Source organism: Algoriphagus oliviformis (genome assembly GCF_017254915.1).
Lineage (GTDB): Bacteria > Bacteroidota > Bacteroidia > Cytophagales > Cyclobacteriaceae > Algoriphagus > Algoriphagus oliviformis.
In genome coordinates this window covers 114,829-230,171 of the sequence record NZ_JAFKCT010000001.1, presented here as the reverse complement: position 1 = coordinate 230,171, position 115,343 = coordinate 114,829, and the positions used below count along the sequence as shown (strand labels likewise).

The following is a 115,343-nucleotide window of genomic DNA, read 5'->3' as shown; positions in this document are numbered from 1 at the left end:
TACCAGTTGCTGTTAATCCATTGATACAATTACCGCTCAAAGGAATAGAGTAAGTGTAAAGACCGGTAGTTGTGGCAGTTCCTGAGAATGTGATTATGCCAGTCGCGACATTAAAGCTTGCAGAAATTCCCGGAGGCAATCCATTGGCACCGGGTACCCCGCTATTTGCGATTCCGGTTACTCCTGTAGTTGGTCTGGTAAAAGGTGCCAAGGCTGGATTGCTGATACAGACGCTAGGAAATGCCACAGAGGGCGGACCTACTGTAGCAAAAGGCTCGACTGTAGTGGTAGAAGAAGCAGTTGTAGAGGCGATACACCCTGTGGCGGGTTCAGTATAGCCTACCGTGACTGTTTTAGAGCCAGTGGTCAACCATTGTATCGTTACCGTCTCGCTGGAAGATCCAACTCCCCCTGAGGTAATGGTATAATCTGTACCTGCTACTCCTGAAATATTCCAGATATAATTAGACTTCCCTGTCTGCGTGGTGTAGGTGGTAGTACTTTGTTCACACATGGATGTTCCAGGTGCCGCGACAAAAGTTGGAATAGGCTCAGGATAAACCACAAAAGCACCGGATACCGCACTAGGCACATTCGGACCACAATCGCTTCCTACTACCACATAATAATAGGTAGTGCCTGCAGCAGACGATGGAGGGGTAAACGAAGAGGTAGTGGCACCTGAAATAAGTGTCCCACCTGAATTGGAGTTGGAAGTATTGCTGTACCACTGATAGGTAAGAGTACCTGTTCCAGATGCACCTACCGATATTGGATTAAATGGCAAGCCGATACACACTGATTGAGTAGCCGTGTTCTGAAAATCAATTTGAGTGTTTTGGTTCACATGGAATGCTCCTGAGACATTGGAGGGAATTGTTTCACAAGCGCTGGTCACTTCCACATAATAGTAAGTTGTGCCTGTAGAAGCAGAAGGTGGTGTGAATGAAGCAGAGGTTGCCCCGGAAATGGCAGTACCTCCTGAGTTGGAATTGGAGGAATTACTATACCACTGATAGGTTAGTGTACCGGGGCCCGTGGCAGAAACTGAGATGGCTGAGAACGGAGCCCCAGGACAGACAGTTTGGCTGCTAGTGGAGGGATGGGTTGCTACCGTGGTCAGCGGATTTACAGTCAATGGCCCAGAAATATTCGAAGTTACGTTGGGTCCACAGTTACTTCCCACCATGACATAATAGTAAGTAGTAGTGCCGGGGGCAGTTGCGGGTGGTGTATAACTTGCACTGTTTGCACCTGTAATCAATGTGCCTCCTGATGTGGATGCCGCTGTATTGCTATACCATTGATAGGTGATTGACCCTGTTCCGATGGCATTTACTGAAATAGGGGCAAAAGAATCTCCGTCACAGATGGTCTGGTCGCCAAGACTCTCCGTCTGAATTTCAGTTGGGGGAGTAACTGTAAATGCTCCCGAAACTGCCGTTGGAACGGTGCCGCAGTCACTCGAACCAGTAGCATAATAATATAAAGTTCCAACTATATTGGAAGGAGGTGTAAATGTCGGATCAGTCGCCCCTGAGATTAAAGTTCCTCCTGTGTTGGAATTAGTAGTATTACTATACCACTGATAGGAGACAACGCCCTCGCCTATGGCCTGAGCAGAAATCGGACTGAATGCGTCTCCTTGACAAACCGTTTGGGGATTGGTGGATGGGTCTTCAGTGATAGTCGTAATAGGTGGAGTGACTAGATATTCCCCAGACACATCTGAGGTTTGCGAACTACAATACCCCGAAACTACCACATAGTAGTAAAGAGGGGCCATAACCGCCGCCGTCGAAGGGGGCGTAAAACTACTGGAAGTTGCCCCTGAAATTGCCGTACCACCTGTGTTTACCGGGGTGCTTACAGTATACCATTGATAAGTTAGATCCGCCCCTTGGGCTGCTACGGTTAATGGGGCAAAGCCGTCTCCGAAACACTCTACCTCACCCCTGTCATCAGGTTGGGTAGTAATTACTGTGATGGGCTCCACCGTCGCTTGGGAAAAGCTTGAAGTGATCATGCCACAACCTCCCGTTACTTCGACATAGTAATATTTGGTGCCAATGGCATTCGAAGGAGGCGTGTAGGAATTAGAATTAGTGCCTACCGGGACTGCCCCAGTTTTATTTGGATTGTCATTACTGAACCATTGGTAAGAAAGGGTTCCCGTTCCAGTAGCCGTCACTGAAAGAGCCAAAAAGTTTTGTCCATCGCAAATCCGTTGATCTGCCAGGTTTTGAACTGTAAATTCGGTGGCTGGATTTACGGTAATGCTGCCCTCAGCGAACAAAGCTGAACAGCCCCCTGTGAGTGGAATCGAATAGTTAAATGTACCGGCTTGGGTTGGAGTCCCTGAAATGGTAATTACCCCTGCGACCCAAGTGGCACTCAATCCTGTGGGAAGACCATTGGCACCAGATACTCCTGCATTGGAAATACCAGTGGCTCCTGTAGTCGAATGGGTGATGTTTGTCAAAGGAGTATCTACACAGAGAGTAGGAGTGGAAGAAGGCCCTGAAACTGTGTTATTGGCGTTGACAGTAATAGTTCCAGTGGCATTTACCGCACCGCAACCTCCAGTCAATGGAATGGAATAGTTGAAAACACCGGAAGCAGTAGGTGTTCCTGAGATGGTGATGGTATTTCCCGACCAATTGGCAGTTACGCCTGCTGGAAGTCCAGTGGCAGCGCCTATTCCCGTGGCTCCTGTGGTCGAATGTGTAATGGAGGGAATGGCGTTATTAATACAAACTTCAGGAGAGGTTGATGCGGCTGATGCAAAATTATTTGGAGCAACGGTTATTGTAACTGTGAAAGGCGGTCCAGTACAAGAACCACTTACAGGTGTGACAGTGTAGGTTGCGGTTTGTGGAGAGCTGGTTGTATTGGTCAATGATCCTGAAATATTGCTGGCCCCACTACCTGTTGCACCCCCAGTCATTCCGCCTGTTACAGTCGGTAATGACCAAGAATAGGTGGTTCCGGCAGGAACTATCCCATCGGTAACGTTGATAGGAGTCAATGAAAACGATGATCCCGTACAAACCGAGGCATTCATTGCGCTAATGGCCGGTGTTGGATTAACTGTAACTACAACTGTAAATGGTGTGCCGACACAGCTTCCAGTTGTTGGAGTGACCGTGTACGTGGCGATTTGAGCAATATTGGTTGGGTTAGATAAAGTACCTGTTATACTACTTGCGTTGGTGCCTGATGCGGCTCCAGTCATTCCACCGGTTACGGCTGGTGCAGTCCAGGAATAGGTGGTCCCAGCGGGCACAACCCCGTTTGTTCCATTGACAGGAGTTACTGTAAATCCTGAACCGCTACACACTGCGGTGGTCATGTTGGTTACAGCTGGTTTGGGCAGGATCGTCACAGTCCCGGATCTGGTTAGGGTTACCGGAACTGATGAAAGATAAGTTGGTCTTGTGCTGATCGTGTAGGTGCCCGTCGCGGTTGGTGTACCAGATATGGTAATGGTGTTGGTTGTACTGTTGAAGTTTGAAGTCAAACCCGACGGAAGACCTGAAATAACCAGATTAGGACTTACAGTGGAAGCAGGAATTGGAATAGAATAGGTGGTATTTATGATCGGATCACCGCTACAGACCGATTGGTTGTCAGTTCCTGTTGCCGAAGTCAGCTGAATGTAAGAAATACGGATCTGACCATTTCCACCAGTGCCTCCTGGTTGCACCGGCTGACTTGCCCCCTGTCTTTTAGCTCCTCCTCCTCCACCTCCGGGAGATGATCCGGGTTCTCCAGGACCCGCATTGATTGCTCCGTTTCCTCCAGGCCCTCCTTGTTGAGGGGCTGTTGCTCCTGTCGAGGTGGTGGTATTATTTCCGTTTGCTGTGATTCCTGCGGAAGAACCTCCTCCTCCGCCGTTACTGCCGTCCCTATTTGCTCCACTTCCCCCGCTTCTTGTAAAACCACCATACCCTTCGCTGGATAATCCTCCCGCTGCTCCAGTTATTCCATCGTCGCGGACAGATTTTCCTCCTTTAGCCATTAAGGTTGTATTATTTACAAACCAAGAAGAATCTGCGGAAGCGTTGGATAGAGAAGTTGCCCCGAAGCCTACATAATAATTAATGACTTGCCCTGGAGAAACAGCGATAACACTTCTTGAATAGGCCCCTCCACCTCCTCCTGCAGCAGCATCATTACCTGAAGATCTTGATCCTCCTTTTCCGCCGCCGCCCCAAACTTCTACAGTGATTGAAGTTACCCCAGCTGGAACAGTGAAGGTTCCAGGTCCTGCTGTAGTAATCGTCTGGGTTTGCGCATACGCCTCCAACCCGACCAAAATCAGAAAAAGAGTAATGAAAGAAAGCAGGACTCTCATCATGGGATCAAATTGGGAACTGGGTGATTTTTGTACTCACAAAAACGTATTTCAAATATATCAGTATTTTTCCAAGTTAAATGGGTATGATAATATTTTATTCTCTGCTAATGTGGGACTTATAACAAGTTATAATTGGATACGAAGGCCAAAAAACGGGTAGCAGAGCTGTTTTATCGGCCTTGCCGATCAGTAAAGTTGACCTTTATTTTAGATTCCAGGGGACTTTTCAATGGATCAATGTTCGCAAAAAAGCGCGAAGCCCATTTTAACCCAAGCGAAAAATCTCCGATGTGCCGGATGCTTCCAAGACAGAAGTAAAAAATCAGAAGAAGGTAAATTGGCAAAGCTATTTTCTAATCACCTTGAGCTGTTGACTCTGTGAGCCCCACAGAATTTGAACAAGGTATATTCCCGGAGGATACGGAGCCAACCACTCCGAGAGTAGACTCGATGCCTCATTGGGAGAGGTTGCCTGTCCGCTTTTCGCCTCTCCAACAGTAGTAATGAGGGAAAGGGTTATTTTTTGGTCGAGATACAATTCGGTCCCGAGCGGCTGTATTTGGATTGCGGCCCCACCGGCGCTTGGGTTTGGAAAGAGAATCCACGCTTCACGGGATCCTGCAGCAGGTACCTGAATCGCCCGGGTGACGCTGTAGGAATGACTGCCGTCAAAATCCACCTGCTTGATGCGGTAGAATACATTGCCGCCTGAAGGTGGCAAAGCCATGTCCTCGTAGAAGTACTCCATTGGCTTCTCGTAGTATCCTTGTCCGGCTACTTCACCGATTTTTTCCCAAGTTTTGATAGAATTTACCGCACGCTCTATCTCAAAGTGGGAATTCCCCCATTCTTTGGTGGAGGCCCAAGAGAGCTTTGCGGATCTTTTGGAGTCTATAAACTCTGTTTGGAAGTAAGCAAACTCGATCGGAAGGATTCTACATCCACCGTAGAAAGCAGGGCTGGGAGAAATGGACATTCCCGAGCCGGTGGCGTTTGGGTACTGCCCAGAAACCGTTCCGTCTGGCAGTCTGGCATTACAAAACACCAATTGACTGTCTTTTAGAACAGTGACGGTGCCCCCAGACTTGGTCATATTGCCGGTTACCAAGACATCGGCGTTGTCGTCTGTCCAAATTTGTGCATTGCCAACATTGGGTAGGTTGATGTTTCCGTCAAAGGTCACCGTCACGTTGTCATTCATGCGAATAGGGCTTTCTATGGATGTGTTTCCTCCTACATAAAAAAAGCTGTTGTCGTTGATTACCAATTCACTGGCGACATTGGGAAGAGTGAGATTCCCTGAAATGTTAATCGTGGCATCACCATTTACGTACATGGGCTTGTTGAGGGTAGTGTTGCCGCCTACAGTAAGGTTGACGTTGTCAGAGACGGTCAGCGAATTGTCCCCATTGTTTTCCAGGACAAGGTTGCAGGAGATACTTACCTCGCCGTCATCCTCAGCGGTAATATGTTTGCTGATCGAAACGCTCCCTGTGACATCCAGGACTCCCTCACCCCTGACCCGGACCCTCGTCGGGCTAGCTCCTCCATTGTTGGATACGACAAAGGTATTTTTGCAATCCGTGACATTGATACCCGTTTCAAAGCTGCCCTCAATCGTCAATTGTGAATTTCCGCTCTGAAGCGTGGCGACATCGAGGATTCTTACAGCGGTGTTTTCGCCCACATTGAATTGTCTCGGCGAGGATCCTCCATCATTTGAAAAATTTAGCCTGTTTGCTGTGAACGTGGGACCTGGACTGAGGTTGGCGGCATTGGTGAGGTTAACTTGGCTGTTAGCTGCCACATCAAAAGTGTTTCCCACGACGAGATTTCCATTCCCCGAAAGCGTAAGATTAGTCAGGCCGCTATTTGTTCTCAGTGTGAGGTTTTGCAGGAAGTTGGCATTGCCTTGGATATTCAGGGTTCCGGATGCGGTCACGGAGTTGCTGACGGTAAGGCTGGCGTTGGAAGCATTTGTGAATGACATTCCGGAGGTATTATTGTCAAAAGTGAATGCACTCAGATTCATAGTTCCCGAGTTGGACACAGCACCGGAACCGCTTAAGGCTAGACTTCCAGAAAGTGTTCCGGAATTTGAGAAGATTCCGTTTCCGGAGACGACGACAGGGCGACTGATCGTCCCCTGATTGCTCAAAGTTCCGTTTGTGATATTGATCTGCCCCCCTGTTTGGCTACCTGCTGGCGTAATTGTATAGGAAGTATTGGGATTGTTCGTGGTCACATTTCCGGATTGCACGCCGGAGTTGGAATAGGTAGCGGTATTATTGAGTATAACACTATTCGAAGAAGTGCCAGAATTGGTGAAGCTGGAGGTGTTGCTCAGCGTGACTTGGCCGGATTGTGTACCGGCATTAGTGTAAATGGCAGAGTTACTCAGGGTGACTTGCCCGGATTGGATTCCGGAATTGTAGTAGGTTGCGGAGTTGGAAACTTGTACCCCATTGCTGATAGTCCCTTGATTGGTCACGGTGCCGGCCTGCGCTGTTACTGTACCGTAGCTGTTAAACCTGCCCCCAGAAAGTACATTGAAACTGCTTTGGCTGTTGTTTAAAGTCAAATCTCCTGAGGTGGTACCGTATACGTTTACCGTGATTTTGCTGGAGGAGTTATATCCCGTGAACCACCCGGTAAATGTGACTCCAGCGGCTACGCAGATCGTGAGGTCTGTTCTGTTTTGCAGGTCGATGGCGTAGGTTCGATTGCCTCTGATACAGATAGTGCTGCCATCTTGAATGGTTCCTGTCACAGTGCCGCCGTTGACCACTACATCACATCCCGCGGGGCCACAGGAATTGTTTGCGTTCAGCAGCCTGCATACTTCTGTTCCATCACTTTCATTTGTCCATGAGATATTCCCTGAGCTTCCTCCAGAATTTGGAGTTGCGATCGGGCATACTCCGGATGTAGTGCCCGTCCAGCCCGTGATGTCTACTCCCCCACTACCGAGGATAAAGTCGGCTTCCCCAATTTCCAGATGCGCGTTTGGACCTTGTAGGTTGATTTGAACTCCATCTAATGTATAATCATTGCGCGTGGCGTTTCTGGAGTCCATGATCAACTTGCCCCCGTCTTCTACACAAATCGTGATATTCCTAAGCTCCGTGATATATACCAGGTTCAGAACCGAACCAGAGCCGATGGTAATACATGCACCCTGAATGGCAAAGGATGGATTGTTTCCTAGGTTGCCACGGTCAAGAGTTAGGTCAGCGCCATTTTGGAGGACTATACCTCCCAAATTAAATTGATTGTTTTCCGTCCAATTATAGGAAGCGTTCGCACCGTTGAATCTCACAATAGTGGCTCCGCTGGAGACAGCACCCGTTGGCGACCAATTGCCTGAGGAATTGGAAACATTCCCTCCGCTACCCGTGTAAGTCTTCGTTGCGGAGCATGTCGAGCACTGCGCGTTCGCCTCCTTCGTGGAGAAAAAGGCAAAGCAAAAACATAGAAGAAGTAGATGAAATTTACTCCTCATTAAGCAGTGTTAAGAATTATAGGGCAAGGGTGGGCCCAAAGGGCTAGGCTCTAAGTAATTAAGCGCTGGCAAAGATAATTGGACAATTTATAAAGCAAAATAAGATTGCGAAATAATGTAGATGGAAGGCAGTAAAATACATTTTGTTTTTAGTTGCGTCTTTGCAGCTTTAGTCATCTTGGAATTTCAATAACAAAAAAAGCTCTCCCGTGTTTGAACGGGAGAGCTTTTTTTTGTTTACGGACGAATTTATTTACCCATTCATACTGATCAGGAATTCCGCATTGTCGCGGGTTCCTTTCATGCGGTTGAGGAGGAATTCCATGGACTCTTGGGAGTTCATGTCGCTCATCAGCTTGCGCAGGATCCATACGCGCTGCATTTCTTCCTTGTCCATGAGGAGGTCTTCCCTTCTGGTACCCGATCCGAGCACGTCGATGGAAGGGTAGATTCTGCGGTTGGCGAGTTTGCGGTCCAGGGCAAGTTCCATGTTGCCGGTTCCCTTGAATTCTTCGAAGATCACCTCGTCCATCTTGGAGCCCGTTTCTACCAGAGCTGTGGCGATGATGGTCAAGGAGCCGCCGTTTTCCACGTTTCTGGCTGCGCCAAAGAACCGCTTGGGCTTGTGGAGCGCGTTGGCATCCACACCACCCGAGAGGATTTTGCCGGAGCTAGGCACCACGGTGTTGTGCGCGCGGGCGAGTCGGGTGATGGAGTCCAGGAGGATGACCACGTCATGGCCGACCTCCACCATGCGCTTGGCTTTTTCGAGGACGATATTGGCTACCTTCACGTGGCGGTCAGCCTGCTCGTCAAAGGTGGAAGAGATCACCTCAGCCTTTACGGATCTAGCCATGTCAGTCACCTCTTCCGGACGCTCGTCGATCAGAAGGATCATGAGGTGCACTTCGGGATGGTTTCTGGTGATGGCGTTGGCGATCTGCTGGAGCAGTACGGTCTTACCCGTTTTGGGCTGGGCGACGATCATACCCCGCTGACCTTTGCCTATAGGGGCAAAGAGATCGAGGATTCGCGTGGAGTAGCCGTCCGGTTTGGTGGAAAGGTTGAGTCTTTCCTCCGGGAAAAGTGGCGTGAGGTATTCGAAAGGCACACGGTCACGGATTTCGTCCGTGGTCTTGCCGTTGACGGTGCCGATTTTCAGCAGGGCAAAGTATTTCTCTCCCTCTTTGGGCGGTCGGATAGATCCTTTGATATGGTCACCGGTCTTCAGGCCAAAGAGTTTGATCTGGCTTGGGGACACGTAGATGTCGTCTGGAGAGGCTAGGTAGTTGTAGTCCAGGGATCGGAGAAAGCCGTAGCCTTCCTGCATGATCTCCAAAACCCCCTCGTTATCGATCACTCCGTCAAATTCCCTAGGGCTGACGAATGGCTTCTTTCTGTTGGGATTGTGGAAGGTCTCCGCTGCGGGAGCCATCACTTCGTCCTGGGATTTGAAGTTTTTGCGCTTGGGAAGCTCTGTCTCAGGCTCTTTGGAGGAAGAGGGTTCGGACGGGGAAGTGCCTGCTCCGGATGTGGATTCGGTGGAGGCACTTGCCGCAGCGACGTCCACCTCTTCGAAGGCTCTGCGACGAGGCCTGAATGTCTTCGGTTCGTCTCCGGCAGGGGCCTCGCTCTTTTCGGTTTGGCCCTCTTTTTTGTCTTGGGCGGGTTTTCCCTCTCTCTTGTCCTTGTCGGAGCTTTGGCGTTCCTCCCTTTTCTGCTTCCAGTCTGGCTTGGCAGGCTTGGATTCGGGACTAGCTTCGGCAGCGGTGGACTCGCCCTTTGGAGCCTCAGGGGCTTTGGGAGCTTCGGTTACGTTTTGTCTTTTGAATTTGGGCTTGAATTCGGCCGGCTCTTCGGAGGGTGTTTTGGGTGCCGGGGGAGGGGAGGTTTTTTCTGCGTCTGTGGGTGGGGTTTCCGCTGCAGAGGGCTTTTTCTTCGGGAGGGCCTGCTCGGGGGTGATGGCCTGCTGGTCGAGGATTGCGTAGACGAGCTCGTCTTTTTTGAGGCTCTTGAAGTTCTTTACTCCCAGCTCCTCGGCAATCTCCTTCAGTTCAGATAAAAGCCTGATTCTGAGTTCTTCTATGTTATACATAAAGAGGGTATGAAATAAATATGATGTGAATTGCGATTTGGAATCGTGGATGATTTTCTGAGCAAAAAAGGTCTGCAGGAAAAGCTCAAGTCAAAGTGGGCTGACTTGCTCATACACGGTGATGGCACAATATTAACCCATGCATTTGGATTTAACAAATTTTTGTTTTCGTGCAGGTTTTTGAATTACAGGCGATTTCGGTTTGGAATCGGCGCTTTGTAAGCCGCTTTCCGAGGGCTTTCATCCCTGTGCCTTTGGCTGTTTCCTACTCCATCAGCTGGCGGATCACGGCCAGGGATTTGAACTGGCTGGGGTTGTCCAGGTGCTCGGAGTAGAAGTCCAGCAAGTGGTCGAGCAGCTTGCGCCGGAGTTGCGTGGGGACTTTGGCCTGGCAGTGGAAGCTGTCTTCCAGCAGGGCCTTCAGGGTGTGGAGTACGAGAGGCAGTTCCTCCTGGCCGAAAGGCTGGTTTTTGGACTCGAGGATAAAGCCCTCGGCCTCTTCGGGGGAAAAGCCCAAAAACCGGGCATTGTCTATCAAAAAGGCCAGTGGAAAGAGTGAGAGCCGAGCCTCGCTGTGGTCGAGGACTTCGACGCTTTCGGAGAGGAAGTCAAAGAGGCCCTCGTTTTGGTAGTTTTCATAGATGCTGCGGCTGATCACCTCGGTCATGAAAAGGGCGATGCTGGTTCGGGGGAAATCAAAAGGGATCCGCTGGTAGGCCCGTTGTAGCCTTGCCTCTGAGATGCGCTGTAGCCCTGCGTTCTCCTTGTCATAGACCACGAGATCCAGGAGCGTGAGAGGCTGGTAGAGGGCGATCTTCGAGCCCTTGCCGCTGCTTCTGACCCCGTTGACGAGATAGGATTTCAGCCCCAGCTCCCGGGTGAAGATCTTCACGATGATGCTGGTATCCTTATATCGGATGGAGCTGAGCACGAGGCCTTGGGTTTTGCGGAGCAAAGTGAAAAGGGGATTTGGGATTTACGATTTCATGATTATCCGCATTCTTGCCAGTAAGCGAATTTACTTCTTCAATCTAGTCGGAAGACCGAAGTAGGGCAAAGCCCAAAGTTTAGCCTTCTTTGGTATCGTCACCGATACCTACTGGCAAAAAAGCGGACATCATATACGATTTACGAGACTTTCAATACTTTCCATCGGCAATGTCGAGCCCAAAAGCATTTGATGGACGCTGCCGAAAAGGGCACATATCGGCTGGTTGTGACAATCTTCCAAGCAAGGACACCGACTTGCCTCCCTGCTTCCTACCTCCCGACCTCCCTACTTCTTGTCGTCCAGAAAGCACTTCCGGCATCGCGCCTCGTAGCTTTCCTTCTCGCCCAGCACGACCTTTTCTCTGGCAGCCGAAAGGCGCAGCGAAAAAGCCGCCAGATCCCCGCACTTCATGCAGATCGCGTGCACCTTGGTCACATACTCGGCGATAGCCATCAGCCGGGGCATGGGCTCAAAGGGTTTTCCCTCGAAGTCCATGTCCAAGCCGGCGAGGATCACCCGCTTGCCCTGGTTGGCCAGGAGCTGCACCACGCGGACGATCTCCTCGTCGAAAAACTGCGTCTCGTCTATCCCGACCACATCGCAGTCCCCCGTCAGGAGGAGGATGTCCCCGGCAAAATGCACGGGCGTGGACCGGATCGTGTTTTCGTTGTGCGAGACCACGTCCGAGTCGTGGTAGCGCTTGTCGATGGAGGGCTTGAAGATCTCCACTTTCAGCTTGGCGAGCTTGGCCCGCGTCAGCCTGCGGATCAGCTCCTCCGTTTTTCCCGAAAACATGGAACCGCAGATCACCTCGATTTGACCTTTGCGTTCGGACTGCCTGCGGCTGCTCAGGGACGGCTCTATAAACATGCTATTCGGTATATGCGATATGGGGAAATTGGTTGATTTTGGCGACCCGGATGAGGAGCTCGCCTTGCAACAGGACGCTTTGGCAGCTGAGCCTCTCGTCGGTGCGGAGTCGGCCCTGCTGTCGGTAGGCCAGCTCCGGCCCGGTCTCGGGACTGAGGTTTTCCATGCCCTGCAGCACGATCATCTTGCAGGTGGTACAGCGGCCTTTTTTCCCGCAGGCATGCATCCAGTCCGTTCCGTTTTCATGAATTAATTCGATAACTTTACGATCAGCGTGCGCCGAATCAATGCTAAGATTTCCCAGGTTTTGAATGACTATTCGGGGCATTTGTTCGTTTGCTTTTGAAAACAAGACCCACACATGACAGTTCAAATTAACAGCAATTATTTAGAAAATTACTCCCGCGAATATGCCCGGTTGGTATGTGAAGGTTTTTTCTCCAGCCGGCAATTTATCACCGGCCAGGATATCATCCAGCTGACCAGCAGTACGCAGGTCAATTTTTTTGTCATCAAAAGGCTGTTTGAGCTTTGGCAGGAGGAGCTGGCCAAGCTGAAGAGCAGCCCCTACTTCGACTATCGCGATATTGCTGTGCACGAGGCGCTCACCCAGTTTATGAACGTGCTGTCCCGCCGGATCAAGGTGGAGCGGAGCAACCTGGAGCCTCTGGTGCGGGAGGCCGTCGCCCAGGCCGTAGAAGTGGCGACAGACCCTGTGGCCTACTACCAAAAAGAGATCAACAAAGCTCCGCAGGGAAAGATCAACGAATACCTCAAGGAGAACAAGAAATACTACAAATGGCATGACAAGGCCGTCACTTTTCTGATCGACAAGACGGGATTCGGACACGATACCGGAGCGTATCTCCGCGCCGTCGCAGCCAACTATCAGGCCGCAAAAGACTCATTTGAGTCGGTAAACCTCCTCCTGGCGACTTTGGGGGATGTGAAGGCTTTCGACCTAGATCTGTACCTAGAGTCGGAGACGGAAATGCCCACGGCTCAGCCAGAGTCGGAAGTAGTAGCGCCCAGAGAGTCCAGTTTTTTTGAGGAGGTGGAGACCGAACAGCCTGCAAAGGTGAATCCAGCTCCCGCAGCGGAGGCCCCAGCGCCAAAGCCGGTGGTGGAGACGGTGGCCGCACCGAGCCTGCCCTCTGGCAATGGGGCCCAGCTGAACGCGTCCAAGCTCAAGACCCACTTTGCTTCCGAGTCCTATCGGGGTATGTCGGGGATTCTCGGTGAGCTCTCCGAAAGCCTTGCACTCAACCAGCGCTTCATGTTTACCAAGGAGCTTTTCGATGGAAATGCGGATCTGCTCCGCCATGCGCTCAAGTCTATAGACGAGGCGGGCTCGTTTGAGTCGGCCATAGAGCTGATCAACTCCCGTTACGTGTCCGAGCTGGGTTGGGATGTGAATTCAGAGGCGGTCCGTGAGTTTATCCAGCTGGTGTACCGCAAGCACGCGGATTGAGTAAATGGATATCGGTAAGCAGTGAGTGGTAAGTGGTGATCAAAGACTACTTACTACCCACTACTTACTTCTTACTTTTTTTACCCCAGTCTACCGAGTTGCGTCGCTCTGGAAGAGTCCATTTTCACAAAAATGAACAGGAGTACGGTAAACGACCAGAGGGAAGAACCTCCATAGCTAAAGAAGGGCAGCGGAATCCCGACGACGGGAAACAGTCCTATGGTCATCGCGATGTTGATCATGAAGTGGAAAAGCAGGATAGAAACCACGCAATAGCCGTAGATCCTGGAAAACCGGGTCTTTTGTCGCTCTGCCATGAAGACGAGCCGGTAGAGCAGGCCGACGAACAGGGCGATGACGACCAAGCTTCCCACCCAGCCAAATTCCTCACCCAGCGTGCAGAAGATGAAGTCCGTGTGCTGCTCCGGCACAAAGTCAAACTTGGTCTGTGTCCCCTCCAGGTAGCCCTTGCCCAGCAAGCCGCCGGAGCCGATGGCGATCTTGGACTGGGTCACATTCCATCCCACGCCGAGGGGGTCTAGGTTGGGGTTGAAGAGTACCATGATCCGGTTTTGCTGGTGCTCGGGGAGCTTGCCTACCACGAAGTCTATCGAGTAGATGAGGGCGATCAGCCCCAGGCCAATCGCGGAGAAAGCAAGGATGCGCTGCCAGGTTCTTTTTCCCAAGAAGATCAAGATCAAGGTGACCACCACGATTGCAGCGGCCAGATAGAGGTTGTTTTCTATTCCCAGTGCCAAAAGGACGATAGCGATCAGCCCAAAGCCCAAGATGTAATAGCCGGCCGGAAGGCCTTCCCTATAGAACATCAACAGCAGGGAGAAATAGACCATCGCCGTGCCGGTGTCAGGCTGCAGCAAAATCAGGATGACCGGAGCCATCAAAACCCCAAAGGCGATGGCCTGGTAGTTCTTTTTGGACAGGTCAAAGGTCGGGCGCTCCATGACTTTGGCCAGGGCCAGCCCAGTGGCAAACTTGGCGAATTCCCCGGGCTGGATGCGGAAATCCCCCACGCCGATGGATAGGATCTGTCCGTTGACCTCCTTTCCCACAAAGGGCGTAATGATCAGCAGCACGAGGAAGACCAAGTAGATGTAGAGGGATAGGTTTTCAAAAAAGCGGGAATCGGCCACCATGATGATGATGATAAGCATGATCGCCGTGCCGATCCAGACCAGCTGCTTTCCCGAATTGATCGAAAAGTCAAAGATGCTCTTTTCCGCCTGGCCGTCGTAGACCGCTGCATAGATATTGAACCAGCCGATCATGACCAGCGCAAAGTAGATCACCACCGTGATCCAGTCCACCCGATTGATATGGATATCAGACTCCCTCATCAGTAAATAAAGTTTCCGGCCAACACGTATTCTTCCAGAGCAGGTCTGGTGATGCTGCCTCTCAGGTATTTTTCGATCATCAGCGAGGCCGTACTGGCCGCCGCGCGTCCACCCCAGCCGGCATTTTCCACATAGACGGCGATGGCGATTTTAGGGTCTTCCTTTGGGGCGAAAGCAAAAAACACCGAGTGGTCTTCGCCATGTGGGTTTTGGGCGGTTCCCGTCTTGCCGGCGATGGTGATGTCCTTCAGTACCGCACGGGCAGCCGTACCGTAGATTGCCTCGGCCATGGCGTCCTGGATCAGGTCAAAGTGGTGTGCGTCGATTCCCACTTCATGTTTGATCTGGTATTTGGCGGGGATGAGCGTTGGGTCACCGTCCACTTCCTTGATCAGGTGGGGGGTGTAGTAGTAGCCTTTGTTGGCAAAGACCGCCGAGAGATTGGCCATCTGGAGGGGGGTGACCAGCAGCTCGCCCTGTCCGATGGAGAGGGAGTAGATGGTCGAATACTTCCAGTGCCCCTCGCCATAGACGCGGTCATAGAGCTTGCTGGAGGGGATTGAGCCGCCTTTCTCGTTGCTCATGTCCACACCCAGAGAGCTGCCCAAGCCAAATTTCAACACTTTCTCCCGCCAAGCGTTCAGCCCGATCTCCGTGTCCTTGAAGGTGTTGGAGGACACTTCCTGGTTGATGATCATGCGGAATGCCTGGTGGTAATAGGGGTTGCAGGAGTTTCGGATCGCTCCAAAGAGGTTGACAGGGCTGGGATGGTTGTGGCAGGCGACCAGGGAGCGGTTACAGGCAAAAGTAGTGTTGGGCGTGAGGATGCCCTCCTGCAATCCGATCAAGCTTTGGACGATCTTGAAGATGGAACCGGGAGGATACATCGCCATGATCGGCCGGTTGAAGAGCGGCTTGCTGGGGTCGCCGTTGAGTTTTCGATAGTTTTTCGAGAAGTCGGCCCCCGTCAGCTCGTTGGGGTTGTAAAAAGGTGCCGAGATCATGGCGAGGATTTCCCCCGTCTTTGGCTCTATGGCCACGACCGAGCCGGTCTTGCCGGCCATCAGCATCTCCCCGTAGAGCTGGAGGTCCATGTCTAGGGTGGAGGTGATGTTTTTGCCTGCCACGGAGGCGGTGTCATATTCCCCGTCCTTGAAGGGGCCTTTGTCCACGCCGCGGACGTTTACCATTTTGTATTTGACGCCTTTTCGCCCGCGCAGGTCGTTTTCGTAGTAGCGCTCCAAGCCACTCAGTCCGACGTAGTCGCCTTGGGCGTAGTATTTCAGGGTGTCGCGCTCGAGCTGGCCGGCGCTGATTTCACCGATATAGCCCAGGGCGTGCGCCGCAGTGGCGTTGGGGTAGGAGCGGACCGAGCGCGTGGTGATGAAGAGCCCCGGATAGTCCACGAGGAAGTCCTGGATCCTGGCAAAGTCCTTGGTCGAAAACTGCTTGATCAGCGTGGAGGGCTTGACCGAGGAATACTTTCGCGCAGCGGTGTAGGACTCGATCAGCTGTTCCTTGGAGATCTTAAACAGCTCGCAAAAGCGGGTGGTGTCGCCGACCTTGAATTCCTTGGGCACGATCATCACGTCGAAGATCGGGTTGTTGAACACCAGCAATTTTCCGTTGCGGTCGTAGATCAGGCCACGGTAGGGGTGGTCCACGATCCGCTGGATCGCGTTGCTTTCAGCTCGCTTCATGAAGCTGTCATCCACCACCTGGATCATGAAAAGCTTGGTAAGCAGGATAATGCTCACCAAGAAAATAAAGATGAGAATGACTACGGGTCTTTGGTCTTTCATGAGATTATAACTGTTTCCCAAGGGTCACATGGAATCTCGCATGGATTCTATTCATCCCAGGTTTTGACTGTGGGGATATGCTCGATTTCATCAGATTCTCCTTCTGCGTTTGAAGAACAGTAGTTGCACAAGTATAACCAAAAGGCAGGTGAAAAGGGAGGAAAAGAGGCTTTTGTTGAGGATCACCCAAAGGCCTCCCGTGCCCCACTGGTCAGCGGTGAAAAAGACGAGGGAATAGGCGAAGATCAGGGGAAGGGAGTAGCTCAAAAACCAGCCAAAACCCATCTCCGACAGGGTAGGCTCCTCAGTCTCCACGTACCCGCCGGTGGGGCTGATCGCGCGAAGCCAGAGTGACCGTGCGAAGGCCATAAACGTCGCTGCGGCCGTATGCATCCCGATGGTCTCGTAAAAAAGGTCGATGACAAAACCGAGCACAAAAGCGATCAGGATCACGGGCACCGGACGCGTGGAGATAGGGAGGCTCAGGATTCCCAGGAGATAGACGAAGGCGAAAGCCACGCCGAAAAGGGCCAGGTTTTTCAGAAAGAAAATCTGAACCAAGCCCAGGAAGATGATCAGCAGCAGGTAGGAAATCAGATTTCTAATATTCATTGCTTATCTCGGCTTGGCGATTGAGCGAATCCAGTTCGTTAAACTGCGTGTTTTCGACCAGGTACACGTAGCTGACCTTGCTAAAGTCGGTACTCAGCTTGACGGTCAGGTCGAGGTAGTTGGGGTCTTTTTCATTCGGGGCGACCTTGGAGATCACACCAATCTGTATGCCTTCGGGAAAGACGGCATTAAATCCGGAGGTGACGATGGTGTCGCCTTCCTGCGTCTTCACGTGGCGGGGCACAAAAAGCAGGCGCGCTTCCGTCGAGCTTTTGCCATCCCACTGCACAGAGCCAAATACGTCGGTTGACTTGATTTTGGAAGAAACCATCAGGCCGGTATTGAGCAGGGAAAAAGCCACGGAGTAGTTTTCGGAGACGGATTTCACTCGTCCCACGACTCCCTCGGGATTGAAGATGCCCATGCCCGGCTTGACCCCGTCTTTGGCTCCCTTGTTGATTGTCAGGTAGTTTTGAGAAAAGCGCAGGGAATTGCCGATGACGCGGGCGCCGCGAAACTCATAGGTAGCCGCGAAAGCGGAATCCAAGGGAAGGGACACGCTGTCAGGCTTGACCTGTAGCGCGAGAAGCTGCTCGAGGATTTCGGCGTTTTCGGTGGTCAGGGCTTCGTTGGCATCCGCTAGGGAAAAAAACTGGACCACGTCAGCCTGCTGCTTCAGGAGCGAGCCGACGACCGCGTTGGAACTGTTGAAGAAAGCTGCACCCTGGGGAGAATTGTTGGTGACAATCATCCAGACTGCCGCCACTTCAAGAAAGACGAAAAGGATAAAGGCCCTTATTCGGTAAAGGAACTGGAGGATGCGTAGCATTCAGTACTTAAGTCATCAGGACGGTTCGGAAGTTTTGGATATTTTTCAGGGCGGTGCCTGTGCCTCTTACCACGGCGCGAAGTGGATCTTCGGCGATGTGGATGGGGAGCTTCGTTTTTTGGTGCAGCCTCTTGTCCAGGCCTTTGAGTAGGGCACCCCCGCCAGTGAGGTGGATACCGTTGTCATAGATGTCGGCGGAGAGTTCCGGAGGAGCGATCTCCAAGGCTTTGAGTACCGCTTCTTCTATCTTGGACACGGATTTGTCCAGGGCAAAGGCGATCTCGGAGTAGGATACCTTGATGACTTTGGGGATGCCGGTCATCAGATCTCGGCCTCGGATCTCGTAGTCGTCTGGAGCTTCATCCAGCTCGGTGAGGGCGGAGCCGATGGCTATTTTGACTTTTTCCGCGGAGCGCTCCCCGATCAGGAGGTTGTGCTGTCGGCGCATGTAGTCGAGGATGTCTTTGGTAAAGGTGTCCCCCGCCACGCGGATGGACTGGTCGGCGACGATGCCGGACAGGGCGATCAGCGCGATCTCCGTGGTACCACCCCCGATGTCCACGATCATGGAGCCCATGGGCTTCTCGATGTCGATGCCGATACCGATGGCCGCTGCGATGGGTTCATAGATCATGTAGACCTCTTTTGCTCCGGCATGCTCGGCGGAGTCGCGCACGGCGCGTTTTTCCACCTCGGTGATGCCTGATGGGATACAGATCACCATGCGGTGGGATTGGGGAAACATCCCCTTCTTCTGCCCGGGGATCATCTTGATGAGTCCGCGGATCATCTGCTCGGCAGCGTAGAAGTCAGCAATCACGCCGTCCTTGAGGGGGCGGATGGTTTTGATGTTCTCGTGGGTTTTCTCGTGCATGTTCATGGCCTCCCGGCCCACGGCAAGCACTCGGTTGCTGGTCTTGTCGATGGCGATGATGGAGGGCTCGTCCACCACAATTTTATCCTTGTGAATGATCAGGGTGTTTGCGGTACCCAAGTCAATGGCGATATCACTAGAGAAAAAATCAAATAATCCCATTTTATACTGATTGATTGGCTTTTTACTGGAGTTTAGAGTTTAAGTCGGTACCGGAGTACCGTTTTTAAACGTGGGTCGGCAAAATTATTATCTTATATCGACAAAACTGAGATAAAGAAGATTTTTTTGTTTCCTGAATCTAAAGGAATTAATGGCAAGGCAAAACGAAAGTTTTTGGCCGCGTTTTTTGGGTTTTATTCCTAAACGGATCGTATTCAGGGAGCCCATTTTGTAATTCGGGATTCTTTATATTACTTTTGCAGCGTATTCGAAAGTTTCTGGAGGGGACAGCAAGTCCCCTCTTTCATTATTCCAACTTATGACTGAACTGAGGCTAGCTATCGAAGAATTGGTGGAGAAGCATCTTCCGGATGCGTCCCACTTTGTGGTGGAGGTAAAGCTGGAGGAGAAAGCGGGCAAAACCCGCGTCTTGATCCTCATCGACTCGGATCAGGGCGTCACTATTGACGTTTGCGCCAAGGTGAGCCGCGCGGTTTCTGAGGAGTTGGAGGCAAAGGAAATGGTCGGGGAAGCCTACGTGCTCGAAGTGTCTTCTCCCGGGCTGGACTTTCCGCTCAGCAGCAGAAGGCAGTATCAGAAAAACATCGGCCGTGAGCTGAAGATGACTCTGGTCTCCGGGACCGACGTGACCGGTAAGCTGCTGGAAGTCGAGGCGGAAAAGGTGAAACTTCTGGTGAAGAAGAAGGAAAAAGGGAAAAAAGCCACAGAAGAGGAAGTCTTTTTCCCTTTTGCAGAAATCAAAAAATCTATCGTACAAGTATCTTTTAAATAACTCAAATGGATGCCAAAATCTTAATAGAATCGTTCGCAGATTTTGCGAGGTCTAAAAATGTGGATCGCCCTACCATGATCCGTATTCTGGAAGATGTGTTCAGAGCGATGATCCGTAAGAAATTTGAGACTGACGAGAATTTCGACGTCACGATCAATGCAGACCAAGGTGACCTGGAGATTTTCCGGATCAGGGAGATCGTGGACGACAACTCCGAGGACATTTGGGATTTTGACAAGATCAGCTTCACCGAAGCCCGAAAGATCGAGCCGGACTTTGAGATCGGCGAGGAGGTATACGAGAAGATCGAGCTGGAAGAGTTTGGACGCCGTGCCGTGCAGATGGCACGCCAGACCCTGATCCAGCGGATCAAAGACCTCGAAAAAGATATCCTGTACAACAAATACGAGGAACAAGTCGGAGAGATCATCTCTGCCGAAGTATATCAGATCCTCGGTCGCGAGATCCTGCTGATCGACGGAGATGGCAACGAACTGATCCTGCCCAAGGCCGAGCAGATCTCGAAAGACCGCTTTAGAAAAGGGGACTCCGTGAAGGCTATCGTCCATCGCGTGGACATGATCAACGGCAATCCGAAGATCATCCTTTCCCGTACCTCACCGGTATTCCTGGAGCGACTCTTCGAAAACGAAGTGCCCGAGGTTTACGACGGCTTGATCACGATCGTAAAGATCGTGCGTGAGCCGGGTGAGCGCGCCAAAGTGGCCGTGGAGTCCTATGACGACCGCATCGATCCGGTGGGAGCCTGCGTCGGGATGAAAGGTTCCAGAATCCACGCCGTGGTGCGGGAATTGCAGAACGAGAACATCGACGTGATCAACTATACCGAAAACCTGGAACTGTACGTGACCCGTGCACTCAGCCCGGCAAAGGTGTCTTCGATCAACGTGGACGAGGAGAGAAAGCGGATTTCCGTTTTCCTGAAGCCAGACCAAGTGTCCTTGGCTATCGGTAAGGGAGGTTTCAACATCAAGTTGGCAAGCCGATTGGTAGGATACGAAATCGACGTGTTCCGCGAATTGAACGAGTACGACGACGAAGATGTGGATCTCAACGAATTTGTGGATGAGATCGACGCTTGGATCATCGATGAGCTGAAAAAGACAGGTTTGGACACCGCCAAGAGCGTTTTGGCGCTCACCAAGGAGGATCTGACCCGTCGTACAGAACTGGAAGAGGAGACGGTAGACGAGATCTTCCGCATCCTCAGACAAGAATTTGAACAATAAATGGGGACATCCCCTTGAGAATACCCTAATTTTACTTAAGATTTCGAAAGAGGTTTTTGCTTATGTCAGACGAGAAAATGATGCGTTTAGGCCAGATAGCCAGAAAACTCAACGTGGGTACGGCAACCATAGTTGAGTCCATGGCTAAGAGGGGCTTTGAGGTAGAGAACAATCCTAATTCCAAGATAACCATGGAACAAGTGGCTATGCTGGAAAAAGAGTTCAAATCCTCAGCCCTGGATAAAGAGGAAGCTTCCCACCTTTCAATAGGGAAGCGTCACGAGCCTATTTCGCTCGAACCTGAAACACCCAAGCAGGAAAAAGCCCCCGAGCCGGCTCCTGCACCGGTTCATAAGGAAGAACCAAAACCTGCCGCACCCACCCCTAGTCCAGCGCCTAAGCCTACTCCGGCTCCGGAGCCGGCTTCAGAGAAGATCGCTCCCGAAGCACCCAAGCTCGAGGGGATCAAGATCCTGGGCAAAATAGATTTGGCTCCCAAGCCAGCAGCGCCTGCGCCGGCTCCCAAGCCTGCCCCTGCACCGCAGCAGCCTGCCGCTCCTAAGAGCGACAAGCCGCAAGCGACAGCGAAGCCTGCACCTGCCCAGCCTCAGAGGCCGGCACCACAGGCTCCCAAGCCAGCTCAGCCCCAAGGGCCAGTTGCCAAGCCTACGCCAGCACCCGGAGCACCCCAAGCCGACAAGGATGAGCCTGCCCAAGAGCAGGTCATCGCCGCCAAGGCGGATTCCCTGAAGGGCTTGACCGTATTGGGCAAGATCGAACTTCCAGTCGACCGCACCAAGAAGAAATCCGGTCCCGTGGCTTCCTCCGATGAGAGAAACCGCGACAAGAAGCGCCCTCGTAAGCGCATCGACAAGCCGGGATCGCCTAACCAAGGTGGCCCTGGAGGAAACAGACCGGGACAGGATCAGCGTGGTGGCAGACCGGGACAGCGCGGCAACCAAAAAGGTGGACAGAACCCGCAGCGGGTACAAAAGGCCGAGCCTACCGCGAAGGAAATCCAAGACCAAATCAAGCAGACACTAGCCCGTCTCCAAGGCTCCAAGCCGGGAGGAGGCAAGACCAAATCACGTCGGGACAAGCGCGCCGAAAGGGATCGCGATACCGAACTGGAGGGCGAAGAGTCCAAAGTATTGAAAGTGACCGAGTTCATCTCTGCCAATGACCTTGCGGCATTGCTGGATGTATCGGTGAACCAGATCATCTCTACCTGTATGTCTTTGGGCATGTTTGTGTCCATCAACCAGCGACTGGATGCGGAAGCGATCACGATCATCGCCGATGAGTTTGGCTACGACGTGGAGTTTACCAAGTCTATCGAGGACGAGCTGGTGGAAGAATCCAGCGACGAGGAAGAGGATCTGATCGAAAGAGCCCCTATCGTGACCATCATGGGGCACGTCGATCACGGTAAGACTTCCTTGCTGGATTACATCCGTATGTCCAAAGTCACTGCCGACGAAGCGGGGGGCATCACCCAGCACATCGGTGCATACGACGTGAAGACCAAGGACGGACACAAGATCGCTTTCCTCGATACTCCAGGTCACGAGGCCTTTACCGCGATGCGTGCCCGTGGTGCGAAGCTCACCGATATCGCGATCATCGTGATCGCAGCGGACGACAGCATCATGCCTCAGACCAAAGAAGCCATCAACCACGCCCAAGTGGCGGGCGTACCGATGATCTTCGCGATCAACAAAGTGGATAAGCCAAACGCGCGTCCTGAGAAGATCAAAGAAGAACTTGCCAACATGAACCTCCTCGTAGAAGAGTGGGGTGGTAAATACCAGTCTCAGGATATTTCCGCCAAAACCGGCCAGGGTATCGACGAGCTGCTGGAGAAAGTATTGCTCGAAGCCGAGATCCTCGAGCTGAAAGCCAATCCGGACAAAAATGCCGTCGGCTCCGTGATCGAAGCATCCCTGGACAAAGGACGCGGCTACGTGGCCACGATCATGGTGCAGGCAGGTACGCTGCGAATCGGCGACGTGATGCTGGGTGGCCAGCACTACGGCCGTGTGAAGGCGATGTTTGACCACAAAGGCAAAAAGCTGAAGGAAGCTGGCCCGTCCACTCCGGTACAGGTACTCGGACTGAGCGGTGCACCACAGGCGGGTGACTCCATCAAGGTGTACGATACCGAGCGTGAAGCGAGGGAAATCGCCAACTCCAGAGAGCAGATCCAGCGGGAGCAGAGCTTGCGTACCAAGAAGCACATCACTTTGGATGAGATCGGTCGCCGTCTGGCTATCGGTAGCTTCAAGGAACTCAACATCATCATCAAAGGTGACGTGGATGGTTCAGTGGAGGCACTCTCCGATTCCTTGCTCAAGCTTTCCAAAGACGAGGTCAAGGTATCCATCATCCACAAGGGTGTGGGACAGATCTCCGAGTCTGATGTCCTGTTGGCATCCGCTTCGGATGCGATCATCTTGGGCTTCCAGGTACGGCCTTCTTCCAATGCCAAGAAACTCGCCGAGCAGGAAGAGATCGAGATCCGCCACTACTCCATCATCTACGACGCGATCAACCAGATCAAGGACGCGATCGAAGGGATGCTGGAGCCAGAATTTGAGGAAGTCATCACCGGTAACATCATTGTGCGTGAAGTCTTCAAGATCACCAAGGTCGGCACCGTGGCCGGTTCCTACGTCATGGATGGCTACATCACCAGAAAGAACAAGATCCGCGTGATCCGTGGCGGTATCGTAATCCACGAAGGCGAGATCGACCAGCTGAAGCGATTCAAGGATGACGTGGCCGAGGTGAAGGCAGGATACGAGTGCGGTATCTCCATCAAAAACTTCAACAACATCGAAATCGACGATACCATCGAAGGCTACGAGATGCGGGAAGTGAAGAAAAAGAAGTAAGCCCTTTGGGTTTTGGAAAAATAAAGGAACGGCGAAAGTCGTTCCTTTTCTATTTTTGGGGATGCTAGAGGCAGTTCAGGTATTTCTTATCGCGCTTTGCGCCTTTGCTTTGCTGAGTCTTTTGGTGGGCTTGTTGAGGCCTGTGCTGGTCCTTTGGTTTCTGGACAGGTTCAATAGAAGAAAAGTCATCTCCTTCTATGGAAAGTTTTTTTTGCTGGCACTGTTGCTTTTGATCTTAGCCCAGAGCATGGATGTGTGAAAACATCGTGAATGGCCAATATTTCAGAATAAAATATTTTGTTTCGCAGAAACATCGGCTTTTTTCACAAACGAATTTTATTTTTTTTAATTTTCGAGCTGAATCCCAGATAACCCCTTGAGAAAAACCGTAGCCATAGCTCTTTTACTTTGCTTCGCCATCTACCATTTTGGCTACTACGCGTTCTATTATTCCTATCAATACTCCATCGAGAGCCACTGGCAGGATAAAATCTACGGGGAGCAGGTGGGCGAATTGGAGGAGCGGCTGATGGAGATACCGCTCGCGGCTCCTTACATGTCCAATCAGGAAGAGTTTCAGGCGACCAATACCAAGTTTGAAAAGGACGGCAGGTACTTCCGAGCGATCAAGCAGCGCTACCAAAACGACACGCTACAGATCGTCTATGTGCCGGATACCGCCAGGAGAGCGCTGGTCTCTACGGTCAAAAGCTGGATTTCTTCCCTGACTGACGATGCACTCCCGCAAGACCAAAATGGTAAGACGCAGCTGAAACTCTTTGTGAAAGACTATATCGAGCCTGAGTTGTATCACTTGGCTCAGACGGCTCCCGTGGCCGTCAAAGATAAGATTGGGTTTATTTTTTCACCTTACATGAGTCCTTGTTCCACGCCTGACTCGCCGCCTCCGCAGTATTCCTGAGTTTTTTTTTTCATGTCTGACTGAAGCTAGGCTGAAGCCAAATGACATGTGCTTACCTCCGCCAGAAAGGGATGCCGTTCGCCCGCAAGCGACGTTGCCGTTTTGGCTATCTATCCAATTTATCTTCTCAACTATCTGTGATGAACTTCTATTCGAAGTGCCAAACGGGGCTCTGTGTGCTCCTTTTGGCGCTGTCTTGCCATGCTTGGGCTCAGTCCCCGACGGACGAGCTGATGATGCCCCATCGGGAAATCTGCTTTCTCGGAAGCTACGAGTATGGGCAATTTGACGAGTACTGGGAAGGATCTACGCTCCGCGACAACGCGACCATCGCTACTGTGCAGCGCAGAACCGCCCTACTGATGGCGGCCTATGGCCTCACCAACAAGTTGGATCTGTATGTGGGTATCCCCTACGTTTCTACCAACTCCACGCTTCCCAACGGGGGGAAATTTGCCGGGACTTCTGGATTTCAGGATTATGCCGTGGGGGTGAAATACCAGGCATTCAAAAAAGCAACGGAAAAGGGTGAATTTTCAGCCTATGCATCCCTGAATTTCTCCAACCGGGCCTCCGACTATCTCTCCGACTACCAGCCCTATGCTTTGGGACTGGGCACGCCACAGCTTGCTTGGAGGGCTATTGCGCACCAAAAGTGGAGCAATGGACTCTACATCCGGGCAGTGGGGGGCTATGTCTGGAAAGGATACACCCAAGCCGAGCGGGAGTATTATTACAACGACGGGAGCTATTACACGGCTTGGATGGATGTCCCCAGCTCGTGGAACTACGAGGCGGTTTTGGGAAAATGGTTTTTGGCCAACAGCCTGCGTGTCGAAGTCGGCTACAGTGCCCAGCGCTCGACCTCCGGAGACGACATCCGGGCCTACAATGCGCCCCAACCGACCAATAGGGTCAATATGGACCGTGTGGGCGGCTTTGCCCACTATTATTTCCCAAAAGTCAAAGGCTTGGGAATCTTGGCTTACTTCAGTCAAGTCGTTGACGGAAAAAATGCCCCGAAGATGACCGGATTCGGTGTGGGGGCAACCTATCAGTTTCGGCTTTTGAAATAAAAGAAACGCTCCATGAAAAAACATCTACTCTACGCCATTTCGGCTATATGCCTTTCCCTCACTTCCTGCCACAAAGATCTGCCGACCGAGTTGGCCTTCGAAAGCTACGCATACGCTTCCTTGGATGTCGACGGTGGGACCTGGAGGCCTGTTTTGATCTCGGCTGCGTCGGATCTGGAGATTGCGGAGCCTGCGGCGACCAATTCATCGGAATACCAGGCCGAATTGACAGCGACCAAGTCGGCCATCCAGCAGATGAGCGACTTCCAAAGAGAGAAGCTCGCGCATTGGACCAACAATCCGGTGGTGCGATGGAATGAGATAGCGCTCGAACTGATCGCCAAGTACAACCTCATCCCAGGCCCAAATCCAGACGGGACCTACACGCTTCCAAACCCTGCAAGTCCGGATGGCCCACCGGCTTTCCCTTTCGCCCATCCTCCCTATGCAAGCCGGGCACTGGCATACCTTTCGGTGGCCCAGTTTGACGGGCTGATCTCGGCATGGCACTATAAGTATCACTACCAGCGTCCTGCCGCTTATAAAGTGGACCCCTCGGTTCCTTTTGCCTACCAGGAGCAGGACATTCCTGCCTATCCATCCGACGGGGCAGTGATCGCGACTGCTTCACGCAAGATTCTCACGGCGATGTTTCCCCTGGAAGCGGCCTATCTGGAGCGGAAGGAAGCCGAGCACCTGCAAAGTCTGCTGCTTTCGGGTGAGTTTGTGAAGAGCGATATCGAGGCAGGGGCCCAGATTGGCGATCAGATCGCTGTCAAGGCCTTGGCCAGGGCATCGGCTGATGGGATGAAAAATGCCCAAACTTCCAAAGCAGTGTCTGACTCGATCGCCAATGCGGCTTTTGAGCGGTTTGGCTGGAAATGGGTCAACTTGGAGTCTCCGCAGCGCCCGGTAGGCCTGACTCCTCTTTTTGGGAAAGTGAAGATGTGGAATGTCCCCAATGTCGAGGCAACCAGGCCAGGTATGCCGCCTGCCCCAGGCTCGGCCGAGTATGAGGCGGATGTGAAGCTTCTCCAAGAGTACGCCGCCCACCGGACGCTGGAGCGCAGGAAGATTGCCAATTTTTGGCAAGATGGCTTGGGAACCTATACACCTCCTGGGCATTGGAATGATTTTGCCAACCGCTTTATAGTAAAATATAAAATGAGCACGCTGAGGGCGGCCCGAACGCTGGCTTACATGAACATGGCCATCATGGACGGTGGAATCAGCTGCTGGGATGCAAAATACTACTATCACTATCCCCGCCCCATTCAGCAGATCGAGGGTTTTGAGACGATAGCCGGGACGCCGAATTTCCCTTCTTATACTTCTGGACATTCCGTGTTTTCCGCGGCTGCATCAGAGGTGCTAGCCTATGTGTTTCCTGCAGAGGCCGACATGGTCCGGGCGTGGGCGGAGGAAGCTGCGGTTTCTAGGGTTTACGGAGGTATCCATTGGACCTTCGACGCTACAGTGGGGACTCAGCAAGGCCGCAATGTCGCCCAATACACCATAGACAAGGCCCGTACAGACGGCGCCGATTAATCCATAAACATAAAATCGAACAACATGAAAAATCATATACTCACTTCAATTATCGCTTTGGCCATGCTTGCTGTCGGGCAAGATGCCATGGCCCAAGGCTGTGTGGCTATCCGCCAGTTTTCCGGTCTTGGCAACGCCGTCGGTCAGGGGAATATCCTCAATCAGGGCGAATGGAACATCAGCACCAACTACCGCTATTTCAAGTCTTTTCGGCATTTTCGCGGCTCCCACGAAGAGCCTGAGCGCGTCGAAAATGGTACCGAGGTGATCAACCACCAGCACGGGCTCGATATCAACGTGAGCTATGCCTTCACCGAGCGGCTCTATGGGATCGTCTCCCTCCCTTTTCAGTACAACGAGCGAAGCTCGCTCTACGAGCACAATCGGGAGGATAGGCATACGACCTATTCCAAAGGCTTCAGCGACATGAGAATCGGCGCGGGCTATTGGCTGCTTTCGGGGGAGAAGGCAAAAAAGGGCAACACAGCCATTGGATTGGGACTCAAATTCCCCACAGGAGACTATGCCGCCACCAGCACCTTCTACAAGGGAGAGGATGAAGTCCCTACCGAACTGACAGTGGACCAGTCCATCCAGCTTGGGGACGGCGGTACCGGCCTGATCGTGGATTTTCAGGGCTTGTGGAACATCGGCAGCACCAATTTTTGGTACTACGACGGCTTCTATATGTTTAACCCCAAGGAAACCAACGGGACGCCTACCAACCGAAGCCGGCCAAACGAAGCGATCATGAGCGTGCCGGACCAGTTTGCCGTGCGGACAGGCGTGTTCAGGTCTTTTGAGAAGATCCACGGCCTCGGTGCCTCGCTGGGTGGACGCTTTGAGGGGATTCCGGTACGCGACGCCTTTGGGGGAAGCGACGGATTCAGAAGACCGGGCTACATCATCTCGGTGGAGCCGGGCATCACCTACATGCGGGGAGATGTCACTGGCACGCTCAATGTGCCGATTGCTTTGTTCAGAAACAGAACGCAAAGCGTGACCGATATCGAAAACTCCACACCGGAGCGGGAGGTGCATGGGGATGCGGCCTTTGCGGATTACCTGATCAGCTTTACGCTGGCTTGGAGGATTCCCAAGAAAGCCCCGGCCCTGTTCAATTCCCTTTGATGCCGAAGAAATGCAAAAAAGAGGGCAAGTACGATGACCGTACTTGCCCTCTTTTTTTTGGAGAAAGCTTTCCCTAGAATGCACTATGCTTTGACAGCAGCGGTGGATTCGGCCTTCAGGCTTTTGAACGCCAGATAAATCAGTGAAATGGCCAAAACAAACAGCAGCGCTGCGATGATGGCGAGCACATAGCCTTTTTCCTGGAAGTTTTTCCAGGCGAAAAGACCCAAGGATGCCAAGGTTACGGTGAACATGAAGAACATCGGGATCATCACAAAGGTGGCGGGGATGTTTTTGCGGATCAGCCACACCGCAATGGTAAGCAGGGCGAGGGCTGCCAAAAGCTGGTTGGCGGATCCGAAAATCGGCCAGAGCGTACTGAACTCGCCGGAAAGCAGCAGCAGCACGGAAAGCAACACCACGATGCCGGTGGACAGGTAGCGGTTTTTGGCCACTGTCTGCGCGGCAGGCTGAGGCATATCTTCAAAATATTCCTGTAGGGTAAACCGCGCCAGCCTCGTGCAGGTATCCAAGGTCGTCAGCGCAAATGCCGACACCGTCAGTGCCACGAAACCGACGGCGAAAGTCTCGGAAATGCCCAGCGTGGCGATCATTCCCCCTATTCCGTTGGAGAAAAGCGCCACTGGCCCTTCCGAACCGAGACGAGTCGTGTACTCCTCTTGGGAAAGAATGGCCACCGCTCCCACGGATATGATCGCCAAGAAAGACTCGATCAGCATCCCGCCAAAACCAACGACCTTGGCATCGCTTTCCTTGTCCAGTTGCTTGGAAGTAGTACCCGAGGCTACTAGGGAATGGAACCCGGAGATGGCACCGCAGGCGATGGTCACAAACAGCACCGGAAACACAAAGCCAAGGCTCTCGCTGGAGGTCTGGATCTGCGTACTCATCTCGATCTGGGGATTGGCGATGAATACCCCCACGACGGCGGCGATCATCATCCCGTAGAGCAGATAGCTGTTGAGGTAGTCCCGAGGCTGGAGCAAAAGGCTCACGGGAGCGACCGAGGCCAAAAACGCATAGCCCAAAAGACAGGCGATCCACACCTCATAGCTCAGGGCGATCGGGATCTGGGTACCGAGATAAACAAAATAGTACATCAAAACCACCCCCACTACCGTGATAATCGCGAAGGCGACTTTCCCGCTTCCGACCAGGCGGTTGAGAAAGCCGAAGCCGACTGCGAGGAGGATGAAGAGAATGGAGGCAGAGCCCACGCCGGGATTGGCAATGAAGGTCTTGGCGATGATGTCCGCAAAAACCCCGATCACGAGGATCAGCGTCGAAAAGCTGAACAGGATGAAAAGTTGTTTTCCCTTGGCTCCGATTTGGTTTCGGATGATTACGCCGATGGATTTTCCTTCCGTACGCAGCGAGGCGGCCATACTTCCCAGATCATGTACCGCGCCAAAGAAAATCCCCCCTACCAAAATCCAGATCACTGCGGGGATCCACCCAAAGGTCACCGCGATGATCGGTCCCACGATCGGCCCAGCCCCGGCGATGGAAGCAAAATGGTGCCCCAAGACCACAATCGGCTTGCTGGGCTCGTAGTCGACGCCGTCCCTGAGTCGGTGCGCAGGGGACTGGCGGGAGTCGTCCAGCCCAAATTTCCTGTACACAAACGCGCCGTAGTATCGGTAGGCGGCGTACAAAAGGACGCCGGAAATCAGGAGAAGGAGGGCTAAACTCATGGTTTATTCTGGGAATGTGCCGTTTGGCTGACAGGAAAGTTCGTATTTCCCCCGCAAGTTAGAACAATGTGAAATTCATCCCGCGGATAAGTGCATTTTCTGGGGAGAAAAAGGGTGTGCTTTCGGCAGCATCCCGATCCTTAATTTTATTTATATGGAGATTCGGTCTAAATTTGCGTCCTTTGACTTGTCAAAATAACAACCTAACAATTCTATATGGCTTGGTTTAAAAGAACTGACAAAGGCATCAAAACCTCCACAGCTGAGAAAAAAGATGCTCCTGACGGGCTTTGGTTTAAGACTCCAAATGGCAACATCATCCATACCCGGGAGCTCAAAAACAATGCTTTCGTATGTCCTGACGACGATTTTCACGTAAAGATCGGCTCCAAGGAATACTTCGAAATCCTCTTTGACAACAACAAATTCACCGAGCTGGACGCGGACATGAAGTCCGGAGACCCGCTGAAGTTTAGCGACACCAAACCCTACACTTCCAGGATCGAAGCCACCATCAAAAAGACCGAACTCAACGACGCCGTGCGTACGGCTTATGGCAAAATGAACGGATTGGACTTGGTGGTAGCCTGCATGGACTTCAACTTTATCGGCGGATCCATGGGCTCTGTCGTGGGGGAGAAGATCGCCCGTGCCATCGACCACTCGCTGAAGCACAAGGTTCCTTTCCTGATGATTTCCAAGTCGGGTGGTGCCCGGATGATGGAAGCGGGATTTTCCCTGATGCAGATGGCAAAGACTTCCGCCAAGCTCGCCTTGCTTGACCAGGCAGCCATCCCTTATATTTCCCTGCTGACCGATCCCACCACGGGTGGGGTCACCGCTTCCTATGCTATGCTCGGGGATTTCAACATTGCCGAGCCGGAGTCCCTGATCGGTTTTGCCGGTCCGAGGGTAATCCGGGAGACCATAGGCAAGGACCTTCCAAAGGGCTTCCAGAGTGCGGAGTTCGTATTGGAGCACGGTTTTCTCGACTTCATCATCGATCGCCGCCAGCTGAAAGCGAGGCTGACCACCCTGCTCAACCTCCTGAACAATTAATCTAGGATCTCATCAAAAAGCCTCAAGGAATCAGGTCAAAATTGTTTTTGTTTGGCCTGTTTTCTGGATTAATAAATATATTTGTGCTCCCAAAACGGGTTCAATCCAGACGAAAAAGTAAAATCAAAATTTCATGGGTTCAGTAATTATTACCTCCATTGTAGCATTCACGGTGATCATCCTGCTACTGGTGTTCATTCTCCTCTTTGCCCAGTCCAAGCTGGTCAACTCCGGAGATGTCAAGATTGTGATCAACGGAGATAGTGACAATACGATCGTGGCTTCTGCCGGATCCAGTTTGCTGTCTACATTGAGCAATCAGAAGATATTCCTTCCGTCAGCCTGTGGCGGAGGCGGAACCTGCGCCATGTGTAAGTGCGTGGTCGAAGACGGCGGTGGCGACGTCCTTCCTACCGAGGTCGGTCACCTCAGCCGCGCCGAGCAGCAAGGCAATGTAAGATTGGCCTGCCAAGTGAAGGTGAAGCAAGACATGAAGATCCGCGTACCAGAGGAGATCTTCGGTATCAAGAAGTGGGAGTGCGAAGTCATCTCCAACTACAACGTCTCCACCTTTATCAAAGAATTCAAAGTAAAACTTCCGGAAGGGGAAACCCTCCACTTCGAAGCCGGCGGATACATCCAGGTCGACGTACCTGCGATCACCGTCAACTTCAAGGATATGGACATCACGCCGCATCCGGAATTGGGTCACCCTGCTGACGTGTATAAGAGCGACTGGGATAAGTTTGGCCTGTGGAGCTTGGTCATGAAAAATGACGAACCTCTCTTCCGAGCCTACTCCATGGCTAACCACCCAGCGGAAGGAAACATCGTGATGCTGACCATCCGTATCGCGACTCCACCGTGGGATCGCGCCAACAACAGATGGATGGATGTGAATCCAGGGGTCTGCTCCTCCTACGTTTTCTCCAGAAAACCGGGCGACAAGGTGACCATATCAGGTCCTTATGGAGAATTCCACATCAATCCTACCGATAGAGAAATGGTCTACATCGGCGGTGGTGCAGGTATGGCTCCGCTGAGAGCGCAGATTTTCCACCTTTTCCACACTGAGAAGACCCGTAGAAAAGTGTCTTACTGGTACGGTGGACGCTCTAAAAAGGAACTGTTCTACGTTCCTCATTTCCGCGCGATCGAAGAAGAATTTCCTAACTTCCAGTTTAATATCGGTCTGTCCGAGCCACTTCCTGAGGACAACTGGAAAGTGAAAAAATCCATGGATGACGAAGGTGACGGATACGTGGGCTTCATCCACCAGGTGCTGTACGACAACTACCTGAAAAACCACCCTGAGCCAGACGAGATCGAGTACTACCTCTGCGGGCCTCCTTTGATGAACGCCGCGGTGCTCAAGTTGCTCGATGACCTGGGCATTCCTAAAGAAAATATCCGCTTCGATGACTTCGGAGGATAAAAATTTCACAAAAGATCCCGCTTCGGCGGGATTTTTTAGTTTAGTACCATTTTTGTTTACTTTTAAACACCCATCACCACGCTATGAATATTCAGTCTTTTTTCGATCCGGTTGCGGATTTTCTGTTTGAGAAAAAGTACTCGGAAAACTCCTTTTGTCATCAGATCCGCACTCATCGTGGGGATTTTCCCGACCTGAAAGGAATCCAGATCGCCCTAGTAGGCATCAAGGAAAGCCGCGGATCCAAAAAGTCCGAGAGTATCGAGCGCGGCAGCAGCGAGATCAGGGAAAAGCTTTACGAGCTGAAAAAAGGCATGGTTCCCTATCGCATCGCTGATTTGGGGGATTTGATTTCCGGGGACTCGCTCAACGATACCTATCAAAACATCCGACAGGTAGGAGAGTTTTTGATGAAAAACCAAATCCTTCCGATCTTCTTCGGTGGATCCCATGACCTGGACTACGGGCAGTATCTGTCCTACCAGAAGATGAAGAAGCTGGTGACTATGGTGACGGTCGACGCCAAGGTGGATATGGAGGAGGCTGGCCCGGAGGACGACCGGCACACGCAGGAGATCGTGCTCCATCAGCCCAATTTTCTGTTTTCCTACACCCACCTGGCTTATCAGAGTTTCCTCGTGGATCCTACACTGATCAACGTCATGGAAAAACTCTACTTCGACCATGTCCGTTTGGGACAATTGCGGGACAAGTTTAAGGAAACGGAGCCGCTGATCCGGGATGCGGACTTGCTGAGCTTTGACCTCAGCGCGGTGCAGTCTGCGGATGCCCCCGGTGCAGTGGATGCCCAGCCCTTTGGACTGAGTGGGGAGGAGGCCTGTCAGATCTGTTGGTTTGCGGGCATGAACGAAAAACTGAGCTCTTTTGGGCTGTATGGCTATGATCCTTATTTCGACGACGCCAACAACAAGACTGCGAAAGTCGCGGCGGTGATGATCTGGTACTTTGTCGAGGGCTTTTATTCCCGAAAGGACAGCCTTTCCTTCAAGAGTGCGGACTACATCAAATACACGGTGTCTTTGGATACCAAACCCAACACCTTGGTGTTTTACAAAAGCAAGCGAAGCGGCAAGTGGTGGATGGAGATTCCGCACAACGAAACTGGGAGGTATGACCGGGTGAGTACGGTGCCCTGCAGCTATTCCGACTACTTGGTCGCCCAGAAAGGGGAAATCCCCGAGCGCTGGATCAATGCCCAGATCAAGCTGTATTGATGAAGAGCTATACGCTGCAGCAGCTGGCTTTGAGAAACGGCCAGGATAGGCCCGAGATATGGGTGGCCTATCGGGGTATGATCTACGATGTGAGCGAGTCCAGGCTTTGGAAAAAAGGTATGCACTACGAGCACTGGGCAGGGCAGGACCTGACAGAGGAGCTGGCGGACGCGCCGCATACAGAGAAGGTTTTTGAGAAATTTGTGGCCATAGGCCAACTAGCATAGCACATGATATTAATAGCAGATAGCGGTAGCAGCAAGACGGACTGGAGAGTGATCCACCGGGATGGCAAGATCAGCCAGCATCGTGGCGTGGGCTTCAATCCCTACTACATGACCTCGGAGGAGATGGCGATACAGATGCGCCATGACTTTCTGATCAATCTGGAAAATGAGATCGAGGAAATTTTCTTCTACGGTGCGGGATGCTCTGCGCCGGACAGGAAGGCCGAGGTAGCCGGGGCGCTGTCGACTATCTTTGGACAGGCCAAAATCCACATAGACCATGACCTCGCCGCCGCAGCACATGCGACCTGTGGGCACCAGCCAGGCATCGCGTGCATCCTAGGTACTGGATCCAACAGCTGTGACTACGACGGTGCAAGTATCATCGCCACCCGTCCCGCGGCGGGCTATATCCTCGGAGACGAGGGAGGGGGCTGCTATGTGGGAAGAAAGTTCCTGACTGACTTCATCCATGAGGAAATGCCCGGGCACATCCGTGAGGCTGCCATCGCGCGCTTTCATATCACCCAAGATATCATCCAAGACCATGTCTACCGTCAGCCCTTTCCTAGCCGGTATATGGCCAGTTTTTGCCGCTTCATCACCGAAAACAAATCGGATCCTTATTGTTACGGGTTGTACTACAATTCCTTCAAGGATTTTTTTGCAAAGCATATCTTCAAATACCCGGATTTTCAGCAAAAGACGGCCAACTTTGTAGGGTCGATCGCCTACTACAACAGCGATATTCTCCGCAACGCTGCCGCCGACTCGGGAATCCACGTCAACATCATCATCGAGAGCCCCATCGCGGGGTTGACACTATACCACCAGGAAAAATTGTAAAATCCTAAAAGGAGGGCTTTTCGCAGTGAAAGGCCCACTCCAGCCAGGGAATCACGTTGATCCAGAACATCTAACCTATCGAGAAATGAAAGTCACTGAAACCAGCTCCCTCTACGAAAACCTGGAGTCAATGGACACGCTGGAATTGCTGCGAAACATGAACGCCGAGGATCATAAGGTAGCCCCGGCTGTAAAGGAGAAAATTTCCGCCATTTCGGCCTTGGTTGACCAGATCGTGCCAAGGATGCGGGAGGGAGGAAGGCTGTTTTACATTGGCGCTGGGACCAGCGGCCGCCTTGGTGTCCTGGATGCTTCCGAGTGTCCTCCGACCTATGGAGTTCCACACGACTGGGTGGTAGGGATTATCGCAGGGGGAGACTCCGCGATCCGCAAGGCTGTGGAAAACGCCGAAGACAACCCAGAGATGGCGTGGAAGGACATCCAGGCTTTCGGTTTTTCGGAGCTGGACACGGTCGTTGGCATTGCGGCATCCGGTACGACTCCCTATGTCATCGGTGGAGTAAAGACGGCACGGGAAAAGGGCCTGCTCACCGGCTGCATTACCTGCAATGCGGACTCCCCGCTGGCAAAGGCAGTGGAGTTTCCCATCGAGGTGGTGGTAGGGCCTGAATTTGTGACGGGAAGTACGCGGATGAAATCCGGCACTGCGCAAAAACTGGTGCTGAACATGATCTCTACCTCGGTGATGATCAAGCTGGGGAGAGTGAAAGGCAACAAGATGGTCGATATGCAGCTTTCGAACGTCAAGCTGGTCGACCGAGCTACCAAAATGGTGATGGAGGCGACGGGCCTCGACTACCCAGCCGCCAACGAATTGGTGCTTTCCCAGGGTTCTGTTCGCAATGCCACAGAATATTATTACAAGAATCAGGCTGGATCTTAAATAAACTTTTGAGACGCATAGCGATTTTTCTTTTCTTTGGGCGTATCTTTGCAGCCCAAATAAGCGTTTGAACGTCAGTAGCTTATTATTCACCACAAACTACAGCAGTGATGCTGCATACTTATGAAAAAGAACAACCCTAGAAAGCCATTTTTCAGCGAGGGAGGCAAAGACTCCGACTCCCCAAAGTCCCAAGGCAAATCCGATTTTTCTCCCAAGGGAGGCCGCTATGAGAAGGGGGAAGGCAAGTTTTCTCCCAAAGGGAAGTCCTTTGGAAAGAAGGACGATGCCTATGGCAAGCCTGCTTTCGGCAAAAAGCCCGACTTCAAGTCCGAAGGCCGCTCGTCCTATGGAGACAAGCCGAAGGGCAGATTCTTCAACTCCGACGACAAGGGCACGGACAAACCCAGCTTTGGCAAGCGCTATGATGCCAAGGACTCCGGCAAGCGTTCGTTTGGCGACAAGCGCTTTGACAAAGGGGAGGGATTCCAAAAGAAATTTGACAAGCGCGACGACTCAGGCTTTCCAAAAAAGAGCTTTGGAGCCAAAGCGGACCGGTTTAAGAAAGATGATTTCTCCGGAAAGAAATTTGAAAAGCGGGAAGGCGGAGATTTCCCGAGAAAATCCTTTGGTGACAAGCCCGAGCGATTCAGAAAGGACGACTTTTCCCCAAACAAGAAATTCAACAAAGAGGAAGGCGGCGAGAAGCCCTCTTTCAAAAAGGATTTTGCCAAAGACTCCGGGCCAAAATCAGGAGAGCGACTGGTGTACAAAGGCCGCGGCCGTGACCAGAAGCCCGTTTTTGGGATGGAGCAGCCCAAGTCTTTTGGGGAGAAATCCGAAAAGCGTGGCTTTGGCAAAAACAGGCCCAATCGCCAGGAGCTGAACCCGGATCGACCTGACTACAACTTTGACGCGCTTCCGGCCCGGAAGACCAAGGGAAAAGAAGAGTCGGACCTGCTGCGATTGAACAAGTTCATCGCCAACTCAGGGATCTGCGGAAGACGCGAGGCGGATGACTTGATCGCCAAGGGCCTGATCACGGTCAACGGCCAGGTCGTGACCGAGATGGGATTCAAAGTCCGCAAGACCGACCGGGTCGTGTATCAAGGCAAGAAGGTCAATCCTGAAAAACCCGTCTATGTATTGCTGAACAAGCCCAAGGACTTCATCACCACCACCGACGATCCCATGGAGCGCAAGACGGTGATGAACCTGGTGGAAAGTGCCTGCGAAGAGCGGATCTTCCCTGTGGGACGACTGGACAGAAATACCACCGGACTATTGCTCTTCACCAACGACGGGGAGCTGACGGCGAAACTTTCCCATCCGTCCAACGAGGTGAAAAAGATCTACCAAGTGACGTTGGACATGCCGCTGACCCAAAACCACGAAAAGGAAATCCTGGAAGGCTTGACTCTAGAAGATGGTGACGTGCAAGTCGACGACATGCAGGTGCTGTCAAAGGACCGGACGATCCTTGGCCTGGAAATCCACGTAGGCAGAAACCGCATCGTCAGGAGGCTCTTTGCCCACCTCGGCTATGAGGTTATCGGTCTGGATCGTGTGATGTATGCAGGACTGGACAAGAAAGACCTGAAGCGTGGCCACTACCGCTTCCTCACCGAGCAGGAAGTGATCCGCTTGAAATATTTTACTTAAGATAAAAGAGGCTGTCTCATAAATAGCTTTGACATTTAGAAGACAGTCTAATCTGATCATAGCTAAATACAGATTCTTTCGGAAAAATGTAAATCCGGAAGGAGCACCCTCCCGGATTTAACTAAAAAAGAAAAAAATATAATTAGTAGCTTCTAGCTAAAACCGGAATGTTAATGCGTCGACTTGTAACTGAAGTAGAAACACATCCAGGCATATTATCATAGATATAATATGATTGAGTCCACCACTCCTCAAGACCTTTAGAACCAGCATAGATTGCTTTACCAATTTTCGAAGTGTTTGCGCCGCTTGCGCTGTTTGAATCTCTAACTTTTATGTTTGATCCAAAAGTCTTCCTTCTCTCATAATAGAAATCATTAAAAAGATAAAGGGATGAGTTACTGTATTCTACATCATTTCTCAAATACGTAAGCTCAGTCTTAAGTTCAAAATAGACTGCTGCGCGAATATAGGTTATATCGAAAAAGGCAGCTTGATTGCAGGTCCCTGAAGTTACGAAGTCAATAAATCTCCAGCTATTGTTGGTATTGCTGAATGGCGTGATTTCCCCCCAAGATGGTGTAAATTGGTTAGGTCCAGTAGAATTTTGAAACGGTCTTTCTGGATGCGGAATGTAATATGGACCATTGAGTGATAATGCAGGGAATGTAAAGGCTGACTGGAAAGAAACCAAATCTAAGATCCCCTTTTTGTCTGTAGGCTCTTGAAGTCTGTATTTGCCTATCATTTTTTGATTGTATCTATGGACTTCATCCAAGTTTTTAAAGCCGGATATTTTTCCATCTTCGATTGAAGTTAGCAAATCATCGAAAGCACTATAAATGTTTATTTCTGGATCATCAACATTTTCTTCAGACAGAAGTGCAATTTTGTTTTTGTTTTCGGTAAGTAGTACATAGTCGTTCTCCAAATTGAACTTTATGTACTGTGAGCCTATTCTTAGTAACTTGTTTTCTCCTATTAGTTTGGAGAAGTCATTTGAAAATCTGGTATGAAACTCAGACTCTGAGTTTTCAATGAAGTCTTCGTATTCTTCTACTGTATCAAAGGATTTAAACTCCAGTTGGCTAGAAATAGAGACATCCGGAGTTTCAAAAGTTTCTTGACACCCTGAGAAGAAAATGCAGAGAGCAATGAAGCTAGATAGTTTTTTCATAGTGCTTGTATTTTTGTTTAAAGAATTTGTTTCGGAATATACAACATATTAGTTTGTAAATACAAGAGTAAGTTAAAGAAAAAAAATATTAAGTATGGTATAATTAAATAAATCCAAAAAGTTGGCTTGAAAGGATAAAAAAAAACTGGAATAGTTATATATATTGTAGCTAGTACAATTTTATGTCGCTAGGATGGATTTTGGTACTGACCGATGATGGTTAGCAGATTGAGGTATCAGTGGTTTCGTATGTTAAGATCAAGTAGTTTGACTTTTCGCCAATCTTAGCTAGCTCATCTTTTAATCAGAGTTATTGGTTTGGTATTGGCCACAGCAGTTGCGTAAAAGCCGATCTGAATTGTATCTTGATTTTTGCTGATCAACTCGTTTGGCGGCTTTAAACATGGTTTAGCCAAAAAGTCTGACTAGGATAAGAGATGGTTTACAAGGGCACAAGTGGTTGTTAGTTGGCCGCTGCTGGAACGGTCCCCAATGTCAAGCCAAAATTCTCAAACAACACTCTGATGAACTCGCCTTCTTTTTTGGTGTGATGAATAATAAAGTACTGCGTCTGCAGATATGGGGGTAGTTTCGCTTGGTATCTAAGACACTGATTGCATTAATGAAGTTCTCATGTTTGGAAAAGCAATACCCTTTCGGTGTAGATCATAGTTTGATCTTTCTCAAAATTTATTTCTAGCTTTTTTTGGGCTCAAAACAACATTGAAGACGGCTAAATGAAAGTTCGAAAGGATGTGTAGTAGTTGTAAAAAGCTTCACTATTGAAGAAAACAATTTTTTTCGTGGACTCAGCAGAAACTAACCATCTCCCTTGAGCTGCTGCACGAGTTCCCGTTTGGCCAGGACTCCGCCTTTCTCCAGAGTATCTTGCCCCGCTTGAAGAGGATGTAGTGCGGGATGGAGCGGATGGCAAATTGCTGACTGAGTTGCGGATGCTTGTCCACGTTGAGCTTGAGCAGCTTGATCTTGCCGCCAAGCTCTGCCAGTGCCTCTTCCAAAACGGGGTTCATCGTCTGGCAGGGACCACACCAGTCAGCATAAAAGTCGACCAGCACCGCTTCTAGGCTTTGGCTGATCAGGTCCTTGGGGTTTCTTTTTGGCATGGATGGAAACAAAAAAACCGACTCGGTGAGAAGTCGGTTTTTCAGGGGTACTAGTGGTTATTGATTTGTGCCTGCCGGATCAGTTGGCATCTTCAGGCCTAGCTTGGCCAGTACCAGTTCGGTGAATTTGTCTTCTTCTTTGGTGTAAAGCAGGATAGGCGATTGGCCTGCGGTCTCCGCGAAAATGTGCGTGTAGTTGTTTTCGGCAGCTACGGCGTTGATCGCGTTGATTACCTTGGTCTGAACCGGCTCCAGCAACTCGCCGAGTTTTCGCTGATAGGATACTTGGGCGTCCTGCTGATATTTTTGTACATTCTGCTCCAATTTTCCAAGTTCCTGTTCTTTGGTAGCTCTAGCTTCCTCAGTCATGGTAGGAGCCGCCTGCTGATAGGCTTGCACTTGCCTTTGAAAATCCGCCACCTTAGTCTGGATATTGGTTTGCAGTTGGGTTTCGTAATCTTTGATATCAGCCCCGATTTGTTCCATCTCTGGCATCAGGTCCATGATAAATTCCACGCTCGTATAGCCGATTTTTATTTCCTGGGCCTGAGCTGCAAATCCTACGAATAGCATCGCTACTGCCGCTAGGATAACTTTTACTTTCATCATTTGGTGTTTGTATTTAATTGTTTTTTTCGATTCCCAATTCTTCCAGGACAAACTCGGAGTAGTCGTGTCTTGGATCTGTATAAATAATAGCCGAAGGGCCTGCGGCTTTGTCAAACAAGACCGCCAGATTGTTTCGTCTCGACACCCGCTCGATGGCGTCGTAGATTTTGGATTGGAGGGGTTGGAGCAGTTCTGCCTGCTTTTGGTAATACATCCCGTCAATGCCAAAGATCCGGCTGTTAAACTCCTGCGAGGCCTTCTGCTTCGCTTTGATCTCTTCCAGCCGCTGCTGGTACATCTCCTCGGTCAGGAGGACCTCCTCCGCCTTGAGCTGGGTGGTGAGTTCCTTGATCTCCTGATCCAAACTCTGTGCCTCTTTCTTCCAATCCGAGCTCAGCTTGCCGAGCTCTTCCTGGACGACCTTGTAGTCCGGATGCTTGTTTAGGATATATTCTGAATCGATGTATCCAAACTTTTGGGCTGCCAAAGGGCCTGCCTGGAGCAGAATGAGCAGCAAAAGTACAATTTTCAGTGATTTATCCATGTGTCCGTCTTGTTTTCAGTGGCATTTGAAGTCGGGCGATTGCGCTTCATTTTTTGCATAAATTAACTAAACGAATCACTGCTCACAAGATTATCTGAACTGCTGGCCAATTGTGAAGTGGAACTGAGGGCCGCTGCGCTCCAGTGAGGGAGAAACCGCATCGAAGCCGTATCCCCAGTCAATCCCCAGAAGGCCGAATGCCGGCATGAAGATCCTCGCGCCAAAGCCTGCGGACTTCTTCAGGTCGTAGGGATTGTAGTCCTTGTAGGATCCCCAGTTGTTTCCAGCCTCGGCAAAACCCAACAGGAAGATGGTTGCGGATGGATTTGGAGAGACCAAAAATCGAACCTCTGTCACGAATTTGTTGTACACCACCCCGCCGTAGGGATCTGCATTTTCCTGCCCTCTAGTCTCACGTCCCGGTGTAATTGTTTGGTTTTCGTAGCCTCTCAAGCCGATGATCTCCTGGCCGAGGGCAAAGTTGTTGAAGGTCATACCATCCCCACCCATTACGAAGCGTTCCAAGGGAATGATGCCGATCTTGTTGCCGTAAGAACCCAGGAAGCCCATGTGAGCACGTGCACTGGCTACCCACTTGCTAGACCCGAAGATCGGGGTGTAGAAGGAGGCATCAAACATCCACTTGTGGTACTCTAGCCATTTGTACTTCTCCTGGTCTGGAGACTCGTCGTTGATGTTTTTGTTCAAAGACGCATAGGGAGGAGTGAAAGCGGCGGACAACATGATGTTGGAGCCCATCCGAGGGAAGGTATTGTTGTCTATGTTGGTTCTGGCGATGGTGGTATTCCAGGTGATACTTTTTGAAGTACCGGTTGGATAGCTCAGACCAAATGAAGTCCCGAATTCGTCGAACTCATAGTTTTGGAACTGCAGGGAGTTGCTGATGCTGAAGTTGTCATCCGGCCACGTCACACGCTTGGCGAGTCCCACCGTGACTCCAGTGATCTTAAAGTATCCAAGCTCGTTTCCAAAATTGGCTTGGTTGATGAAATCAACTTGTCGCTGCACGGAGTGGTTGAAGGAGAAGCTCAGCGCATTGGGCTTTTTCCCGCCAAACCATGGCTCCGTGAGGGAAATGGAGTAGTTCTGGAAGGTTCTTCCGTTTGCTTGTACCCGGAGGGAAAGCTTCTGTCCGTCACCCACCGGCAGGGGATCCCACTTGCTGAAGTCCCCGATATTTCTCACCGAGAAGTTGTTGAACACCAGGCCGACAGTACCTACAAATCTATAGAATCCTCCCCATCCACCGGAGAGCTCGATTTGGTCATTGGGTCTTTCTTCCAGTTCGAAGGTAATATCCACCGTTGCCGCCTCAAAGTTTGGTCGGAGGTCAGGGTTGATCTTTTCCGGGTCAAAATAGCCCAGGGTGGAGAGTTCGCGGATCGTTCTTACCAAGGCACTTCGGTTGAACTTTTGCCCGGGCAAAATCCGGATCTCACGCATGACCACGTGGTCGGACGTCCGCTCGTTTCCTTTGATGTTTACGCTGTTTACCGTCACCTGAGGACCTTCGAAGATCCGCATTTCCAAGTCTATGGAGTCGCCGGAGACGTTGACTTCCACCGGATCGATGGAGAAAAATAGGTAGCCGTCGTCCTGGTACAGGGAGCTCACGTCGTCCCCGCGCTGGGGGTCATAGTTGAGGCGCTTGTCCAGCTTTTCCTTGTCGTACACATCCCCTTTTTGGATACCCAGCCTGGCGAGCAGGACTGCGTCGGGGTGGATGTAGTTGCCCGAGAAGGTGATATCCCGGTAGTAGTATTTCCGGCCCTCGACCACATCGATGTCGATGTTGATCTTGTCCTCGGAGAAGTTGTAAACCGAATCGTTGAGGATTTTGGCGTCGCGGAAGCCTCGGCTGTTGTAGAAGTTGATGACCGCGTCTTTGTCGTTACGATACTCTTTGGGGATGTATTTTGACCCTGCGAAAAAGTTGAGCTTAAAGTTTTTGCTGATGTAGTTTTTTACATCGTCAGCGGAGGCTGAGTCGGTGTGGAGCACGCTGTTTGCGATGCTGGACGCGTCTGCGTCAGTGGCCCGGGTGTAGAGATCCTTGAATACGGCTACCCTGGCATGTTCCTTGGTTTTTTTCATCTTGCCCTTCAGGGCTCGGTCACTCAGTTCCTCGTTGCCGTGAAACTGGATTTCGTTGATTTTTACCTTGGAGTTGATGGCGATGTCAAAGCGGAGCTTGACACTGTTGGGCAGGGTGGTGTCGCGGTCTTGGAAGATCTTGACATCGGTATTGAGGTAGCCCTTGTCGAGGTAGTATTTTTCGATGTTGCGCTTGGCGGTGTTCAGGACGTCGTCCCGTACCACGCGCCCGCGGATGTTGACCTTGTCGCGGAGCTCGCCTTCTTGGGTTTTGTTGATGCCGGAGAATTCCACCCGCGAAAACCTCGGTCTCTCGGTAAGGTCCAGGAGGAGGTAGATGTCGTCTCCTTCGATCTTGGTGACCAGGATTTTGACGTCACCGATGATGCCTTGCCCCCAGAGTTTCTTCAGGGCATTGGAAATGGCGTCCCCAGGCACATCGATCCGGTCGTCTACTTTGAGCCCGGACAGGGAGATGATCGCAATCTCATCCAAGGTGGAGAGCCCCACCGCTTTGATTTCGGCAATTCTGAATTTCTGGGGTTTTGCATAGTTCAGCTCCAGAATGTTGACAGGCTTTTGGGAGGCGTAGCGGCTTTGGCCCAGACGGATCTGGGAATAGGCCGATGCAGACCATATCAAACAACACAGAATCAATAAACTTCTTTTCATCAATTACTTAAGATTTAACTTGCTCGCCGGTCTTGCCGAACCTTCTTTCGCGCTTTTGGTAGTCTTCGACTGCGGCATAGAGGTGTTCCATCCTGAAGTCCGGCCATAGCACCGGAGTAAAGTACAGTTCGGTGTAGGCTAGCTGCCAGAGGAGGAAGTTGCTGATCCGATACTCCCCGCTGGTGCGGATCATGAGCTCGGGATCGGGTATCCCGGCCGTGTTCAGGTGATCAGCGACAGTCTGCTGGGTGATGTCTTCGGGTTTCAGTTTTCCCTCGGAGATTTTTTGGGCAATGTGTTTGGTAGCTTGGGCGATTTCCCACCGGCCGCTGTAGCTGAGCGCCAGAAGTACGGTAATTCCGGTGTTGGTTTCGGTTTGCCTTTTGGCCTCTTCCAGCTTTTCTTGGGCCGAACGGGGAAGGCTCTCCACATCGCCGATAGAGATCAGGCGGACGTTGTTTTTCATCATCAGGGAGATCTCGTCGATGATGGTTTTGACCAAAAGCTCCATCAGGGCCTTTACTTCGTCCTGTGGGCGGGACCAATTCTCGGTGGAAAACGAAAATAGCGTCAGGTATTTTACCCCCAGGTTGTCTGCTCCTTCGATGGCATCCTTCACCGCTTGGATGGCGTGCCGGTGCCCGAAGATTCTCATGGCGCCTTTCTTCTTGGCCCATCGGCCATTGCCGTCCATGATGATTGCAATATGTTTGGGGATTTTGGTTAGGTCTAGTCTTTCCTTCATTCCAATGGATTGGGTACCTACTTTTTTGGAGGTACAAAAATGCTATTTCTTTTCCAATTATCAGGCCTAGCACTCAATTTATTAATAGGCGAAGCACTTTACATTGGAGATGGTATAGCTGATTGTAAGCCCCATGAAGTAGTACCAATCTTTGGTGTTGGGATTGCCAAAATTGATCCCATACGGTGGGATTTGTCCGGTGTTGGGATCGGCTGGAGGAGCATATCTCGGGATAGCCGGGAGGCTGCTGTCGATCTTGTCCAGGTAGTCGGTCATAGTCGGTCTGAAGCCCAGCTCCCCGGCCAAAGTCCATCGGTCGTTGAGCTTGTATTTTACGCCTCCGCCAAAGGGGATGACCACAGAACCGAGGTTGTATTTCTCCGAAGGCAGGTAAGCGTAGGTGTTGCCCTTCATCATGAAGTGCGCATATCCGAGCCCAAAGAAGGCGTAGGGAGACCAGCGAAACTCGGAGCTTTTCCCCAGGAAATCCAGGAAATTGAACTCCATCACCGCGCTGGCTTCGATCACCCCGCCACGGAATCTCCCATCCCTGACTCGGGCTGCCGGATCCAAGGGACGCAGGCTGTCCTCCGCCTGTAGGATGGAGGAGCTGATGGCTACCCTTAGGCTCCACACATTGTCAAAATTTCTCTTGCCAAACAACGTGCCTTGAAGTCCAATCTGACGGGGGTCAACTTTTCGGATAATATCCCCGGTGTACGTTCCGACGCCGAGGCCTCCACCTATCTCGTATTCCTGGGCATTGGCCGGGATCAAATACCCGGTCAAAACGAGGATAAAAACAAGTAAGTGTCTGATAATCTTAAAATTGACCTTTTTCAAGACGGTGCAAGTTATGAAGTACCCAACGTTTAAAAAACGTCGCTTGGTATTTAACGGGTTAATTAATGTTAACCCCTAATTGTACTCTTTTTAGTTTCTCATGTCAAGACCCCAGTTGAGCTTCTGCCTCAGGGTATCAAAGAAATGAAAGTGAGGCAATTTGACCAATTTTGCCGAAAACAGCTCTTTTTTCACGCTGAGTTTTACTTCCGAAGAGATGGAAGTGGAGCGGGAATCCAGTGAGATGAGGAATTTTTCAGACCGGCCCTCGATCTCAAAGCTGATCTCCGAATCGTCCGAGACGATGATCGGGCGCACGTTCAGATTGTGCGGACTGACGGGGGTGATCACAAAGCTCTTGGTCGTGGGGGTGATCAGTGGTCCTCCGCAGCTCAGGGAGTAGCCTGTCGATCCGGTAGGGGTCGAGACGATCAGTCCGTCCGCCCAGTAGGAGTTTAGGTACTTGCCGTCGATATACGTATGGACGGTGATCATCGAGGAGGTGTCGCGCTTGTGTATGGTGAATTCGTTCAGGGCAAAGTTGATCCCGTTGAACAGCCTGCGGCTACAGTCGAGGGAAATCAGCGAGCGGGATTCGATCTGGAAGTTGCCGCTGGCCAGGTTGTCGATGACCTCGCCGATCTGGTCCGTGGCTGCGGTGGCGAGAAAGCCCAGCCTGCCGGTATTCAAACCTAGAATGGGGATCTCCAGCTTGCCAACGAGACAAACAGCGTCCAGCAGGGTGCCATCTCCCCCGATGGTGATCATGAAGTCCGCCGACTCCAGGTCTTGTTCGTTTTCGATGAGCCAGTAGGTGAGGTGTTTGTTGCCGAGCATCTTCAGCGCCCGATCCATGGGCTCGGTCACCAGGATTTCGATCTGGTGGGCTTCAAGTTCCTGAAATAGTCGTTCGATGTGAAAAATGTATTCGGCTTTGAAGGAGAGGCCGTGCAAGGCTATTTTCATGTGATTAAAATTGTTTTGTAGCGGTCACATGGAATGCCTTACCTGATGTTTCATTGCGGGATTGGCTGTTGTCATAGGCATTTCATGCCTCAAATATCTAAAAATCTCAGCAAGTTACCGATTCGGTCTTCTTCTCCGCTGATGCCGGTCTCTTCCTGATAGTGGTCGATCACCCGGTAGCCGAAGCGCTCCAGGGTCGCCTTGACGTGCCTAAGCTCGGGCTTGTCAAGCTTAAGGGTCAGCTTGATCTTGTCGCTGTCCAGGGGGTCGTTGGTGATGAAGGAGCTGAGTATCTTGGTGTTTTCTGATTCCACCAGCCGGGAAATCTCCGAAAGGAGGTAGTCGGTCATGTTCATGGAAAGGATCAGCACACTCCCTTGGGATTTGATCGAGAGGCTGTCGGCAAAGGCCGCAATCGCATCCTCCATGGAGATCACGCCGAGGTAGCTGTTTTCCCGGTCCAGTACTGCCACGAGGTTGGATTGGTTTTCCGAGGCGACGCGCAGGACATCGTAGATGTGCTTGTCCGAGTACACCCAGCAAGCGCCCGCCTCCAGCTCGATGGTACCGATCAGCTGATCGGGGTCATTGAGCTCAAAGATCACCTCGTCGCCTATGAATCCCAAGAACCGGCCTTGGTCAGCCACGGGCAGGCAGTCGGTGCGGATCTCCTCCATCCAAGCCAAAGCCATCCCCGCGCGATCGCTGAGCTTCAGGGGTGGTATGAGACTGTTGATGAATTCGTAGGCTTGCATGGAAGAAATTTAGGAAATGAATTTAGAACTCAAAACGCTTTTCATCCTATTCTTGTTCCCTTTCGTCCCAAATCCGGGCAATTAGAGGCCGAGGTAGTTGGCCAGGATGCCCAGCCCGATTCCGGCTAGGATGATCATCGGTGAGGATATCTTGCTGAATTGCAGCAGGGAGTAGGTACCCAGGATGAAGAAGATATGCAGGGCATTTGCTTCGAGCGGTTCGAAGAGCAGGTAGGCTGCGGCGATGAGCATCCCGCAGGATACGGCATTGATCCCCTCAAGGGCTGCGCGCACGGGGCGGTAGAGCTTCAGCTGATCCCAAAAGCGGATCACAAAGAAAATCAGGAAGATTCCCGGAAGAAATATCCCCGCCGCAGAGACCAAGCCTCCTACCAAAAATCCGGTCAGCCCAAACTCCCGCATCGACAGAGCCCCCACGTAGGATGAGATGGAGAAAGTCGGCCCGGGTATGCCCTGGGAAATCGCATAGCCAGTAAGAAACTCCTCCGAACTCAGAAAATGCTTAAAGTCCACAAACTCCGTGTAGAGGTAGGGGACGAGCACTTGGCCTCCGCCAAAGATCAAGCTGCCGTTTCGGTAGAAGTTCTCAAAGAGCAAGATAGGCTGGTAGTTGGTGATCGCACCGGCTACCGCGGCCAGGATCAATACACCTCCCCAAAGATAGAAGTTAGCCCACTTGATCTCCAGGCTCTTGTCCTCTTCTGCCTTGGGTTGGTTTTTGTACTTGATGGAGGTGCTGAGTCCGCCGAGGACGAGCATCACGGGGAAGATGTAGGGGGAGCTGTAGAAGAAAGACACGAATGCCGAGATCAGCATCAGGATCATGGCTTCGGTACTTTTGACCATCTTGGAAATGGTCTTTTGCGCAGCAAAGATGATAAAGCCGATGGCCATGGGCTGGATAAACCTCGCAAAGCCCAGAGCGCCGGGGGTGTTTTCCTGCAAAAACTGGATCAAAACGGCCGTGGCCGTCATGAGCAGCGTGGCTGGAAGAATCCACACAAAGAGCGCCAGGTAGGCCAGGTTTGGGCCGCCTACTCGAAATCCGATGGCAGAGATCAGCTGGGTGGAGGAGGGGCCGGGAAGTATGTTGCAGAGGGCGTTGAGCTCCCAGAGCTCGTCCTCGGAGATGTAGGCCCGGTTTTTTACCATCCGCTCCAGCAGCATAGCCAAAAAAGCCTGGGGCCCTCCGAAAGCAGTCACGGAGAGCGCCAGGACATCTTTGAGAAATACATAGTATCGGACTTTGCGGACCGACATCTTACTTCTTCAATCCTAATTCGCGCAGTCTTTCATCAAGAAATTCTCCCGCGGTGGCATCCGCGAACTGTTTGGGGTGGTTTTCATCGACACAGCTGGGGAGGCAGGTGAGGTCCATTTCGGACCGTGGATGCATGAAGAAAGGGATAGAGTACCGGCTGGTGTGCATCAGTTCCCTTGGCGGGTTGACCACGCGGTGGATGGTGGACTTGAGCTTTTTGTTGGTCAGGCGCTCCAGCATGTCGCCCACATTGACCACGAGCTGGTCGGGGAGTGCCGTGATGGGGATCCACTTGCCGTCTTTTCGCAGTACCTGAAGGCCGTCTGCACTGGCCCCCATGAGCAGGGTGATCAGGTTGATGTCGCCGTGCTCGGCGGCACGTACCGCGTCTGCGGGCACTTCGTCGGGATTGTCGATGGGGAAGTAGTGGATCTGTCTCAGGATCGAGTTGCCGTAGGCGACCTTGTCCTCAAAGTAATCCTCCGGAAGCTCCAGGTTGATCGCAATCGCGCGAAGCATGGCTTTGCCGGCGTTCTCGAGGGTTTGGTAGGCTTCGATGGCGTCTTTTTGGAACTCGCTGATCTCAGCCGGCCAGAGGTTTTCGGGGTACTCGCCTTTTACCGTGTCCGTGTCGGGGATCAGGTCCAGCTCCTGTCCCACGTGATAAAACTCCTTCAGGTCTCCGGTGTTTCGTCCCTTGGCGTGCTCCTTGCCCTTGCCGGTGTAGCCGCGCTGATAGCCGATTTCCGGCTTTTCGTACTTCTTTTTTATGTCATCCGGCAGGGAAAAAAAAGCCTTGATCGAATGATAGAGCCTGTCTTGCAGGTCTTTGGACAGTCCGTGGTTTTTTACAGCCACAAAACCGATATTCTCGTAGGCTTCCCCCAGTTTCTTCACAAAAGCGGCTTTTTGCTCGGGAGTGCCGGAGGTAAAGTCCGCCAGATCCAGGCTTGGAATTTCATCAAAGAGGATGTCCATTTGTTTAGTGTTAAGATTTATGCACCGATATATTTCTTCAAAAATAAATATCTTTAGCCTCAATCTGGGTCGCCAAATGAAGAAAATCCTCCTTTTACCGATTTTGTTTTGCCTGCTGTGGATGGGCTGTGCTGAAGACAGGAAAAAGATAAACGAATCCGTGGTGGACGACTTCAAGGACTCCGTGGCTACGGATGCGGAAGCGCCGAAAGTGGCGTTTTATCAGTACGGTGACTCGGCAGCTTTTCCCGATGCGATCCTGGAGCTTCATACTCCCTTGGGAAACCAGGTTTTCCGTCCCGGAAAAGTACCTTTCGAGTTCAACAGCAAAAACTACCCTTTTGGCGAAGTGACCGGGGACAAGCCCAGGCTGCACATGATCCTAAACGGTGGCGATCCGGTCGGCTACTATTCCACCATTTTCCAGCGGGAGCTGACCGAGGGGACCTATCGTGTCGTGGGTTTTCTGGTGGATGACGAAGGCCATGCGCTCAAGAGTTTTGGCAACTACGTGGACCGGGACTTTATCGTGGGGGAATCGCGGCCTTTTCCCTATTCCGCCGAGCCCTATCTGGCGGTCAACCTGCCCCGAAATTCCCAAAACCTCGCCGTGGGTGAGGAGCTCGTGATCGATTTTTTGGTGCTGGGAGGAGATATGAAGCTGGACGGACTCAAAGTCCAAATCCAGGTCAATGACTACTCCTACGAGATCGACCACATGGCGCCGGTCCGCCTCACCAACCTGCCGAAAGGGGATTATCAGGTAAATGTGCGCCTCCTGTGGACTGGCGGCAAAGAGCTGGAGGGCCCATTCTCCATGGTCACCAAAACCGTCTATGTCCGATAAGTCCTTATCTTTGGACACCTAAATCAAGATTTCTTCATGCTTCTAGTCAACCAAATCCGGGAAAACTACGCCGGAATGCTAGCCGGCCTGCAAAAAAGGAACATCCACAATGCAGCCAATCTTCTACTTCAGGTCATTACACTGGACGACCAAAGAAAGTCCACGCAGACGCAGCGCGATCAGCTGCAGGCGGAAGCAAACACCATCTCGAAGCAGATCGGACAACTCATGAAGGAAGGAAAGGCGACCGAAGCCATCGCCATTCGGGAGCGTACCAGCGAGATCAAGGAGCAAATCAAGACCTTGGAGGAGCAGTATTCCAAAGTCGAGGAGGAGCTCAAGACGCTGCTCTATACCATTCCCAACGTACCCCACACCTCCGTCCCCGCAGGCAAATCCGCCGAGGACAATGAGGTGGTGTTGGAAAACGGAGCGACCCCAAGCCTCTTCGAAGGCAAGCTGCCGCACTGGGAGCTGATCAAAAAATACGACATCATCGACTTTGACTTGGGCGCGAAAATCTCCGGTGCTGGCTTTCCGGTTTACAAGGGGAAAGGTGCCCGTCTTCAGCGTGCGCTGATCAATTTCTTCTTGGACGAGGCATTGGCGCAGGGATTTACCGAAGTGCAACCTCCGATCTTGGTCAATGAGGAATCCGGCTACGGTACGGGCCAATTGCCGGACAAGGAAGGGCAGATGTACCACTCCACGGCAGACAACCTCTATTTGATCCCGACCGCAGAGGTGCCGATCACCAATCTCTATCGGGACGTGATCGTATCCGAGGCAGAGCTTCCGATCAAAAACGTAGGCTATACACCTTGCTTTCGTCGGGAGGCGGGTTCTTGGGGAGCACATGTCAGAGGCCTGAACCGCCTTCACCAGTTTGACAAAGTGGAGATCGTGCAGATCACGCATCCGGACAAATCCTACGAGGCGCTGGAGAGCATGAGCGCTTATGTGCAGGGTCTATTGCAAAAGCTGGAGCTACCCTATCGCGTGCTGAGACTCTGCGGAGGCGACATGGGCTTTACCTCTGCGCTGACTTACGACATGGAAGTGTACTCTGCCGCGCAGGAGCGCTGGCTGGAGGTGAGCTCCGTGTCAAATTTTGAGACCTACCAGACCAACCGTCTGAAGCTCAGATTCCGTGGGGAAGACAAGAAAACCCACCTGGCGCACTCGCTGAATGGGTCTGCCTTGGCTCTGCCGAGAATCGTGGCCTCCATCCTGGAAAACAACCAGACCCCGGACGGCATCCTCATGCCCAAGGTGCTCCACTCCTACCTCGGTTTTGACAGAATTTAGTTTGTCCCAAAGCAAGAGAGGGTATCATCACTTCCTTCATAGATCTATCGAGGGAAGTGGTGATGCCGTCACTGCGAGGCACGATGCAGTCTTTTTGAACAGGCCGAGGCTGGCATCAGCGTTCACCTAAGCCATTTGACTCTCACAAAGACTGCTTCGTCGTGCCTCCCTGCGGTGACCAAAAACGGGGCGGCGGTCCTAGGCCGCGCCGATAGCTTTTTCTCATCCCCGATAGAGTAAATCAATCCCTAATTTTTTCTGCCGCACGCAATCCGTTGCGGGTATTTTGTGGAGGCCTGTTTGTTTTAAAATGAGTGTCAAAACATCGGCTGGGTCGTTCATGACAGAATAATGTTCTGTTTTAGGGGTTTTTCAAAACCGCCAATGCAAGCTCCGTTTTTTTACAAATACCGAATCCATGGCTAGCTTTGTCCTATCAAATTTTCAACAAAACAAAGAAACATGGCATTAGTCGGAAAAAAGGCTCCAGCATTTTCGGTAGGAGCGGTAATCAACGGAGAAGAGATCGTAGAAAACTTCAGCTTGGCGCAGTACATCGGCCAGAAAAATGTGGTCCTGTTCTTCTATCCAAAAGATTTCACGTTTGTTTGCCCTACTGAGCTTCACGCTTTCCAGGCCAAATTGGCAGAATTTGAGAAAAGAGACACCGTCGTGATCGGCTGCTCTACAGATACCGAAGAGACTCACCTGGCTTGGTTGATGACTGCCAAGGGAGAAGGCGGGATCGAAGGTGTGACCTACCCGATCCTGGCTGACGCTGCTAAGACTATCTCCCTAAACTACGGAGTACTTGCTGGCGAATATTCTTTCGACGCTGAGTCCCGTCTGTGGTCTTTTGCAGGTGCGCCTGTGGCCTACAGAGGTACTTTCCTGATCGACAAGGAAGGCATCGTACGTCACGAGTCCATCAACGACCTTCCATTGGGAAGAAACATCGACGAATACCTGAGAATCGTAGACGCGCAGCTGCACGTGGAGAAGTTTGGCGAAGTATGTCCTGCCAACTGGGAGGAAGGAAAAGAAGCCATGCAGGCTACCAACGAAGGCGTTGCGAACTACTTGTCAAACAATTGATAGATCATGATTGAACTGACCGAAGATACCCTGCAGGAGCTGGTAGCGCAGCACGACCAAGTCGTGGTGCAGTACTCTGCCGGCTGGTGTGGCAACTGCCGCATCATGAAGCCCAAGTTCAAAAGACTGGCCGGAGAAAATGCCGGAGCAGTATTTGTCCTGGTTGACGCTGAGAAATTCCCCAATTCCCGAAAATTGGCCCAAGTGAACAACTTGCCGACTTTCGCCTCCTTCAAGGGCGGTCAGCTCCTCAACCAGATCCAAACCAACAAAGAAGACCAGCTAAAAGCTCTGATCCATGAAGTTGCCGGTAATTAAGACGATCCAGCGTAGCTGTACGCCAGAACAGATCGAGACGGCCTTGGAAGTCTTGGAGGTCATCTCCGAGGCACCTTCGCTGAAAGAGCCGGAGATCGACGTGATCGGAGAGCTGATCTCCAACCTTTGCGGCGCACTCGAAGTACACGAAATGGTCGCTGAGGGAATGTCGGAAAAGGACGCCGGAAACGCCTTCATGAAGAAGGTCCTCGGCTCGATCGACAGATGATTAATTTAGTGTTAGGGTTTATTAAAAAGGAAAAGGAGTCCCGGTTGGGATTCCTTTTTTGTTTTTGGATTCGGTAAACCCTTAGTCCAGGATTTCGCCGACATGGCGCTGGATATTTTTTGACAGCTTTTCCATGGGGAGGTCGTTTTCATCGTCGCCAAAAGGCTCCTCGATCTCCTCAGCGATCAGCTCCAGGCTGGCCAGCACGTAAAAAACAAAGGCCACGATGGGTGCCGCAAAATACCCCAGCATATAGGCATAGCCTATGGGAAGCGTGAGGGTATAGAGCATGATGAATTTTTTGATGAATGAGCTGTAGCTGTAGGGGATGGGTGTGTTTTTGATCCGCTCGCAGGCGCCGCAGATGTCGGTAAGCGCAGACACTTCCCCATTGAGCACGATCAGCTGGTCGCCGGTGATTTTTCGCTCTCCGTAGAGATGGTTGATCCGGGAAAAAAGCCCCTTGGCAATCTGGTTGGGAACGTGCAGTTCTGGGCTTAGCTTGGTCGGAAGCCCCTTGATCTCCCCGTCGTGGAGGCTGTACTCGGTGGCTTTGGACTGGAGGTGGTCCTTTAGCGCAAAGGCGTAGATGGGGATGGCCCGACTGAAAAACCTTCTGTTTTCCTCGTCCTGGGTATCGACCATGCCGGCGATCTTAATCGCAAAGTTACGGCTGTTGTTGACCAGCTGCCCCCAGAGCTTCCTTCCTTCCCACCAGCGGTCGTAGGCGGTGTTGGTGCGAAACACGAGCAGCATGGAAATCACAAAGCTCAGCAGGCTGTGCATTTGGGGGAGATTTCTCACCCAGCTGTCCGCGGTGACTTTGAAGTAGTGGATTTCCAGATAGGTCACTCCCAGCGAGTAGACAAAGATGATTAGTATCAAAGGGGCGAGCTTGCGGATGGTGTCAGACTTGGACACCATGAAGACAAACTGTGCCCAATCCTTGTTGTTGTAGACCTTCATGGAGTGGCGTAAAAATACTGGTGAATTCTATCCATCAGAGGGGTGCTTTTGGCGCGCTAGCTCGGCTGCGGCAGACAGTGTTCGGTGAATCTCCAACACCTGCGGAATGAGGAGCTTGTTGTCGGAGTTTTTGATCACAAAGTCTGCCTTTTCGTTTTTTTCCTCGTCCGGCATCTGTTGGTCGATGATGTGGTTGACCTGGGATTCGCTGCGATGTGGGTCGCGCATCAGGATTCTGGCGATTCGGATTTTCAGGGGAGAGCTGACGTTGATTATCTTGTCCAGCTCGCGGTAGGAGCCTGTTTCAAAAAGGAGGGCTGCTTCTTTCAAAACGTAGGGAGCGTTCTGGTTTTCGGCCCATCCATGAAAGTCTCGACCCACCGCAGGATGGACGAGTGCATTGATTTGCTTGACCTTTTCGGGGTCTGAAAATACTTTCTCAGCCAAAAAAGCCCGGTTGAGGCTCCCGTCTTCCAGGTAGCTCTCCAGCCCAAATGTAGCGCTGATTTGCCCTTTCAAAGCCGCGTCGTTGGCCATGAGCCATTTGGCACGGTCGTCGGCCGAGTAGATGGGGATGCCGAGGATGTGGAAAATTCGGCCCACGGTGGACTTGCCCGAGCCGATTCCACCGGTGATGCCGATCCGGAGCGGGCGGGACTTACTCATATTTCAACCTGACATGAGAGGGTTCGACCTTCATTTCCTTGATATAGCTCGGGTTGGGCCTTACTACGATCGCGATGGTGCTGTCCTCTCGGTTGCGCTTGGAGTAGTCCAAGACGGCCTCAAACTCCATGTCCTTCAGCTCTGTGACCTTGCTGCCATCGACCAGGTAAGAGATCACGGGAGTAAGCTCCTCGTTTTCGAGGGTTACGGTTTTCGGGAAGTTGACCTTTCGCAGCTTCAGGCGCTTGTTTCCTTCCAAAAATTGGATGACGGTGAAGCTGACTTCTACGCTTGCGTCTTGGAGGGTGAGTACCTCGGAGAGTTCCTTGGGTATTCTGAGCGGAACCGACTCGTTGAAGTTTTCCCCGATGCGCTTGGCGTTGAGAGAAATGGGGAATCGCCCACCGAATGAATCCAAGACAGAGGAAGGGCCGCTGAGCGAGATCTGTTTGGGATCGAAGGAGATCTCTCCCTCGATTACCACGTTTTTGGCCATCGTATAGCTGGTGGTGTCCAGCACGGGATCCAGCTTTCTGGTTTGGATCTGATCAATGCGAAAAGCAAGCGAATCCTCCAGCATGCCGATCAGGACGGTCGGGGTGATGAAATCGCCCAGGGGACGCTTGAGGTCAGAGGTGAGGATGAAATTTTTGGTCGCGGGCTCGGCGAGGTTGATGACAAACGGGGGCTCGTTGAGCTTGAAATATTTGCGCAGCAGATCCCAGCCATTCCCGGAGATTTGGATGGGTACGCTTTCGGGGAGGGGCTGGATAGCCATGTACTTTTCCCCGTCAAAGTCCCACTCGATGGGGTAGTCCACGATGGTGGTGTAGTTGTCCTTGTTGAGGGCATTTAAAATCCAAAAAGTGGTAGCCGCTGCGATGCAGAGGACTACCACTTTCAGATTGGAGAGTTTTTTGGAAGAAATCCTTCCGGAGGACTTTTTATGTTCCGCCAAAGCTCAATTTATTTGGATGGGGTGGATTTCTTCGAGAAATCAAGGGAAATGGCCGACTTCTCTACCTTCACCTTCAGCCCGCGGTCCAGCTCCAGCTGCACGGTGTCTCCGTCCACACTGTAGATTTTGCCGTGGAGGCCTCCGATGGTGACTACGTCGTCCCCTTTTTTGATCTCCTCGATGAATTTTTTGGTTTCCTTTTGTTTCTTCTGCTGCGGTCTGATCATAAAGAAATACATGATCAAGATGATGGATCCAAACAGAAACACTTGTCCAAGGATCCCCCCGCCACCTGCTGCGGCCTGTGCTAATACGGTATTGATCATGATTATCGCTTCAATGGACCTGCAGGAGCCTCAGCGCCGGCCAATTTTGGAGTTACCGAGCCCTTCATTCTCAGTCGGGTCACGGTTGGGTTGGTGTTTGCCTGGATGGTGACGGTCGGAGCCTGGGCGCCGGACTTGGCCGTGGAGTTGAAGACCACTTTCACAAATCCCTTCTCGCCTGGGTTGATCGGAGTCTTGGTCCAGTCAGGGCTGGTACAGCCGCAGGAAGCGGTGATGTTGGAGATGATCAGGGGAGCCTGGCCATTGTTGGTGAAATCGAAGACGTGCTCTACTACCTTGCCTTCGTTGATGTTGCCAAAGTCATATTCCATCTCTGCAAACTCAAATTGACCCAAGGTGCTGGGGTCAGCGGTGGTAGCAGACTGGGCATTAACTGGAGTCACGGCAGTATTGCTGGTCTCCAACTGGGCGATTTTGTCCTCTAGCGCCTTGATTTTAGCCGCCTGGTCGTCTTTTTGCGAGCAGGAGCTGGCCAAAACCAAAGCCAGCGCAAATGCGCTAAGCAATTTGATTTTCATAATTAGTTATTCCCTTGGTTAATTTGATCGATTAATTTATTGACGTCGTTCAGCAGGTTTTCAGCCTTATTTTTGGCTTCGGTGATCACGCGCTTGCCCTCGGTCTTGGCTTCGTTGAGATGAAGTTCTTTGCCCTCCACGAGTTCGTTGATGAGCTCTTCCAGCTCCTTCTTGTATTTGGAAAGCTTGAAGGTAAGCTTGTCACGCGTATTTGCGCCAGTGTCGGGGGCAAACAGAATGCCCAGTGCCGCGCCGACGCCGGCACCCAAGGCGAATGCGAATAGGGTGTTGCTGCTCTTGCTCATAGTTCTCTTATTTATTGTCCAGAAGTCCTCGACCACTCTTACGGATTTGGCCGCTGTCGGTTAATTCTTTTGCCAAAACATCCAACAGTCCGTTCACAAACTGCTTGCTTTTCGGCGTGCTGTAGGTTTTGGAGATGTCAATGTACTCATTGATACTGACTTTCACCGGGATGCTGGGGAAATGTTTCATCTCGGCGATGGCCATGGAAATGATGATCTTGTCCGTAAAGGCCAGTCGGTCAATGTCCCAGTTTTTGGTTTTTTGGGCGATGAGGGCCTTGCTCATGCCCTCGTTTTCGATGGTGAAGTTAAATATATTTTGAAAAAACTCTTTATCCTCGTCCCAGTTGATGGCGATCTCCGGCAGCTGGTCGCCCTCGGATTCCTCGCTGCCCGCAGCGTTTTTCAGCACTTTGGAAGCCAGGCTGCGGACGACGGATTTGTTTTCGGTCCAGTTGAGGTCTTTTTCGGAGAAGTAGGTCAGGATCACCTCGTTTTTGAAAATGATCTTCTTCAGGAGATCGTCTGCCGCTTCAAAATCCTGCTCGATTGTCGGCTCGGTGATCTTCAGGTACTCCTGGTAGGTCTCTGACGGCTTGACATAGTCCCTAAACCACTCCCGGATCTCCAGCTCGAGATCGTCCAGATCGACGTTGTTTCGCGCCACGGCTGCACGGTAAGTGTCCGATTCACGGATGTTTCGAAGGACTTGGTTGTTGACCAGGTTTAGCTCGTTGCCAAAGGCGACGGGGCTTTCCCCGGACAGTTTTTTCTTTTTTTCGAGGTCTTTGGCCACGTGCTTCGCAAAAGCCTGCAGCAGCTCGATGGCCAAAAGATAGAGCTGTGGTATCCGCTCGGCGGAGGTGATCATGTTTCTAAGCATGAAGTCTCGGTCCTTTTCGTTGGCCGTGCGAAACTGCTTCAGGGCCAGGAGGACTACCTGCTTGATCTTTGGCTTGGCGTCCGAGGATTTGAGCAGGCCGTCGGTTTCGAGATTTTGTTCAAAAAGTTTGACGGCCTCCTCGGCGTCGCGGGTCAGGGCAGGCTTGTCCTGCACTTCCATGCTGTTGAGATCCGGCAAAAAAGACTCCCGGATGAAGTCTTTGGCAATATTGAGGTTGGATCCTTTGCATTGTTCGAAGGCATAGAGGTTTTGAAACGCCTTGACTCTGAGGATTCTTCTGTTTAGCATATAGGTAGTAAAAGAGCCGTAAATATAGGGAATTTTAGATGGGGTACGGGCATTTGGAAGGTGACAAAAAAACCACCGGCAGCACGCTGCCGGTGGTTTTTTTGGATTGGGGAGCTGGTTTTAGAAAGAAAGCTTCACTCTTCCCATCGCCTCGATTCGTGCTTTGGCCACGTCGATGGCAGCCTGCTGGGCTGCGATGTTTTCTTTCTCCGATTTTTCCAGGATGGTGAGACAGGTGTCATAGATCTTTTCCGTTTGGGAGAAAACGGTCTCTCTATGGTAGTCGCCGAAGTACTCCGCACCCACGTTGATCACGCCGCCTGCATTGATCAGGAAGTCAGGCGCATAGACGATTCCCTTGTCCATGAGAATCCTGCCGTGCTTGCCCTCGTCCTTGAGCTGGTTGTTTGCCCCGCCTGCCACCACGGCGCATTTCAGTCGGTCGATCGTCTCGTCGTTGATCGTCGCGCCGAGCGCACAGGGTGCATAGATGTCCATAGGCAGGTCGTAGATCACATTGGGGTCGACCACAGTCGCTCCGGTAGCCTTGGAGATTTCCCGCAGTTTGTCTTCGAAAATGTCGGTGATGAGGATCTCTGCGCCTTCTTTGACCAGATACTCGATCAGGTATTTGCCGACTTGGCCGACTCCCTGAACGCCGATTTTCTTTCCGGCCAAGGAGTCGGAGCCAAAGGCCTTTTTAGCGGCGGCTTTGATGCCCATGTACACGCCGTAGGCAGTCACGGGAGAGGGGTCGCCGGCACCGCCCTTGAGCTGCGGAAGTCCGGTCACGTGGCGGGTTTCCATCGCGATGTACTCCATGTCCGAAGTCTTCATGTTTACATCTTCGGCGGTCACATATCTTCCCCCGAGGCTTTCGACAAACCGGCCGAAACGTCTCAGGAAAGCTTCGTTCTTTAGTTTGGGGTCACCGATGATCACCGCCTTGCCGCCGCCGAGGTTGAGGCCGGCGAGGGAGTTTTTGAAAGTCATCCCCCTGGAAAGTCTCAGCACATCTGTGATGGCGTCTGCATCAGAGGCATAGGGCCACATTCGGGTGCCGCCCAGCGCAGGGCCCAGGGTGGTGTTGTGGATGCCGATGAGCGCCTTCAGGCCTGTAGCTTGGTCATGACATACGACCAGCTGCTCGTGATCCATGGTGCTGATCTGTCCAAATATGGACCCTTCCCGCACTGTTTCGGTTGCATTAATCTCTAACATGTGAACTTAGCTTTTTAGAATATGTTATATTTGGGTTGTAGCCTCCGGAAAGGGCTGATACAAAATTAAATACTTTTATCAGCCAACAAAGGAATTGCTTCCGTAGTTTCTGTAACTCAATATTCGAATTAAAAATTTTTATTTGGTGAAGCCGCTTTGGAGAATCAATAAGTATTTATACAAATACAAGGGCTTGCTGCTGCTGGGGATAGTATTTACCGTGATCTCCAACATCTTCGTAATTATCCCTGCGCAGCTGGTGAGGATTGCCATAGATTATGTGGTGGAGAGTTTTTCGCTGTATCGTCCTCTGATGCAGGGAGGTATGGGCGAAATTGCCCGAGAAATTTTTCTGGAGTACGTCTTCATTTTTGGGATTTTGATCCTGGTGATGGCCTTGCTGCGGGGCTTTTTTCTCTTCCTTATCCGGCAGACCATCATCATCATGTCCAGGAGGGTGGAGTACGACATGAAAAACGAGATCTTTGAGCACTACCAGGATTTGCCGCTGAGCTTCTACCGAAAGAACAGCACCGGGGATCTGATGGCCAGGATCACCGAGGACGTGAGCCGCGTGAGGATGTACCTCGGTCCGGCGATCATGTATGGGCTAAACTTGCTCATCCTTTTTCCTCTCGTGATTTTTTACATGATCTCGGTCAATGCAGAGCTTACCCTTTACTCCTTGCTGCCTTTGCCTATCCTCTCGGTGAGTATCTATTTTGTCAACAACCTGATCAATGAGCGCTCGGAGAAAATCCAAAGGAGTCTCTCCGGACTCAGCACATTTGTCCAGGAGGCTTTTTCCGGCATCCGTGTGCTCAAGGCCTTTGTGCGGGAGGAAGATTCCGCCCGCAACTTTGCGGAAGCCAGCGAAGAGTACAAACACAAGTCCATCGAGCTGACCCGGGTCAATGCGCTGTTTTTTCCGCTGATCATGGCCTTGGTAGGCATCTCCACGATCATCACCGTCTATGTGGGCGGCATCATGGTGATCGAGGGCGAGATCGGCTACGGGGTGATCGCGGAGTTTATCCTCTATGTGAACATCCTCACTTGGCCGGTGACCTCGCTGGGCTGGGTGACCAGCATCGTGCAGCGGGCGGCTGCCTCGCAGACGCGCATCAACGAGTTTTTGGATGTGCGCAATGACCTCGTGAGCACGGAGAATCTCGAAGCCGATTTTGCCGGAGCGATCCAGGTCAAGGACCTGACTTTCGTCTATCCCGACTCGGGGATCAAAGCGCTGGATCAGGTGTCGTTTGAGATCAAAGCGGGACAGACCCTGGGGATCATCGGCACGACGGGCTCCGGGAAGTCCACGATTGCCAACCTCCTGATGCGCATGTATGATCCGACTTCCGGGCAGCTGTGCATCGATGGGGTGGACATCCGCCGCTACGACATTTCGGATCTGAGGAAGCAGATCGGCTTTGTGCCCCAGGACGTATTCCTGTTTTCCGATACCATTTCCAACAACATCGCTTTTGGGCTGGATCGTCCGGATCAGGTTTTGATCGAGAAGGCTGCCAAAGATGCCGACGTGTACCAAAACATCGTCGATTTCCCCAAGGGCTTTGAGACGATGCTGGGCGAGCGGGGGATCACCCTGTCCGGTGGGCAAAAGCAGCGCGTCTCCATCGCCCGGGCTATCGCCAAGGAGCCGAGAATCCTCATCCTCGACGACTGCCTCTCCGCGGTGGATACCAAGACCGAAAACTCGATCCTGACCGCACTGAAGCGCATCATGGAAAACCGCACCTCGGTCATCATTTCCCACCGCGTGTCGTCGGCCAAGCTGGCTGACCATATCATCGTGCTCTCGGACGGCAAGATCATAGAGCGGGGCGACCACGACTCCCTGATGGATCAAAAAGGCGTGTATGCCGAGCTCTATGAGAAGCAGACCCAGTCGGGTGAGCCGATAGACGGGTGATTTTTGTCAAAGGGTGCTGGTTTTCAAGTTTTTCTCCTAACTTGAAATACGCAACAGATCACTTTTGGCCATGACAAAGAAGAAATCTACAACCCAGGATATCGAGGAAGTTCTCCAGGAAATCGGAAACAAAATCGAGGAGCTCGTCCAGAAAGGAGCCGAAGCCGGCGCCGATGTCAAAGAGGAGATCGAGCAAAAAATCAAAGACCTAAAGGAAAACAAGACCAGCCTAGAAGAGGAGCTGCGCAAAGGCAAGGAAATGCTGGAGCGTGAATTCAATGAAAAAAAGAAGGAGATGGAGCCCAAAATCCAAGAGTCCAAAGGATTCCTCAAGGAAGGTTTTCGACAGCTTGGAATGGCCTTTAAGGCGCTTTTTGGCAAGAAAAAGTAGGTAGCGGGCGAGCGCCTGTCTTTAGTCGAAACAGCCCCACAAAAAATCCCCGAATATCAAGTGTGAGATATTCGGGGATTTTTTGTGGGCGAAACTGGGCCTAGTTGCCCTGCAGCACGTCGCAGCGGTCGTAGGTAGGATCGATGTCGATGAAGACGTCCTCCTTCGCAGTGATAAACCAGCTGCCGAGAATGTCATCTTCTTTTCGCCGCAGCGCCGCCGCCTTCATTTTTTCGTAGTCATCTTCGAGGTTCGCTCGGTGGGCAGGATATTTCGCGTGGTAGTACAAAATTCTGACTTTGGTGCCTTCACGTGGATCTTCGAATCGGATGGGTTTGGTCATCTTGCCGACCTGCATCGTATCGATGGTGAAATAGAGTACCGGATCTTCGAGGGTTCTCAAAGAGAGTCTGTTTGAGTTGGTTGCCGGATCGGTGAAAAAACCTCCATGATCAGACGTGGCCCGGTCTTCGGAATACTCTTTCGCAGCCTTGGCAAACTCGATCTTGCCCGCTTCGATTTCCTTTTTGAGGCTGTCCAAATATCTTTCAGCTTTTAAAAGATCCTCTTCGGTGGCCTTTGGAATCCGGAGAATGTGTCGGGTATTATAGGTGCTGCCTTTGATCTCTAGAAGCTGGATCATGTGAAAGCCAAACTGAGTCTCCACCGGATCGCTGATCTCGCCCTGTCTGAGTCCCAAAGCGGTAGCCTCAAACTCGGGAGCCAACTCCCCTCTTCTGTAAAAACCCAAATCACCACCCTGTGCGCCAGACCCTGGGTCCTCAGAATACCGTTTGGCCAGATCGGCAAAATCGGCCTTTCCATCCAAGATATCCTGCTTGAACTGGGTCAGTTGCGCGACGATCTCGTCCCTGACTTTGGCATTCACTTCCGGTTTTTTTACGATTTGGCCGACTGTGGCTTCGGAGGTGAAGAGCGGCAGGGAGTCCTTGGGGATGCTGTTGAAGAACGCCCGCACGTCTGCTGGGGACACGGTCAGACCTTCGGTGATTTTTCCTCTCATCTTGGTCACGATCATCTGCTCTCGGATCACGTCCTCGAGCTCAGCCTTGAGCTGCTCGGCGGTCTTGCCATAGACCTGTACCAGCATGCTCTCGTCTCCGCCAAACTGCTGCAGAACGGCATTGAAGCGGTTTTCTGTCTGGAGCATGACCTCTGCGTCTGTCACGATGACCGAGTCGATCTCGGCCTTAGCCACCATCAGCTTGTTGATCATGAGGCTTTCGAAAACGTTGCAGCGGGTAGGGGCTTCCATGCCTTGCTGGGCCTGTGCCAAAGCCTCGATGTAGGTCTGCTGGACATCCGACTCCAGGATGATGTTGTTGTCCACCTTGGCGACGATTTTATCCAAGACCTGGCCCGTAGGGGCTTCTTGGGCCAGAGTTTGGCCCAAAGCCATCGCGCCCACAAGGCTGAGAATAAGTCGGTTTAGAAATTTCATGGGTGTTGGTAACCTTTTGTTTCCACAGCTGTGGAGTTTTGTTTATTGATTCAGAGCCAGAAAAGCCTCCTCTTTTACCTGGGGGTTGATCTGGATGGGGTATTTGCTTTTGAGGGAATCCGTCAGGCTCTGGTCGAGGTATTCCTGATAGTCACGGATCACGAGGCCTCTTGACTCCTCGAATTTTCTGGGGCCAGCCGGGATTTTTTGCCCAGTCAGCACCAGGTAGAGGCTGCCATCGACCTCGATCTCCTGATAGGAAAGCTGGGGATCGATCTTCGAGAGCACGGGATGCTCGGCATATTCATACACGCCGGATTCTGTGTGGTAAGCGAGGGTGGCGTTGGTCTGGTAGTCCGCCTCAAAGCTCTGGATCAGGCTCTGGTCATAGCCGTTGCCTTGGAGCTTTTTGCGTGCGTTTTCAGCCTGAGTCGGATCGAGGACTTTCACCAAAAAGGCTTCAATCCTGTTTTGCCATTGGTAGTTGTCCAGGTTTTTGCGGAAAAATTCCGCCTGACCGAGGGAATCGGTGATGCCTTTCTCCCACACCTCTTGGTTCATGAGCGAAAACAGCAAGATGCCGTCCCGGTATTCCTTCAGGAGCATCTGGTATTCCTTGTTGTTGGATTCGATGTCCTTCTCCTCAGTTTGTGCGAGGATCTCGGCCGAGAAGCGGTCAAACCAGACATCAAAGGTGCCTCCGGTAAACTTGGCGCTGATCTCCTCTCCATCCATGTAGGCGATGAGGTCAGAGAGCAGGTAGGTTCTGCCCTGGAGGGTAAAGAGCGGCGCCTTGTCGAGGGACTGGCTGCTGGCTGCGGCGGCAAAGTTTTCCTTGGAGGATGAGTTGAGTGCCTGAGCGAGACGACCCACGGAGGCTTCGTCTTCCTTATAACCATAGCGGGCCTTTTGGATTGCCACCACCTGCGACTGGATCATGCCGGACCGGGAGTCGCGGAGGATTCTGGAGCGGATGTTTTCCTCCATCTCTTCAAAGGAATCGATGGGCTTCTTTTCTTCCAGCCTCAAGATATGATAGCCATACTGGGTTTTGAGCGGAGGGGACACTTCGCCGATCTCGGAGAGGGAAAAGGCGCCCATCTCAAATTCCGGGATCATGCTTCCCACGCCAAACCACGGTAGGAGTCCTCCCCGCTGGTTGGTAGCGGGATCTTCCGAGTAGGTTTTGACGATGTCTTCCCACACGGTGTTTTCCTTTTGGATTTCGGTGTAGATGTCGGCGATTTTCCTTCGGGCATTTTCCTCGGCGGTGGGATTTTTTGCATCAAAGCGTACCAAGATATGGGACACTCTCACCTGACCCGGGTTGGGCTGGCGGTCTTGCACTTTGATGATATGGTAGCCAAAGCTGGTCAGGACTGGGTCGGAGACTTGGCCGGCCTGCAGCGTGTAGGCGGCGTCTTCAAAAGGCTGCACCATCTGCAATCCGGTGAAATACCCCAAGTCGCCCTTGTTGACTTTGGCGGAAGGGTCGTCCGAATATTGGACGGCCAGTTCGTTGATATCGCCGCCGTTTTCGATTTCGCCTTTTACCTTCAGGGCCATCTTCAGGACTATGAGGCTGTCCTCGGTGCTGGCATTGGGGGGAAACTGAAAGAGGATGTGGCTGGCGCGGACGACCTCCTGCATGCGGGAGTAGGCCTTGCGCAGCTCTCCTTCTTCCAGGGAGTTTTTGATCAGATAGGGGTAGATGAGGGTTTCTTTGAAAGAGGCGAATTCCCGCGCAAACTCCTCGGTTTTCTCCAATCCCATCGCTTCCGCCTCGCGGACTTTGAGCTTGTAGTTGATGAAAAGCTCCAGGTTTTCCTCGAATTCCTCCCTGCTGATGCCGGGAGTCTTGGCATCCGTGCTTATGCCTTTGGAGATGAGATACACGAGTTCATCCTTGTCCACAGGTTTCCCGCCCACGGTCAGGAGCGCGTCGCCATTGGTCTGGGCGAAGGCTGAGAGGGGGAAATGGAGCAAGAATGCAATTTGGAGGGTGACTACAAATGCCGAAACTGTTCGGTGATTCATGTACTGGATAGCCGATTTACAATGCAATGTTACAAATTTATCAGTAATTCGGGGTGAATGCCCTATAGCTGGGGCATTTAACCAAAATTAGGATCGAAACCATTTGATCAGGCGGCAGGTGTTGGTGCCGTTTTTAGACTCAAATTCGATCTCGTCCATGATCTTCTTAACCAAAATGATGCCTAAGCCGCCTTTTCGCTTTTCCACCATGACCTTTTTGAGGTCGGGCACCTCATAGTCCAGGATGTTGAAAGCCTCGCCTTGGTCGGAAATCTCAAAAATCAGCTTTTTGTCGGAGTCTTTTATTTCCAGCTGGATGATGTCCTTGGGGTTGCATCCGTGGGAGTGGATGATGAGGTTGGCACAGACCTCTTCCACGGCCAGGGTGACCTGGTGCTTCTCGATTTCGTCCAGGGTGGCGCTGCCCAGCGCCTGCTGGAGAAATGCCCTCAGTTCCGAAAGTGCCGAAGTCTGGCAGGATATGTCCAGTCTGTACATCATTTTATACTGCGAATGCCGCTGCCCGATCGGGGAAGATGGGGATCAATTGGTCCAAGCCCAAGATGCGAAACACCTCAAAGACCCGGGGAGCCAGGTCACAGATCTTCATACTGATGCCCTGATCCTGAAAGTCCTCCAGGTAGGACATGAATACCCCCAGTCCAGCAGAGGAGATGTAGTCCAGGTTTTTGCCGTCGATGAGGATGGATTTGGTGCCGGAGGCGACGATTTCCTGAATGGCCTCGTCCAGAATGACGGAGTTGCTGGCATCCACTTCTCCGTACAGGCTCAGGATTTCGATTTCGTTTTCTTGTGATTTTTCCAGACGCAGCATGGCTTGGGGTTCTTTACGCTAAAGGGTTTGGGTTGTCGGTTGCTGAAACTTCACGACCATCATGGAATAGTCGTCTTCGATCATGCCGTCTCCACCTACAAAGACGTGAAGCGCATCGATAAGTTGGTTTTGGATTTCTTTTGGAGTCTTGTCATGGTGGATTTCCACCAAGCTTTTGATCCGCTCGAAGCCAAACTGTTGCCCCTTCTGGTTTTTGGCTTCCACGATTCCGTCTGTGATCAAAACCAGGATGTCTCCAGGCTCATAGGTGAAGGTTTTCTCCTGAACGTGATTTTCGTACTGCCGGTTTCTCAAAATTCCCAAACCGAGTCCGTCGAAAAACAAATACTCCGATTTTGCCTCCTTCGCCTGGTAGCGCAATGTGGGGATGTGGCCCGCCCGAGCATGGCAGATCCGGCGCTCCGCAATATCGATCTGGAAAATCGAAGCCGTGATAAAATGGTTCCTTTCCAGGCATTTTCCCAGCGCAGCATTGGCCCGGATCATAAACTGCGCCGGGCTGAGGTCGAGCTGGATGAGGCTTTGGAAGACGCCCTTCATCTGCGCCATGTGGAAAGCCGCGGAGGTACCCTTGCCCGAGACGTCACCGATGATCAGGACGTAGCGGTTTTCGTCCACCTTGTACGTGTCATAGTAATCCCCGCCTACCTCGTCGGCCGCGTTGGAAAAGGCACAGATGTCAAACTGATCCGGATGGTCAAGCTGGGCCGGAAGCAGGGCTTTCTGTACGCGCTGGGCGATCTTGAGCTCTTCCTGATAGCGCTCGTTTTGGATGGCTTGGTTGAGTAGACGGTGGTTTTCCACCGAGATGCAGGCCTGCCGCACAAAGGTGCTGATGATGTTGACCATCTCTTTGTTGAAGCCGTCGCGGACTTCCTTGCACAGCACCATCCGGCCGATGGCGACCTTGTTGATCACGAGCGGAACCAAAAGCGTGGACTCGTACCGGGGATGGTCCAAGCGGATCAGCAGGGGCTGCAGCATCTCCGGTCGGTCGGTGGAGGCCCAGCCCACGGCCGCTTTTTGGTTTTTGATGAGTTCGGAGAGTTCCTCCTTCGTCGGTTCGTCCAGGAACCGCAGCTGGTTGATGCCTTCGGTTTGCCCATCGGGGCTGATTTCTATCCAAGCCCCGTCGGCATAGGAGGCGCTCATGCAGCTGTCCAGTAGGATGTCGAGCACCTGCTCTTCGTTGTCGTCGGGCTGGATGGACTGGCTGAGGCGCTGGAAGTTGATGGCCTCCGTGAGCTTTTGCTCAAATACCGATGAGGTGGGGAGGTTGAACAGCGTGACCAAAAAACTGAAAAGCGCGTAGGTGAAGATGAAGCCAAAAAGGGCCATCAGAAACAGGTTGTCCGTCAGGTTGACCTGATAGGCCTCCGCAGCACTGTAGGCCAGCATCCTTCGGAAGAGGTAAACGGTGCAGATCAGCAGGAAGAACAAAAAGAGGAGCGACTTCCATTTTTCCTTGAAAGTCAGGTAAGGAATCCACTTCAGGTTGCCGGACAGCACGACGGTGATCACGAAGAGGATCACCATGGCAAAGAGGAAGCTGTAGTCGAAGTTGTTTTTGTTGAAAAACACGAAGAACATCGCCAAGAGCATGGCAAACTCAAAGGTCTGCCACTGCTTGACTACCTGCTTGTTTTTCTGGTAAAGAATGAGATGCTTCCACAGCAGGGCCGAGGAGATCAGGAAGATCGTCGTCAGGGCGAAGTTGACGTGGTAGAAGAAGTTTTTCAGAAAGGGCTCTGTGGCCAGCTTGCTGTCGCCCATGGAGATGTAGAAAAGCTCCGTGAGCAAGGCCACGCCCGTGGCGAAAATCCCCGTGGAGGAAGCCCGCCAGAGCAGGTTCAGAAAGTCGCTCTGGATGTTTTTCCCCACGGAATAGTTGTAAAAACCGTAGAGTGTGAAAAAAAACAGGATCTCCAGTATCCAGGTGATCTCATCGGAGATGCCGGAGTCCATCTCGTTGATCATCCCAAAGAGCCGCACCAGATCCACAAACAGCAGCGCCAGCCACACCAGGATGGCGAGGAGGAGACTGAGTTTGCCGATATGGATGGAAGGTAGCTTGACCATCGGAATGATTTCGCAATAATACTCAAACTGGACTAATCCTTCCCAGAATGGTCGGTATCAGTCAGCAGAGGCTAGTTAAAAATTGTAAAGAAGCGATCAAAGGCAAATCAGCTCTTCCACCACGCCCTTGCCTACTTTTTCCTCGATCAGGGCGAGGACTTTGGAGCGGTTGAGCATCAGTTCCTTCTTGATCGGCCCGGAGCTGAGCTTCACAAAAAGCTTTTTGTCCTTGACAAAGACAGAAGAAGTGCGGTCGGCGATGGTACGCCCCACGATCTCGCCCCAGCTGCTGACCAGCTGCTTTTCCTTAAACTTGTCCTCCAGCCTGTAGGCTTTCAGCAGCTCGTTGAAGGCGGCTTCGAGCGGTGCGGTTTCTTTTTTTCTGCCTGGATTTGAATTGTAGCTCATGGATTTAGATAAAGAGTTCGGCCGCGATGCTGTCGGCCAGGAGCATGCCCCGTTTGGTCAAAGATAGGGTTTTGCCATCCCAAAGCAGCCAGCCCTGGCCCGCTAATTTTTGGATGGCCTCGGATTTGGTCTGCAGTAGGTCCAGTCCGAAGTCCTCTGCCAGACTGCCGGGGGAAAGTCCCCAAATCGTCCGCAATCCCGTCAGAATGCGGTCGTTGACTTGGTCTTCCATCGAGGCTGGCTCTTCCTCGTAGGGGATTTTCCCGGCTTCGATGGATTGGGTGTAGGAGCTGTTGTGGGCGGGGTTTGCCCCGCGGTTTTTGCCGTCAAAGGAATGGGCACTCGGGCCGAGTCCCAAGTAGGGGATGCCTTGCCAGTAGCTGGTGTTGTGAAGGGCAAACTGGCCCGGCTTTCCAAAGTTGGAAATCTCGTATTGCACATAGCCTGCCTTTTCGCTTTGCTCCTGCAGCCACTCAAACTGCTCCGCGGCGAAATCCTCGTCGGCGGGGACAAATTTCCCTTTCTCTGCCCATTTGCCCAGGGCAGTCCTTGGCTCCACCGTCAGGGAGTAGGCGGAAATATGCCCGGGGTCTTGCCGGAGCGCTTCGGCGAGGTCCTTTTTCCATAGCGAGTGATCGGGCTGGGGAAAGCCGTAGATGAGGTCCAGGGAAAACTTTTCAAAGCCAGCCTTCCTCCCCTGGGCGATGGCGTCTAGGGCCTCTTTGGCGGAGTGCGCACGATTGTAAAAACGCAGCACGGCCTCGTCAAAGCTCTGCACGCCGAGGCTGAGGCGGTCTATGCCGAGCGACTTCCAGGTGTTGAGGTTTTCCGGGGAGAGGTCGTCCGGATTGGCCTCCAGAGTGACTTCTTTGAGCTCGAGGGAAAAAGTCTTGGCGGCTTTCTCCAGCAGGAAATCCAACTGTCTGCCCGAAAGCAGGGAGGGGGTGCCGCCGCCGAAGTAGATGGTTTCCACGGACTTTTTCTGAAGAAAATCCCTTCGGAGCTCCATCTCCGCAGCTATGGCATCCACCATCCCGTCGATCCGGCTCAGATTGGTACTGAAGTGGAAGTCGCAATAGTGGCATGCCTGCCTGCAAAAGGGAATGTGGATGTAGATGCCTGCCAAGTGAATTCAATTAACTTGCGAATATAACCAATCCCCCTTTGCCCCTTGAAGTCCTGTTTTTTGGCAGTCTTGTTTTTGCTGGCTTTCGGTAGCGCGACATGCCTTGGACAGGAGGTTTTTCGCTTGGTCTGGGAGGAGGGAAAAGAGGCCAGCCTTTTGCTTTCCGACAGGTCGCAGGCCCTGGCCAAGCGGGACTCTCTCGCGCAAGCCTTCCTGAGGCAAGGCTATTTGGAGGGCTTTTTTAGCGAAAGCAGAAGCGGAGACACGGTGCTATTTGCCTGGGCGCCGGGCAGGCTTTTTGGCTGGAAGGAAATCGCCGAGGGAAATGTACCGAGCCCTTTCGTGGAAAAATTGGGAAAGCCGGACTTGTCCTATCCCGCTCCCTACGAATGGATGGAGCTGGTACTGGAGCTGGCTGAGGACAGTGGCTATCCCTTTGCGGAACTGAGGATAGACAGTATTCAAGTCGAGGGAGCGGTGCTTTCCGGGCGGATGGATTACCAGTCGGGGCCCTATATCACGTGGGACAGCCTGACAGTGGCCGGAAATAGCAAGACCAAGGAGGTCTATGTGCAGCAGCTTTCCAGGTTGAATCCAGGCACAGCGTTTTCTCAGAGTGATCTGGAAAAAGCGGCCCAGACGCTTCGCAAGTCTCCCTATTTTACCTTGGTCGGTGTGCCGGAGCTGACCTTTCAGACCCGGCAGGCCAGACCGATTTTCACCCTGCAGGACCGGCGGTTCAATGTGTTTGACGGTGTAGTGGGCCTGCTTCCCAATGAAAACGAACCCGGCAAAGTGCTCATCACCGGCGAGGTGGACCTGCGCTTGTATCACTTGGGAGGCAAGGGGAGGGACTTTTCCATCCAGTGGCAACGCCTCAATGTGCAGTCCCAGTCGCTCGATATTCGGGCCAAGGAGGCCTTTGTGTTCCGTTTGCCACTGGATTTTCAGCTAGGTTTTTCCCTTCTCAAGCAGGACTCAAGCTTTGTCAACCGAAGTTTGGATTTGGACTTTGGATATCGGGCTTCTGACGGGGCATACCTGAGCTTTTTCACCAGAAGGCAGGCTGGAGACCTGATTTCCGTGGAGGGCTTTGGGAGCGGGCAAGACTTGCCGAGCGCCATCGACTACCGCTGGAACAGGTACGGGATGGGACTGGACTGGGACAGGCTGGATTCTCCGACTACGCCAAGGAGGGGGCTGAGGATTCAGGGGCAATTTTCGCTGGGAAACAAAAAGATCCTCGAAAACACGGGGCTGCCTGAGGAGGCCTACGAGGGATTGGACGAGTCCTCTCCCCAGTACCAGGCTTGGTTTTCGGTCGAAAAACACTTTTTTGTGAAGCCAGGCTGGGGGATGTGGATCCGCGGCGTGGGAGCTTTGCTGGAAAACGAGAACCTCTTTGTCAACGAGTTTTTTCGCGTGGGAGGACTGAAAAGTATCCGGGGCTTCAATGAAAAGAGCTTTTTCGCTAAAAGCTATGGTTACCTGAATCTGGAGCAGCGGCTGTTCCTTGACCAAAGCTCGTATCTGGTGCTGTTCACCGACTTGGGAGTGGTGCAAAATCCCTACGCCAACGAAAAAATCGACCGCCCTTTTGCATTTGGGACAGGAATCAATTTGGACACTGACGGAGGATTATTCAGTTTTGTGTTTGCGTTGGGAAGATCCAATACCCAGCCTTTGTCTTTTTCCTATTCCAGGATACACTTTGGTTACTTGGCGAGGTTTTAGAAGGTGAATCAGTCTATGTGTAAAGTCCGCTTGCTGTTTTTGTTTCTCGTTTTCCTGAGTTTGGGTGCCCGTGCCCAAGTCTTGGAAAATTACGATGGACTCTGGGAATCTGCCCAGGAGGAATCTTGGCTGGGCAGCAACAATAGGATCGACCTGCAGGTGGATCTGGCAAGCTTTCCCGAGTCCAATCTACGAATCAAGCTTCCGTCCAAGTCCACGGTTTTCATCGATGGCAAGCTGTGGAGGCTGACGTCTAGAGACACGGTTTTCTTTCGCTCCCTGGCGGATTTTCAGGCTGAGTTTGGACAGGATACGGTGACCTTTACCGTTGTCAGTCCGAATCTGGGTCCCAAGAAGACCAGCATCCAAAAAGTGTTGGGCTTGAGCAGTATCCGGGAGGCGTCTGTGGATCCGGAGGGCAATCCCATCACGGGACGCTTTGTCCCGCAGCCGGTGAAAGACTTCTATTTTACGGCGCTTTTTATCATCCTTTTCTTCCTGGCACTGTACAAGTTGGCCTATCCCTACCTGCTGGCGATGATGCTACAGCCCTTGTCTGTGATCAACGCGGAGGACTTTTCGGACAGTGGCAACCTGCAGAAGTTTTTTTCCTTCGACGTGATCTTCTACATCCTGATCGTGGCGATGATGATCTCCCAGGGTGCGGTGACGAGCCTGGTGGTGTTCAGCAAAGACTGGCTGGAGACCTGGATAGGACTGGACTATTCCTCCCTGCTCACGGTGTGGCTGGGCGGTGCTTTCCTGATCTTGGCTTTGACGATCGTGAAGTTTATCGCGATCAAGCTCATCTCCTATCTGTTTGACTTAGGGAAGGCAGAGTTTTCCCACTTTTTTTACCTGCTGAGGCTGGTGGTCTTTGGGTGTGCGGTGGTACTCTTGGTGGGGGCGTATTTTGTCTCCAACGATTTTTCAGGCCTTGAATCTGCCCTCTCCCTGCTGCTTTTGGGCTTTTTCTGGTTTTACATTTTCGGGGTGCTGGGACTGTTCCTGATTATGATGAGTAGGTTGAGTTTTAAGAAATACCATTTATTTACTTACCTTTGCATCGCAGAATTAGTACCTTTTCTAATCCTCGCAAAATGGATTATGGATCTAGGTCAGTGATGCAATCGAACTATAATAAAGGAATAAAATTAGCATGAGTGCAGCTCCAAAAGATCGCTTTAAGCCAGTAAAGAGTATCCTAGTTTCCCAGCCCAAGCCTACTGATGCTAATTCCCCCTACCTGCAGTTGGCGGAGAAGTACAAGCTGAAAATAGACTTCAGACAGTTTATCAAGGTAGAGCCAGTCCCACCAAAGGAATTCAGAAAGCAGAAGATCGATATCCTGAAGCATACGGCCATCATTTTTACCAGCCGCAATGCGATCGACCATTTCTTTGCGATCTGCAAGGAATTCAAGATCGAGATGCCCGCAGAGATGAAATACTTCTGTATTTCGGACCAGACCGCACACTACCTGCAGAAGTACATCGTCATCCGCAAACGCAAGCTTTTTGTAGGCCAAAAGACGGCTGAGGATCTTTTTGACTATTTCAAAAAACACAAAAACGAGAAGTATCTTTTCCCATGCTCGGATATCCGCAAAGACGATATCCCGGGTTACATGGAAAAACACAGCATCGCGTTTACCGAGGCGATCATCTACCATACCGTGGCAGCGGACCTTTCCGACTTGGCAGACGTGAAGTACGATATCCTCGCATTCTTCAGCCCCTCAGGGATCAAGTCGCTGAAAAGCAACTTCCCGGACTTTGTCCAGGGCAATACGCGTATCGCGGCATTCGGCCCCACCACTTCGGCGGCGGTGCGCGAAATGGATCTGATACTCGATATCGAGGCCCCTATGCCCAACGCCCCGAGTATGACCGGCGCCTTGGAGCTCTATATCAAAAAGGCCAACAATTTGTAAAACTTGTATCATTTGCTGTGGTTTTTCAGTTTAAATTCATACACTAGTTTAAAATTGAGAGACCTCAGCCAAATGACTACCAAAAGCCGATTGGATTACTTTTTAAAGCTTGGATTATCATTGCTGCTGTTTTTGTGTGCAGCACAGGCCCAGGCGCAGCAAGACGCCCAGTTTACCCAATACATGTACAACGGCATGTTTTATAATCCTGCCTTTGCGGGCAAGGAGGGCGGCTATCGGTTTTCGGCTCTGCACAGATCCCAATGGGCAGGCTACACGACCAGCTCAGGACAGGGAGGTGCACCGACCACCCAGCTCATCACGGCGGAGGGAAGGCTTGACTCCAAAAATATCGGGTATGGCCTCTCCATCGTCAATGATCAGATCGGTGCGACCAGCAATCTGGAAGTCAACCTCAAGGGGGCCTATCACAAGAAAGTGCGCCGAGGCACCTTGAGCCTGGGCGGCTATGTGGGCATGTACTCCAGCTCGCTGGACTATGGCGACTTGGTAGTGGTCAATCCTGAACCCAACCTGCCCCAGTCGGGAAAGGAAAGCCAACTAGCATTGGACTTTGGTGCGGGAATATTATATGACAGGAACAATTATTATTTGGGCATAAGCTCTAAGCATCTGAATCAACCTACTTTTGACTTTGGCGACGCGAGCTACGCAAACCAGCTGAAAAACCATTCCTACTTCCTCTTTGGCTACAGGGTACGGCCTATCGGACAATTGAGAATAGAGCCGAGCCTACTCATAAAAACCGTTTCCTTCAATAATTTTTCCTACGATGTGAGCGTTATGGCAACACATCAGAACAAGATTAATGGGGGGATAGCTTACCGCGGGGAAGAATCGGTTTCTTTGATCATAGGCTACAGCTTGTTGCGGGATAATTCCCTTAAATTGGGCTATGCTTTTGATTTGGTGACGGGGGGGCTGGACGCAAAATCGCCCACCAGCCATGAATTGATGTTGAGATATGCGCTTCCCACGGCCAGTAGGGTGGTGGATCGGGTGATCCAGAGAACCCCGAGATACAGGTTTTAATCTGTCCAATTCCATTGAAAACCACGGTGCTCTGGCACTTCCATTGGTTTACAAATGGGGTTAAAATTGGCAGGTTATTTGCATTTGTGGGCCTAATTCCTCTAAATTTCGGCGATTCAAGTAGGTTTTAGATTGGGCAAAAAATTGATGATTTCAAAAACGCCATTTATGTATAAAAAAATGAGACTCCGCTTAATGCCTATTACACTAGGCTTGGCCATTGCAACACTACTACCAGGTTGCGGGCTATTTAATAAGAAGGGTTCGGCAAGTGAAAAAGCCAACAGACGTGGTGAGGTGACCGGAGTTCCCAAGCGTGCAAGCTGGCAGCAAAACCTACCCATCGACATGGTGCCTGTCAAAGCCGGTACTTTTTGGATGGGGCAGTCTGATGAGGACATTGCCTACTCCCAGTCATCGATGAACAAGCAGATTACGATCTCTGAATTTTTCATGGACAAGTACGAAGTGTCCAACAATAAATACAGACAGTTTTTGGAGGCGGTGAAAAATGGCGAGTTGGCCACCGGCACACCTACCACACTGAAAGATCCCCCGACATTCAACTACGAAGAGCTTAGACCCGATACTACTGTCTGGTCTACCAGTTTTTCCTATCACTATGGAGACCCACTGATGGAGTTCTATTTTGACCACCCCGCATTTGACAACTATCCCGTGGTTGGCGTTTCATGGGATCAGGCTCAGAAATACTGCGAGTGGAGAACGTATCACCTTCGTGCAAATGACGAGTCCGACTTTGACGTGCCTTCTTTCAGACTGCCATCTGAGGCGGAGTGGGAATACGCTGCCAAAGGTGGCAAGGATGTCGCCAAGTACCCTTGGGGCGGACCTTATCTAAAAAACAAAAGAGGCTGCCTGATGGCAAACTTCAAGCCTGGCAGAGGTAACTACATCGACGATGGATTTGCCTACACTGCGCCGGTAGACGTGTTTTCCCCCAACGGCTTTGGTCTGTACAACATGTCCGGCAACGTGGCGGAATGGGTAATGGATGCCTACAAGGCTACTTCCAGAGTGGATACCTGGGATTTGGACCCGGTATACGATGATCCCAACGAGCCAAGAAAGATCGTAAGAGGCGGTAGCTGGAAAGACATCGCACACTATCTGGAAACTTCTACCAGAACCTACGAATACCAGGATGTCACCCAAGCCCACATTGGCTTCCGTACTGCGATGACCTTCATGGGACGATCAGGATCCATGGACGTGAAGTCCAGCAAGAGAACAAAGAGATAACCCACCCACAACAAGAATAAAACTCAACCTTAATTCACAAATTCCCAATGGCTAGCAACAGCAATTCCTTTAAAGCTAAATTTTACAGTAGCGTCATGCCCAAAGTCTATGGTATTGGTGCTGCTGTCGTCATCCTCGGTGCGATGTTCAAGATCCTGGATTGGCAGGGTGCCAATCTCATGATTGGTGTTGGTCTGACCACAGAGGCGATTATCTTTTTCCTGTCCTCATTTGAGCCAAGACAGGAAGAAATGGATTGGAGCAAAATATATCCGCAGTTAGCCGGCGGAGCTCCACAAAAGGCCAAGGGAGACGAAGTGTCTGCCAAGCTGGATGATATGCTGTCCAAAGCCAAAATCGGCCCTGAGTTGATCGACAGCTTGGGCAAGGGAATGCAAAATCTGGCGACTTCCGCTGAGAAAATGGGTAATTTGTCCGATGCGGCTGTAGCTACCAACGAATATGCAACCAACGTGAAGTCTGCCGCCAAGACCTTGGTAGACATGAACGCTTCCTACGGCAAAACTGCGGCGGCCCTTACCGAGATGTCCGCTGCTTCCCAAGATGCCAAAGCTTACCATAGCCAAGTGGTGACTGTGACCAAAAACTTGACTGCTCTGAATGCAGTGTACGAAATGGAATTGCAGGATGCCAACAGCCACGTGAAAACCCTCAACAAATTCTACAGCAACATGTCTGTGGCGATGCAGGGACTTTCCGAAGCCGGAAAAGAAACCGAAGCGTTCAAGAATGAATTGGCTAAGCTGAACCAAAACGTAAGCTCACTCAACAAAATCTATGGTGGAATGCTTTCCGCCATGAAAGGTTAATCTATCCTAATCATCTAAAGAACCGAAAGCTAGAGAGATGGCAGGAGCAAAAGAAACACCTAGACAGCGGATGATCGGGATGATGTACCTGGTTTTGACGGCCCTTTTGGCCCTCCAGGTAAGTAATCAGATCCTCCAGAAGTTCGTCCTCATCAATGATGGGATGGAGCGCACTTCCAGAAATTTTATTTCAAAAAACCAATCTACCGTCAACTCGATCAAGGCGACGGTAGAAGAGCAGGGTAACAACCCTCGGGACGTGCCAAAGGTAGGGGCGTCAGAGCAGGTAAGAGCCGCAACCTCGGAAATCTACACTTACCTTGAGGAGCTGAAGCAAGAGCTGATCGCCACGTCCAACGCAAAGAATGACGAGGGAAACTTTGTCAACTCTGCGCTGAAAAATACCGAGATCACCGGCAACATGTTTGCCAATGCGGGTAGAGGCGATGAGTTGCAGGCTAAATTGAATGCTTATCCGGCCCAGATTTCCGAAATCCTCAATGGAGTGGGGATCACTGGCGTAAACTACAAGCCTATCGCACTGGATGCCAAAGACATCGAGATCTTTGCTAACGACAGGGATGTAAGAGGAAAGAGCTTTGTCAACCTGAACTTTGTGAAGTCTCCCGTTGGTGCGGTGATGACTTTGCTTACCCAGTTCCAAAACGAAGTATTGAACATCGAAAGTGAATCGCTTGCGCAAATTGCAAGCACATTGGGCTCCTTCTACTTCAAGGCGGATATTTTGGAAGGTAAGATCGCCGCAGTCTCCAATGTGGTGGCTGCTGGTACCAAGTTCCAAGGAGACATGTTTATTGCATCTGCTTCTTCTTCTGCAGCTCCGACGATGACTTTGGGCGGACGCTCTGTTCCTGTGGAGAACGGATTTGGTAAGGTTGAATTTACCGTCGCTCCAGCATCAAGCTATGATGACAAGGGTCTTTCCCGTCAGCTGCTCACTGGACAGATCGTCACCAACGTAGGTGGCGAAGACCAAGTGATTCCTGTGGAATATGAATACTTCGTCGCTCAGCCGGTAATCAAAGTTTCCTCTGAAGTAGTGCAGCAGCTATACGCCGACTGTGCCAACGAATTGCTGATCGAGGTGCCTGCTTTGGGCAATACCTACTCTCCTGAATTCGCGATCAACAATGGCCAGTCCATCAAAGGTAGCAAGCCAGGCCAAGTGACCATCATTCCGGGAGCTTCAGGCAAGGTGACCATCGGTGTCAGCAGTGGCGGAAATAAAATCGGAGATGTGGCGTTTGATATTAAGCCGGTTCCAGCTCCTACCATCAAGGTAGTCGGTGGCAACGGCAGCGAAATTGACATGAGCCAGGCGCAAGCACTCAACACCCTAAACAGCATGAAGGTAGTGGCTGTACCAGAGCCGACTTTCGCACGCACCATGGCCAAGGACTCCAACTTTGAGGTGACCGGCGGCGAGCTGGTGTTGCTGAGAAGTGAAGTGCCTCGCCAGACCGTGCCGATCGGAGGAAGCATGCGCTCTCTCTTGGAAAGTGCAAGACCAGGTGACGACATCGTCGTACGGGTAACCCAAGTGACCAGAACCAACTTCAGAGGCAATAAAATCAACTCTGAACTGAGAGAAATCAAGCGTATTGCAGTCAAGTAAGCAGTACGATTAAAATAAAGCTATTATGAAACGATTTGTGCAACACATCTTCTTGGCTCTTTTGCTGGCCGCTGGGCTCCTTCCCTTGAGTGGAAACGCGCAGGTGGCCACTAGCGTCAATCCTTCTGGATATGGGGATCGCCAGTTTTCGATGGATACCGTGTATTCGGCGAAGCGGATCCGGGACGATGACAAGATGTATCAAATCTCTGTGTGGAGAAGGATAGACCTGCGCGAGAAGTACAACCTCTCACTGTATGGCTCTGGTGACAACAAGGCAAACGGTATAGTCAACCACATCTACAAAGCGGTGGTGGATGAGAACGCGCTCGAAGTCTTTGCCGATGCCGAGTTTACCAAGCCGCTTTCCATCGCCGAATTTCAGGACAACTTCTGGATCTCTGCCAATGGCGATTCCATTTTCTCCAAGCAGCTTTACTACCTCGATTTCAAAGAGGATTTTGTCTTCGACAGACATCACTCCGACTTGGTGTTTGACATCAAATACATCGAGCTGGTGATGCCGTCCCAGACCAATTCCAATGCGGGTCAAAAATCAGTGGCGTTCATCCGCTACAAGGATTTCGTGAACTACTTCAAGAACCATCCTACCGCGAGATGGATCAATTTCCAGAACATCTCCAAAAGCTTGACTTACGACGAAGCGTTTGAGTCGAGGCTGTTCAGGTCGGTAGTGAGGAGGTTTACCAATCCGGATGATGCGTTGATTGCCGACTTGGTGTCGGCGGACCATCCAAGTCCGGAGATGCAGGCCTATCTCAATTCCTTGGATTTTGAATACAAGTTGTTAGAATTCGAAAACTCCCTCTGGGAGTGGTAATAAAAAAGGGGCTTAGGCCCCTTTTTCTTTTTGCATCCAGTCTAGCAGTGCCTTTGCCCGGCTGGAGCCGATGACCTCGCTGAGTTCGGCCTCAGAAGCGGCTTTGATTTTTTTGACTGATTTGAAATGCTTGAGCAATTTGTCCGCGGTGTTTTCGCCGATACCCGGTATGCCCGTGAGCTGAGTTCCAAAAGCGTTTTTGCTGCGCACTTTTCGGTGAAAGGTAATGGCGAAGCGGTGGGCTTCATCCCGGATACGCTGTAATAGCTTGAGGCTTTCGGATTTTTTGTCGATATGTATCGGATAGGAGTCTCCGGGAAAATAGATTTCCTCGAGCCTTTTCGCGATCCCGATAATGGGCATCTTGCCGTACACGCCTAGCTCCTGCAAGGCCTCGACTGCCGAGGAGAGCTGTCCCTTGCCGCCGTCGATCACGACCAGCTTGGGAAACGGTTTTTCCTCCTCCATCAGGCGCTTGTACCGGCGCATGACGATCTCTTTCATGCTCGCAAAGTCATTGGGACCCTCTACCGTCTTGATATGGAAATGGCGGTATTCCTTGACGGCCGGTTTTCCGCCCAGAAAGCAGACCATACTGGCCACGGGGCTCGTACCTTGGATGTTGGAGTTGTCAAAGCATTCGATGTGATCGGGTATCTCCGGGAGACTGAGGTCTTGCTGAAGCTGGCGGATCACCCTTTCTTTTTTGTCTTGGTTGAGGCCTTGGAGGAGTGCTTTTTCCTTTTTGTAATAGAAGGCGTTTTTCAGGGAAAGCTCAATAAGCTTCTTCTTATCGCCGATTTTTGGGATGGTCAGGTTAAGTCCCTCGATGGGGTTTTCCAATTCGATGTTGATCAGGACTTCATCTGCGTCGCTCTGGAACTGGTCTTGAAGACGGACCAATGCGGTCAGCAGCAGTTCTTCGTCGCTTTCATCCAGCCGCTTTTTCAGCTCCACGTTTTTTGAAGTGATCATTGCTCCATTCTTCACCCGCATGTAGTTCACATAGGCGTACTTCTCGTCTGAGACCAGGGTGCAGACGTCCAGATTTTGGATACTCGGGCTGGTGATGAGGGACTTGGATTGGTATTTTTCGAGAAGGTCCAGCTTCTCCTTCATCTTTTGGGCCTTTTCAAATTCCAGATTTTCGGCGTAGGCCTGCATCTCTTGCTTGAAGTAGGTCTTTGCGATGCCCAGATTCCCCTTGAGGATGTGCTTGGCCTGCTCCAGGTCCTTGAGGTAGGCAGGCTCGCGCTGATGGCCTACGCACGGCCCTTGGCAGTTGCCGATGTGGTATTCCAGGCAGACTTTGTATTTGCCTTCGTCGATCTTGTAGGGGGAAAGATCGAGCTTGCAAGTGCGGATGGTGAAGAGCTCCCGGATCAGATCCAGGACATTGTTCATCGCCTTTACGCTGGCGAAAGGGCCGAAATAGGTTCCCCGCTTGGGAATAAGCTTCCTGGTTTGAAATATTCGCGGGAAGTTTTCCTTCGTGATCAGAAGGTAGGGGTAGGTCTTGTCGTCCCTCAGGAGGATGTTGTAGCGGGGCTGGATCTTCTTGATCAGGTTGTTTTCCAGGAGGAGGGCATCCAGCTCGCTGTTGACCAGAGTGATCTCTATCCGCCGTATTTCCTTCACCATGCGGCGAGTCTTGAGGTTCACCCCCGCATTCTTGTTGAAGTAGCTGCTGACACGTTTTTTGAGGCTTTTGGCTTTGCCGACATAGATCAGCTCATTTTCCTCATTGAAGTATTTGTATACCCCGGGGTGGTCGGGGAGAAGCAGGTGGTTTTCGGGAGAAAAGGATGAGGACTCCATGGCTTAAAATTAAAAAAAACAGCCCGTGACTCAGGCTGTTTTTTCTCTTGATGATTGATTGACTGTTAGAAATCGTTCTTTTTGGCATCGTAGTCAAAGTCAGCAAATCGCTGGCTGTCCTGCTCGTAGGCGTCGCAGTCGATCTCGATGGAGAGAGGACGCTCCGGTCGAGGGAATGGTCCCTTCGTGTAGCCAAGACTATTGTCCGCGTAGATTTTGGTCATGTACTTGACCCAAATAGGTCTAGCCGTACGCCCGCCTTGGCCAGCCGCCCAGTTTCTGAAGTGGATAGCCCGGTCGTCGCCGCCTACCCAAGTGGCGGAGACGAGGTCTTTGCTCACCCCCATGTACCAGCCATCCGATGCGTTTTGGGTTGTCCCGGTTTTACCTCCCAGTTCGTTGCCCTGCCGTAGTGTCCAAGGCACGCCCTGGCTGGTGCCGTCCTCTTCCTCAAATCCCCCGCGTAGCATGTAGAGCATGAGGTAGGCGTGCTCCTCGCTCATGGCCGCTTTCTTACGTGGGGTAAATTGTTGGATGACGTTGCCGTTTTTGTCCTCAATGCGGTCGATATAGTAAGGGGTGGTATGCTCGCCCTTGTTGACAAAGGTGCCAAAGGCTCCGGCCATCTCATAGACGGAGACATCGTTTACGCCCAGAGCCAGTGAAGGTACCTCTTCCAGATCGCTGGTGACTCCCAGTCTTCTGGCCGTTTCGATGACGATCTTTGGACTGAGCTTTTTCATCATGTAGGCCGTCACCGAGTTGACAGACTGGGCCATAGCCTTTCGTATGGTCATTTTTTCATAGGAGAACTTGCCGTCCGCATTGGAAGGGCTCCAGGCTGGCTGGCCAGGGATATAGACCTCTACTGGCTGATCGATCACGGAATAGCAGGGGCTGTAGCCGTTTTCGATCGCAGCCGCGTACACGAAGGGCTTGAAGGTCGATCCCGGCTGGCGCTTGCCCTGCTTCACATGGTCAAACTTGAAGTATTTGTGGTCGATACCGCCTACCCAGGCCTTGATGTGGCCTGTGTGGGGATCCATGCTCATGAAGCCGGTCTGAAGAAACTTTTTGTAATACTTCATCGAGTCCATGGTGCTCATCAGCGTGTCGATTTCCCCTTCCCAAGAGAAGATCCGCATTTTCTTTTTCTCGTTGAGCTTGAGCTCGATGGAGTCGGTGTCATCACCGTAGCGAACTTTGAGAAGTCGGTAGGCCTCGGTTCTTTTTACGGCAGTCTCTATGAAATTCGGGATTACCTGGTGGTTTTCGTCGATCCAAGGGGCTCGGTTGCCCATTTCCTTGTAAAATGCCTTTTGCAAGTCCGTCATATGCTCTCGTACAGCCTCTTCGGCATAGCGCTGCATGCGGCTATCGATGGTAACGTAGATTTTCAGCCCGTCGCCAAACAGGTCATAAGCCGATCCGTCGGATTTCAGGTTTTCTTTGGTCCACTTGATCAGGTCGGCCTTTACGATTTCTCGGAAATAGGTCGCCAAGCCGTGGTTTTGGTTTCTCACCCGATAGTCCAGCTCGATTGGCAGCTGGGAGATGGAGTCGTACTCCGACTCGGTGAGGATTCCGTTTTTCTCCATTTGGGAAAGCACGGTATTTCTTCTTCTCAGGGAGTTTTCCGGATTGAAGACGGGGCTGTAGTAGGTAGGAGCCTTGAAAAGGCCCACTAGAACGGCCGATTCCTGGACGCTCAGCTCGGAGGGCAGCTTGTTGAAAAAGGTGCCTGCGGCAGTTTTGATCCCGAAGGCATTGGAGCCAAACTCGGAGGTGTTGAGGTAGAGGGTCAGGATCTCGTTTTTGGTGTAGGCCTTTTCCAGCTGGGTGGCCACGATCCACTCTTTGGTTTTGATGATCAGCATGCGCAGGCCGGGGATGGAGCTGAGAATGCCCTGGGATGCGTCAGTACGGGTTTTGAAGAGGTTTTTTGCAGTCTGCTGGCTGAGCGTGGAGCCACCGCCCGCATCCTGTCCGAGGAGGATGGACTTGACGAAAACCCGCATCATCGCGATCATGTCGATGCCGGAGTGGTCCTCAAATCTCACGTCTTCGGTGGCTATCAGCGCCTGGACGAGGTTTGGCGCGAGGTCTTCGTAATTGACCGGACTTCGGTTTTCCCTGGCGTAGGTGCCCAGGAGAAATCCATCCGCCGAGTAAAGCTCGGAGGCCAGTTCACTTTCCGGATTTTCCAGGGCTTTGAAGTCCGGGAGGGAGCCGAAAAGCCCCAGGAAGTTGATGCTGACCATCCAGACAAACAGGATGAAAAAGACCACGCCTCCGACGAAAGCGATCCAGAGGTATTTTATGGTTTTACCGGCCCAATTGGGAATTGTGGCTTTGGCGGGTTTGGACATAGGTTGTTACTGATAAACGGTACGGAAGAAGGTTCGGTATTCTTCCAGATTCTTGGATTTGTTTAGCGTCTGAAAGTTTTCTATTGAAATAAAGAAAGCATTCGATTTGATGTTTTCAGGCAGTCCCTCGGATTCGAAGTCTGCGGCAAATTTTTGGTAGTATTCATTGGCCTTTTCCGCATTGGCGAAGGGGCTGATGATGTAAATCGCATTTTCGGAGCTCATGTTCATATTCCCGGTGCGTAGCCGTGCGTTCGGATAGTTGGCTGCATGGAAGTTTTCCAAGTCACCCAAAAGGCCCGTCGCGGCTTCTGCCTCGGAGCGGGACAATGCAATGACAAAGATATGCGTTTGGGACTCGTTTAGCTTATAAGGCGAGTCTGCGGGGATTTCTTTTCCGGCATTTTCCGCCGCAGCATCTGCCGCGAGCTGGGTAGAATCGACCTCGATTTTTTCCTTCGGTTCCAGTGCCGCGAGCTCCTCACTGCTCAGCATCGGTCTGAGCATATTTCTTGCCAAACTGACCAGCGCGGGGTCTTTGGTATTGTTAATATACGTTTCGAGGCGGGTTTTGAAGCGGTCGCGGCTTTCCAGCTTTCCGGTGACCATGATGTCCAGAAGGAGGAGCTTTTCGGTATTTCTGGTCAGCGGATAGTCTTCCAAAGTCGCTTTGACCAAGTCCCTCGCCCTTTGGTAGTCACCGGCATAGTAGGCGTTGTAGGCTTGCTCATAGCCCTTGGAGGATTCCAAGGCGGCCAGATTGCCGGAAGCGGCATCCGGATTGTTGACCGAATAGGTGTACTGGGACTCGGGAAATTCCCTGTTGAGACGACCGGCGTACTGCTGGAAGTTTCCCCCGGAATCCTTCTGGCCCAGGTAGAGAAGGTAGTAGGCTTCAGGCTTTCTGATGGTGTTGGGGTATTTCTGGATGAGCGTCTCCAGATTGGCTATGCTGGGCTCTATTTCCTTGAGATCAAAGTAGAGCAGCTTTCCCAGCTCAAAATAGGACTTCTCCAGCTCGCTGTTGAGCTGTTCGATCTGTTCGGGGGTGTTGGGGATTTTGCCCAAAAGGCTTTCCAGAGAAGGGAGGTTTGCCAGAATGGGGTTTTCTCCCGAGGATGCCGAGTCGAGCTCGGGCGTTGGGATCTGGGGTTGGGTCGAAGTCTGGAAGGTCGCCGCCCGTCGCCGCCAATTGTCCTGCAGGGGCCTATTGCCCCAGACGCGGTTAAACTCTATGGCTCCCTGCTGCAGCGCGACGCCGTTGTCAAAATAGAAACTGGAGCCGGCATCCTTGCCGCTGAAGGCTAGGAGGTTGTTGAAAATGTTCGAGTTTTTGGGCGTCTCTTTCGCCCGCGCCTCAGCCACCAGCCTCTCCTCCTCCTTTTCAATATAGTCTTGGGCAATGGCAGTCTGCTCCTCCGGACTGAGGGATGCGATGATGCTGAGGCTGTCGTTGAGCTGAATGCGCTCGACATGGAATACGTATTGGTCGAGGGTGGCCTTCTGCTCCAGTATTTCGAGTGCGGCAGGGTCGTCTTCCTTGATGAAAGTCAGTGCGCTGTCAAGGTAATATTTAGTCGCACGGAAATCCTTGAACTCGCCGAGGTTGATCTCCGCCAGTTTTTGGTAGATGTAGCCTTTGAGGCGAGGGTTACTCCCCGGCTCTTTGGCCGCGCTGTGGAGCAGGTCAAGCGTCAGGGGTATGTCTCCCTGTTTTTCTTCGAAAAGCGCCCGCTCGTACACCACCACATCCTTGAGATCCTTGTTTTTGGGGTCTTTGTACAGCTCGTCGTAGTAGTTTCTTACCTTTTTGAGATCCTTGGAGGCGTTTAGCTCGGCGACTTGCTGGGCATAGAGCGTGGCAAAAAAGCTCCTTTCGTATGGAGGATTTCCATCGAGAGACTTTCGATAGTAGTCGTAGGCCAAGGCGTCAAGCCCCTCTTTTTGGTAGCGCTGGGCGAGGATGAAATGGATCCGGGACTCTTCCTTTTTGTCAGGGGCATATCCCACCGCGCGATCCAAGGCACCGATCACCCCGTTTTGGTCGGCGCGGGTCTCGTAGTAGTAGGCGAGGGTTTTGAAAAGCGCAAATCGGTTTTCGTCGCTGATCTCGGTCTCTTTGGAAAGGTAGTCAATGGTGAAATTGGCGTTCTCGTACTCCCTACGGTCCACATAGAGCCGGAGCAGGGTGATGAGTGCCCGATGGCGGAGCTCCTTGTCCTTGCTCGTGCTGTTTACATATTTGAAGGCATTCAGGGCATCGTCCTGCTGGCCTTGGAGGTAGTCGATCTTGCCGAGGAGGTAGTAGCTGTCATCGACCCATTTGGAGATGCGGTGCCAGTCTATGGCTTTGGACGAAAGCTCCCGAGCAGAGTCTAGCTTTTCCTTGTTTTGCTTGATCGTAGCCGAGTCTATGGGGATGAATACCGGCAATACCTGCGTGTAGTCCTCCTTGTAGTTGGCCCTCACTTGGTTTTCTACCTCCTTGATTTTGGTGTCGGACAGGTAGTACGCGTTGAAATGGGAGGTGAGGTTGTGGAAGGTCCGGTTGGTAAAGGTGTTGCGCTCCGAGGAGCATGCCCCGACCACAATCAAAACGACCACTGCCAGTCCGGAAAATCTTTTCATTGTTGACTACGCCCAATTTGGATACCAAAATAGGCTTTTTGCCTAACTAAACGAACGGATCGGGATTCCTGATGCACGGGCTGGGGATATTGTCCGGGCGGGAGGGAAGTGAGGTAGGCGGGCAGCAGCCGGTAAAATGGGCTTGGGCACGGTCTGGCACTTTTTTTGGCATTTGCATGGCCGGATCTTTTATTTGATAAAACCCAAAATCGATGGAACCTGAAAAATCACCAGATAAGAAGCCGCAGAACGGTGGGCCTCCCACTTGGGCAAAGTACATGGGGCTTTCTTTTCAGCTTTTCGGCATCATCGGCGGCGGGACATGGCTGGGCTGGTGGGTACAGCAAAAGAGCGCGATGAAGTTTCCCCTATGGATTTTGGTGGGCTGTTTTGCCTCGATTGCCCTTGCTTTTTACCAACTGCTGAAGTCCATGCAGCGGGATAAGTAGGTGGAATTGGCTTTTTTGGGGTAGTTTTGCATTCCCAGAAAACGAGTGCCATGAAACTGCCGAAAAATTTCCATCTCCGCTTTTTGATCTTCACGCTGCTGCTGGCCGGAGTTATCCTCTTGCTGCAGCGCATCCTTCCCCAAGTGGTCGCCGAATCGGTCTGGACGATATTTCTGTTCGTTGCCATACTCTCCTATCTGGTCGGCGCGATCTCCAATTGGCTCTACAAACAATCTTCTGAAAATCTGCTCCAAATCAAGCTTTTGGGCATGGTGGTGCGTATTTTGGGCTCCTTGGGATTCATTGCCTGGGTGGTCTTGACGGGCGAAAAGAATATTATTCTGTTTATCTCGAATTTCTTTGTTCTTTTTTTGTTCTACCTCATTTTTGATATCTACACCTTTATAGCTAACTTGCGGCCGATTTCGAAGTAGCCCTCAAAAATAAGAGTTGATGACGCGCAAATTTCTGGCCCTAAGTCTTTTACTTTCAGCTCTTTTGCTGAGCTTTTCTTCCGCTGTTTTTGCATCGGATTCTCAGTCAGAAGAAGGTGGTGAAGACCCAACTGGATTCATCATGCACCACGTAAAGGATTCGCATGAATGGCATTTTTTCAACATCGGACACACGCACGTGACCCTTGCTTTGCCGGTGATCACTTACGCGTCTGACAGAGGTTTGGAGTTTTTTATGTCTTCTGACTTCCAAAACCACGAGACCCATCTTTTCGGTGAAGAAAATGCCCACAACGGCATCTACATCGATTCCCACGAGCATCTAGGCCGAGTGGACGGTGGGGCGATCTATGATTTTTCCATCACCAAAAACGTCGCGATGATGTTCATCGTGATCGCGGTGGTGCTCTTTTTGGCACTGTCTGCGGCAGGCCACTACAAGAAAAACGGAGCGGTGGCGCCAAAAGGGGCGGCTTCCATCGTAGAGCCGATCGTGCTCTTCGTCCGGGACGAGATCGCCGAGAAGGCCATCGGGCCAAAATACAAGAAGTTTGTGCCTTATCTCCTCACGCTGTTTTTCTTCATTTGGATAGGTAACCTAATCGGGCTGATGCCGGGGGCGGCTAACCTTACCGGCAACATCGCGGTGACTTTCACCCTGGCCATGCTGACTTTTATCTTGGTGAATGTCAACGGCAATAAGGACTACTGGAAGCACGTGTTTGCCACTCCGGGAGTTCCCGCGCCGCTGCTGCCGATCATTGTAGTGGTGGAATTCATCGGACTTTTCACCAAGCCGTTTGCCTTGATGGTCCGTCTTTTTGTGGCGATCACCGCGGGTCACATCGTGATCTTGGCGTTCATTGCCTTGGTATTCATCTTTGAATCCTACGCGATCGGCGTGGTGAGCACGCTGATGGTGACCTTTATCAATATGATCGAATTGCTCGTGGCCACGATTCAGGCCTATGTCTTCACCCTGTTTACGGCGATGTACATCGGCGGGGCTGTGGCGGAGCACGCGCATGACGATCACCATTAATTAGAAATTTCTTTGTTCAATTTATAAATCTAACGTTATGTTAACTTCTATCTTGTTGTCTGCTGGATTGGCTCTTATGGGTGCTGGTATCGGTGCAGGTATTGTTGCGATTGGCGCAGGACTTGGCATCGGCCGTATCGGTGGCCAGGCAATGGAATCTATTGCCCGTCAGCCTGAGGCTGCTGGTAAGGTTCAGACTGCTATGCTGATCATTGCAGCTTTGATCGAGGTGGTTTCCCTGTTTGCAGTAGTAGTATGTCTACTGATTGCATTGAACGCAGGCGGTATCGCTTTCTAAGAACAAAAGAACGGGGATTGGCGCTAGGCCAATCCCTTCTTATTGAACAAACACGAAATTACAAATACACACCATGGATCTGATTTTACCTAGTTCTGGACTGATATTCTGGCAGCTGATCGCCTTTTTGGCCCTGCTTTTTATCCTGATCAAGTTTGCCTGGAAGCCGATGCTTGCCGCATTGGAAGAAAGAGAAGGCAGCATCAACGATGCCCTCAAGGCCGCTGAGCAAGCCCGTAGCGAAATGGCGAACCTGAAAGCCGAAAACGAGAAGCTCCTCGCCGATGCCCGTCTGGAAAGAGATACTATCCTCAAGAAAGCCCAAGATGCGTCCGTGAAGATGATCGAGGATGCCAAAAACGAGGCTTCCAAAGTTGCTGCCCAGCAGATCGAAAACGCCAAGGCGGTGATCGAGACTGAGAAAAAGGCAGCTCTTACCGAGGTGAAAAACCAGGTGGCCCACCTGACTCTCGAAGTAACGGAGAGATTGCTCAGAAAAAGCCTGTCTGACGAAAAGGCCCAGAAGGCCCTCGTGGACGAGTTTGTAAAAGATATCAAGCTTAACTAAGCCCTCATGTCAAACCAAAGAGTAGCATACGCCTATGCCAAATCCCTGATGGAACTAGCCATCGAAAGGGGAGAGTTGGAAGCGGTGTATCAGGATTTTCTTTACCTGGCCGAGATGGCCCGGTCAAACAGGGATCTTGAGCTGGTGATGAAGAATCCCATCGTGAGCTCTGAGAAAAAGCTGGCGATCTTGAAGGCCCTCTACGCAAAGCGTGGCGCAACCGAGGCTACCCTGTCTTTTTTTGAGATCATCTGCAGAAAAGGGAGAGAAAAAGTGCTGGCAGACATCGCAAGGGAATTCCAGACGCTGTACCAGATCCACAATTCCATCCAGACAGCCGAGGTGACCACTACCTTCCCGCTTGACGAAACGCTCCGCGCGGAGTTTTCCAAGCTGGTCCGTGAGATCTCCGGAATGAAGGACGTGAAGCTGACCGAAAAGGTCAATCCGGAATTGATCGGGGGATTTGTCCTGAGAGTCAATGACCGACAGCTGGACGAGTCGCTGAGCAGCAAGCTGAAGGAATTGCGGGTTCAGTTTTCCCAAAACCACTACGAAAGTAAAATCTAATAAAAGCTATAATAGACGATAACATGGCAGAAGTAAGACCTGATGAAGTTTCGGCAATCCTGAGAGAACAGCTCGCGGGTGTCAGAACAGCAGCCGAACTTGAAGAAGTAGGTACAGTCCTCCAGGTAGGGGATGGTGTAGCTCGAATCTACGGACTTTCCAAAGCTCAGGCAGGTGAATTGCTGGAATTCGACAACGGAATGAAGGCGATGGTACTGAACCTCGAAGAGGACAACGTAGGTGCCGTATTGTTTGGCGATTCCAAAGAAATCAAAGAAGGCGATACCGTAAAGCGTACCAAGAAAATCGCATCCATCAAGGTGGGCGAAGGTATGCTTGGAAGGGTAGTGGATACCCTGGGTAACCCTATCGACGGCAAAGGCCCCATCTCTGGCGACCTGTATGAGATGCCGCTCGAGCGTAAAGCTCCCGGTGTAATCTACCGTCAGCCCGTAAATGAGCCCCTTCAGACCGGTATCAAGTCTATCGATGCGATGATTCCGATCGGACGTGGTCAGCGGGAACTGGTGATCGGTGACCGTCAGACTGGCAAGACTGCCGTCGTGATCGATACCATCATCAATCAAAAAGAATTTTACGACAAGGGCGAGCCTGTATTCTGTATCTATGTAGCCATCGGTCAGAAGGCTTCCACTGTAGCGGGTATCGTTGCAGCTTTGGAAAAAGGCGGCGCACTTCCATACACCGTGATCGTGGCAGCTCCTGCTTCCGATCCAGCTCCTATGCAGTTCTTTGCTCCTTTTGCGGGTGCTGCTATCGGGGAATTTTTCCGCGACACCGGACGTCCTGCCCTGGTGGTTTACGATGACCTTTCCAAGCAGGCGGTAGCTTACCGTGAGGTTTCCCTTCTCTTGAGAAGACCTCCGGGACGTGAAGCCTATCCAGGTGACGTGTTCTACCTGCACTCCAGATTGCTGGAGAGAGCGGCTAAGATCAACAAGTCTGACAAGATCGCCCAGGAAATGAACGACCTTCCTGAGTCTATCAAGCCTTTGGTGAAAGGTGGTGGTTCATTGACCGCACTTCCGATCATCGAGACTCAAGCAGGTGACGTGTCTGCCTATATTCCTACCAACGTGATCTCCATCACCGACGGCCAGATCTTCTTGGAGACCAACCTCTTCAACTCCGGTATCCGTCCTGCGATCAACGTGGGTATCTCCGTATCGCGAGTAGGTGGTAACGCGCAGATCAAGTCCATGAAGAAAGTAGCCGGTACCCTGAAGCTGGACCAAGCGCAGTTCCGTGAACTGGAAGCCTTCGCGAAGTTCGGTTCCGACCTGGATGCTTCTACCAAGCGTACCATCGAGAGAGGTCGCCGTAACCAGGAGATTCTGAAGCAGCCTCAATACGCTCCGGTATCCGTAGCCCACCAAGTAGCGATCATCTACGCTTCTACCAGAGGCTTGATGGACAGCGTGCCTGTGGAGAAAGCGAGGGCGTTTGAAAAGGAATTCTACAGCCTGCTGGACTCTACCTATCCTGAGGCGCTGCAGCTGATCCTCAAAGGCGACATCGACGGAGCTGGAAAAATCCTGGCTACCGCGGCCGGCGAACTGGCACCTAAATACGCGAAATAATTGAAAATCCCCGGTGAGGCGAGCCTCACCGGATTTCTATAAGTACAAATCACTGATGGCTAACCTTAAGGAAGTAAAGCAAAGGATCAACTCGGTAATCTCTACGCAGCAGATCACCAAGGCCATGAAAATGGTGTCCGCCGCCAAGCTGAGAAGAGCTCAGGACAAGATCATCCAGATGCGTCCTTTCTCTCAGAAGCTGACCGCTATTCTGAACAATGTCTCCGCATCATCCGAGGCCAGCACGGATCTGGTGTATGCAGAGAAGCGCGAGGTGAAAAAGGTGCTTTTGGTACCGATCACCTCCGACAAGGGGCTTTGCGGAGCTTTCAATACCAACGTGATGAAGGCCACCAACCTGGCGATCCGCACGCAGTTTGCCGGAGCAGAGGTGACCGTGATGCCTATCGGTAAGAAGTCTTTTGAGTTTTACAAAAAGAGCAAATTCGCACAGGTAGACCAGTTTGCCAACCTGTTTCACGACCTGTCTATCGAAAACATCCGAGTGGCTGCAAACTACGCCATGGATGCCTTCGCGGCAGGCGAGTTTGACCAGGTGGTGTTGGTGTTCAACGAATTCAAAAACGTGGCCACTCAGATCATCCGTACGGAGCAGTTTTTGCCTATGGCACCTGTCGAGAGCGAAGAGGCTCCAGTGGAGACCGACTACATCTTGGAGCCGTCCAGAGACTTTATCATTGAGGAGCTGGTGCCAAAAGCGCTTCGCGTGCAGTTTTACAAAGCCATCTTGGAAAGCAACGCTTCCGAGCATGGCGCGCGTATGACGGCGATGGACAAGGCTACCGAAAACGCCGGAGACCTCCTGAAAGAATTGAAACTGATGTATAACAGAACCCGTCAGGCCGCCATCACCAACGAGATCCTCGAGATCGTCGCAGGTGCGGAAGCCCTCGGAGGAAAGTAACCATACAATAGATCCCAAAGTAGGACCACAGCTCGCAAGGGTTGTGGTTTTTTTGTGCCTCAGTCTTTTCGCTCAGATGCGGATCAATACGTCCGCTGTATCCATCGCTCAAAGAAGACATCATAGACCTCGTAGTAGCTCGTGCCCGAGCCATCCTGTTCCTTGTAGATCAGCTCTTTTTCTGTCAAGCAGTCCAAGGATTTAAATACCGTCGCGGCGCTGCCTAGGTTGGTTGAACATCCCAAGAGGACTCCATTTTACCAAAAGTAAATTACAAAAGGTGAATTGGGTGGTTTTGAGGGCAGTTTCAAAGACTGGCTAAGTAGGCAGAAAATAAGAATCCCGCCTTTTGGGCGGGATGAACCTTGAAATCTTTTCAGATCAGAGCCTGATCCGTCTGGCGATCACCTCAGCCATGATCGTGAGTCCCTCGGTATTGGGATGGACGCCGTCGGGCAGCAGCTCGGGCTTGTCCATCAGCGGGGTGTATAGATCGATGACCTCTGCGCCGGACTTTTGGACGATCTCGAAGAGCATCAGACGCTGCTCGTTGTTCATCACCTCAGGAGTGATCCCAAAGTTTACCCTGGTGACAGGCACGGGGAAGATGACATAGACTTTGCCGTCTTTGGGCATGTTTTCGCGAAACTCGGCGATCATGTCCAGGTAATCCTTGACAAAGTCCTCCTTATGGGCCCAGTTCTGCGGCTTGGAGTCGTTGGTGCCCAGCTTGATCAGCAGCACGTCTGGATGGAAGTCTTTGGCCTCCTGAAACTGCGGCTCGTTCCAGTAGGGATAGTCGCCTTTTCTCAGCAAGGTACGTCCGCTGACGCCAAAGTTCTTGACCTGGTAAGCGTCCCCGAGCAAAGCGCCCACCTGGAGGGGATAGCTGTTGGGATTGTCACGGCCGGGGCCTTGGGTGATGCTGTTGCCCACAAAGGCGACTTTGATGGGGCTTTGGGCAAAAGTGCCGAGTGCGATGAGCAGGGCTGCGAAAAGAAGTGCGGTTTTTTTCATAAAAGAAGATTTGTCGGAGCTCCTTGGTCGGGTGACTTCGGCGCTCGGAAAAGAGGGTTTATTTTTCCCAAAATAGAAAAACTTGCCCATAATCCTGACTCGGACTGTGTACTGTCGATGGCGTACCTGTATTTTTATCCGATGAAGCTGTTGAAGGTTTTTGCGCGATACATTTCTTGGTTGGCCGTGGATGTGGCAGTCGGAGCGATGGCGGGAATGCTGTTTTTTGAACGGCTGCTCCATGCGGAGCTTCAGTGGCCGGCTTATGTGCTGCTGGCAATGGCGGTGTGGAGTATCTATACGCTTGACCATCTGCTGGACGTGCAGGAAAAGGATTTGCCCCTTTCTCCCCGACGGGCTTTTCACCGAAAAAACTGGAAAGCGCTCGCTTTTCTGCTTAGCCTGACGGTGGTCAGTGGGCTCGTTGGGGCATTTTTTTGGTTTGGGTGGGGGAGGGAGCTACAGCTCACCCTCGTACTGGGCATTTTGATATTGGGGAGCAAGGCCTTGGTCGCCAAAGTGGGCCCAGGCTGGATGAAGGAACTCTCCATTGCCGTGTTTTATGTGCTTGGGATCGCTTGGCTGCCCACGCTCCGTGCCGATGGAGCGGACCTGGTGTGGCAGGCATCACTCTTTTTGCCATTGTTCATGGGATTGGCGTTTCTCAACCTGCTGATGCTCTCCTATCTGGATAGGGATGAGGACAGAAGTGCGGGATTCTTCTCTGCCGCAGCGACCTTGCCCTCTCCCCTGCTGCTGGTTTGGATCAGGAGACTGGCGCTTGTCCTGATCCTGGTGTCCCTGGCTGTATTTGTTCTACTGCCTTCTTTCTACCGCCCTTTTGCCTGCCTTTTGCTGCTCATGTCCCTGATCCACTACTTGGTTTTCTTTCGGGCAGGCTTGTCTCCGGAGCAAAAGAGAAGGCAAATGGAAGCGAGCTTTGCGCTCCCGTTGTTGCTATTTTTGCTGTGAGTTATTCGCCTCGGTGAGATCGTGGACAGCTCACAAAGTCCTCTTTATTTTCTCCCTTTTCGCTGTGGTCAAAAGAAACAGTAAATAGTCCAAATGATTATCCGCTTTTATGCCAGTAGGCAGCCGTGACAATACGAAGGAACGCAAGAATTGGGGCTTTGCCCTACTTCGGTCTTCGGTCATCGGTCTTCCGACCTGCCTGAGCAGACAGGCCCGATTGAAGAAGCAAATTCGCTTACTGGCAAGATTGCTGATAGCCATGATAGTCCAATTTCAATCATACAAATGCGCTGTGGCCGGTGATGGCCCGTCCCACTATCAGGGAGTTGATTTCCTTGGTGCCTTCGTAGGAATAGACCGCCTCCGCATCCGCTACGAAGCGGGCGATGTCATGCTGGAGCAAGATCCCGTTTCCCCCGAAAAGCTCCCGCGCGTGATCCACGATCGAGCGCATACGGAGGGTGCAAAACACCTTGGCCAGGGAAGCGTGCTCGTCTAGCAGCTCGTCGTTGTCCTGCATTTGGGAAAGGCGGAACACCATGGTCTGCATGGCCGTGAGGTCGCCTAGCATCGTGACCAGGAGGTCCTGAACGAGCTGGAAGGAGGCGATAGGCCTTCCAAACTGCTTCCGCTCGTTGGTATAGGCCAGCGCCAATTCGTAGGCACCTCTCGCACAGCCGACCGCCTGCCAGGCCACGCCCGCCCGCGTCATCCGAAGTACTTTCGCAGTGTCCTTGAAGGAATTGGCGTTTTGCAGCCGGTCCGATTCCGGCACTTCGCAGTTGGTCAGGGTGATCAAGGCATTTTGGACCGTTCGCAGCGCCATTTTGTCCTTTAGCTTTTCGGCGTGGAAGCCGGGGTTGTCCTTTCGGACGATGAAGCCTTTGACTTGGTTGTCCTCCAGGTCTCTCGCCCAGATCACCGTCATGTCCGAGAAGGTCGCATTGCCGATCCACTTCTTTTGTCCATTGATCGTCCAGGTGTCGCCCTGCCGCTTGCAGGTGGTGGTCAAGCCGCCTGCCGCTCCAGAGCCGACCTCCGGCTCTGTGAGCCCAAAGGCACCGATTTTTTCCAGTTTTTGCATGGAGGGCAGCCATTCCTGCTTTTGCTGCTCAGAGCCGCAGAGGTAGACCGAACCCATCGCCAAACCACTCTGCACACCGAAGAAGGTCGATATCGAGGTGTCCACCCGAGCCATCTCCATCGCGATGAATCCCTCCAGCAAAGCCGAATAACCCGGGCAGCCATAGCCTTGATACGTCAGACCTGCGATGTCCAGTTCGGCCATTTTTGGGATGATGTGCATGGGGAACTCCGCCCGGTTCCAGTAGTCGTTGGCGATGGGCTTGATCTCCTTCTCCATAAACTCACGGACTCGGAGCTGGATCTCCCGCTCGTGGTGGGGTAGCATCTTTCCCAATTCGTAAAAGTCGCCGTTGACAGGCGGAATCTCCTTGGGCTTGCCGCCTCCCTTGAGCATGCCCATCATTTTGCTGAGGTCTTCCTCGCTCATGTTGGACACCAAGCCGACCATCTTGGGGAGGTCGACTTTTTGGGAAAGTTTGGAGATCTGGTCGAGGTCCACGCTGCTGAGGAGCTGGCGTATGCCGGAGATTTTTTTGAGAAGATCTTTCATGGGTTTATTTTTTGATTTTTTTGGGCCACATGAAATCTCGCATTGCTGAAAATTGCTCCTTTGCAGGGACTCGGCGAAATGCTCGATTTCATGAAAAGTGGTTTTGGGTTGTTGTTATAGACAATTTTAACTGATGTCAGACGACTATGGTTTTCTCGCTCCGCTCTACCAGCCCATTTCCCGATTGGTTTTTGGGAAAGACCTGATCGCGGCCAATTCATTTTTTGCCGACTTAGCCCAAGATAGGCATTCCCTGATCATCGGAGGGGGAGACGGTGTGGCCTACAGGGATTGGGATGTGAGATTTTCAGGGGAGTACTGGGACACCTCCAGCAGCATGTGCGCGCGGGCCTCGAAAAACCTCTCCAAAAGCCGGATCTGCCTACACTGTGGCCCTTGGCCTGGACGGGGCGAATTTGAGCTTGTGTTTTTGCCGTTCGTGCTGGATACCCTGCCGGATCGTGAGATTGAGACGCTCGTTCCTCAGATCGCCGCAGCGCTTCAGCCGGGCGGGAGAGTCGTGCTTTCCGACTTTTTTGCCCCGGCTACATTTTCCCAAAAACTCCTCCAGCAATGCATGCTGGCAAGCTTTCGTCTTCTTGCGCGGCATCGCAGAAAGGACCTGCCCGCTTATGGTTCTTTTTTCAATCCGGAGCTTTGGGAGAAAGAACAGGAAGTGACCTGGAGGCGAGGCTGGATTCGCACTCAGGTATATCGAAAGCGCTAGGGCTTAGCGTGCCGCTTTGCGGAACTGCTCGGGCGTGTTGCCGGTCTTTTTTCGAAAAAACCTGCTAAAATAGGAGGGGTCGTCAAATCCGAGTTGACCGGCGATCTCGGCCACCGTCCCATCGGAGTAGCTCAACAGGCGCTGGGCTTCCAAGATCACCCGGTCGAGGATGAGCTGGGAGAGGGTCTTTCCGGAGGAGGCCTTGCTCAGGCGGTTGAGTTGCTTTAGGCTCAGGCTCAGGAGGTCGGCGTAGAAGGACGGCTGGTGCTTGGACCGAAAGTGGCTTTCAATGGCCGCTTCCAGCAATTTCGACCGGTCTTGGACTGGGTGGCTGTCCATGCCGAGCCCATGGATGGCTTGATAGGCTCGGCCAAGTGCAATCAGGAGAACCTCCAGCTGGCTCCGGATCATTTCCTTTTTTGCCCAGGAGGTGCTTTCTGATTCCAGTTCGAGGGCCTCAAAGAGCCTTTCGATTTTAGCTTGGTCCTCGGGATCCAAGACAAGTAGGTGTGATCGCTCAGAAGAGCTGAAAAAGGGGAACTGAAGGAGCTTTTTCGAAGGAAATCCAAAGCTGTAAAACGCTGAGCTGAAGAAAAGGATATGCCCCTCCGAGTCCTCGGAAAGCTGCCAAGAGTGGACTTCCCCAGGAGCCAGGAAAAACGTGGCCCCAGCCTCTACCGGGTAGCTGTGGACGTCGATGGAGTGTGTGCCCGATCCGGCCGTGAAGAGCAAAAGGATGTAAAAATCGTGCTTGTGAGGCCTCTGAATGAATCGATGGGTGTGCAGGTGCCTGCCCAGCCTGGAGTAGTAAAACGTGGAAGCATCCAGGCGCTTCGTTTCAAAATCCGGAATTTGGTAGATGGGTAAGGGTTCCTTGGGCATGCCCGAAAGTGGCCATTTCGGGCAAGACTTGCAACTAGCGTGAATCAGAAGGCTTAGCTTGGCTTTTCGCAAACTCTGCCCGGTAAGGGACAAAGATCGCAATCCAGATGGATCGGCTCAGTCGGAAGATCAGTGGCAAAGACAGCAAGACCGTCAGCCCCAGCAGAATCAGCAGTGTAGAAAGGGAGTAGTCCGGCATGATGACCGAGAGGGCAACCCAAGCGGTGATAAAGAGGGCGGTATTTAAACCATAGCTCACAAACATCGCCCCGAAGTAGAAGCCAGGCTCCGGCTCGAAGCTCTGTCCACATACCTCACAGCTTTTGTTCATCTGGTGAAACTTGGTCGGGTGGGCAAAGTTTCCTTTGGGAAACATTGCGCCCTTTCGACATTTGGGGCACTTGCAGGTCAAGATGGTGGTGAAGACAGAAGGGCTGCTTTCCATGAGATCCAATTTTTGGCAAAATTAAGGCACGAGCAGGCAGGAGGATAGGATATTAATGACCTTCGATAGGATAAATCGTCCCGAGTCTTTTTAGTTGGCTTTTTCTATGGTCCGCTTGATCAGCTTGTCAAAATAGCTGCCGTTTCCGGGGCCGTACCAATTCATCTCCCGCACTTCGTGAAAGCGTTCGTCATACAGCTCATCGGGCGTGATGTAGCCGATGTAGCCGCCGTTGAAGGTCGTCACGATCAGCTGGAGCTTGTTTTGCTCCGCCACCCGCTCCCATTCTTCGTAGAATACGCCCGAAAGCTCTCCACTAGAGGCGATCATCAGCAAATTGCCGATTTGGGTGATGTCCAAGTGGGGGTTGGTCTCGCCCAGCAGGTAATCGAACAGCCAAGGTCGAATCCTCAGGTTGTCGGAGATCCGGAGGTGCGGGGATCGCAGCCCCAAGTCTAACCTCGAATAGGCGATTCGGGGATTTGCGAGCGTGTCGGTAGTTGTTTTTTCTGCCAAGGCAGAATCCAGCATCAGCGCGTACTCTTGGACTTGTTCAGGACTGTTGCCGGGAGCTAGTGGGCGATGGCTCCCCACGGTGCCAGCTGCGAAGATCGCAAAATCGTACTGTTCTGCTTCCAAGGCTTCGCTGAGGTACTTGGGATAGTCGCCCGAAAGCCCCATGAATTTGGAATTGAGGCAGGTCGCATGGGCAGAATAGGTCAGAAAGATTGCTTTTCTTCCATTTTTCTTGGTGAAAAGCAGCTGTCGAACAAAGGGGTCAGTGGGGCCGTCTTCCACAAAACGATTGGCGACCAGGTCGGCGGCTTCGGACTTTTGGAAGGAAAGAACTACCGTGTCTTGGGTTTGGATGGCGGTCTGGAGTGCTGCTACGGACTTTTCCACCAGCAGGTCCACTACCTTTTGGTCGTAGCCACCGAAGGCGATTTCCCCCAAAGGACCCGGCATATAGCCTCCCATGCCGGAGTGGGTGTGCGTGGCGGTGAAAATCAACTGGTCCACAGGTATTTTTGCTTCGATGATGCCTTTTTCCACCGCCTTGGCCAGCTCGGGATGGACGATAAGCAGCTCAAAGTTGAGCCAAGCGATGTGTGTTTTTCCGTTGCTGAGCGAGAGAGCCTTCACATAGCTGCTGTCCAGCACAAACTCGTAGGGGCCTCTTGGCGCATAGCCGACCAAGTCCACCGCTTGCGGAGGCGTGACGTTGGCCTTTGCCCAGCCTGCCAGCCAAGCCTCGCCTTCTGAGCCTTGCCACGGGGTTTTTTCCAGCCGGTCAAAAGTCTTCCGGTAGAAGTTCTGCCCCTCCAAGGGACTACGATCTACCCGGGTGATCAGGAGAGCCACAAGCAGGAAAAGAAACAGAAAAGCCCCCAAGAAGATCTGGAGGGCTTTTTTGAAGCTTTTGGTGACAAATGCTTGGGAATCTTTTTGCATGGAAAAAGAAGGTTTTTAATCGAATCTCAAATCTCAAATCTCAAATTCTAATATTCGAAGGCTCCGTAGGCGCTCTGGATGGTGACCTTTTTGCCCTCATGGGGTTCCACACGGCCGATGATCTGGGCCTCGACTCCGTAGGACTCGGCGATGTCGATGATTTCCTCGGCGTAGCGCTCGTCCAAATAGACCTCCATGCGGTGGCCCATGTTGAAGACCTTGTACATTTCTTTCCAATCCGTGCCACTTTCCTCCTGGATGATGCGGAAGAGCGGAGGTGTTTCGAAGAGGTTGTCTTTGATCACGTGCACGTTGTCCACGAAGTGGAGGACCTTGGTCTGCGCTCCACCGCTGCAATGCACGAGGCCGTGGATATGGGGACGCATGTAGTTGAGCACATCCACCATGATGGGGGCGTAGGTTCTGGTCGGAGAGAGGACGAGCTTGCCCACGTTGACCGGCGCGCCGGGAGCGGCGTCGGTCAGATTGTACTTTCCGCTATAGATCAAGTCCTCGGGGACTGCTGGGTCGAAGCTCTCGGGATACTTGGTCTTCAGGACTTTGTTGAAAACGTCGTGTCGGGCAGAAGTCAGTCCGTTGCTGCCCATGCCGCCGTTGTATTCAGTTTCGTACTTGGCCTGGCCGTAGGAGGCTAGGCCCACGATCACGTCTCCCGCTTGGATTTTGTCATTGGAGATGACTTCGTCTCTTCTCATTCTGCAGGTGACGGTGCTGTCTACGATGACTGTGCGGACCAAATCACCCACATCCGCGGTCTCGCCGCCTGTCAGGACTACGTTGACCCCGTTGTCGCGGAGCATTTGCAGTACCTCTTCCGTTCCTTGGATGATGGCTGAGATCACTTCGCCCGGTACCAGGTTTTTGTTTCTGCCGATCGTGGAGGAGACGAGGATATTGTTGATCGCGCCTACGCAGAGCAGGTCGTCGGTATTCATGATGATCGCATCCTGGGCGATGCCTTTCCAAACGCTAAGGTCGCCGGTTTCCTTCCAATAGAGATAAGCTAGGGAAGACTTGGTGCCGGCTCCGTCTGCGTGCATGATGTTGCAATAATCCGGGTCGTTGCCGAGGGTGTCCTCTACAATCTTGCAAAAAGCTTTTGGAAAAAGACCTTTATCCAGCTTGGAGATAGCATTGTGGACATCTTCTTTGGATGCGGAAACACCGCGCTGCATATAGCGCTCGTTCATGGCGGGGAAGGGATTTGGTTGGGGCAAAGTTAAGGATTGGAAAATTGAAAGATCGGAAAAATGGAAAATTACTCAAGTTCTGGGTTTGTTTTCCCAGACCTCAAGCAATCGATACGGTATCAGGTGCCAATGAGAAGTCCTTTGGACGCTCAATTTTTACGGTAGCTATCAGGTGAAAGATTAGGTGAAAGAATTTGTAGGGTTTGATTTGTAAAAAAAAAAAAACGCCCGACTCTCGCCGGGCGGTGTTGGGATTAGTTACTTCATCTTCTTGATCATGTCTCCAGCCACTCCCTTGATGTCATCGTCGAGGAAGCTTTTGGAGATTTTGTCAATCTTCGACTTGAGCGTGGCTCCCAGCTTGCTTGCCTTTGCGGATTGCAGGGCAAACTTCACCACGGAAGGGCTGCTGTCCTCAAGTGACTTTTTCAGGATCGCCTCGGCGGCGGCGGAGCCTCGCTTTTGCGCGCCAAAGGCCGCTGCCACCCGGATAGGCACAGAGCCTGTTGCGGCGGCTTCCTCCAGGATCTGGTCTGCCGCGTCCCCTTCGATATACCCTACCAGATAGGCGGCTTTCATCGCGAGGTTCTCGTCGCTGCTCCCCACCAGTTCCTTCAAAAAAGGCAGGGCCGCAGCTCCGAATTTTTGCGCGGCGGCTGGATAGTCGAGCTCATCTTGTCGGAGGAATGCCAGTAGCTCGTCGGGATTGAATCCCCCGGATGAGGCTGATGTTCGTTTTGTTGCCATGGTCTTTTGAGTTTAGAGTGGAGTACTGAGGTTCGAGTTTCGCATCGTGGTGGACTCCGCTGAAGTCAGGTCAGGCGGCGGGTTGGTGATGTTGAAAGTCCCGTTTCCTGTCATGAGGCGGTCGTTGTTGTTCACGTGGTTTAGCCCGAGTACGTGGCCAAACTCATGTCCCAGAGTCCATCGGCTGGCGGATCGAACCACCACGCAGCCGGGTCTGCCGGGGGGGTGGGCAGCGCAACCGTTGTATCCCGGCACGGTACTACGGACATAGTACACCACGAGGTCATTCCCAGCCATGAAGTTCCGGTTGCCAAAGAGCGAGTTTTGCTCCGCGGTCGTTTGCCCCATAAAACAGCCTCCCACATCCACGTCTGTCAACGTCGGCAGGTTGAGGTTTTCCGTCGTCACCCAGTCTACCCGGATGCCAGAGACGGCCCAGACTTCCTGCATGGCTGCAAATTGCTGGTTGAGCGTAAAGGAGGTGGGGTTTTCCAGGATTTTGACGTGGACTCTCACCCTTTCGCGAAGCACCCGTACCCCCGCCGTTGGCGACCAGTAGATGCTTCCTTTTTGGAAATGGGAGATTCTCCCGTCTCCCCCAAATACGACCAGCTCGTCGGAAGTGGGATAGCCCAACACGCTTTTTTCCCAACCCAGCGATGCCCAATGCTGGCGGATCAGGCCGTGTACCTCATGGGCACCCGTGCTCGGAGTCCAGTAGATGCTGCCGCCTTGGAAGTGGTTGTACCGCCCGATCCCGTCCGGCGTGGTGTTTTCGTTGGTCAGGGGATAGCGGAGAAAGCTCCTTTCCCAGCCGAGACTGGAGTACTTCGAGCGGATGGCCCCGTGTACTTCCCAGGCCCCGGAGGAAGGGCTCCAATAGATGCTTCCCCCTTGGAAGTGGTTGTACCTACCGATCCCGTCGGGACAGGCGGACTCGTCCGTGAGGGGATAGCCCAAAAAGCTGCGCTCCCAGCCGAAGGACTGCCAGCGAGCTCTGATCAGCCCATGGACTTCATGGGCACCGGTGGATGGATGGTAATAGATCGATCCATTTGCATAATGCTGGTAGGACCCCACTCCGTCGGGACAGGTGTTGATCGGAGTGGTGTTCGGGCCCAACCAGCCTCCTGGACCTCCCAAGGCCTGATATTTCAGGGTAATGGGATGCTGAAACTGGAAGTTTTTCAGGATTTCCAGATTCAGCTCTGTCCTCACCATAGCAGGGTCAATTTTGAGTTTTGACATAGGACTGTTTTAAAAATGTGAAACAAAAAAACTTACTGAAGTTAACTATAATGGATTGGATTTCAATCGATTAAAAATGAAATTATAGCCCTAAAACCCTGTGGGACCTAGTAGTTTTTCAGTAGGTCTTTCAAGTTAAGGATGCCTTTTTGGCGGCATTTCTTCAAAAGCTTTAAGAGTAGCTGGGCAGTCAAAAAAGCATCGCCTGCGGCAGTGTGCCGGTCTTCGGTTTCTATCCCGTACCTCGCACAGAGGGAATCCAAGCTGTAGCTTTCCAAGTGTATCCTGCTTCGGTCTGCGTGGGGGCCATGCTCCAGCCGGATCGCCAGACTGAGCGTGTCCAGCACAGGGTTGGGGAGCCTTTCTAAACCAAAAAAACCGAGCTGCTTGCCTAGAATCTCCAGGTCAAAGCCTATGTGGTGGCCCACGATGATCGAGTTTCCCACATAGGCCAGCACCTGCTTGGCAAAGTCTTCCGCAGCGATGGGGTTTGGGATGCCTACCAGGCCATGGATGGGAGCTGTTTTTCCGCCATTGTTTGGCGATTCGGGATACCACTCTACCGCGGATGACACCTGTATTTTCATGCCCGACACCTTCACTGCCCCAAAAGACAGGATAGAGTCCTTTCTGGGATCCAGTCCCGAAGTCTCTGTGTCCAGTACCGTGAAGCGAAGCTGCTCCAAAGCTCGGGCTCCGGCGATTGCCTCCTCATTTGCCCGGAGAAACTCGCTTACAAAGTCCCGCTGGGCAGGCTTGGCTTTCCAAAATTTCCACCAGCTCATCGCCTGAAGTAGTCAAGTTGGAAGCGTATATTCACGATCTCCTGAAGCTCCGAGATGGGCGCAAAAGCGTTTTTGAGGAGTTGGCGCTGGATTTTTCCCAGGGATTTGGGATGGATGTATCGTCCGCTGCTGTGATGCTGGAGCCCTTCCAGTGCCCGCATCCGCATCAGGATCTCGTAGGCAGTGCCAGCTTGGGAGAAAAGCTCGGCGTTGCCCGGTTCTAGCTCGGACAGCTTCTCAAAACGCTTGAAGGTGTTGTTGATGCCCACGACTTGGTGGCTGAGCACAAGCAGACGTGCGAGGTCCGTCAGCGGCAGCATAGCCCTGGACTTGATGTCGAATTGATCTCGGTTTTCACCGGATTTTTCCACCACAAAGTCCTTGAAAAATCCAAGGGGGGGAGGGTTTTTGAGGGCGTTTTGAGCCAGGAAGTTGAGGAAGATCTGCTTGTGGGCGATCTCCTGATAGACGTGCTGGGTCAGTTCCTCCGCGAGGGATTTGGCACCGGCCACTGCCCGATAGTCAAAAAAGATCGAGACTTTCATCAGTGCTTCTGGAGTAGGGTGCAGGATCCACTCCGAAAAGTACCCCTTCCAGACCGAGAGTGGCTGATTCCACTCTGCATTGCTGGCCATGATTTTGCCTGGGCAAGGCGCGAAGCCGCAGGCCAAGAGCACTTCGATCACCAGTTCGCCCAGCTTCTGGAAATACTCGGTTGCCTCGCTTTGGCGCCCAGGAGGCACATCCTGATACAGGAGGGCATTGTCCAGGTCCGTCCGGAGCAGCTGCTCTTCACGGCCCTCGCTTCCCATGGACAGAAAGCAGAAGCGGATCTCGTCCATGTCCGGAAAGTCAGGCCTGAGCTGGGTCTGGGCAATCACGATCGCCTGGCTGATGATGACGTCGTTGATCTCGGTCATCACCGAGGCGACAAACTCCATCGCGATCTCGTTTTCGAGGTAGTAGCGGAGCATCTGCTCGGCACTGTCCCGGATGATCCGCATGTCGCCCACATCCAGCGTGTTCATCAGTCCATGGATCAGCACGGCCGGACTGTTGCCCATGGAGAGGAAGATGTCGTGGTCGGAGATGATGCCGCAGACTGGGCTGTCCGCACTGCCGTCCTCGGTGAGCACCAGGTGGTGTAGGCGGTGGCGGATCATGGAGAGGTAGATGTTGGAAAAGCCATCCTGCTTTTTGGCGGTGACCACTGGGCTGGTCATGACCTCGGATACCGCCCGTGCCGTGGAGACTCCGGAGGCCAAGACCTTGCTCCGCAGGTCTTTGTCCGTCACGATGCCCAGCGGGAAATTCCCCTGTCCACACACGACGATGCTGCTCACCTGGGCTTCGGTCATGAGCTGGGCAGCTTCCCGGATGCTGGTCTCGGGGCTGCAAGTCAGGACTTTTTCCGAGACTTTGACCTGGGACTGGTCCGAAAAGATCAACAGAGAGTGATCGCCGGAAGCGCTCTTGAAGGCGCTTCTGGCTTTTTGGCCTTGGGAAAGGTCTTGGCGCACGACCACTTGGCCGGCTGCAAAGCCCGCTGCGAAAAAGAGCGCGACACGGCTGTTTTCCTCCAGTATTTTCCCGAAAGTCTCCACGGGCACGGCATAGACCAGGCTGTTTTCGACGATCTTGGAGCGGAGGAGGTAGGGTCTTTTCCCCAGCAGGGCGAGGACGCCAAAGACATCTCCCTCGTCGCAGACCTCGCGGATCTCCTCGCCTTTGGCAGCGTCCTCCACGAGATGGATGGTGCCTTCTTTGAGGATGAAAAAATGCGGTCTCGCGGCCTCTCCCTGACGAAACAGCGTCTCGCCTTTTTCCAAATACTGGATCTCCACCGACTGGGCTACTCCCTCCAGCTCCGCGGGGCTCAAAAAGGAAAAGGGCGGAAAGCGCTTTAGAAACTCAGCAACCCGCCTGACGATGACATTGCTCATTTACCCGGATTGAAACTCTTGATGGATACAGACTGACAGAATGGCGAGATTTTTTTAGGCTCAAAAATTGAAGAGCCAAGGGCTCAAGCTATTGTAAATGAAGGTGTTTTTCAAACTTTTCCGTCCCTTTCGCAGGCTGGTTTGGGCCTTGATCGTCGCTTTTATGGTCGGGGTGCATAACTTTTACAAGCAGGAGATGGACTCTCCCGACTCCATCGTCTCTTCCATCCAGCTCGATGAGGAGGAGGAAGATGCTTCCCCCAAGGACTAGAAACAGCCGTCAGCGTCGGTTTTCCCAGCTTGAGTGAAAAGGAAACAGGGCCAAATGAAAAACTGGCCCTGCTTCAAACTCCAATTGATTTTCTATTTCCTTCCGGCGATGATTTTTTCGACCACCTCAGGATCCAGAAGCGTGGAGGTATCGCCCAGGCTGTCTACGCTGCCTTCGGCGACCTTTCTCAGAATCCTCCGCATGATCTTGCCAGAGCGGGTTTTGGGCAGGCCAGGCACGATTTGGATTTTGTCCGGCTTGGCGATCGGCCCGATGATCTTGGAGACTGCGTCCTTGATTTCCTGGATGAGGTTGTCCTCGGTCCGGTTGCTCATGTCACAGATGACATAGGCGTAGATTCCCTGCCCTTTGACTTCGTGGGGGTAGCCGACCACGGCTGACTCGATGACTTTCGGGTGTTCGTTGATGGCGTTTTCCACCTCGGCGGTGCCCATTCGGTGGCCGGAGACGTTGATCACGTCGTCCACGCGGCCGAGGATGCGATAGTAGCCGTCGTGGTCGCGCTTGACGCCGTCGCCGGTGAAGTACATGTTTTTGTAGGTGGAAAAATACGTTTGTCTGCAGCGCTCGTGGTCCCCGTAGGTCGTGCGGATCATGGACGGCCAAGGGAATTTGATGCAGAGGTTTCCCTCCACGGAATTGCCCGTGAGCTCATTGCCCTCCGCATCGACGATGGCAAGCTGCACGCCCGGAAGGGGCAGCGTCGCATAGGCTGGCTTGGTCGGTGTGATGCCCGCCATCGGGGATACCATGATGCCGCCTGTCTCGGTCTGCCACCAGGTGTCGACGATCGGGCAGCGCCCCTGTCCGATGTGGGTGTGGTACCAGTGCCAAGCTTCCTCGTTGATCGGCTCGCCGACCGAGCCGAGGACTTTCAGCGAGCTGAGGTCTTTGCCTTGGATCGGCTCGGTGCCATAGGCCTGCAGCGCGCGTATCGCCGTAGGAGCGGTGTAGAAGACGTTGACTTGGTGTTTTTCCACCACTTCCCAAAAGCGCCCCGGATTTGGATAGGTCGGCACGCCTTCAAACATCAGCGTGGTCGCTCCCGCCAGCAATGGGCCGTAGACGATGTAGGAGTGTCCGGTGATCCAGCCCACGTCCGCCGTGCACCAGTAGACGTCGCCTTGGGAATATTGGAACACATTGTCAAAAGAATATTTGGTGTACACCATGTAGCCGCCCGTGGTATGGACGACCCCCTTGGGCTTGCCGGTGGAGCCGGAGGTATAGAGGATGAAGAGCATGTCCTCGCTGTCCATCTCTTCGGCTTGGTTCGTTTCAGGTTGCCCTTCCAGGGCATCGCTCCACCAAAAGTCCCGGCCAGAGACCATGTTGACATCTTGGCCTGTGCGCTTGTACACGATGACGGTGTCTACTGGGGCCTTTTCGAGGGCTTCGTCGACGACGGATTTGACGCCGATTTTCTTGTTTCCCCGGAAGTTGCCATCGGAAGTGAGTACGGCCTTGGCTTGGCAGTCGATGATGCGGTCTGCCAGGGATGAGCTGGAGAATCCGGCAAAAACCACCGAATGGATGGCCCCGATCCTGGCGCAGGCTAGCATGGCTATCGCTGCCTCCGGAACCATCGGCATGTAGATGATCACGCGGTCTCCCTTTTGGATGCCCTTGCTCTTGAGTGCGTTGGCGAAGCGGCATACTTCGACAAAGAGCTCCCGATAGGTCAAGGTACGGGTGGCTTCTCCCGGCTCGTTTGGTTCCCAGATGATCGCCGGGCGGTCACCCAGCGTATAGAGGTTTCTTTCGAAGATATTCTCGGTGATATTCAGCTTGGCGTTGACAAACCACTTGACGTCGGGTTTTTCAAAATTCCACTTCAGGACATTGGTCCAGCGTTTTCTCCAGTGAAATGAATCCGCAATCCTTGCCCAGAATTCCTCGGGCTGCGCTACGCTTTTTTGGTATTCGTAAAGGTACCCGCTTAGGGTATGTAATCGGTCACTCATGGTAATGGAAGGTTATTGGAAGGGTATTTTATTGCTAATGGTTTTGCGCGGCTCCGGCCCCTTTGGGTATGCGGATCTGCTGGATAAGCTCCTGCACGTGCTGGGGCGGTGCTGGGGTAAATTTAGAAATGAGAAAGCAGATCAGAAAATTCAGGAACATTCCCGCCGACCCCACGCCTTCGGGCGAGATCCCGAGCCACCAGTGGTCCGGACTGTTGAGTTCCGGGTGGAGGAATTTGAAATAGACGATGTATCCGATCGTAAACACCAGGCCGGAGACCATGCCGGCGATGGCTCCTTCCTTGTTGATGCGCGTGGAAAATATTCCCAAAATGATCACCGGAAAGAAAGAGGCTGCGGCCAATCCGAAGGCAAAAGCAACCACCTCGGCCACAAATCCCGGAGGATTGACGCCAAAATATCCCGCGCAGATCACGGCACCGGCTGCCGCTACGCGGGCGATGAGCAGTTCCCGTTTTTCCGAAATGCCGGGATTAAAGGTTTTTACCAGATCCCGCGACACCGACGTGGAAATAACGAGCAGCAAGCCCGCGGCCGTGGAGAGTGCGGCGGCCATCGCTCCGGCTGCCACGAGCCCCACGACCCAGTTGGGGAGCTTGGCGATCTCAGGCCCGGCCAGCACCATGATGTCTTTGTCTATGGCGAGTTCGTTGGTCGCAGGATCGGGGAGGTACTGCACCTTCCCGTCGCCGTTTTTGTCGTCCACGGAGATCAGGTTGGTCTTTTGCCAGTTTTGCACCCACACGGGGAGTTCGGCGATGTTTTTTTCGGAAGTGGAGTTGATGGCATTATAGATTCCGAAGGCTGCCACAGCAGGAGCGGTGGTGTAGAGGATGGCGATGAAAAACAGGGCATAGCCTGCCGAAAGCCTTGCGTCTTTGACTTTGGGCACGGTGAAAAACCGGACGATCACATGGGGCAATCCCGCAGTACCGACCATCAGGGCCAGGGTGATCATGAATAGGTCGGTCATGCCCTTTCTCCCCGAAGTATACTCCGCAAAGCCAAGATCCGCCAGCACGCCGTCGAGCTTCTCCAAAAGCGGCGTGCCATCGGCGAGCGTTCCTCCCAGTCCAAACTGGGGGATGGCATTGCCGGTGAGCTGCATGGAGATGAAGATCGCAGGCACCATATAGGCGAAGATCAGCACGCAAAACTGCGCCACCTGCGTGTAGGTGATGCCTTTCATCCCGCCAAGCACCGCGTAGAAAAAGACGATGCACATACCGATTACGACGCCCCATTCGATGGGAATCTCGAGATAGCGGGAGAAGACGATCCCCACGCCGCGCATTTGTCCGGCTACGTAGGTGAAGGAGACGAACAATGCGCAGATCACGGCCACGACGCGGGCTTTGTTGGAATAGTAGCGGTCTCCCACAAAATCAGGGACGGTGAACTTGCCGAACTTTCTCAAATAGGGAGCAAGCAAAAGCGCCAACAGCACATAGCCCCCTGTCCAGCCCATGAGATAAACTGAGCCGTCATATCCGGAAAAGGAAATCAGGCCGGCCATGGAGATGAAGGAGGCTGCCGACATCCAGTCCGCCGCGGTTGCCATGCCGTTGGCCAGAGGAGACACGCCACCGCCTGCCACGTAAAACTCCTGGGTAGAACCCGCGCGGGTCCAGATGGCGATCCCAATATAGACCACAAAGGAAAGTCCGACGAGCAAATAGGTCCAGGTAAGTATATCCATGGCTGAATCAGTCTTCGTGAACGTCAAATTCCCGATCCAGCTTGTTCATCCGCGCCACGTAGACAAAAATGAGGATGATGAAGGTATAGATGGACCCCTGCTGGGCAAACCAAAAGCCCAAGGGGTAGCCTCCCAGATGATATTGGTTGAGTGGCTCGACCAGGATGATCCCAAACCCGAAGGAGACGATAAACCAAACAGACAGCAAGACCAGGAGCGTGCGCAAATTCTTCTTCCAGTAGGAAGTCATTCTGTTTGGGGAGTCACTCATGGGGTTCTTGCGGTTTTAAAATAAAAATGCGGATGAAATGACGGCAGAAACGCCGTTTTTAGGATAGGAATTTCTGTTTTTTAAATCAGAAATGAAATACCTGAATCTGGAGACAGAATCCAAGTGCTTTTCCGCGAAAAGCCAAAAAATTTTGAAAGTCAGTCGGCTTTAATGCAAATTCTTGCTTTCGAGACAGGGAATTGCCCAAAAAATATCACTTTTCCGCAATAGTGTAATCAGGCCAAATACTCCGAGGCCATGGCCAAGGCGGCGGCTACAAAGGTGACGATGAGCTTGTTCAGCTGGAATTTGTGGTGGGGACTACTTTCGAAGAAAATCGTCGTGGAGATGTGGAGAAATCCTCCGGTCACCAGCCCGTACAGTAGGCCTATGCCTTCGTTGGACAGGAACCCCTGGCTGATCAGAAAAGCACTGGAAAACATGCCCAGGGGCGAGGCCAGCGCAAACACGGTCAGCAGGCCGAGTGTCCATTTTTTGCTCAGCGAGGAAGAAAGCACTGCTGCCAGCGCAAAGGCCGCAGGGCCCTTGTGCATGATGATCCCCAGCAGCACGGTCTTGTCGCTGTGCGAATGTCCTGCCAGCAGGGATTCCTCGGGCATCGCCGCGCTATGCGAAAGCAGGGTCCCTTCCAAAAAAGCATGGATAAACAGGCCCAGCATGAGGGTGACCACCCCTTTGGATGTCTCCGAGTGATGCTTGTGGATGTGTCCATGCTCGATCCCTGAAGACCAAAACTCCAACAGCTGCTGTAGCAGGAAGCCGATCAGGATGTAGAACCCCATCCGCGAATTGCTGTAGCCGGAGTTGAAAAGCTCGGGAATGATGTGGAGGATGGTGATGGAGAACAGGTACGAACCCGCAAAGACTAGGGCAAGCTTGAAAAATCGATCTTTAAAGGCCGGTGCAAAGAACACCAGGGAGCCCGAGATCATTGCAGTAAGAAAAAGAAACAGAAAGTTAATTCCCATAGACACAGTTTGCCTTTGCGCTCAGCAAAGGGCTATTCTGGTGAAAACCCCGGCAAAGGTAAGAAAATTCAACTATGTGGCATTTGGTGGGATTATTTTACCGGAAAGGAAAGCACGCCGCTGAGCTCCGGACTGATGTATTGTTTGATTTTTCCTCCCTTTTCATTGTAGATCAGCAGCATCGCCAGATCCGCTCGGGAAGAGTCAAGTCTCATGGCTTCTCTCCATCCCGACACCATCAAGGCGTCGGAGAGGGCGTCGGTGGTCTTGGCATCTGGCCCCACGAGGGTGACCCCAAGAAGGCCATGGCTGACCGGAAGCCCTGTGCGGGGATCGAGCGTAAAGGACAGGCGCAGGGAGTCCTTTACGTAGTATTGTTCGAAATTTCCAGCCGTCGAGATGGCTTTGTCCTGGAGGGCGACGACTCCGCTTTGTTTTGTTCCCAGGCTGTCTCCGAGATAGTGGAGGCCGATCTTCCACAGTTCCTCTCGCTCGTTTCTTCCCTTGGCTAGATTTTCGCCCCCGATCTGGATCAGGTAGTTTTTGATGCCTTGCCGCTCTAGGAAGCTCCCCATCAAGTCCATGAGGTATCCTTTGGCGATCTTGGAGAAGTCGACGAATATTCCTGTGCTGGCTTTGCGGATCAGGCTGTCGGTGACGGTGATTTTTTTCAAGCCCACGAGCGGAAGTACGAGCCGGATGTCGGTACTGTCCAGCAGCTGTGCGCCGCTTTGGGAGAAAGTCCAGACCTGTTCGATCGGCCGGGAGGTGGGATCGAGCGCGCCGCCACTGAGGTCATGGATGCGGTTTGCCTCAGCCAGCATGTTTCGCAGGGTGGGCGAGGGGGAAAGAAGCGTATCTCGAAGGTTGAGGCGGTTGACTTCGGAGGTCGGTTCGGAGATCGAGACGCTGAGGCTGAAGGCATTGATGAGCGAGTCGATGGAGGATTTGAAAATGCGGTTTTCCTCGTCGAGGTACGTGACCCGGTATTCCGCGTCCAGCGCTTTCCCGAAAAAGGCGACCTTCCCGGGCTGATGCGGCTCGGGGCTTTTTTCGGCAGACCTTTCCTCCCTTGTCCTCCAGGCATATACGAGCAGCACGATGGCAAAGAGCACGAGGGAGTAGATGATGTTTTTCCGGGCGTTGGGATTCATTGCGGGAGGATTTGGGGGCGAATTTAGGCCAATTTTTGTCAGGTAGGGCAAAATCGGAAAGTTCTCCGCATGTGGTTTTGTTTATATTTGTGCGTATCCGATATGCCATGAGAGAAGATTACCTGAGAGGAGACGAAGAGCAGCTGAGCCCCAAAGACCGGGAATTTGAAAGGGCCTTGCGCCCCTTGAGTTTTGAGGATTTTACCGGGCAGGCAAAGATTGTCGAAAACCTCCGGGTCTTTGTCCACGCGGCAAAAAAGCGGAACGAGCCCCTCGACCACGTCCTGCTCCACGGCCCTCCCGGACTGGGAAAAACCACCCTGTCCAACATCATAGCCAACGAGCTGCAAGCCGGGATCAAAATCACCTCTGGCCCGGTGCTGGACAAGCCTTCCGACCTTGCAGGTTTGCTGACCAACCTGGAAGAGGGCGACGTGCTCTTCATCGACGAGATCCACAGGCTAAATCCTATTGTGGAGGAGTACCTCTATTCCGCCATGGAGGATTTTCGCATAGACATCATGCTGGACAGCGGTCCCAATGCGCGCTCGGTGCAGATTTCCCTCAATCCCTTTACGCTGATCGGAGCGACTACCCGCTCGGGTTTGCTGACCTCCCCGCTGAGGGCCAGGTTTGGGATCAATTCCCGACTCGAATACTATGACGCCAAGCTGCTGACGGACATCGTCTCCCGGTCTGCGGGGATTCTGCAGACTCCCATCGACGAAATAGCGGCCTACGAAATTGCCCGCAGAAGCCGCGGCACGCCCCGTATCGCCAACATGCTCTTGCGCCGGACGAGGGACTTTGCCGAAGTCAAAGGCAATGGTACGATCACGCTCGATATAGCCAAGATCGCCCTCAATGCGCTGGATGTGGATGAAAATGGACTGGACGAGATGGACAACCGTATTTTGCTGACCATCATCGACAAGTTTAAAGGCGGGCCAGTAGGGCTCGGTACCATTGCTACGGCCTGCGGAGAGGAAGCCGAGACGATTGAGGAAGTTTACGAGCCTTTTCTGATCCAAGAGGGCTATCTGAAGCGGACCTCCCGTGGACGGATGGCCACCGAACTTGCCTATAAGCATCTGAACATCAAGCCGACCGGGACGAGCGGGACGCTTTTTGACCTTTGATCGTTCCTGCTGTCAGCTTCGCCACTAGCCTGAAGAGCGCTTGGTGGGTTCACCAAACCATCAGATGACTACGTTTTGATATCTTTTCCAACACAGAACCATTTTCCCCATGAAGTACCTGTTCCTGTTTTTCTTCTTATCCACTAGCATCCTCCGAGTGCAAAGTCAGACCAGGGGAGAGCTTGAAGACGTTTCCCCCGAGACTATCGCCAAGCTGAAATCTGCCGGCGTGGTGCGGTACAGTGACTTTGGGGCTAAGGGGGATGGGAAAAGCGAGGACATACAGGCGATTGCACAGGCCCACGAGTTTGCCAATGAGCATAGGCTTCCCGTAAAAGCGGACGAGGGGGCGACTTACTACATCGGAGGGGCGGATCTCACTGCCATCATCCAGACGGACACGGATTTTGGGACCGCTTCTTTCCTTATCGATGACCGGGAAGCGGAGAATACCAACGCCCCGGTTTTCTTGGTCAAATCTGACCAACAATCCTATCAACTGGAGGGGATCACTTCCCTCAGGAGAAACCAGGAAAAGCTGGATGTCAAGCTGCCCCAGCGATCCTTGATCACCGTGACCAATGCCCATGTCAAACAGTACATCCGCTTTGGGCCCAATGTGAACAATGGAGCCCCACAGACGGATATTTTCCTAGTCGACAGGGAGGGGAATGTGGACGGGAATGCGCCCATCATTTGGGATTTTGAACAGATTACGGATATCAGGGTGCTTCCGATCGACGAAGAAACGCTTACCGTCAAGGGAGGTCGCTTCACTACCATTGCCAACCAAGAGGAGTCAAAATACAACTACTACAGCCGGAATCTTTCCATCCAGCGCTCCAACGTGGTCGTGGACGGATTGGAGCATCGGATCACGGGCGAAGGAGAGCATGGCGCGCCCTACGGGGGATTTGTCAATATCAGCAACTGCACCGACGTGACGGTGAAAAACAGCGTTCTGACAGGGCACAAGACCTATCAGACCATCGGACGTGCTGGTACGACCGTCTCCATGGGGACATACGACATCTCGATTGGCAGAGCCTTGAATGTCTCTTTTGTCAACTGCAGCCAGACCAATGACATCGACGACGCCACCTATTGGGGTATCATGGGGTCCAACTATTGCAAAAACCTGCTCTTTGACAACTGCACGTTCTCGCGATTTGACGCCCACATGGGGGTGGCAAATGCCACGATACGCAATTCGAAGCTGGGCCACATGGGGATCAATGCCATCGGGAGTGGGACCTTTACCGTGGAAAACTCCGAGATCAGAGGACGAAGCTTGATCAACCTCCGGTCTGACTATGGCAGTACCTGGGAGGGAGAAGTGGTGATTCGGGATTGTGTCTTTGTACCCTCGGGCGGGCGGCCTGTAGCAGCCTCATTGATCAGCGGATACAATTCCGGCCAGCATGACTTTGGCTATACCTGCTACATGCCAGAGCGCATCACTTTCGAAAATCTCCGCATAGACGATTCCAACCATCCGGAAGATTACCTTGGGCCTGCGATTTTTGGAAATTTCAATTCAGAAAATGTCGATGACTCTTACCGGGAAAAATTTCCCTATGTGAAGACCAAGGAGGTAAGGCTGAAAAATGTCACGACCGTAAGTGGTAGGGACTTGAGGCTGAGCGACAACGCCCATATGTTTGGAGCGGTGAAGGTGGGAGTCCAATAGCCACGATCGCCGGCTAGTTTGCTGACGGGGAATTAAGGGGGCGCTAAAAGTGCATGCTTGGGCTGTTTACTCCCTTGAAAAGGAATGTGCCTACCAAGCTGGGCCTATGTATCTTTTTACCTTGAAAAGTATCTGACTGGCCATGTCTGGGTTGATTTGGTTGTGTTTGATGTTGTTGCCGTCCAATTCAGAGTTCATGGTGACAAACAGGGAAAACTCCAGTCCAAAATCCCAATCGCCGCTTAGGTTGGTGCTTATTCCGGTTTTAAAAGGGATATAGGGTGAAAAGCTGGTTTCGTTTGTTGTGACAAAGTCACCTTCGACCAGTTCACCGTCTTCTACCACGCCGTTTAGCAGGGTTTTCTGTTCCCTCTGCACGAACATTCCCCCAAACCCGATTCCCGCATAAAATTGAAGAGTAGACATCAGCATTCCCAAAGCGTTCGGGTTGGTCGTAAATACCGGAAGCACATCGACAAAGTAGCCCGTTCCTTTGAAGTCAAATGCCTGGTCCTGTTTGCCCCAATTGGAAATCCTTTTGATGAACGAGAGGTCATATTCCCCGCTGTTGAGGAGCTGAACGCCAAACGTGCCCCTTAAGGCGATGTTTTCGGTCATTTGCTTGTTGTAAGACGCGGTGAACGCGGGCTTTACCTTGAAGTTCAAGTCCTGATACACTCCGGAATTGTTGTCCACATACACCATTGAAGGACCGATTCCGATGGAGATATGGTCTCCCTGTGCCATCGATCTTTGGCAGAAAAGAAGGGACAGAAACACAAAAACAAAAAGCCTGGCCATTTTTTTTGGGTTTATAAAAAGGGATTTGAAATCCAGAAAACTGCAATAAAAATCTCGCTACTTGGGCTAAAGTAGTCATGTAAATTGAATTTTCCATGGAGAATCCTGTCAAATTATTGACGTTTCAAGATGAATATATGTATTTGATTTTCGGAGAAAACTGTCGGGATCGACGTTGACCCCGTGTCTTGTCCCCTTACATAAAGTTCCTTGGCTTTGATGGATATTTTTGGGATAATCACGGCTTACTAGCCTTTTCCCATGAATTTTCGACTATCCGCTTTTCTGGCATTTTTTTGCTGGATGTGCTCTGGCTCTTTTGCACAGCAGAAAGCCAAATCGCCCAACGTCATCCTCATCATCACCGATGACCAAGGCTATGGCGATCTGGGGACGCATGGCAATCCCCATGTCCATACGCCGACTATCGACGCCTTGGCGGCGGAGAGTGTTCGCTTTGTGGATTTCCATGTGTCGCCTGTCTGTGCGCCCACCCGCGCCAGTCTGATGACCGGCAGGTATGCCCTCCGCACCGGCGTACGGGATACCT

The 115,343-nt window shown here is 52.1% G+C and carries 102 protein-coding genes and 1 pseudogene (2 of these 103 only partly in view); 45 read left to right on the top strand and 58 right to left on the bottom strand.

All coding sequences use genetic code 11. The annotated features are described in order from the left end of the window. The 6 genes from J0A68_RS01035 to J0A68_RS01010 all read right to left on the bottom strand — a co-directional run. On the bottom strand, positions 1-4,360 hold the 5' portion of the coding sequence (locus J0A68_RS01035; protein WP_206576321.1) for a beta strand repeat-containing protein. It extends 2,135 nt beyond the left edge of the window; the window shows 4,360 of its 6,495 coding nt (coding positions 1-4,360); its start codon is at positions 4,358-4,360; its stop codon lies beyond the left edge, outside the window. A gap of 346 nt (positions 4,361-4,706) precedes the next feature. After that, complete coding sequence (locus J0A68_RS01030) at positions 4,707-7,622, bottom strand: beta strand repeat-containing protein (protein WP_206576320.1); 2,916 nt, start codon at positions 7,620-7,622, stop codon at positions 4,707-4,709. A gap of 493 nt (positions 7,623-8,115) precedes the next feature. Next, positions 8,116-9,957 (bottom strand): transcription termination factor Rho, encoded by a 1,842-nt coding sequence (rho, locus tag J0A68_RS01025; RefSeq protein WP_206576319.1) that lies wholly within the window; start codon positions 9,955-9,957, stop codon positions 8,116-8,118. A 265-nt stretch (positions 9,958-10,222) separates the two neighbouring features. Beyond that, positions 10,223-10,912, bottom strand: coding sequence for a DNA repair protein RecO (gene recO, locus J0A68_RS01020; RefSeq protein WP_206576318.1), 690 nt, complete (start codon positions 10,910-10,912; stop codon positions 10,223-10,225). 321 nt (positions 10,913-11,233) lie between these two features. Beyond that, positions 11,234-11,818 (bottom strand): thymidine kinase, encoded by a 585-nt coding sequence (locus J0A68_RS01015; RefSeq protein WP_206576317.1) that lies wholly within the window; start codon positions 11,816-11,818, stop codon positions 11,234-11,236. Position 11,819: 1 nt separating this feature from the next. Continuing rightward, complete coding sequence (locus J0A68_RS01010; protein WP_206576316.1) at positions 11,820-12,146, bottom strand: 2Fe-2S iron-sulfur cluster-binding protein; 327 nt, start codon at positions 12,144-12,146, stop codon at positions 11,820-11,822. Positions 12,147-12,179: 33 nt separating this feature from the next. On the opposite strand from J0A68_RS01010, the gene J0A68_RS01005 reads away from it, so the two are divergent. Continuing rightward, positions 12,180-13,289 (top strand): DUF8457 domain-containing protein, encoded by a 1,110-nt coding sequence (locus tag J0A68_RS01005; RefSeq protein WP_206576315.1) that lies wholly within the window; start codon positions 12,180-12,182, stop codon positions 13,287-13,289. 80 nt (positions 13,290-13,369) lie between these two features. On the opposite strand, the gene rodA is transcribed toward J0A68_RS01005, so the two are convergent. The 5 genes from rodA to J0A68_RS00980 form a co-directional block, all read right to left on the bottom strand. Beyond that, entirely contained in the window at positions 13,370-14,644 is a 1,275-nt protein-coding gene (rodA, locus tag J0A68_RS01000) for a rod shape-determining protein RodA (protein ID WP_206576314.1), read from the bottom strand. Next, complete coding sequence (gene mrdA / locus J0A68_RS00995; protein WP_206576313.1) at positions 14,644-16,446, bottom strand: penicillin-binding protein 2; 1,803 nt, start codon at positions 16,444-16,446, stop codon at positions 14,644-14,646. Before mrdA ends, rodA begins: the two co-directional genes overlap by 1 nt. A 90-nt stretch (positions 16,447-16,536) precedes the next feature. Further along, positions 16,537-17,058, bottom strand: a complete 522-nt coding sequence (locus tag J0A68_RS00990) for a rod shape-determining protein MreD (RefSeq protein ID WP_206576312.1) — start codon at positions 17,056-17,058, stop codon at positions 16,537-16,539. Then, positions 17,048-17,887, bottom strand: a complete 840-nt coding sequence (mreC, locus tag J0A68_RS00985) for a rod shape-determining protein MreC (RefSeq protein WP_206576311.1) — start codon at positions 17,885-17,887, stop codon at positions 17,048-17,050. The genes J0A68_RS00990 and mreC overlap by 11 nt, the downstream gene beginning before the upstream one ends. A gap of 7 nt (positions 17,888-17,894) precedes the next feature. After that, positions 17,895-18,923 (bottom strand): rod shape-determining protein, encoded by a 1,029-nt coding sequence (locus J0A68_RS00980; RefSeq protein WP_206570680.1) that lies wholly within the window; start codon positions 18,921-18,923, stop codon positions 17,895-17,897. Between the two features lie 319 nt (positions 18,924-19,242). Here J0A68_RS00980 and rimP point away from each other — a divergent pair, with 319 nt between their 5' ends. The 8 genes from rimP (at position 19,243) to J0A68_RS00940 (ending at position 28,537) form a co-directional block, all read left to right on the top strand. Then, a complete protein-coding gene (gene rimP, locus J0A68_RS00975; RefSeq protein WP_206576310.1) occupies positions 19,243-19,716 on the top strand; it encodes a ribosome maturation factor RimP in 474 nt (157 codons plus the stop codon). Positions 19,717-19,721: 5 nt separating this feature from the next. Continuing rightward, positions 19,722-20,966, top strand: coding sequence for a transcription termination factor NusA (gene nusA, locus J0A68_RS00970; RefSeq protein WP_206576309.1), 1,245 nt, complete (start codon positions 19,722-19,724; stop codon positions 20,964-20,966). A gap of 62 nt (positions 20,967-21,028) precedes the next feature. Beyond that, positions 21,029-23,860: a translation initiation factor IF-2 gene (gene infB / locus J0A68_RS00965; protein WP_206576308.1), complete on the top strand. Its 2,832-nt coding sequence runs from the start codon at positions 21,029-21,031 to the stop codon at positions 23,858-23,860. A 61-nt stretch (positions 23,861-23,921) separates the two neighbouring features. Beyond that, positions 23,922-24,119, top strand: coding sequence for a hypothetical protein (locus J0A68_RS00960; RefSeq protein WP_206576307.1), 198 nt, complete (start codon positions 23,922-23,924; stop codon positions 24,117-24,119). Positions 24,120-24,236: 117 nt separating this feature from the next. Beyond that, positions 24,237-24,782, top strand: coding sequence for a hypothetical protein (locus J0A68_RS00955; RefSeq protein WP_206576306.1), 546 nt, complete (start codon positions 24,237-24,239; stop codon positions 24,780-24,782). Between the two features lie 140 nt (positions 24,783-24,922). Continuing rightward, on the top strand, positions 24,923-25,858 hold the full coding sequence (locus J0A68_RS00950) for a transporter (RefSeq protein ID WP_206576305.1): 936 nt from the start codon (positions 24,923-24,925) through the stop codon (positions 25,856-25,858). A gap of 12 nt (positions 25,859-25,870) precedes the next feature. Continuing rightward, positions 25,871-27,406 (top strand): vanadium-dependent haloperoxidase, encoded by a 1,536-nt coding sequence (locus J0A68_RS00945; protein WP_206576304.1) that lies wholly within the window; start codon positions 25,871-25,873, stop codon positions 27,404-27,406. A gap of 24 nt (positions 27,407-27,430) precedes the next feature. Continuing rightward, positions 27,431-28,537 (top strand): hypothetical protein, encoded by a 1,107-nt coding sequence (locus tag J0A68_RS00940; RefSeq protein ID WP_206576303.1) that lies wholly within the window; start codon positions 27,431-27,433, stop codon positions 28,535-28,537. A gap of 83 nt (positions 28,538-28,620) precedes the next feature. Here the strand turns inward: J0A68_RS00940 and J0A68_RS00935 are convergent, their stop codons facing one another. Then, on the bottom strand, positions 28,621-30,252 hold the full coding sequence (locus tag J0A68_RS00935) for a carbon starvation CstA family protein (protein ID WP_206576302.1): 1,632 nt from the start codon (positions 30,250-30,252) through the stop codon (positions 28,621-28,623). Positions 30,253-30,468: 216 nt separating this feature from the next. Between J0A68_RS00935 and accD the strand changes: the two genes are divergently transcribed. From accD to J0A68_RS00900, 7 genes are all read left to right on the top strand, one after another. Further along, positions 30,469-31,311: an acetyl-CoA carboxylase, carboxyltransferase subunit beta gene (accD, locus tag J0A68_RS00930; RefSeq protein ID WP_206576301.1), complete on the top strand. Its 843-nt coding sequence runs from the start codon at positions 30,469-30,471 to the stop codon at positions 31,309-31,311. Positions 31,312-31,444: 133 nt separating this feature from the next. After that, complete coding sequence (gene nqrF, locus J0A68_RS00925) at positions 31,445-32,746, top strand: NADH:ubiquinone reductase (Na(+)-transporting) subunit F (RefSeq protein WP_206576300.1); 1,302 nt, start codon at positions 31,445-31,447, stop codon at positions 32,744-32,746. An 83-nt stretch (positions 32,747-32,829) separates the two neighbouring features. Further along, a complete protein-coding gene (locus J0A68_RS00920) occupies positions 32,830-33,981 on the top strand; it encodes a formimidoylglutamase (protein WP_206576299.1) in 1,152 nt (383 codons plus the stop codon). After that, positions 33,981-34,208: a cytochrome b5 domain-containing protein gene (locus tag J0A68_RS00915; protein ID WP_206576298.1), complete on the top strand. Its 228-nt coding sequence runs from the start codon at positions 33,981-33,983 to the stop codon at positions 34,206-34,208. Before J0A68_RS00920 ends, J0A68_RS00915 begins: the two co-directional genes overlap by 1 nt. 3 nt (positions 34,209-34,211) lie before the next feature. Then, the gene (locus J0A68_RS00910) at positions 34,212-35,054 is read left to right on the top strand and encodes an N-acetylglucosamine kinase (RefSeq protein WP_206576297.1); all 843 of its coding nucleotides are present in this window, start codon (positions 34,212-34,214) and stop codon (positions 35,052-35,054) included. Between the two features lie 85 nt (positions 35,055-35,139). Then, positions 35,140-35,958, top strand: coding sequence for an N-acetylmuramic acid 6-phosphate etherase (gene murQ / locus J0A68_RS00905; protein WP_206576296.1), 819 nt, complete (start codon positions 35,140-35,142; stop codon positions 35,956-35,958). Positions 35,959-36,081: 123 nt separating this feature from the next. Beyond that, entirely contained in the window at positions 36,082-37,620 is a 1,539-nt protein-coding gene (locus J0A68_RS00900) for a pseudouridine synthase (RefSeq protein ID WP_206576295.1), read from the top strand. Positions 37,621-37,762: 142 nt separating this feature from the next. Here J0A68_RS00900 and J0A68_RS00895 read toward each other — a convergent pair whose 3' ends face one another. The 11 genes and pseudogenes from J0A68_RS00895 to J0A68_RS00845 form a co-directional block, all read right to left on the bottom strand. Beyond that, positions 37,763-38,797, bottom strand: coding sequence for a hypothetical protein (locus J0A68_RS00895; protein ID WP_206576294.1), 1,035 nt, complete (start codon positions 38,795-38,797; stop codon positions 37,763-37,765). 819 nt (positions 38,798-39,616) lie between these two features. Next, positions 39,617-39,921: pseudogene (gene trxA, locus J0A68_RS00890) on the bottom strand (thioredoxin). A gap of 57 nt (positions 39,922-39,978) precedes the next feature. Continuing rightward, positions 39,979-40,530, bottom strand: a complete 552-nt coding sequence (locus J0A68_RS00885; protein ID WP_206576292.1) for an OmpH/Skp family outer membrane protein — start codon at positions 40,528-40,530, stop codon at positions 39,979-39,981. 13 nt (positions 40,531-40,543) lie between these two features. After that, positions 40,544-41,074 (bottom strand): OmpH/Skp family outer membrane protein, encoded by a 531-nt coding sequence (locus J0A68_RS00880; protein ID WP_206576291.1) that lies wholly within the window; start codon positions 41,072-41,074, stop codon positions 40,544-40,546. 90 nt (positions 41,075-41,164) lie between these two features. Further along, the gene (locus J0A68_RS00875; RefSeq protein WP_206576290.1) at positions 41,165-43,861 is read right to left on the bottom strand and encodes a BamA/OMP85 family outer membrane protein; all 2,697 of its coding nucleotides are present in this window, start codon (positions 43,859-43,861) and stop codon (positions 41,165-41,167) included. A 7-nt stretch (positions 43,862-43,868) separates the two neighbouring features. Continuing rightward, positions 43,869-44,606 carry an undecaprenyl pyrophosphate synthase gene (gene uppS / locus J0A68_RS00870; protein ID WP_206576289.1) on the bottom strand — a complete coding sequence of 246 codons (738 nt, stop codon included), beginning with the start codon at positions 44,604-44,606 and terminating at the stop codon, positions 43,869-43,871. A gap of 81 nt (positions 44,607-44,687) precedes the next feature. Beyond that, positions 44,688-45,449 (bottom strand): type IX secretion system protein PorG, encoded by a 762-nt coding sequence (gene porG / locus J0A68_RS00865; RefSeq protein WP_206576288.1) that lies wholly within the window; start codon positions 45,447-45,449, stop codon positions 44,688-44,690. Between the two features lie 90 nt (positions 45,450-45,539). Further along, complete coding sequence (locus tag J0A68_RS00860; RefSeq protein WP_206576287.1) at positions 45,540-46,415, bottom strand: NAD kinase; 876 nt, start codon at positions 46,413-46,415, stop codon at positions 45,540-45,542. Between the two features lie 89 nt (positions 46,416-46,504). Next, positions 46,505-47,170: a CBS domain-containing protein gene (locus J0A68_RS00855; protein ID WP_206576286.1), complete on the bottom strand. Its 666-nt coding sequence runs from the start codon at positions 47,168-47,170 to the stop codon at positions 46,505-46,507. 81 nt (positions 47,171-47,251) lie between these two features. Then, entirely contained in the window at positions 47,252-48,451 is a 1,200-nt protein-coding gene (gene chrA, locus J0A68_RS00850; protein ID WP_206576285.1) for a chromate efflux transporter, read from the bottom strand. A 1-nt stretch (position 48,452) separates the two neighbouring features. Further along, the gene (locus J0A68_RS00845) at positions 48,453-49,430 is read right to left on the bottom strand and encodes an isopenicillin N synthase family dioxygenase (protein ID WP_206576284.1); all 978 of its coding nucleotides are present in this window, start codon (positions 49,428-49,430) and stop codon (positions 48,453-48,455) included. 76 nt (positions 49,431-49,506) lie between these two features. Here J0A68_RS00845 and J0A68_RS00840 point away from each other — a divergent pair, with 76 nt between their 5' ends. The 5 genes from J0A68_RS00840 to J0A68_RS00820 all read left to right on the top strand — a co-directional run bounded on the left by J0A68_RS00840 (position 49,507) and on the right by J0A68_RS00820 (position 53,227). Then, the gene (locus tag J0A68_RS00840; protein WP_206576283.1) at positions 49,507-50,277 is read left to right on the top strand and encodes a hypothetical protein; all 771 of its coding nucleotides are present in this window, start codon (positions 49,507-49,509) and stop codon (positions 50,275-50,277) included. Positions 50,278-50,313: 36 nt separating this feature from the next. Beyond that, entirely contained in the window at positions 50,314-51,585 is a 1,272-nt protein-coding gene (gene serS, locus J0A68_RS00835; protein ID WP_206576282.1) for a serine--tRNA ligase, read from the top strand. Between the two features lie 462 nt (positions 51,586-52,047). Beyond that, positions 52,048-52,680, top strand: a complete 633-nt coding sequence (locus J0A68_RS00830; protein WP_206576281.1) for a peroxiredoxin — start codon at positions 52,048-52,050, stop codon at positions 52,678-52,680. A 6-nt stretch (positions 52,681-52,686) separates the two neighbouring features. Continuing rightward, positions 52,687-52,998 (top strand): thioredoxin family protein, encoded by a 312-nt coding sequence (locus J0A68_RS00825; protein WP_236021316.1) that lies wholly within the window; start codon positions 52,687-52,689, stop codon positions 52,996-52,998. Continuing rightward, positions 52,979-53,227, top strand: a complete 249-nt coding sequence (locus J0A68_RS00820; RefSeq protein ID WP_206576280.1) for a DUF6952 family protein — start codon at positions 52,979-52,981, stop codon at positions 53,225-53,227. The genes J0A68_RS00825 and J0A68_RS00820 overlap by 20 nt, the downstream gene beginning before the upstream one ends. An 81-nt stretch (positions 53,228-53,308) precedes the next feature. On the opposite strand, the gene J0A68_RS00815 is transcribed toward J0A68_RS00820, so the two are convergent. The 8 genes from J0A68_RS00815 to J0A68_RS00780 form a co-directional block, all read right to left on the bottom strand. Further along, the gene (locus J0A68_RS00815; protein ID WP_206576279.1) at positions 53,309-54,193 is read right to left on the bottom strand and encodes a bestrophin family protein; all 885 of its coding nucleotides are present in this window, start codon (positions 54,191-54,193) and stop codon (positions 53,309-53,311) included. Positions 54,194-54,220: 27 nt separating this feature from the next. Next, on the bottom strand, positions 54,221-54,859 hold the full coding sequence (gene coaE / locus J0A68_RS00810) for a dephospho-CoA kinase (RefSeq protein ID WP_206576278.1): 639 nt from the start codon (positions 54,857-54,859) through the stop codon (positions 54,221-54,223). After that, complete coding sequence (locus J0A68_RS00805) at positions 54,852-55,817, bottom strand: YbbR-like domain-containing protein (RefSeq protein ID WP_206576277.1); 966 nt, start codon at positions 55,815-55,817, stop codon at positions 54,852-54,854. Before J0A68_RS00805 ends, coaE begins: the two co-directional genes overlap by 8 nt. Before the next feature lie 8 nt (positions 55,818-55,825). Beyond that, the gene (gene yajC / locus J0A68_RS00800; protein ID WP_206576276.1) at positions 55,826-56,143 is read right to left on the bottom strand and encodes a preprotein translocase subunit YajC; all 318 of its coding nucleotides are present in this window, start codon (positions 56,141-56,143) and stop codon (positions 55,826-55,828) included. Positions 56,144-56,145: 2 nt separating this feature from the next. After that, positions 56,146-56,682: a DUF1573 domain-containing protein gene (locus J0A68_RS00795; RefSeq protein WP_206576275.1), complete on the bottom strand. Its 537-nt coding sequence runs from the start codon at positions 56,680-56,682 to the stop codon at positions 56,146-56,148. A 2-nt stretch (positions 56,683-56,684) separates the two neighbouring features. Continuing rightward, positions 56,685-56,987, bottom strand: a complete 303-nt coding sequence (locus J0A68_RS00790) for a YtxH domain-containing protein (RefSeq protein WP_206576274.1) — start codon at positions 56,985-56,987, stop codon at positions 56,685-56,687. A gap of 7 nt (positions 56,988-56,994) precedes the next feature. Further along, the gene (gene nusB / locus J0A68_RS00785) at positions 56,995-58,179 is read right to left on the bottom strand and encodes a transcription antitermination factor NusB (RefSeq protein WP_206576273.1); all 1,185 of its coding nucleotides are present in this window, start codon (positions 58,177-58,179) and stop codon (positions 56,995-56,997) included. A gap of 120 nt (positions 58,180-58,299) precedes the next feature. Further along, positions 58,300-59,400 carry a Glu/Leu/Phe/Val dehydrogenase dimerization domain-containing protein gene (locus tag J0A68_RS00780; RefSeq protein ID WP_206576272.1) on the bottom strand — a complete coding sequence of 367 codons (1,101 nt, stop codon included), beginning with the start codon at positions 59,398-59,400 and terminating at the stop codon, positions 58,300-58,302. A gap of 145 nt (positions 59,401-59,545) precedes the next feature. Between J0A68_RS00780 and J0A68_RS00775 the strand changes: the two genes are divergently transcribed. Together J0A68_RS00775 and J0A68_RS00770 are read left to right on the top strand one after the other, a co-directional pair. Beyond that, the gene (locus J0A68_RS00775; protein WP_206576271.1) at positions 59,546-61,336 is read left to right on the top strand and encodes an ABC transporter ATP-binding protein; all 1,791 of its coding nucleotides are present in this window, start codon (positions 59,546-59,548) and stop codon (positions 61,334-61,336) included. A gap of 70 nt (positions 61,337-61,406) precedes the next feature. After that, positions 61,407-61,727 carry a hypothetical protein gene (locus tag J0A68_RS00770; protein WP_206576270.1) on the top strand — a complete coding sequence of 107 codons (321 nt, stop codon included), beginning with the start codon at positions 61,407-61,409 and terminating at the stop codon, positions 61,725-61,727. A 100-nt stretch (positions 61,728-61,827) separates the two neighbouring features. Here J0A68_RS00770 and J0A68_RS00765 read toward each other — a convergent pair whose 3' ends face one another. The 7 genes from J0A68_RS00765 to hemW form a co-directional block, all read right to left on the bottom strand. Then, positions 61,828-63,189, bottom strand: coding sequence for a peptidylprolyl isomerase (locus J0A68_RS00765; RefSeq protein WP_206576269.1), 1,362 nt, complete (start codon positions 63,187-63,189; stop codon positions 61,828-61,830). Positions 63,190-63,231: 42 nt separating this feature from the next. Next, entirely contained in the window at positions 63,232-65,226 is a 1,995-nt protein-coding gene (locus J0A68_RS00760; RefSeq protein ID WP_206576268.1) for a peptidylprolyl isomerase, read from the bottom strand. An 87-nt stretch (positions 65,227-65,313) separates the two neighbouring features. After that, entirely contained in the window at positions 65,314-65,727 is a 414-nt protein-coding gene (locus J0A68_RS00755; RefSeq protein ID WP_206576267.1) for an ATP-binding protein, read from the bottom strand. A gap of 1 nt (position 65,728) precedes the next feature. After that, entirely contained in the window at positions 65,729-66,061 is a 333-nt protein-coding gene (locus J0A68_RS00750; RefSeq protein WP_206576266.1) for an STAS domain-containing protein, read from the bottom strand. Positions 66,062-66,079: 18 nt separating this feature from the next. Further along, positions 66,080-68,161 (bottom strand): GAF domain-containing SpoIIE family protein phosphatase, encoded by a 2,082-nt coding sequence (locus J0A68_RS00745; RefSeq protein ID WP_206576265.1) that lies wholly within the window; start codon positions 68,159-68,161, stop codon positions 66,080-66,082. 96 nt (positions 68,162-68,257) lie between these two features. After that, positions 68,258-68,569: a DciA family protein gene (locus J0A68_RS00740; RefSeq protein WP_206576264.1), complete on the bottom strand. Its 312-nt coding sequence runs from the start codon at positions 68,567-68,569 to the stop codon at positions 68,258-68,260. A gap of 4 nt (positions 68,570-68,573) precedes the next feature. Continuing rightward, positions 68,574-69,695 carry a radical SAM family heme chaperone HemW gene (gene hemW / locus J0A68_RS00735; protein ID WP_206576263.1) on the bottom strand — a complete coding sequence of 374 codons (1,122 nt, stop codon included), beginning with the start codon at positions 69,693-69,695 and terminating at the stop codon, positions 68,574-68,576. 45 nt (positions 69,696-69,740) lie between these two features. On the opposite strand from hemW, the gene J0A68_RS00730 reads away from it, so the two are divergent. The 8 genes from J0A68_RS00730 (at position 69,741) to porN (ending at position 78,985) form a co-directional block, all read left to right on the top strand. Then, the gene (locus J0A68_RS00730) at positions 69,741-71,429 is read left to right on the top strand and encodes a BamA/TamA family outer membrane protein (RefSeq protein WP_206576262.1); all 1,689 of its coding nucleotides are present in this window, start codon (positions 69,741-69,743) and stop codon (positions 71,427-71,429) included. A 15-nt stretch (positions 71,430-71,444) separates the two neighbouring features. After that, positions 71,445-72,554 carry a DUF4271 domain-containing protein gene (locus tag J0A68_RS00725; protein ID WP_206576261.1) on the top strand — a complete coding sequence of 370 codons (1,110 nt, stop codon included), beginning with the start codon at positions 71,445-71,447 and terminating at the stop codon, positions 72,552-72,554. A gap of 34 nt (positions 72,555-72,588) precedes the next feature. After that, on the top strand, positions 72,589-73,362 hold the full coding sequence (locus J0A68_RS00720; protein WP_206576260.1) for a uroporphyrinogen-III synthase: 774 nt from the start codon (positions 72,589-72,591) through the stop codon (positions 73,360-73,362). Between the two features lie 132 nt (positions 73,363-73,494). Continuing rightward, a complete protein-coding gene (locus J0A68_RS00715; RefSeq protein ID WP_236021315.1) occupies positions 73,495-74,415 on the top strand; it encodes a PorP/SprF family type IX secretion system membrane protein in 921 nt (306 codons plus the stop codon). A 168-nt stretch (positions 74,416-74,583) separates the two neighbouring features. Then, the gene (porK, locus tag J0A68_RS00710; protein WP_206576258.1) at positions 74,584-75,678 is read left to right on the top strand and encodes a T9SS ring complex lipoprotein PorK/GldK; all 1,095 of its coding nucleotides are present in this window, start codon (positions 74,584-74,586) and stop codon (positions 75,676-75,678) included. Positions 75,679-75,725: 47 nt separating this feature from the next. After that, positions 75,726-76,508: a type IX secretion system motor protein PorL/GldL gene (gene porL / locus J0A68_RS00705; RefSeq protein WP_206576257.1), complete on the top strand. Its 783-nt coding sequence runs from the start codon at positions 75,726-75,728 to the stop codon at positions 76,506-76,508. A gap of 37 nt (positions 76,509-76,545) precedes the next feature. After that, positions 76,546-78,144 (top strand): type IX secretion system motor protein PorM/GldM, encoded by a 1,599-nt coding sequence (porM, locus tag J0A68_RS00700; RefSeq protein ID WP_206576256.1) that lies wholly within the window; start codon positions 76,546-76,548, stop codon positions 78,142-78,144. A gap of 25 nt (positions 78,145-78,169) precedes the next feature. Continuing rightward, on the top strand, positions 78,170-78,985 hold the full coding sequence (gene porN, locus J0A68_RS00695) for a type IX secretion system ring subunit PorN/GldN (protein ID WP_206576255.1): 816 nt from the start codon (positions 78,170-78,172) through the stop codon (positions 78,983-78,985). A 12-nt stretch (positions 78,986-78,997) separates the two neighbouring features. Here porN and uvrC read toward each other — a convergent pair whose 3' ends face one another. The 3 genes from uvrC to porW form a co-directional block, all read right to left on the bottom strand. Continuing rightward, positions 78,998-80,803 (bottom strand): excinuclease ABC subunit UvrC, encoded by a 1,806-nt coding sequence (gene uvrC / locus J0A68_RS00690; protein WP_206576254.1) that lies wholly within the window; start codon positions 80,801-80,803, stop codon positions 78,998-79,000. A gap of 65 nt (positions 80,804-80,868) precedes the next feature. Beyond that, positions 80,869-83,172, bottom strand: coding sequence for a penicillin-binding protein 1A (locus J0A68_RS00685; protein ID WP_206576253.1), 2,304 nt, complete (start codon positions 83,170-83,172; stop codon positions 80,869-80,871). Positions 83,173-83,178: 6 nt separating this feature from the next. Next, entirely contained in the window at positions 83,179-85,800 is a 2,622-nt protein-coding gene (gene porW / locus J0A68_RS00680) for a type IX secretion system periplasmic lipoprotein PorW/SprE (RefSeq protein WP_206576252.1), read from the bottom strand. 212 nt (positions 85,801-86,012) lie between these two features. Here porW and J0A68_RS00675 point away from each other — a divergent pair, with 212 nt between their 5' ends. The 8 genes from J0A68_RS00675 to atpG all read left to right on the top strand — a co-directional run bounded on the left by J0A68_RS00675 (position 86,013) and on the right by atpG (position 91,708). Next, the gene (locus J0A68_RS00675) at positions 86,013-86,249 is read left to right on the top strand and encodes an AtpZ/AtpI family protein (RefSeq protein ID WP_206576251.1); all 237 of its coding nucleotides are present in this window, start codon (positions 86,013-86,015) and stop codon (positions 86,247-86,249) included. Between the two features lie 50 nt (positions 86,250-86,299). Next, entirely contained in the window at positions 86,300-86,683 is a 384-nt protein-coding gene (locus J0A68_RS00670; protein WP_206576250.1) for a hypothetical protein, read from the top strand. A gap of 19 nt (positions 86,684-86,702) precedes the next feature. Beyond that, positions 86,703-87,746, top strand: coding sequence for a F0F1 ATP synthase subunit A (gene atpB, locus J0A68_RS00665; protein WP_206576249.1), 1,044 nt, complete (start codon positions 86,703-86,705; stop codon positions 87,744-87,746). Positions 87,747-87,783: 37 nt separating this feature from the next. Then, positions 87,784-88,044, top strand: coding sequence for an ATP synthase F0 subunit C (atpE, locus tag J0A68_RS00660; RefSeq protein WP_026953072.1), 261 nt, complete (start codon positions 87,784-87,786; stop codon positions 88,042-88,044). Between the two features lie 73 nt (positions 88,045-88,117). Continuing rightward, on the top strand, positions 88,118-88,612 hold the full coding sequence (locus J0A68_RS00655) for a F0F1 ATP synthase subunit B (protein WP_206576248.1): 495 nt from the start codon (positions 88,118-88,120) through the stop codon (positions 88,610-88,612). 6 nt (positions 88,613-88,618) lie between these two features. Continuing rightward, a complete protein-coding gene (atpH, locus tag J0A68_RS00650; RefSeq protein ID WP_206576247.1) occupies positions 88,619-89,182 on the top strand; it encodes an ATP synthase F1 subunit delta in 564 nt (187 codons plus the stop codon). A gap of 23 nt (positions 89,183-89,205) precedes the next feature. Next, positions 89,206-90,783, top strand: coding sequence for a F0F1 ATP synthase subunit alpha (gene atpA, locus J0A68_RS00645; RefSeq protein WP_206576246.1), 1,578 nt, complete (start codon positions 89,206-89,208; stop codon positions 90,781-90,783). Positions 90,784-90,838: 55 nt separating this feature from the next. Beyond that, complete coding sequence (atpG, locus tag J0A68_RS00640; protein WP_206576245.1) at positions 90,839-91,708, top strand: ATP synthase F1 subunit gamma; 870 nt, start codon at positions 90,839-90,841, stop codon at positions 91,706-91,708. A gap of 83 nt (positions 91,709-91,791) precedes the next feature. On the opposite strand, the gene J0A68_RS23250 is transcribed toward atpG, so the two are convergent. Together J0A68_RS23250 and J0A68_RS00635 are read right to left on the bottom strand one after the other, a co-directional pair. Further along, positions 91,792-91,953 carry a hypothetical protein gene (locus tag J0A68_RS23250; RefSeq protein WP_498371312.1) on the bottom strand — a complete coding sequence of 54 codons (162 nt, stop codon included), beginning with the start codon at positions 91,951-91,953 and terminating at the stop codon, positions 91,792-91,794. Between the two features lie 136 nt (positions 91,954-92,089). Further along, positions 92,090-92,725: a GDSL-type esterase/lipase family protein gene (locus J0A68_RS00635; protein ID WP_206576244.1), complete on the bottom strand. Its 636-nt coding sequence runs from the start codon at positions 92,723-92,725 to the stop codon at positions 92,090-92,092. Positions 92,726-92,866: 141 nt separating this feature from the next. Between J0A68_RS00635 and J0A68_RS00630 the strand changes: the two genes are divergently transcribed. Beyond that, on the top strand, positions 92,867-93,697 hold the full coding sequence (locus tag J0A68_RS00630) for a UbiA prenyltransferase family protein (RefSeq protein ID WP_206576243.1): 831 nt from the start codon (positions 92,867-92,869) through the stop codon (positions 93,695-93,697). Between the two features lie 277 nt (positions 93,698-93,974). On the opposite strand, the gene J0A68_RS00625 is transcribed toward J0A68_RS00630, so the two are convergent. After that, positions 93,975-95,333, bottom strand: coding sequence for an acyl-CoA dehydrogenase family protein (locus tag J0A68_RS00625; protein ID WP_206576242.1), 1,359 nt, complete (start codon positions 95,331-95,333; stop codon positions 93,975-93,977). A 133-nt stretch (positions 95,334-95,466) separates the two neighbouring features. Here J0A68_RS00625 and J0A68_RS00620 point away from each other — a divergent pair, with 133 nt between their 5' ends. Further along, entirely contained in the window at positions 95,467-96,060 is a 594-nt protein-coding gene (locus J0A68_RS00620; RefSeq protein WP_206576241.1) for a class I SAM-dependent methyltransferase, read from the top strand. 3 nt (positions 96,061-96,063) lie between these two features. Here J0A68_RS00620 and J0A68_RS00615 read toward each other — a convergent pair whose 3' ends face one another. From J0A68_RS00615 to J0A68_RS00580, 8 genes are all read right to left on the bottom strand, one after another. Continuing rightward, positions 96,064-96,942 carry a helix-turn-helix domain-containing protein gene (locus tag J0A68_RS00615; RefSeq protein ID WP_206576240.1) on the bottom strand — a complete coding sequence of 293 codons (879 nt, stop codon included), beginning with the start codon at positions 96,940-96,942 and terminating at the stop codon, positions 96,064-96,066. Positions 96,943-96,976: 34 nt separating this feature from the next. Beyond that, complete coding sequence (locus J0A68_RS00610; protein WP_236021313.1) at positions 96,977-97,387, bottom strand: DUF983 domain-containing protein; 411 nt, start codon at positions 97,385-97,387, stop codon at positions 96,977-96,979. 90 nt (positions 97,388-97,477) lie between these two features. Then, entirely contained in the window at positions 97,478-98,839 is a 1,362-nt protein-coding gene (locus J0A68_RS00605; protein ID WP_206576239.1) for a neutral/alkaline non-lysosomal ceramidase N-terminal domain-containing protein, read from the bottom strand. A 47-nt stretch (positions 98,840-98,886) separates the two neighbouring features. Next, a complete protein-coding gene (locus tag J0A68_RS00600; RefSeq protein WP_206576238.1) occupies positions 98,887-100,050 on the bottom strand; it encodes an AIR synthase related protein in 1,164 nt (387 codons plus the stop codon). A 258-nt stretch (positions 100,051-100,308) separates the two neighbouring features. Beyond that, on the bottom strand, positions 100,309-100,797 hold the full coding sequence (locus J0A68_RS00595; protein WP_206576237.1) for a HEAT repeat domain-containing protein: 489 nt from the start codon (positions 100,795-100,797) through the stop codon (positions 100,309-100,311). A 12-nt stretch (positions 100,798-100,809) separates the two neighbouring features. Further along, positions 100,810-102,045 carry an LGFP repeat-containing protein gene (locus J0A68_RS00590; RefSeq protein WP_206576236.1) on the bottom strand — a complete coding sequence of 412 codons (1,236 nt, stop codon included), beginning with the start codon at positions 102,043-102,045 and terminating at the stop codon, positions 100,810-100,812. Between the two features lie 107 nt (positions 102,046-102,152). Beyond that, complete coding sequence (locus J0A68_RS00585; protein WP_206576235.1) at positions 102,153-102,830, bottom strand: 3'-5' exonuclease; 678 nt, start codon at positions 102,828-102,830, stop codon at positions 102,153-102,155. Continuing rightward, positions 102,827-104,773 (bottom strand): DUF294 nucleotidyltransferase-like domain-containing protein, encoded by a 1,947-nt coding sequence (locus tag J0A68_RS00580; protein ID WP_206576234.1) that lies wholly within the window; start codon positions 104,771-104,773, stop codon positions 102,827-102,829. Before J0A68_RS00580 ends, J0A68_RS00585 begins: the two co-directional genes overlap by 4 nt. 97 nt (positions 104,774-104,870) lie before the next feature. On the opposite strand from J0A68_RS00580, the gene J0A68_RS00575 reads away from it, so the two are divergent. After that, a complete protein-coding gene (locus tag J0A68_RS00575; protein ID WP_206576233.1) occupies positions 104,871-105,044 on the top strand; it encodes a hypothetical protein in 174 nt (57 codons plus the stop codon). A 92-nt stretch (positions 105,045-105,136) separates the two neighbouring features. Here J0A68_RS00575 and acs read toward each other — a convergent pair whose 3' ends face one another. The 5 genes from acs to J0A68_RS00550 form a co-directional block, all read right to left on the bottom strand. Next, complete coding sequence (acs, locus tag J0A68_RS00570) at positions 105,137-107,029, bottom strand: acetate--CoA ligase (RefSeq protein WP_206576232.1); 1,893 nt, start codon at positions 107,027-107,029, stop codon at positions 105,137-105,139. Positions 107,030-107,063: 34 nt separating this feature from the next. Then, on the bottom strand, positions 107,064-108,749 hold the full coding sequence (locus J0A68_RS00565; protein ID WP_206576231.1) for a sodium:solute symporter family protein: 1,686 nt from the start codon (positions 108,747-108,749) through the stop codon (positions 107,064-107,066). 7 nt (positions 108,750-108,756) lie between these two features. After that, on the bottom strand, positions 108,757-109,020 hold the full coding sequence (locus tag J0A68_RS00560) for a DUF4212 domain-containing protein (protein ID WP_206576230.1): 264 nt from the start codon (positions 109,018-109,020) through the stop codon (positions 108,757-108,759). Between the two features lie 236 nt (positions 109,021-109,256). Then, positions 109,257-110,009 carry a ZIP family metal transporter gene (locus J0A68_RS00555; RefSeq protein ID WP_206576229.1) on the bottom strand — a complete coding sequence of 251 codons (753 nt, stop codon included), beginning with the start codon at positions 110,007-110,009 and terminating at the stop codon, positions 109,257-109,259. Between the two features lie 92 nt (positions 110,010-110,101). After that, positions 110,102-111,163, bottom strand: coding sequence for an FAD:protein FMN transferase (locus J0A68_RS00550; RefSeq protein ID WP_206576228.1), 1,062 nt, complete (start codon positions 111,161-111,163; stop codon positions 110,102-110,104). A 107-nt stretch (positions 111,164-111,270) separates the two neighbouring features. Between J0A68_RS00550 and ruvB the strand changes: the two genes are divergently transcribed. Together ruvB and J0A68_RS00540 are read left to right on the top strand one after the other, a co-directional pair. After that, on the top strand, positions 111,271-112,302 hold the full coding sequence (gene ruvB, locus J0A68_RS00545; protein WP_206576227.1) for a Holliday junction branch migration DNA helicase RuvB: 1,032 nt from the start codon (positions 111,271-111,273) through the stop codon (positions 112,300-112,302). Positions 112,303-112,411: 109 nt separating this feature from the next. Next, a complete protein-coding gene (locus J0A68_RS00540; RefSeq protein WP_206576226.1) occupies positions 112,412-113,992 on the top strand; it encodes a hypothetical protein in 1,581 nt (526 codons plus the stop codon). Positions 113,993-114,082: 90 nt separating this feature from the next. Here the strand turns inward: J0A68_RS00540 and J0A68_RS00535 are convergent, their stop codons facing one another. After that, positions 114,083-114,793: a hypothetical protein gene (locus J0A68_RS00535; protein WP_206576225.1), complete on the bottom strand. Its 711-nt coding sequence runs from the start codon at positions 114,791-114,793 to the stop codon at positions 114,083-114,085. Between the two features lie 261 nt (positions 114,794-115,054). Here J0A68_RS00535 and J0A68_RS00530 point away from each other — a divergent pair, with 261 nt between their 5' ends. Further along, positions 115,055-115,343: the start of an arylsulfatase gene (locus J0A68_RS00530; RefSeq protein WP_206576224.1), read on the top strand. It continues 1,469 nt past the right edge of the window; the window shows 289 of its 1,758 coding nt (coding positions 1-289); its start codon is at positions 115,055-115,057; the stop codon falls past the right edge of the window.

Bases quoted from the DNA above. Each gene is read 5' to 3' on its own strand.
- rho (WP_206576319.1), bottom strand. From the start codon at position 9,957: ATGTATAACATAGAAGAACTCAGAATCAGGCTTTTATCTGAACTGAAG.
- J0A68_RS01015 (WP_206576317.1), bottom strand. From the start codon at position 11,818: ATGTTTATAGAGCCGTCCCTGAGCAGCCGCAGGCAGTCCGAACGCAAA.
- J0A68_RS01010 (WP_206576316.1), bottom strand. From the start codon at position 12,146: ATGCCCCGAATAGTCATTCAAAACCTGGGAAATCTTAGCATTGATTCG.
- J0A68_RS01005 (WP_206576315.1), top strand. From the start codon at position 12,180: ATGACAGTTCAAATTAACAGCAATTATTTAGAAAATTACTCCCGCGAA.
- rodA (WP_206576314.1), bottom strand. From the start codon at position 14,644: ATGAGGGAGTCTGATATCCATATCAATCGGGTGGACTGGATCACGGTG.
- mrdA (WP_206576313.1), bottom strand. From the start codon at position 16,446: ATGAAAGACCAAAGACCCGTAGTCATTCTCATCTTTATTTTCTTGGTG.
- J0A68_RS00990 (WP_206576312.1), bottom strand. From the start codon at position 17,058: ATGAATATTAGAAATCTGATTTCCTACCTGCTGCTGATCATCTTCCTG.
- mreC (WP_206576311.1), bottom strand. From the start codon at position 17,887: ATGCTACGCATCCTCCAGTTCCTTTACCGAATAAGGGCCTTTATCCTT.
- J0A68_RS00980 (WP_206570680.1), bottom strand. From the start codon at position 18,923: ATGGGATTATTTGATTTTTTCTCTAGTGATATCGCCATTGACTTGGGT.
- rimP (WP_206576310.1), top strand. From the start codon at position 19,243: ATGACTGAACTGAGGCTAGCTATCGAAGAATTGGTGGAGAAGCATCTT.
- nusA (WP_206576309.1), top strand. From the start codon at position 19,722: ATGGATGCCAAAATCTTAATAGAATCGTTCGCAGATTTTGCGAGGTCT.
- infB (WP_206576308.1), top strand. From the start codon at position 21,029: ATGTCAGACGAGAAAATGATGCGTTTAGGCCAGATAGCCAGAAAACTC.
- J0A68_RS00960 (WP_206576307.1), top strand. From the start codon at position 23,922: ATGCTAGAGGCAGTTCAGGTATTTCTTATCGCGCTTTGCGCCTTTGCT.
- J0A68_RS00950 (WP_206576305.1), top strand. From the start codon at position 24,923: ATGAACTTCTATTCGAAGTGCCAAACGGGGCTCTGTGTGCTCCTTTTG.
- J0A68_RS00945 (WP_206576304.1), top strand. From the start codon at position 25,871: ATGAAAAAACATCTACTCTACGCCATTTCGGCTATATGCCTTTCCCTC.
- J0A68_RS00940 (WP_206576303.1), top strand. From the start codon at position 27,431: ATGAAAAATCATATACTCACTTCAATTATCGCTTTGGCCATGCTTGCT.
- J0A68_RS00935 (WP_206576302.1), bottom strand. From the start codon at position 30,252: ATGAGTTTAGCCCTCCTTCTCCTGATTTCCGGCGTCCTTTTGTACGCC.
- accD (WP_206576301.1), top strand. From the start codon at position 30,469: ATGGCTTGGTTTAAAAGAACTGACAAAGGCATCAAAACCTCCACAGCT.
- nqrF (WP_206576300.1), top strand. From the start codon at position 31,445: ATGGGTTCAGTAATTATTACCTCCATTGTAGCATTCACGGTGATCATC.
- J0A68_RS00920 (WP_206576299.1), top strand. From the start codon at position 32,830: ATGAATATTCAGTCTTTTTTCGATCCGGTTGCGGATTTTCTGTTTGAG.
- J0A68_RS00915 (WP_206576298.1), top strand. From the start codon at position 33,981: ATGAAGAGCTATACGCTGCAGCAGCTGGCTTTGAGAAACGGCCAGGAT.
- J0A68_RS00910 (WP_206576297.1), top strand. From the start codon at position 34,212: ATGATATTAATAGCAGATAGCGGTAGCAGCAAGACGGACTGGAGAGTG.
- murQ (WP_206576296.1), top strand. From the start codon at position 35,140: ATGAAAGTCACTGAAACCAGCTCCCTCTACGAAAACCTGGAGTCAATG.
- J0A68_RS00900 (WP_206576295.1), top strand. From the start codon at position 36,082: ATGAAAAAGAACAACCCTAGAAAGCCATTTTTCAGCGAGGGAGGCAAA.
- J0A68_RS00895 (WP_206576294.1), bottom strand. From the start codon at position 38,797: ATGAAAAAACTATCTAGCTTCATTGCTCTCTGCATTTTCTTCTCAGGG.
- J0A68_RS00885 (WP_206576292.1), bottom strand. From the start codon at position 40,530: ATGATGAAAGTAAAAGTTATCCTAGCGGCAGTAGCGATGCTATTCGTA.
- J0A68_RS00880 (WP_206576291.1), bottom strand. From the start codon at position 41,074: ATGGATAAATCACTGAAAATTGTACTTTTGCTGCTCATTCTGCTCCAG.
- J0A68_RS00875 (WP_206576290.1), bottom strand. From the start codon at position 43,861: ATGAAAAGAAGTTTATTGATTCTGTGTTGTTTGATATGGTCTGCATCG.
- uppS (WP_206576289.1), bottom strand. From the start codon at position 44,606: ATGAAGGAAAGACTAGACCTAACCAAAATCCCCAAACATATTGCAATC.
- J0A68_RS00860 (WP_206576287.1), bottom strand. From the start codon at position 46,415: ATGAAAATAGCCTTGCACGGCCTCTCCTTCAAAGCCGAATACATTTTT.
- J0A68_RS00855 (WP_206576286.1), bottom strand. From the start codon at position 47,170: ATGCAAGCCTACGAATTCATCAACAGTCTCATACCACCCCTGAAGCTC.
- chrA (WP_206576285.1), bottom strand. From the start codon at position 48,451: ATGTCGGTCCGCAAAGTCCGATACTATGTATTTCTCAAAGATGTCCTG.
- J0A68_RS00845 (WP_206576284.1), bottom strand. From the start codon at position 49,430: ATGGACATCCTCTTTGATGAAATTCCAAGCCTGGATCTGGCGGACTTT.
- J0A68_RS00840 (WP_206576283.1), top strand. From the start codon at position 49,507: ATGAAGAAAATCCTCCTTTTACCGATTTTGTTTTGCCTGCTGTGGATG.
- serS (WP_206576282.1), top strand. From the start codon at position 50,314: ATGCTTCTAGTCAACCAAATCCGGGAAAACTACGCCGGAATGCTAGCC.
- J0A68_RS00830 (WP_206576281.1), top strand. From the start codon at position 52,048: ATGGCATTAGTCGGAAAAAAGGCTCCAGCATTTTCGGTAGGAGCGGTA.
- J0A68_RS00825 (WP_236021316.1), top strand. From the start codon at position 52,687: ATGATTGAACTGACCGAAGATACCCTGCAGGAGCTGGTAGCGCAGCAC.
- J0A68_RS00820 (WP_206576280.1), top strand. From the start codon at position 52,979: ATGAAGTTGCCGGTAATTAAGACGATCCAGCGTAGCTGTACGCCAGAA.
- J0A68_RS00815 (WP_206576279.1), bottom strand. From the start codon at position 54,193: ATGAAGGTCTACAACAACAAGGATTGGGCACAGTTTGTCTTCATGGTG.
- coaE (WP_206576278.1), bottom strand. From the start codon at position 54,859: ATGAGTAAGTCCCGCCCGCTCCGGATCGGCATCACCGGTGGAATCGGC.
- yajC (WP_206576276.1), bottom strand. From the start codon at position 56,143: ATGATCAATACCGTATTAGCACAGGCCGCAGCAGGTGGCGGGGGGATC.
- J0A68_RS00795 (WP_206576275.1), bottom strand. From the start codon at position 56,682: ATGAAAATCAAATTGCTTAGCGCATTTGCGCTGGCTTTGGTTTTGGCC.
- J0A68_RS00790 (WP_206576274.1), bottom strand. From the start codon at position 56,987: ATGAGCAAGAGCAGCAACACCCTATTCGCATTCGCCTTGGGTGCCGGC.
- nusB (WP_206576273.1), bottom strand. From the start codon at position 58,179: ATGCTAAACAGAAGAATCCTCAGAGTCAAGGCGTTTCAAAACCTCTAT.
- J0A68_RS00780 (WP_206576272.1), bottom strand. From the start codon at position 59,400: ATGTTAGAGATTAATGCAACCGAAACAGTGCGGGAAGGGTCCATATTT.
- J0A68_RS00770 (WP_206576270.1), top strand. From the start codon at position 61,407: ATGACAAAGAAGAAATCTACAACCCAGGATATCGAGGAAGTTCTCCAG.
- J0A68_RS00765 (WP_206576269.1), bottom strand. From the start codon at position 63,189: ATGAAATTTCTAAACCGACTTATTCTCAGCCTTGTGGGCGCGATGGCT.
- J0A68_RS00760 (WP_206576268.1), bottom strand. From the start codon at position 65,226: ATGAATCACCGAACAGTTTCGGCATTTGTAGTCACCCTCCAAATTGCA.
- J0A68_RS00755 (WP_206576267.1), bottom strand. From the start codon at position 65,727: ATGATGTACAGACTGGACATATCCTGCCAGACTTCGGCACTTTCGGAA.
- J0A68_RS00750 (WP_206576266.1), bottom strand. From the start codon at position 66,061: ATGCTGCGTCTGGAAAAATCACAAGAAAACGAAATCGAAATCCTGAGC.
- J0A68_RS00745 (WP_206576265.1), bottom strand. From the start codon at position 68,161: ATGGTCAAGCTACCTTCCATCCATATCGGCAAACTCAGTCTCCTCCTC.
- J0A68_RS00740 (WP_206576264.1), bottom strand. From the start codon at position 68,569: ATGAGCTACAATTCAAATCCAGGCAGAAAAAAAGAAACCGCACCGCTC.
- J0A68_RS00725 (WP_206576261.1), top strand. From the start codon at position 71,445: ATGTGTAAAGTCCGCTTGCTGTTTTTGTTTCTCGTTTTCCTGAGTTTG.
- J0A68_RS00720 (WP_206576260.1), top strand. From the start codon at position 72,589: ATGAGTGCAGCTCCAAAAGATCGCTTTAAGCCAGTAAAGAGTATCCTA.
- porK (WP_206576258.1), top strand. From the start codon at position 74,584: ATGTATAAAAAAATGAGACTCCGCTTAATGCCTATTACACTAGGCTTG.
- porL (WP_206576257.1), top strand. From the start codon at position 75,726: ATGGCTAGCAACAGCAATTCCTTTAAAGCTAAATTTTACAGTAGCGTC.
- porM (WP_206576256.1), top strand. From the start codon at position 76,546: ATGGCAGGAGCAAAAGAAACACCTAGACAGCGGATGATCGGGATGATG.
- porN (WP_206576255.1), top strand. From the start codon at position 78,170: ATGAAACGATTTGTGCAACACATCTTCTTGGCTCTTTTGCTGGCCGCT.
- uvrC (WP_206576254.1), bottom strand. From the start codon at position 80,803: ATGGAGTCCTCATCCTTTTCTCCCGAAAACCACCTGCTTCTCCCCGAC.
- J0A68_RS00685 (WP_206576253.1), bottom strand. From the start codon at position 83,172: ATGTCCAAACCCGCCAAAGCCACAATTCCCAATTGGGCCGGTAAAACC.
- porW (WP_206576252.1), bottom strand. From the start codon at position 85,800: ATGAAAAGATTTTCCGGACTGGCAGTGGTCGTTTTGATTGTGGTCGGG.
- J0A68_RS00675 (WP_206576251.1), top strand. From the start codon at position 86,013: ATGGAACCTGAAAAATCACCAGATAAGAAGCCGCAGAACGGTGGGCCT.
- J0A68_RS00670 (WP_206576250.1), top strand. From the start codon at position 86,300: ATGAAACTGCCGAAAAATTTCCATCTCCGCTTTTTGATCTTCACGCTG.
- atpB (WP_206576249.1), top strand. From the start codon at position 86,703: ATGACGCGCAAATTTCTGGCCCTAAGTCTTTTACTTTCAGCTCTTTTG.
- atpE (WP_026953072.1), top strand. From the start codon at position 87,784: ATGTTAACTTCTATCTTGTTGTCTGCTGGATTGGCTCTTATGGGTGCT.
- J0A68_RS00655 (WP_206576248.1), top strand. From the start codon at position 88,118: ATGGATCTGATTTTACCTAGTTCTGGACTGATATTCTGGCAGCTGATC.
- atpH (WP_206576247.1), top strand. From the start codon at position 88,619: ATGTCAAACCAAAGAGTAGCATACGCCTATGCCAAATCCCTGATGGAA.
- atpA (WP_206576246.1), top strand. From the start codon at position 89,206: ATGGCAGAAGTAAGACCTGATGAAGTTTCGGCAATCCTGAGAGAACAG.
- atpG (WP_206576245.1), top strand. From the start codon at position 90,839: ATGGCTAACCTTAAGGAAGTAAAGCAAAGGATCAACTCGGTAATCTCT.
- J0A68_RS00635 (WP_206576244.1), bottom strand. From the start codon at position 92,725: ATGAAAAAAACCGCACTTCTTTTCGCAGCCCTGCTCATCGCACTCGGC.
- J0A68_RS00630 (WP_206576243.1), top strand. From the start codon at position 92,867: ATGAAGCTGTTGAAGGTTTTTGCGCGATACATTTCTTGGTTGGCCGTG.
- J0A68_RS00625 (WP_206576242.1), bottom strand. From the start codon at position 95,333: ATGAAAGATCTTCTCAAAAAAATCTCCGGCATACGCCAGCTCCTCAGC.
- J0A68_RS00620 (WP_206576241.1), top strand. From the start codon at position 95,467: ATGTCAGACGACTATGGTTTTCTCGCTCCGCTCTACCAGCCCATTTCC.
- J0A68_RS00615 (WP_206576240.1), bottom strand. From the start codon at position 96,942: ATGCCCAAGGAACCCTTACCCATCTACCAAATTCCGGATTTTGAAACG.
- J0A68_RS00610 (WP_236021313.1), bottom strand. From the start codon at position 97,387: ATGGAAAGCAGCCCTTCTGTCTTCACCACCATCTTGACCTGCAAGTGC.
- J0A68_RS00605 (WP_206576239.1), bottom strand. From the start codon at position 98,839: ATGCAAAAAGATTCCCAAGCATTTGTCACCAAAAGCTTCAAAAAAGCC.
- J0A68_RS00600 (WP_206576238.1), bottom strand. From the start codon at position 100,050: ATGAACGAGCGCTATATGCAGCGCGGTGTTTCCGCATCCAAAGAAGAT.
- J0A68_RS00595 (WP_206576237.1), bottom strand. From the start codon at position 100,797: ATGGCAACAAAACGAACATCAGCCTCATCCGGGGGATTCAATCCCGAC.
- J0A68_RS00590 (WP_206576236.1), bottom strand. From the start codon at position 102,045: ATGTCAAAACTCAAAATTGACCCTGCTATGGTGAGGACAGAGCTGAAT.
- J0A68_RS00585 (WP_206576235.1), bottom strand. From the start codon at position 102,830: ATGAGCTGGTGGAAATTTTGGAAAGCCAAGCCTGCCCAGCGGGACTTT.
- J0A68_RS00580 (WP_206576234.1), bottom strand. From the start codon at position 104,773: ATGAGCAATGTCATCGTCAGGCGGGTTGCTGAGTTTCTAAAGCGCTTT.
- J0A68_RS00575 (WP_206576233.1), top strand. From the start codon at position 104,871: ATGAAGGTGTTTTTCAAACTTTTCCGTCCCTTTCGCAGGCTGGTTTGG.
- acs (WP_206576232.1), bottom strand. From the start codon at position 107,029: ATGAGTGACCGATTACATACCCTAAGCGGGTACCTTTACGAATACCAA.
- J0A68_RS00565 (WP_206576231.1), bottom strand. From the start codon at position 108,749: ATGGATATACTTACCTGGACCTATTTGCTCGTCGGACTTTCCTTTGTG.
- J0A68_RS00560 (WP_206576230.1), bottom strand. From the start codon at position 109,020: ATGAGTGACTCCCCAAACAGAATGACTTCCTACTGGAAGAAGAATTTG.
- J0A68_RS00555 (WP_206576229.1), bottom strand. From the start codon at position 110,009: ATGGGAATTAACTTTCTGTTTCTTTTTCTTACTGCAATGATCTCGGGC.
- J0A68_RS00550 (WP_206576228.1), bottom strand. From the start codon at position 111,163: ATGAATCCCAACGCCCGGAAAAACATCATCTACTCCCTCGTGCTCTTT.
- ruvB (WP_206576227.1), top strand. From the start codon at position 111,271: ATGAGAGAAGATTACCTGAGAGGAGACGAAGAGCAGCTGAGCCCCAAA.
- J0A68_RS00540 (WP_206576226.1), top strand. From the start codon at position 112,412: ATGAAGTACCTGTTCCTGTTTTTCTTCTTATCCACTAGCATCCTCCGA.
- J0A68_RS00535 (WP_206576225.1), bottom strand. From the start codon at position 114,793: ATGGCCAGGCTTTTTGTTTTTGTGTTTCTGTCCCTTCTTTTCTGCCAA.